The organism is Niastella sp. sgz303648 (assembly GCF_059587045.1).
The window spans coordinates 1-115,343 of record NZ_JCAPSW010000004.1; the positions used below are offsets into that span (position 1 = coordinate 1).

Consider the following 115,343-nt stretch of genomic DNA (forward strand, 5'->3'; position numbering starts at 1 on the left):
ATAACTATTTTACTATCCATTGTTAAACTTCCCGGAGGGATACTTATTACCAGACTAATCGCTATTTTTTAAGCCAGCCAGCCATAAGAGCTTACACTTACATTCCCGTAATGTATTTTTTGTTTTTTTATGGCTTCATTTTTGCGCATTATGATTATTCATAATTTATTGTACTGTTTAAATTCAGTATCCTATGTGGAAACCTCTTAGTTCAACCCAAAGGGTTAATTGTGGAGATAAAATAAGATATCTTCATCCTGATGCAAAAAAAACAGAAACTTTATTTGAAGTAGTAAAAACAGACGAGCATTATTTTGAAATTCTTCCAGTTGCAGAAGATGCAGATCCCCTTCAAAGCAATTCTACAAAAAAAATTGTCAGATACTTTGATATCGGTTATAACATTCAAATAGAAGTTTGGGAAGAGCATGTAACGAATCGCCCTGTTGATGTATAAATCAAAGGGTGGTGAATAAAAATCCCAACTATGTGTCCTGATTGTTATTTTTCAATTCTTCAATGCTTTGGAATTGCAAGTAATTGTTTGATGATTGTAGTTAGTCCCTCAATAGAATGTGGCTTTATAAGATATTTAAGAGCGCCACATTCATAAGCCTTTTTAATAGTAGCCGGAGAGCTGGCAGTAGAAAAGATAACCACGGGAGTTGACTTAAGATCTGAATCCTCTTTTATTTTTCGTAAGCAATCAAGCCCATTTTCTCCCGGCATATTCATATCAAGCAAAATAAGGTCAGGTAAGGAACCTTTATTCGAATATAAATTTGTCAAAAACGTTTTTCCGTTTTTAAACCATGTGATTTGAATCGACGCATTGACTTCTTTTAATGCAAGTGAAAACAAATAATAATCGTCCGGATCATCTTCAACCATACAGATATGACGTATACCCATTTGAATTAGTATTGGTTTTGGGCAATCAGGATGTACCACATAAGCACATTCGCACTAATTAAAGCTTTCTGAAACACCTTCAGGCAGGCAATGCAAATTATATTCCCTGACATGTATTTCAATGAATACAAAAGCAGAAAGGGGCGAAACGCCCCTTTCTGCAGTACAACATTTTTGGAATAGCTTGCGCATAAGGCAAGGAAACAATTACTGTGTAGTGGTTGGAGATGCATCAGAAATGGTGTCAGGTGGAATCTGCTGCCCGATTTCAGGGTGTAAAGATTCTTCCTGCCTTCTGCGGTTAATTTCTGTCACAAGTGCATCAATATTTGCTTTGTGAAATGCAGACTCCGTTAATGTGCCACTAATAAAAGCCTTAGTATATTTTTCAGTTTCCTCTGCCAGCAAATCAATTAATGATTGCCAATGTAATTGCTGGTAGTTTTGATCCATATAAAATCATTGCCTGCAACAAATGTTGAACCATCTTTGAATTAAAAGAAGTATTCATTTGTTTTTTTTATAAAATCACCTGAACACTAAATGCTTTCATTTATAGTATTTTTCGAATAAAATACTATTTATATAAATGAGGAATTGAATGTGTAGAAAATACTCTACGAATCGTGTAATTAAGACTCATAAGCAATAACCTTAGAATAAAAATTATTTCCGAAAAAAGCGTAAAGCCACAAACGCTTAATAAAACACTGCAAATCAATTACTTACAGGGTATAATTTATGCCCGGGACAAGATTATTTTCAATGATCTTATAACAGTGGTTTTACTCAAAGGCCTTCGCCCGCTGTCGCGTGCGTTTTTTTATTTGTCTGCTTTTCCGAACAGGTTCGGGACGCTGCCAAATAAAAAAGGCCCTCCCGATTGCATCAGGAGGGCCTTTGTGCCCAGGACAAGATTCGAACTTGCACGCCGTTTCCAGCACCACCACCTCAAAGTGGCTTGTCTACCAGTTTCAACACCTGGGCACTTTTAATTGGGACGCAAATGTAATTGATTTGTTGATATTTTAAGAATACACGCATAAAAATATTGCCCCAGATTCAGGTGACCCGCCTTCGGCGGGATGATTTTTGAAAACAACGTTTTGCCACGAATTACACCGATTTACACGGATTAGTTCAGTTTATCTGATATTGAAAAACATCTGTGTTCATCCGTGCCATCCGTGGCAAATTTGTCTTTTATAATCATGTCGCCGAAGGCAACATCCTCTGCATCCGTGGCAATCACGCCGCAGGCGAGATACCGGAATTTTCAACCCAAAAAATATTACAAACCGGCTACGTTAAAGTGCGTATAGGATGTAAAGCCGAGGAATGTTCTGTCATTAGGCACACCCAGCGGGTCCTGCAATTCTCTTAAACTTTTCAGATTGCTTGTTTTGTAATAATTGTAAGCAACCTCAGTACCGGGAAATACCGGACTGGAAGAAGAACACACATCACAGGCGGCATTATGATTATAGGCTTTTCGCATATAATCGTACCCCTTTCTTAGCAGGCTCGAATTATAGGTGAACAAAGAATTATCTCCCTGAATCCTGGCCAGTTCTGCTGCATAGGCAAAAGCAGTTAATGAATACTGGTAGTGTACACAATCATTCCGATCGCAATACTCAGGAATAGTGCCGTCTGATTTAATAATGATGGGCAAATGGCTTTGGATAATGTTATAACCATTTTGATAAACAGTTGCATTATCCATGAAAATACCAATCGCCATCCGGGCATATCCTGCCGATGCATTCCAGTTATTATTGTATTCAGGCGTGTTATTGATGTAGGTATTTTTTACGAGGTTCAGGTAGTTGATGAATTGGGTAATATCAGCGTCGGCCCAGCCCGAAGATTTTCCGAATGCTTTATAATAGCGCAGTATTTCGGCTGCGGCCACAAAGCTGGGCGTTGTCCATGATGCTTCGAGCGAAGGTTGCAACGCATTGGAGCCCGACAAAACCGCATAGTTTTTAAAAGTGTACGACCAACCATTTAATATGCTGATAGCCTGTTGGGCATAGGTCATAGTACCGGTTTTGGCCCAGCGCAATGCGAGGGCATAGGCTAAAATGGCATCTTTTCTGATCTGGCTTTTTGATTCGGTAGTAGCGCCGTTTGAACCTACGGTAACAGTTTCCCAAAATTTGGTTGGAAGGGCATTGCCGTTAACATAGTCCAATACCGTTTGGTACGATGCCAGTCGAACAGCATCTCCGCCGTTCACCTCTGCTCCTATTTTGTCGAGACTTTCTTTGGTGTTCAATATACCGGGATGAACGAATGTGGTAATGGCAGCTGCGGCCACAGCAGTTTCCTCCTTTGGCGTGAATGATTCGGCCTGACCGCTTTCGTCCTGCTTTTTACACCTGAACAATAAAGCTGACATTGCTAATAAAACGATACCAGTTGTCAGGGTTTTCCCATTTCTTTTCATAGTTGTAATGAAATTTTGTTACGGATTTTGTTTGTTGAAGAAGGTGGTCAATAAACGCAAAATCGTTGCCATATTTGTTTCGTGGTAACAGGCGCCCAACAGCCGTTTTTTTACACTATCCGGTACTGACCGGTAACAAACCGCATATAATCATTGATATCAGCGAAATACAAAGAAGTTAAAATAGCAATGCCTGCCTTACGCCGGCTGTGATTACGTTAATAAGTATACTACGTCTAATCTACGTCAATCGAAAAAGGCGGACCAAATGGCCATTCGTTCCAAAATAAAAGCAGGGAAAGGGAATAGGCGACCTGTTTTTAGATTTGAATAATTATAAATATCAGGTATCGGGCTGCAGAGGTTTGGGGCTTTATATTTAACTCATCAAGATAGCAGGCGCTATCAAAGACATTATTCTTACCTATTTAAATTTTATAAATTATTTCACCGGGTGTGCCTGATTTGCATTTTCGGGATCAATAACCGCCTGTTCGCGGCTCCAGGTAAATTTCTTGCCAAATCCCAGTGAATTATCGGTGAACTTTATATTGGTGAGTTGTACGGTGTATATTTCGCCGGGTATGGCTCTGGCCACCGGATGTTTTTTATAATAAAAAGCTGAAGCATGTTGCGTCAACGGATGATCGTGAGGCAAAATAGTTCCCTGGTATTGTATTCCCCGCGATTGCAGTTTATTTAATTTATCGGGCAATATTGTACCGGCCACCAGCGGATTGCCCGACATGTTCTGTGCATGTTTTGTTTGGGCCGAAGATTTAAAATACAACAAACCATCTTCACGGTTAAAAGCATAATAGCAACTAAAACACCACGGATGTCCGTCGTTACCCACACAACATAAGGCGGAACAGGTTTGCTGCTGTAAAAACTCAGCTATTCTTTCATTCATACTACTTTAATTATCCGCACCGGGCACAAGGCTGCAATCTCTTTTGTTCTTGCAGCCATGCTGCCGGTAACATTCAGTATAAAAATTTTTTTTCTTTCGATGCCTTTCAGCAAAGTTGCTTTCCCATCTTTTTTCGACATGCGCCATAGTTCGGGCTGCTGTTCATAGCATACACCGCATCCGATACATTTATTCCGGTATTGAACAACTTTACTCATGTAGCGCTTCGTGAACAATTTTATATAATTTATCGGTGGGCGTTACTTTACCGGTAACAGCAAAAGTTACGCTATCACCTTTTACAGCTTTGCTGCCTTCGGTACCATTTACCCGCAACGTTTCTACTTTCTGTTTCATCATACCGTAATGCCGTCCGGTGGCCATCAGCACATCACCGCATTGTAAACTGCCCGATTCAATAACAAACTCCCCTACCCCTATTTTCGGATAATGCCTGACCCCTTTACCTATGTATATTTTTTTCTCTGTGGCTGCCGAACCGGGATGCGGTGTAAATTCGCCCAGGCTTCTGCCGAGGTAATATCCTTCCCAAAAACCACGGTTATATACTTTTTCAAGCTCCTGTTTCCAGCCATTCACTTTCTCAATCGAAAAAGTTCCGTTATGTACAGCATCCATCGCTTCGCGGTAACAGGCAGTAACTACCTGAACATAATCGGCCCCTTTTGAGCGGCCTTCAATTTTCAGCACATCCACTCCACTGTTTATTACCTGGTCAAGTATATCTATCGTACACAAATCTTTTGGCGACATGATGTACTCGTTATCTATCACCAGCTCCTCACCCGATTCAACATCTTTCACGATATATGGCCTGCGGCAGGTTTGCACACAGGCGCCCCGGTTGGCCGAAGCATTTTGCGCATGCAGGCTTAAATAACATTTGCCCGAAACCGCCATACATAATGCCCCATGTACAAACACTTCAATTTTCACCAATTCGCCCGAAGGCCCTTTTATTTTCTGCCTGTTTATAATTTCAGTTATATGCTTAATCTGTTTTAAAGTAAGTTCTCTTGCGAGCACTACCACATCGGCATACTGCGAAAAAAATTTCACCGATTCAATATTACTTACGTTGGCCTGAGTTGAAATATGAACAGGTATCTGCATTTGCCGGCAATATTCCATCACAGCAAAATCAGCCGCAATTACCGCATCTGTTTTATGTTTCTTAACTTCTTTTAAAATAGTTTTCAACAGTTGCATATCATGTTCATACATAACGGTATTAAGCGTGATATACGACTTTATGCTGTTTGCCCTGCAAACAGCACTGATTTCTTTTATGTCGGCTACAGTAAACGAACCAGCCGAACGAGCGCGCATATTCAATTGCTCAACCCCAAAATAAACAGCATTGGCGCCGGAGTTAATAGCCGCCTGCAAACTATCGAATGCTCCTGCCGGAGCCAGCAATTCAACCTGTTTGAACATATTCTGTTGCCGTTAATTCACCTGAGCTGTAAAAGATGCGCAATATTAATGTAAGAGCAATCTCCGAAATATGATTTTGATCAGCTTTTCTCAAAATAGTAATTACTCTCATTACTTCTATTGAGCTGCATCATAGTTTATACAATCAATATTAAATAACTTCATTACAGCTATTCATAGGATGTTGGAATTAAAAACAAAGCCTCCCGATTTATCGAGAGGCTTTACTCATACACTACATGTCCATTTTTTCCCGTTTGATCATTACTAAAAACACAAATCTTACTTTTAATGTATAATTCAATTCATCATCTTTCTTAGCCTGGGTTCGTTAAGAATAATAATAATGCCATCATTAATATCGATCAGCTTTTCCTGCCTGAACTCGCCCAGCGTTCGTATCAGCGATTCGGTAGCAGTGCCTGCAATATTAGCAATGTTATCGCGGCTGATCTTTATGGTATTTTTATATTTTTTGCTTAAAAGCAATAACGCATCGGCCACCTTTTTTCGAAGCGAGTTGTAAGCCAGTCCTACCAGCATCTCTTCTTTATCGGTAATACTTACAGCCAGCAGGTTTATAAACTTTGTTGCCATTTGCCGGTTGGTTGCCATTACCAGCTCAAACTCGTCTTTGGGAATAAGGGCCAGCTCGGCATATTCAACCGCTACTGCAAAATCGCGGTACACGTTGTTCTGCAATAAAGCTACATATCCCAGGTAATCGCCTTCGCTATAAATACCCGTGATCAGTTCCTTCCCTTCGCCATTGCACTTATAGGTTTTTACAATGCCTTTCTTTATATAATACAGATATAAAGGATGATTGCCCTCGGCATAAATGATCTGTTTCTTTTTATACCTGTTTATATTTCTGTTTTCCAAAAAAGATGCTGCCATTGTTTCGTTTGTAACTTCAATACCTGTTCTTCGATTATTAACAGTTGATACATTACCGTTAGCCGGTTGCGGTATATCGCCCGCTATCCTGCGCATGTTGCTGCTATTTTCAATAACGAGAATTTGTTTCATTGTTAAGAAGGTTTTGGAATCAATAAAATAGATGTCCGATTCCGGAAACAATTCCTGAATGGAAACCAACGGCAACCCGATTATGTTTAATTTGTTTTCTTAGAATCGCTGGACCTTTGCACCGGGGAAACAGATATATGTAGAAAGAAGCTTTTCAGATCAATAATTGGTTTTCAGGAAATAAGGATTCACATAATGAAGAGTCAATCATAAGTTGTTGTTAACGTTAGTTCCCGAGGTCAAAACCAATAACACAACTAATATATTGATATTTTCTTAATATATCAAACTGTATGATACTTTCTGCCTGAAAATGAGTGATAAATTTACTTTTTATAAGTAGTACCATATATGTTTTGTTAGCCTGCAACACGGGCTGTTATTACCTGTAATGCTATGGCAGAAAGATGCCTGTTCAATCGCCAATGCTTATGCCGATACCATAATGTAAAGTTTCGGCAAGCATTTTAAAAGCCACTCTTTCTTCAACGCCTGCTTTTCCAAAGCCTGAGGGGCATAACGATATGCCTGATGATGGATCATATTTCAGCACCAGGATACCTGTGCCAAAACAAAATTGCCAGTAAATAATGGTATCTTCTTTCGTTTTATTACAAAAAGAAATGCCCATCTCATGGCGCAGCCAGTCGGCCGTTGTGTAAAAACAGGAACTTTCGCATGGGGGCGTAAGTACTACTTCGGGATATCCGTTTTTTGTTTGCAGAATCATACCAGCTTGTTTTACATCAATTATACAATGAGGAAGTTTCGCAGGATATCGCAGTTGTGCAGGAATTGATCTTGATTAGTAAGGTATATTTTTTACACATCAAAAACTATGACCACCGTCATAGTTTTGTAGTTGTATATGAAGACTTATCCATTAATTGACTAAAATCAAAAATTAAGCACCTGCCATGCAGGTTGATCTTTTGCAATTACATTCTGCGTATATTAGTGATGGTATGATGCCCGGGCATCGTTTTAGCCGGGTGTTGTTTGGTTTTAAAGTTAATGATCCGGCCTTCACAGGCCGGATCATTTGTTTCAATTAACAGTTCAGGCGGGCGCATAATGGCTACTTATCCTTTGACGCTTTATGCGCTTATAAATAAATCCGGCCGCAACTGGCCGGATTTATTATTTCATTTAGGGTTTGTATTTGTGAGCATTCTATTACACCCACTTATAACGCACTGCAACGCAATACAAATAAGCTCCTCTATACGGGGAGCTTTTTTGTAACTGTACCATTGATTAATTATTTATGATCTGCAATAACGTTTTGTTCAGTTCTTCAAAAGGAGCATCTTTTGAAATAAATCCATCTGCTCCTAATTGTTTTGCCTTGCATACAAATGCACTTGTATTATGCATCGAAAAAAACAGGATCTTAATTTGCGGCCAGTTTTTTTTCAGATGAACAGCTGTTTCAAAACCATCCATTACCGGCATATTAATATCAAGCATGCATATTTGCGGAGCATCTGAATCCGCTAATTTATCAAGAAACGCCTTCCCGTTCTCTGCTTCCATAATCACTTTATAACCCAGCAGGCTTAAACGTAAACTCATGGCCTGTCGTATCAGCGCATGATCATCTACTATGGCAATAGTAACGGCCAATGGTGCATTATTCATAACTATTCTATAAGAAATAATAAAAAAAAATCTCCCGTATCAAAGTGACCCTTTGATAAAAATCAAACTAATCAGAAATTATTTAAGGAAGGATTAAAATAAACCGGGTATAAAAGGGCTTATACATGCCATTAAATTTTTTCCGGCAAGCACTATGCGATCAATGGGGTATCTGAATTGCCGGCAAAAATAATAAACCAATGAGGACACTAACAAATAAGGATATATGAAATATGTAAATCAGGCGGGTATTTTTCAGATCAGTAAATATTTTTATTTACTGAAGCTTATTTTTCAATTGCGTTTGATCAAGTCATTTATAATAGCATGCTGTATTTATTAACGGTGACTGCCAAATTCCTGAACCCAATAAGTACCAGTATTGGCAGCGCCCATTTCGGTTTGCAAACTATCCATCATCGCTTTGCAATGACTTTCACTTTTTGTCCAGGCATCCATCACATCGGCCAGTGAAGTAAATCCTTTGGCTATGTTTTCAGATACATAGTTACCCAAATACCCCAGTAACAGAGCGCGTTGTATGGGCGAAGTGCCCGATGGAGAAATATGGCTGAAATATCCCTGTGCCACCATGTCATCGGCATGTTCTTTGGCGGCGAGGGTAAGGGTATCGTTCCAGGTGAGCGCAGCAACAGGCGGCATAAAATCAGTACCGCACATACAGCCTTTTGTACGCAGGTTGTTCACCGCCGTCAGCATGCCTCCTTTATCGTTCCAGTCTGTCGTTGTTTCTTTTTTGCAGGCCTGCAAAAACAAAACAATTATGACCAACAGGAAACGGATATTTTTTATTGTATACATTACTACCTGTGCTTTTAATTTATAAAAGGCATCCGATGGGCCCGTTGTAAGTACTTATCTTTTGCGGGTATTCCACCGGATGCTTTTAACGGGTGCATTTAATTAGTTAAAACTAACCGAATAGCTATTGGTAGTATAATTCATCCCCGAACCGTTGGTACCGTAGCACGAAGTAATTTCGTACCCAAACTGTACATCGCCCATTGTAATATCGCCAAACCATCCCAGGTTGCGGATGTAGTTAGCAATGGCCCTGATATCGATAGTGGTGTTATTGGTTTTTGTAGTACGTAAAAAAGAATATACATTATTACTGCCGTTATTACCTCTGAACACGTTCCAGGTAGCACCGCCTACCGAAACATTGGTATATACCGGCACCGGATTGCCTGCTGCGTTCCAGTTATACGAAATAGGCTTAATATTACCCGATCCGTCGCTGTTACTGGTGTAGTTCATCCACAGCATAATTTCATGTTGCTTGTTATTATCCCAAACATCATAAGCCGAGCTCCATGCGCCACCGGATGGCGTAGTAACACTGATGCTGCTTGTTAGTGACCCTAACGAACTAAGGGTTCTGCCTACATACCGGGTACTGTTAGGATACGATTTTATACCTCCCGTGTTGGGGTGATTGGCCCATATGCCCCAGTTACTATAACTGTTGGCCCACATGTTTTGCGATCCGGCGCCGCTGCCCCATATATTGTTGTATAAGGTATACCCTCCGTTGCTCCAGGAGCCATACTGGGCGCTGGTTGACCAAACGGCCTCTACTTCGGGCTTTTCAGAAGCGGCCTGCTTTTTACAGGCAGTAATGGAAATGGCAGAAAAGGAAATGGCAATGGCAATCATTAGTTTCTGATTCATGTGACAAGTTTTTTTGTTTTAAAATAAATAAATCGAATCGTTTAATGCCCCGCCCTTGCGGAACTGCCTCATGAAAGTACCACCCCACTCTCATACACAGGGTAGCTGAATGTTTATAATAAGGTGTCGATTTGATAACACCGCCTTTTATATACATTATATTTGAAGCTTATCATTACACCTGAAAAGAATGGGATTATTCGCCTCTTACTCAATAAGCAGCCTGGTATTGATAGCGTTGTCGGCCTTTATCATCGGCTTATCGAAAGCCGGTTTAAAAGGCATCGATATGTTGAACGTAACCATTATGACCATCGTATTCGGCGGTAAGGCTTCAACCGGCATTGTACTGCCCTTGTTATGCGCAGCTGATATAATGGCAGTAAAATATTATCACCGGCATGCTCAATGGCCGCACTTCTGGAAACTGATTCCCTGGATGGTGGCCGGTATACTGATAGGCGTATTTATTGGCAAAGACCTGAATGAAGCTATTTTTCGAAAAATAATGGCAACTATTATTGTACTTACAGTGGTCATTATGCTCATCATGGAATTCAGAAAAACGACCACCATACCCAACAATAAATTATTTACGGCGGGCATGGGGCTGGTATCGGGATTTACCACCATGCTCGGTAACCTCGCCGGTGCATTTTCAAATATTTATTTTCTGGCCATGCGCCTGCCAAAGAACGATTTCATTGGTACCGGCGCCTGGGTGTTTCTGGTGATGAATTTATTCAAACTGCCTTTTCAGATCATTTATTGGAAAAATATTACTACTCCTTCCCTGCTTACCGACCTTGCCCTGCTACCCTTTTTAGCTGCAGGTTTCTGGTGCGGCCTTAAACTGGTCGCCATTATAAAAGACGATTTGTACAGGCAGGTTGTGATTGCATTAACATTAATCGGCGCTGTTTTTATTTTTATGAAACATTGAGCCCGGCAGTGCTTTGAATTTCCTGTTTAATAGAATATTTTTGAGCGCAATTTTATACCCTTAACCCATGAAACATTTAACCCCGTTGTTTTTAGCAGTGCTTTGTTTTGCCTGTGGCTCAAAAGAAAAGAAGTTAAAGCAGAACCCAACTTCCAAAAAAGAAATACATGCCCGGAATGCCGCTCCTGAGTTTAATTATGGCAATGCTGCATTATTGGAATACGACAGGTATTTAAATCAGCTCGACACCGAAAGTGTTCAATCGGGTTACCAGGCAGCAGAAACCTTTCAAAAGCTTTTCAAAACCCAACCCGCCGCTGTATGCGATACGGCTTTTTATATCTTTAATCAGTTTCATGCCCTTTTGTGTTCGTATCTTAATGAACACATGTCTTCAGATTCCATTAACTATGAGCAAATGATCCTCGAAGAGGAAAACGGACATAAACCGGTGCTTTCGAAAAAACAAAAAGCAGTTGCCCGTGCACTGGAAAAAAACGGGTTTGGCCTTGATTCGGAAGAAGGCCAGGCATTCATTGTTCAGAACCAGAAATTCATACCTGAGGTATTCAATAACTATGTTTCTGCTCCTATGAAACAATATCTTGCCCAATTAAAAAAGGAACAGGCCGAAGGCTACGAGGAAGATGCAGGGCTCACCATTTCGCCCAACCAGCTGGCAGATCGCGTGGTGTGGTGGGAACAGTTTTCAAAAGCCAATCCAAAATTTATTTATGCTACCGCGTGTGGAATGAACTATAAATACTTAATGCATGTGTTGCTCGAAGGGATGGACAATACTTCAGTAAGGGAATATACTTCAGACAATAAAGATTCTTTAAGTGACTATTTTCATACCGCATATACTTACGTTCAAAGCAAATATGCACAATCGAACACCAATGCGGTGGTAACGCCTTATTTCAACGCCTGGTTAAAGAACGATACCGCTGAAGTAAGCCGCATATTGAACAAATTCAAAGAGGAAAACGGAATTATTTATTAAACAATAGGCAATGGGCAACAGGCAATAGACAAATAGAACCACCACTTGCCAATTGTCAATTGCGCATTGCCTATTGTATGCTGCCTTTCAGTAGTTTTCTTATAATATCAACGCACTGCTCCAGCTCGGCCGGTGTTGAAGATGCAAAACCCAGCCGGGTGGCATTCAATACCGGAGCAACATCATCATTTCTAAAACCTTCGGAAAAATACAATTCATGCTGCTCCATTGCTTTTTGCGAAAGTCTGGTAAGATTAACAGCTACATCAAAATGCGTCCACACAGCCATACCGCCAACCGGTACCTGAAACTGTACATATTCACCGAGCTGTGTTTTTAGCAAATCGCAAAACACTTCTCTTCTTTGTTTGTATTTGCGCAATGCTTTTCGCAGGTAACGTTGAATAATACCGTTTTGTAACAGTTCGGCAATGGCGTTTTCGAGCATGGTATCGCCCTGCCGGTCGATGATGCGGCGCAGTTGCGCCAGATGACGGATCACATTTTCCGAAGCCACGAGGTAACCCACCCGAAAAGCCGGTGAAATACTTTTTGTAAAAGAACCGCAATACAAAACCATCCCTGCCTTATCGGCGCTCGCCAGCGGCAGCAAGGGTTTGCTCAGGTAATGGAAATCGTAATCGTAATCATCTTCAAAAACTATAAACCCATATTTTTCTGCCAAATGAAGCAATTGAATGCGACGATCGGCCCGCAATGGAACTGTAGTAGGATAAAAATGGTGCGATGTTACAAACACCATGCGTACCGGTTTGGTGCGGCAGATCTGCTCCAGGGCATCTACCACAAGACCATGTTCATCGATTGGGATTCGTATAATATTGGCGCCCGCCTGTAAAAAATTCATATTGGCCCCGCTGTAGCTCAACTCGCCCACTACCACATTATCGCCGGGCTGTATAAACGCCGTGCTGGCGAGGTATACACCCATTATGGTTCCCCGAATGATGATTATGTTTTCAGAGGTGATTTTCAAACCCCGGGTATCATTTAAATAGGAAGCCAAAACCTGCCGCAGCCACAAGGAGCCCAGGGTATCGCCATAGCCAAACCGAACATAAGGATTACCCGTTAACAGCTGGCTTCTGTAAGCCCTTGCCAGTTCTTCAACCGGCGCCAGCCGCGAATCAGGAAAACCATCGTCTAAATGAAATTTGTATTTCGACTGAACAATCGCACGATTCAGATGCGGCAAAGGATTAAAGGCAAAACCCGCCACCTGTACCGGATTGGTAACCGGGGCGCTGCCATTGAGTTTTTGCGGTCGAAATTCCGGTAAATTTTTGGCTACAAAGGTGCCGCTGCCGGTACGGCTCTCGAGCCAGCCCTGCGCCAGCAATTCGTCATATGCCTGTATAATGGTTTTACGATGAACATTCAGCCAGTCGGCCATTTGCCGGGTACTTGGCAAACGGTGGCCTGCCTGCAGATTACCATCTTTAATGAATACCATTAACTGATTGGCAATTTGCAGATAAACCGGTTGCGGACTGGCTTTGTTTACTGAAAGTAATGTTGAAAGTGCCTGCATTGTATAATTGGACTACCTGATTTATAAAAACCGGATGATTATCCCCATCCAATAAAGATACAATTTTGTAAAAAACAAAACATCATGACGCAGCAATCACACCTTATTCCCAGCCGACTGGCAAAAAGGGCGCATTACGACCAGGAAACGATCTATGAAATTTTAGACGAAGCGTTGTACTGCACCATCAGTTATGTAAAAGATAACAAGCCGTTTTCAATTCCTACCGCTTTTGTGCGTTATGAAAATAAGATATATATACATGGCTCGGTGGGCAGTCATTTTATATGGGAACTCGAAAAAGGAATACCTGTTTGCATAACAGTAACACTGATCGATGCATTGGTTGTGGCCAAATCGGCCTTTCACCACTCGATGAATTACCGGTCGGTAGTGCTTTTTGGGCAGGCCGAAAAAATTGAAGATGCACACACAAAAACCGAAGCTTTTAAATGGCTTACGAACAAAATAGTGCCCAACAGCTGGGATTATCTGCGGCCGGTAAAACAAAATGAAGTACAAAAAACAACCGTACTTGCTTTTGACGTAACAGAAGCATCTGCCAAAATACGAACCGGTTTGCCCAATGATGATGAGGCCGATCAATCGCTGCCCATCTGGTCGGGACTCATTCCGCTTGAAACCACCAGAAGAGATCCGCTGGCCGATAGCTTCAGCACCGATATTCCGTTGCCGGTGCATTTGCACCCTGTGAAATGATGAGTTGCATTTGCTGAAAGCGAAAGTTCCTGCAAAGGCGCCAAGCAGTTTATTGTTTGAAGTTTGAAGTTTGTGGTTTATGGTTTGTGGTTCTTTTAGTGAATCTTACTGAGTAATTTTAATCCTGTTACACTTTTCAGGTGTTTGATTTCAGTAATGAAATCCCAAATCGCGGCAGCAACTACAAACCCCGTCCGACCGGGTCATCCGGGCGGGCATAAACCTCAAACCCCGTCCGGCCGGTCATCCGGGTGGGCACAAACAAATATATTTGCGGCTTTGGCCTTTGCGCGAAACATCAAGGCTTAGCCTTATGATGCCGGTACAAATTCAGTCCGTACGCAAAAAAGGTGATGCCTATAACGGCTATGAGAAAGCTCCATTTTTTATCGGTTATCAGCTTGCCGGCATCGTATGTAAGGCCCGTAGCAATAAAAGTTTTGATCGTATAGCCAAGCAAAAAAGCACCTGACGCCATTAACACAACCCCTGCCCCTTTGTTTTCGATGGGCGAATGCCTTTTAAACGGGATATCAGCTTTTCGTTTGATCTTCCATCGTTGCAATTGTTGATACAGCTCTGTATTATTGGATATTAACGGCTCGGGCAGTATAATATCTTTATTGATGGTTTTGATGATGATGTAATTTATATTTCTTTTTGCGCCTATCGAATAAAGCTGGATATCGGTTTTGTTAATTACCGCGGGTGAAAAGCGCCATATTTTTTTCACCTTTAAATGATCTTCGTAAATATCAACCACCTTCAACTCCTGTAAGGCAATTAAAAGAATGAACAGAAAAAATAACGATAAGCTGGTGGCTGCAATTAATATATCGAGCTGAACATGCCTGTTTACCCATGCATGAAGGAACAGATAATACGATACAACCGTCATCATGGCAAACAGTATTAATAACAATAAAGCCTGCCGGTTGTTGAATTTTCCTTTTGATACTGCCGTCATTGTAACAATAATAGGAAAAATTTACGATGCGACAGAAAAAAAGCTGTTTGATTGTTGGATGGCCTGATGGTTTGATTGTTGATAACCGAAATTCAAAAAGGCTGATTTTCCAAAACAAGTCTCAGCGGCGGGTTTTACAACCATCTAATCATCAAACCATCCAATCATAGAAACACATCAATTACTTCACAAACCGCTGTGTTACCTGCTTTCCATTTTTTGTATACACCAGCAAATACATACCGGGTCGAAGCCCTGATATATTAATACGGTTCGATACCGGTTGAACCGTTAACATCTGCCGGCCGGTAATATCGTAAATGCGCATTACCGTGCCTGATAAATCGTGCGGTGAAAATATTTTCAGCTCATTTTGCTGTGGCATATTCGACAATGAAAAATCATTTGTTACAGTACCGCGTATGAGCGGTACGCTACTGGCCGCAACCGCGGCACCACTGATTTTAATCGAAGACACTTTGTCGTTCCAGCCATCATCTACCAGGCAGGCATCGTTTGCTGTTTTGGTCAGCGTGGCGCCGAGATAATTATCATCCCAATACAAAACAACCGTATACCCGCTTTGCACCTGTAAAGAAGAAATATCATCATTAGCAATACCGAGTGCAATGAGTTGCGATAACGTATAATTGCCGGCCGGTAACCCAACTGCAGATCCACCGTAATTGCAATCTTTATAAAATGTTGCTGCCGTGGTGCCTGTTCCTGCAAATACATTATTAATGGCAGCCGCGTATTGTGCAGTGCCCGATGAATTATCAAAATCGTCGTACAGCCACATAAAGCCGCCTTTGATATTGCATTGATTTTTCCAGGTAGTTAACTGAGTGGTAACCTGGCTGGTTGTTTTTTCAGCATCCCATAATCCGGGATACACCGGCACACTGCCAAAATTCCAGGAGCAGGGATTATTACCGGCACCGCCCGAATAACATTGAAGGTCGACCCTGTCGATAGTACCCGGCCGCTGGTTATTGGTATTTGTTGCCACGGTGGTCCAGAAAGAAGAAGAGGTATAGGGAACAAGCGCCACTTTAAATCCCAGGTCGGCCAGCATAACTGCAAATGAAGTTGCAGAACCGGCATCATACGTGCTTTCGTCGTCGAACCCTATGGCATCTACAGCAGGAAATGCATTTTTTAAGGCCTGAAAATTTTTGTACAAAATACTGGTTGAGCCAGTGCCCTGCGATGCAATGAGGTTTTTTATATTGGTAAAGGTCGAAGATCCCCAGGCGCTTAAACAAAACTCAACCCGCGTAATAGAGGTGGGCGCCACTTTCAGCGAAGCAATATCCGAGGCAAAATTGGGGTAGGTTGCTGCTCCAATATAGGAACCATTTTGAACCAGCGGAAATTCAGCATTAAAATTCAGGGTACCGTTTGCATCGATGTGAATGGTCCATACAACCACGTAGGTAAAGCCTGAATTTTTCAACTCACTGATCGAATAACTCCTGTTCTTATAAATAGGTCCTCCGCCATAAATGCCCGAACCTGCAAACAAAGGAATATTTACCGCAATTACTGCTCCTGTTACAAGAAGCGTTTTGATAATAATTGATTGTAACTTTTTCATATAACAGCGTTTGATGGTTTTACCGCAACGGCGAAGAGGCGTCCTTCGGCTCGCTCAGGATCTTCTGATGAATTTATCATTGAATCCTGAGCGTATTCGAAAGATGCGCCTCCCCTGCCAGCGGTTATAATTAAAGAGAATTATTTTACGAACCGTTGCGTTAGCATTTTTCCATTTTTAATAAATAGTAATGTATACACGCCGGTGCTTAGTTTAGAAACATCGATGCTTCCGGTTGCGGGTTTTGTGTTGATCACCTCGCGACCCGAAATATCCAGTATTCTTACAACCGCACCTGTCATGGGCACTGTTGAATTGAATCGCAACTCATTGATAACCGGATTAGGATAAATAGTCAGCTTATTATCACCAACAACCAGTTCAGATTGTGCTACTCTTGCGGTACCGGTTGCCCTAACTTTCAAAGAAGAAATTTTGTCGTTCCAGCCTTCGTCTACCAAACAGTCATTATCGCCCGTGATGGTGATAGAAGAACCTGAGAAATTATCATCCCAGAAAGCCTGTACCTGGTAGCCGCTGCCAACTTTTAAAGATGAAATGTCGTCGTTGAGCACGCCCATGTTTTGCAGCTGCGTTAAAGTATAATCTCCAACACCTAACGCCGTTACATATCCACCATAATTACAGTCTTTATATACATAGCTAACACCGGTGCCATAGGCAAAAGGAAAATCAATACGAGCCTGGTTGAACTGAGTTTCGAAATCGGTGCTCCAGCCGAAGGCGGTGGTGGCAAGGGGTTTCAGACTAACACCTGCAGCGCCGCTCCAGAAGTGGATGAACTCGCCCCAGTTCATATCGCGTGCATAGCTGCCGCCGCTTTTGGGAAAATACTGGGCAAGCATTGTAAAAAAGCGGTTCAACACCTGTGTGCCACCGTAATTATGATATATGGGATAAAACCAGTCGCGGAACCAGTACGTGTCTGTATGAGGAAAAGTGGCTGTGCTGGTTTGCATCAGGTTGTACCAGCGGGTAGCGTCGGCGGTACGGCCTAAACCGAGGTACACATCGTAAATAAATATTTCGGCCCATTTGCTGTCGCCCCATATCGGAAAGGCGGGCGATCCTTTAATGCCTTTACTGGCCCCTTCAACAATATGGCACACTTCATGCGTATTAATATCAAGATCGTTACCGGTTCCGCTCGTCCAGGGGCCAGGACCAACGTCGGTTACATTATGATAATCGTGACTGGCATCGAAATACGTTGACGGATGACCGCCGCTGTATTTGTTAGTATGCAAAACGGAATACAAATGCGGATCGCTGCCAAAGCTGCCATACACACTTTTTGTGTAACGCCATACATCGCCCATATAAGCATAAGGCCAGGTAACCGAGCTGCTTACATCGGCATCATAATAAATAGCCACATCATTATCATAATACTTAAGGGTGAGCAACTGATTGTGCTCGAACCAATGCTCCTGCCAGGTGGCAGGCGGTGTTTGCGCCTTTACGCTTCGCACCAAACACAATAAAAGACAAGAGTAAAATAACTGTTTCATAGTTTGGAGTTTTTAAAAATTGTGATTAATTATTAAACAGATTTATATATCATGTATGCGCATACGTATCCCATGACCCAAAAGGGCAATGTTATTAAGTCAGGCAAAAATTTCCTGCAAAAGCACGCCAGGACTCAGTAGATGTTCGCTTACCCCCTTTAATATTCCGGATAAGCCGGCCATTTGTTTTATCCGAAACAAATCAGGAACGCGAATCCCGCCATGGCGGGAGATGCAGGGTCTTACGCAACACCTATAAATGAAGGGCAATAAAATACACTACCAATACCGGGCAAATACTGTATCGGGCAAAAATGGTCTGCTACTGCTTTTCAGCAGCAGTGTTCATAACAAAAACTTTACACTGATCATACAAAGTACGGAGGGAAGTACTGTATCAATTATCATTTGAAGAAGGTGCCTTTCTACTACACTATTTCGTTTTAGCATGACTAAGTTACCTTGTTTAGCAGGTAAAAAGAACAGGTAGCTCACGTTAATGGACAAATATTTATACACATAAAGGGGTTCTGTTATGTTTCATTGCTATTACCCGGCAGGGACGTATGCAGAGGCAGTATTATCAGATATTTAAGGGATTTAAATCCGCACCATCACCGTACCCTCACCGTACTAAATCCGTAAAATTAGCCTTGTTCGTATGTTTTTCATACATTTTTTGTATGCAGATAAAAGCCAATAATATCCCACTATTATGCTAACATAAACAAAACAGCCCGCCAGGTGGGCGGGCTGAATATGCATGCGTAACGAAAATGCTTAAAAAGATTTATCCTCTTTCAAATACTCCTTGCGAATACCATCGAGCAGATCTTTGTGGCAAATAGTACCATCGTTGCGGGTATAGGTTTGCAGGGCGGCATATTGAACGGCGTTTAAGATAGAAGCGCCGCTGAGTTCGTATTGTTTGGCCAGCTCTTCGAGCTTTATATCGGTATGCTGTTTTAAATTAGATGGCATGGAGCGTTGCCATAATAATAAACGCTCCGATGAATTGGGCATGGGAAAATGAATGAGCGAATGAAAGCGACGCAAAAATGCATCATCAAGGTTACTTTTGAAGTTGGTGGCCAATATCAGCAACCCGGGATAATCTTCAACCCGTTGTAACAGGTAACTCACTTCCTGATTGGCGTATTTGTCGTGCGCGCTTTGCATATTGGTGCGTTTGCCAAATAGGGCATCGGCTTCATCAAAGAATAATATCCAGTTTTTTGTTTCGGCCTTTTTGAACACACTTTCGAGGTTCTTTTCGGTTTCGCCAATGTATTTCGATACTACCTGCGACAGATCTACGCGGTACACCTCTTTATGAAACTGTTTACCCAGCACCGCTGCCGTAAGCGTTTTACCGGTACCCGAAGGACCATAAAACAATACGCGGTATCCCGGTTTTATCTTTCGTTTCAGGTTTTCATCTTCATTAAACAAATGATGCAACTGCAGCCAGTTGCTTATTTCATTTACATAAGCTCTTGTTTGAGAATTGAGCACTACATCGTCCCAGATCATACTGGTGGTAATTCGTTTGGCCGGGAAGTCGAGCCCGAAGCGGGGAACGGTTTCTTTATCGAGCAAAATTTTATCAACCCAGTCCTGCCCCATTACAATGCGGCCACTCATAACCGGTTCACCTTCTTTCACCGGCTCAAGCCATAAAATACCATTGCGATAAAAGAAATGATCTTCACCAAATAATAATTGTACCTGCAACCTTTTTTCAATATCAGCTCCGGCCAGCATGAACTGAATGGTTTCGCCGGTTGGCAAAATGCTGCGGTGGTTACTTCCTTTTACGCCGCCAAATTCAGAAAAGTCGCCTCCGTTGGGCAGATGTTCTGTAATGATCGATTCAAAAAAATTGGGCTGCACGTGAGGAACGATCGACAGCAGCAGGGTGATCCATTCATGTGCATTTATAGTGGCAGGAAGATGTTTTGCTATATCCTTTCTTATGAAGTCATCGCCGGTTTCATCAACCCATTTATCTAACGGAAACGGGTGATCTTTGAAATACGATTGTATGCGCTGCACGATCAGCTGCCGCAGATCGCTGAGCGCTGCTTCAATGGCCGTTGAAGGCTCGTTATGTTTGTGAAGGGGGTATAGCAATTTATTTTGTTTTAAGTGAGACAGATTATTTATTTCTTTTTAGCAGGATCACCTAATTGACCATTCTCACTAAACCATTTATACAATGGTGCGTTTAGTGATTTAAGTTTTTCGGGATTTGCTTTGTAAATGGCAAATGCTTCTGCAAATTGTTCAACACCTGAACTATCAGCATCATTAAGCGATTTCTTTCCTTTAATCAATTCCTCAAATTTTTTTAACGACCGCCCGTCAACTTTCTTTATTTTATCTGTTGCATCGCCTTTACCCTTATCACCTGCGCTCCCGGCTTCAAGATGCGCCTGTCGCAGTTCGGCGTTCTGCATAGCATGTCCTATTTCGTGTAACATCCTAAATTCGCCCGCATCTATACCATAGGCCTGATCATTTTTGGCTTCGGGGTCAGAAAAACAGCTATCGAACATAGTGATCTTACTGATGTTCTTTTCACCACCAAACTCATGAAAGCAATTTGCAGTAGATTTCATATCCCCCACAATCGTATCCTTACTGCCCAGGCGTTTACCGGCACTACTCCATCTGGTAAATTCATATCCCTTCAATACCGGTATTTCCTTTTCTGATAATCTGCCCAATACATTAATAACATGTTGCATTTCGGCATCGGTCCAGTCTTTATCGCCCTTTAAAAATTTTATTCCGTATTTCTTTTCAATGGCCGGCACATCAATCTTTCTAAAAACCTGCTCAGGGTTGTTTTGCATTACATGCGTTAATTCATGCGCCAGCAATTTTTTTCCTTCGCCGGATGAGGTGTCATATTGTCCTTCGTTGAACACAATATGGTTGCCGATGGTGTATGCTTTTGCATTTACACTTTTAGCCGAATCGGCGGCTTCTTTATCGGTATGAATTTTTACATTGCTGAAATCGTAGCCCATGCGCGAAGCAAAGAATTGGTTTTCGGCATGCGGCATGGCATTACCTTTTCCACCCAATGTATTTACATAGCTGTTTACTGATGCACCGGAACCAGAACCAGCCCCGGCTTCTTTTTTCTGAATCTTTTTATCGTCTTCCTTTTTTTCTTCTGCACGCATGAGCTTTTTATCATCTTCTTCCTTCTTATCCGCTGCACGCTGTAGTTTTTTATCGTCTTCCTCCTTTTTCTCCGGCGCCCGCATTAGCTTTTTATCATCTTCTTCTTTTTTATCGGCAGCGCGTTGCAATTTTTTATCGTCTTCTTCTTTTTTCTCCGGCGCACGCATTAGCTTCTTATCATCATCTTCTTTTTTATCGGCTGCACGTTGCAATTTTTTATCGTCTTCTTCTTTTTTTTCCGGCGCACGCATTAGCTTCTTATCATCGTCTTCTTTTTTATCGGCTGCACGTTGCAATTTTTTGTCTTCTTCCTTTTTATCTTCCATACGCTGTACCTGCTTTTCTTCCTTTTCACAGGATCCACATTTACGTTGTACTGCCTGCGAGGGTGCATTCGAAACGGCGGGCTGAAAAAATGCATCCTGGGCGGCATCGCCAAAAAAGCTTTGTTCAGAATGGGTTTCTTTTTTGAAGAAGGCCCCTTCGCTTTTGGCAGGCTTGCTTCTGCGGCGGTAACGGCGTGTGAATGATGGTTTCATAAATTGTATTTAAACATTACTAACATTTTTGAAAAATCTTGAAGGATGAGGATTTGGCCATACTTCATCTGCGACTACATTAACGCCTACCGGAGGATCTGTTTGCCAGTTTTTACCGCTATAATCGGGTGTAGCTTTATAAACGAAGACTGCACCTTTTTGTATTTCCCCGTTTACATCATCTTCTATCGATCGCATACCGGCATTTGTTTGGTTGGCATTAAAAGTCATAGCTACAATATTCCTTGAGTCACCCGGGCCTCCAAACATGTTAGCTACCAAATGCCCTCTTCTATTATAAATTCCTCCATAACCAGGCGGATCATGCGTTGGATCTCCTCCACGCGGGCTGGTCTTTTGAACATTGGTTGATGTTCGTGTGCCTGAGCCTGCCGCTCCGCTAAATCCGGCATAAAAAGGTGGCGCATTTGAGGGTGCTTTTCTCCAGGTATTACTATGATCTTCGTAATTTAAAAACTTTCTATCGGTTCTATCCAGTGATTCGGCCCATAATCCAAAATGCCCATTTTGTATTTCCCTAATCGAAATTACTTTATACCCCATATCAGGCCCCCTGACAAATATTATATCATTAACTGCGATATCCGTTGCACCGCCAAAAGCTATACTAAAAGTATCTAACATGAAATTACTCATATCTTCAACCATACCTTTTAATTCGTCGATGCCATTGTTTAAAATTTCATCTCTTCGTTGTGTGTTATTTCTTTCTCTATCGGCTGCAGTTAATAATTCTCTCTTCTTTGCAAAAATTGCTCGCAATTTTTCATCTAAGGTTCTTCGGGCTTCATCCTGGTTAGTCCTTGCCAAATGTCCGCCCTGCCCCTGTTCATTTGGTTCAACATATACCCTTCTGAGTTGTGTAAGCTGTGCATGCAATTCAACATATTCATTACTGGCCATTAAAATTTCCAAATTACCCTCTGTTCGCACTTTTATTGTATGCCCTTCTCTTCCGAAACTCAGGGGTCTTTCGAATGTACCGGCCCCTGCCTGTGGCGAAGGCTGTTCGCCGGGTTGGGCTCTTCCCATCACCCTATCCAGCAACGCAAATCCCGTATCCACCGCCCGGTTCACCAGCCATGTCAATGCTTCGTCTACCATTTGCTGTGCGCGGCCGATCATTTCACCTACGCGCCGGCCGATACCGCTTAAGCCTACCTGGTTGGCGAGAAAACCGATTATTATGGGTACTGCTCTTGCCAGTGTGCGCTCGAGGTAATTGGCCGCTGTAGTGATATTACCGCTGGCGATATCTACCACACCTTCTACAAAGCTGTTCACTATTTCAAGCATTTCGCGCAGGTACCTGATGAACGACTGTATGGCGCTGTACAAGGCAATGGCGCTGTTTACCACGGCCATAATACCTGTTGGGTCGAGCATACTGAGCAAGCGGGTAACCATCCGGTTTACGATCTGTTCCATGATCCAGTTCTTCACTGCATCCAAAATGGTATTCCACAAATTGCTGAGCTGTTCCTGTATCTTATCCCAAATGGCCGCCATACCACGCTCCTGCACATCACGTATAAAAGTCCAGATACCTTCGAGCGTGTTGATCATGCTTCGAATACGTGCCACCCGTTGCGGCCCGATGCGTGGATGCGCTGCCAGCTTTTCCCATATTTTTTCCATGCTGATGCCCAGCACCTGCAATACCCAACTGATGATACCACGTAGTGATGTATCGGTAAACTCAGGCACACCTGCATCGCGCAATTCGCTGGTGAGCCAGCCCACTAACCCGGTTAATAAGTGTTGCAGAATATTATCAAAGAACTGTATAAAACCCTGCTTGATGGCGCGCAGCAGGTTCTTTAAAAATCCAACGGGATCGCGTTTGATCATTTCAAAAGCCTGCATGGCTTTTGTGATGATGTTGTTGATGAGATCGAAGGGGAAGTTCATCACGATCAAAATCGCTTCGATCACGATCTTTACGATCTCGATCACAAATGCAATCAGCCGCCCTATCGGTTCGCCAAACCGTTCAATGATGCGCTGGAAGGCCGCGATCGGATTGGCGAGATCACTTAAACTGAACGAATTCCACAGATCGATAAACAACTGCACAATGTAAGCGGGCGTCATATTCAATCGCGCCACAGCTGCGTTCACTTTGGCAACCGTTCGATCAATAGCGCCGCTTTCTTTTAACTGGTTGAACTGTTCGCGGCCGCCTTCCATCAAACTCATGAACCCTTTAATAAGGTTCTCAACATTGCGTGGCACCACTTCATCGGTAAACGGATCTTTTCCTATTATTACCGTTACCAGTTCATACCCACGTTGTTCTTTGGCCCAGTTGCTGAGGCGCTGCATCAGCACTTCCTTAATGAACTTCAATATTTCGGCGCCTACTCTTATTACAAAATCCAGCACCCGGCCAATGGGTCCGGCAAACTGATTGTATATCTGGTTAAAGGTGCCAACCGGGTCCATCAAACTATCTATGGTTACTATGTTCCAGATGTTGTGGAACGCCTGGAGCATTTCATCATAGGTGCGGCTGAACAAACTGATGCCTTCATCAATAAAGTCAACCGCCTTTTGGAAGGTGCCCGTTTGCTGCATTTGCGTGCGCTGCTTTATACCTTCTTCTCCACCTAACTCAAGCAATGCATTTAAGATATTGGTGCCATTGGTGGGCACTTCTTCTTCGGTTACAGGGTCCTTGCCCAAAATAACCCGCAGCAACGGATAGGCCGTGGTGTGCTCTTTTATAAAGTCAACTATCTTACTGAGCAACCATTGCTTGATCATTTCAAGCAATTCTTTGGCCGCATCAATAGCAAAATCAATAACCCGGTCAATAAAGCCCAGTACAATATTGGCTGCATTGCGCAATACCTGCATGGGCGATCCGAGGTCGGTTACTCCAAGGTGATTCCAGAATGTTTCTATTTCACTGAACAGTCCGTTTACCAGACTTTCAATAGTAGCAATCTGTTCATCGATCCATGCGGCAGCGGCATCAAGCTGGTGTTGCTCATCGAGCTTCTGATGCAACAACCGTCCGCCGGGCATGATGTCGAACGCGGCTTCAATAAAGTTGCGTCCGTTGCGTTCAATGCCATCGCCGGTGATCGGGTCGCGACCAAGCACCACGCGCAATGCCCTGTAGCCGGGTATGTGCAATGCCACTTCCTGTGCTTTGCGAAGGGCACATGCTTTGGCAACATCGATATCAAGACTGATACAATCGGTCACGGAACCTATGTACGACAAGGCATCATCGATCACCGAACGTTGCACCTGCTCTTCACTTCGCGCAATTACCGGAGGCCCGCGGCTTTGCGCGGCCTGTATGGTTTCTGTTGCCGGGTTAATGGTTTCGCTCAAAGAACTTCCGGCATCATCGGTAATTGCAGGATCATCATATTTCGGTTGAATGTAACTTTCACTGGCATCGCCTGCTTCTTCTTTACAATAAATGCCTGTGTCGTGTTGTTTTTGTAAAACAGATGGCTGAACCGAAGTTTGCTGATCGTCTTCTTCCCCATGCTCTTCGTTTTTCGCCTGTACTGAATTATTATTTATGTTGTCTGAAGTTTGATGACCGGTCTGTATCTGACCCTGGCCATCTACACTCCATGCACTGAGTTCTGATTTGGGTTGAATGGATTCACCGCCATTATCCGGTACGTCTTCATGCTCACCGTCTTCTTTCCTGTTTACATTGAACAATTCCTTACGCAGTTCACTCAACGTTTTGGGCCGTTCATTAACAGGTCCTTCCCCACTGCCCAGTGTACCTTCCATGGTCGCCAGCGGATTAAAGAAGGCCGTCCAGTTGCTGATAGGATGTTCGCGACTCTGCACCTGTCCGCCGAGATTGTCTTCCCCGGATGTATTACCATTCACAGTGCGTACGGTATCGCCCGACACACTTTCAACAATGGCAAAATGCGAATAGGCGCTTCTCCACGCAATGTCGCCGGGTTTTGGAATATAACCCGGTGGGTTAAGTGCTTCCCGTTTTAATACGTTTTGTCCCAGTTTCCATTTGGGCATGGGCACGCCGCTCTTATTGAGTGCCCAGAATACGAAAATACCGCACCAGCTGGGCATGGCATCGCGGTTGCCCGTCATGGTGCGATCGGTATTGGCCGGATCAACTACTTCAGCGCCTGTGGCCGTGCGCTTTTTCTTAATATCCATTTCACTTACGGTGCCGGGCACAGCGGTACCGCCACTGCCGCTCACGATCTTATCTTCGCCAAAGGTGCTTTTAAATATTTCCAGTAATTGTTCCCATCCGGTTCTGTAACCATCGGGCCCTTCTTTACCGGCATTTATTTTTCCTTCCTGGCTTTTGGCATGTTGAATGGCATTGTCTAACTGAGCAACCGGTGCGCCAAAGCTGCGCTGAATAACCGGTTTGCGGGCAACGGAAGTATTTGCATTGGACGCAGCATTCGATTTGCTGGCGCCCTGCTGAATTGTATGCGTTAATTCATGGGCAAGCAACAAACCACCGCCGGAAGTATGCGGCGCATACTTGCCGTGGTTAAAATAAATATCATTGCCATGCGTGAAAGCCTGTGCATGAATTTGCGTGCTCAGACTTTGGGCATAACTGCCTGTATGTATACGTACGCCGCTGAAGTCGGCATTAAAGCGGCTCTCCATATATTGACGGGTGTTATCGGGCAATGCGCTGCCACCACCTTTCGATGAGGAAAGCGATTGCTCAAACTGCATGGAGCCGGCGGGCGGGCCCCGGCCGCTTCTTTGCAGAACGTCTGAAGGATATAATGAAAGATGTGTTGTGTTGCTATCGCTACCCGAATCGTAATCACCGAAACCGCTTCGATTAATTACAGCAAATGATTTTGCCTGCAGAGATTGCTGTTTACATTGCACCATGCGACTTACCACAGGTGCGTTGAAAGCTGGTCCTTCTTTTCGTTGAACCGAATCATCTGCATTGTTATCAGCCGGTGCACTTACCGGGTCGGGCATACGCATAACCTGATCGGCTACCGTATCCGCCTCTTTTTCCTGCGGGTCATCAGGACTGCTCACCGTTAATTTAAGCTGTACGGCTGCATTGAAAAATGAAGGTTGTTGTGTTGGACCAAAAAAAGAATCTTCTCCACCTGCCTTTCGGAAGAAGGTAGTACCGGCTGTTTGTTGTTGCCGGTTTACACGGGTAGTATTTGATTTTTCGGCGGTGGTGAACATACCCCTCACCCTCGGTCCCTCTCCTTTAGGGAGAGGGAGGTCAGGCTTTTATTTAATTATGATCTTTTGTACTAACTCATTTAGCAACAGAAGACTTTCTCAACAATAAATTACAATTTTTCTGCTGCTTCTATTATTTTTCTTATCACAAAATCAATGTTATTAATAATATCTTCGTTTCTGATCCGGATAACCGTAATCTCCAATTTATTTAATTCCATGGTTCTTGCGGTATCAGCGTCCTGCTGTTCTATACTATCATGAATACTTCCATCCAATTCAATTATAAGTTTCTTTTCATGACAATAAAAATCAGCTATATAATTATCAACAGGATGTTGCCTTCTAAATTTCATGCCCATTACCTGTCTTCCTCTTACCTTATGCCATAATACTTCTTCTGCCTCCGTACCCCTGGCCCTCAATCCTTTAGCAAACTCAAATAAATAAGGGTGCGCATTTTTATGAAGGTTGTCTCTGTAATTCATAGGCATCTAATTTCTTTATCACTCGCGCCAACCCCTCTCCTCAAGGAGAGGGGCAGGGGTGAGGTTACCACTCCGTCTTCAACATATGCTCCATCCACGGCAATTTCAGCATACTGATGTTCCAGGGCAAATGTTGTAACAGCACATCCCAGGCTTTGGGTTCTACCTGCAATAACCAGCTGTTGTTTACAAACTGTAATTTTCCCTGGCGTTGCAGGAACGATTGCCGAAGCCCTTCGGGTGATGTATCTTTTAAAATGTTCCAATATTCAATGGCCGATTCAAGCAGGTCGTTCAGCTCGTGCTTTTCTTCTTTTGTTAATCGGATACTGGTATCAACCGGCAGATCGGGCGCCATACCACAGAGAATTTTTGCAAGCCCTGTTTCAAATTCCGCTACCCCTTCCCTGCCCGAAGCAAGGTATTGAACCAAACAAACAGCCCGGTTAATATCGATAATGGTTGTATCATTACATATTTCCAGCTTTTTGAACAGCGATGGCAGAAAGGGCGCCACAATAACCAGTCCGGCATTCTCTATATACAGGCCATGCTGTAAATTCATTTCCTCGCCTTTATTATGTATGGGTATATTCTTATCAGGTTCCTTTGTTTTCGGTGCAATAGGTTCGATGCGGATCTTTTGCGTTTCCAATGCTTTTACAATACCCGCACTGAAATTACCGCTATTGGGATGAACATGGGTTAGATGACCCGTTGCCGATAACTGCTGTACAAAATGGGCATACACATGCCCGGCAAACTGGTACGACTCCACTTCATAAATAAAGGCCATAACGCTTTGCCTGAACAGGGTGAGCACCGCTTTTCTTTCTTCGGTGTTTTGTACCAGTTGTTTTATATCATTGATGAGATTAGTAATATCTTTTTCAATACCGGGGTTTATCTGCACCATGAGTTTAATAAATAACTCATCGGGCATCTGGTACAATAAGCGTTGCTGCACTTTCCGGTGTTTTAATATTTGGAGCAGGCGGCTTTTTGCATTGTCTGAAAAACCGGTGATCAGCAAACTCTCCAGCTCTTCCTGCCACACCTGATTGGTTGTAACCGGACTCCACCAGGGCAAATTACCATATTGCAAAAAATAAATAAATGCATCTACAAATAACTGCGGATAGGATTTCGGCTGTTGGGTAATATCCGAGGCCGTTCTGCTGATCTCCTCTTCAACCCGTTTTTGTAATTGCTGTACGATCAGTTCGGCAGCGGCCGACAGCCAGTTACCTCTTTCATCTATCTGTACTTCAATATGCAGCTTATCGATTTTGTACACCAGCGCACCGGTTTGCACTGTTTGCAGCTGTTCATCTATTCGCGGTATCAGTTCCCGGTTACACCATTCGGTAATACGTTGCTGCAGGTCAAAGCCATCTGTATCGCCATGGTACTCACAGTCGATTACCTGTTTAAGAATGATATGTTTGCCCGGGAAAGCCATTATAACATCGTATCGAGTATTTTAATAATTATTCTTATTGCATCGAGATAATTTGGCTTTGCAGCCGCTTCGCCATTATTGTTTATGCGTGTATCTTCTTTGCGCAAATCTTCATCTATTTGTTTAACCACTTCAAGCTCTTTGGCGGCAAATGGCTTTTGTTTATGTACAGCGGCCCACTGTGAAGTATTATCCTGTATCAGTTTAAATACTTCATCCATGCGCACTTTGGCCTTATCAAAATCTTCTTTTTGTATGCACATGATGTACATGGCCAGCTGCATCAGTATCCGGTACAGGCACAAAGCGAGCAAACGCATATTCTCATTGTTGGCTATTATGAGCTCATTCAGCTGCTTCAGCCATTGTATCAGCATCTGGTCAATGGTTTGCCCGCCTGTTGGTGTGGCAAAAAATTCTATTTGCTTTTCGACAGGCATGCCGGCCACATTATTGGCCACCAGTTGCCGGAAGTATGCTTCTACCTGTGGATAGAACTGGAACATACCTGTAAACAGCTGGAATCGATCGGGATCATTATCGCGCAGTTTTTCAAACAATGCAATGATATCGTTCAGTGGGGCGCATGATTTTTCGGGAGCAGGATTTACTGTTACACTTACGGCATCGCTGGCGCTATCGCCGCGGTCGTCGGTTACTTTTAATTCAAACTCATAAGTTCCCTGCACCAGTCCGCTTACCTGTGTTATTTTGGCAGATGGCGTTCCGATCACAGGCGTATTGGGTCCGCTTACAAAACTCCATGAAAATGCGGTGATCGTTCCATCGGGATCATTTGATGCACTTCCGTTTAACGTGGCCGTATTTACGGGAAGTGTTATTACCTGATCCAAACCGGCATTGGCAACAGGCGGCTGGTTATCGGGCAATACCACTGTTATTACAACACTGTCCGATGCACTGGAGCCTTCGTTATCGGTAACTGTTAATTTAAACTCATACACCCCTGCTATTAAATTGGTAACCGGTGTTTGTACCGAATTGGGCGCTACGATCGTTGACGTATTGGGACCACTTGAAACTGCCCATTTGTATTGTGCAATAGTACCATCAGGATCGGATGAAGCGCTGCCATCGAGTATCAATGGATTATTGGGCGAAAGCGTGATGGTTTTATCGGGCCCTGCATTGGCCACCGGTGGCTGATTTACATGCGGAGCGGGGTTTACAATAACGATCATGGAGTCTCTGGCCGTGCTGCCCTTGTTATCGGTTACGGTTAACTCAAATTCATAGGTTCCTTCAACAAGATTAGTCACACCGGTTTGCGCGCTGTTGGGTGTTGCGATCTGCGGATTGCCGGGTCCGCTTAAACGGGTCCATTGAAATTGTGTAATGGTACCATCGGGATCGGTTGAACCGCTTCCGTTTAAAGTTACATTGTTCACCGGCAGCGTTATTGTTTGATCGGCACCGGCGTTGGCAATGGGTCCCTGGTTGGGCGGCACCGTTGGTTCTTTTAATTCGGGCACCACATATTGTATGGGCGGACAATCGGAACAACATCTGTAGGGAAGATAAAAATCAGCGATCACCGTACCGGCAGCAATATCATCAATGGCATCTTCGGTATCATTGGTATTATTATCGCCCATCACAATCTGCACCGGTTGTTCTGAGGTTACTATTACTTCTTTATCATCAAAGCCATTAAAACGAACTACCAGCGTAGCCGGTAATTCTATTACCAGTATTTTAAAATTGCCCGATACATCTGTAGTGGCTGCACGGGTAGTACCTTTTACCTGTATACCGGCGCCGGGCAACGCAGCACCCGATTCATCGAGCACTTTTCCGGTAAGAATAAATTTTCCGGTTGCTGTACCGGTTGTGATCACATTGGGCTTACTGTGGTAAACGACAATAAACGTACCACCCATTGGTACACCCGCTTTGTGCTGTATGCCGGGATGTTGTTTGGTGAAATAACCGAACTGGCGCAACAGCGTAAGGTATACCACGCGTTTCAGATATTCGGCCTTTAAGGCTTTGAACGCACTGCATTTGCAGTTGTATATCAGTACATCGAGGTGGTCGAATAAATCTTCGAGCTGAAATATGGTCAGCAATACATTACCCGCAGCACTTTGCGCCAATGCGCTTCGCGATAAAACAAGACCGGTTGAATCATTGGTTGCTTTTCCGGTTGTGTCGCTGGTATCGTTATTAAATATGTTATACGCAAATTTGATGGTGGCGGCTTTTTCGGCCAGGTATTTTTGCAGACTGCAATATTCTTCCACATCAAAGCCGCTTAAATCAGATGTAAAGGAGTTGGCTAAGCGAATGATATAAATAGGGATCTCGAAATAAGATACGAGGTATCCGAGAAAAACAGCCATAGCTGGTGTAAGCTTATCGGGGATACCATCGCCATCGCTATCTGTTCCTACGAGGTTTTGCAGGTTTAATACTTCGGCAATTATCTGAATGGTCACATTGCCGTCGTCGCCCACTTTGCTGTACACTTTTTCAATATAATAACCAAAGGTGCCGGGCTTTACAATATAACCTGCACTGCACTGATTAAACAATCCCACCTGCGACACACTCTCCACCGGAGCAGGTGCACCGGGCGGTGGTGTAAACGATCCAAACTTCAGTTCATAATAATACTTCAGCTCTTTACACAGGTTACACAATATTTCATTCCTCATTGTATCGTAAATGGCCTCCAGATCCTGAAAATGGCATAGCATACCCATCAGGTCCAAATCGCCAATGGCGCCGGTAAGGTTAAATGAAGAAGCCTTCGACGTACTGATGCCCTGAAGCAAATTTGAGCTATCGGTGTTCAATGCAATTACATCTATGGGCAGGCGGCTCTGACTGATCTGGTATTTTATATTCTGCAACACTTTGGTATACGACTTGCCAATGAGGCCTTCGATACGTAAAAAGTTATATGGCTCCAGGTCGTAACGCAACGGGTTCAATACAAAATCATCTGAGGCATTGTATTGATTGGCGTTGTAACTCAAATTACGGTTCGATATTCCCTGTACCGTTTTTTGATAGTTCCAGCTTTTGTATAAGGGTGATGGTCCTGTTGCTACCTGATAATAATAAGGAATGGCTTTGTGCGACAAGGCCACATCGCCCAATGTACTGGGCGTAATGCGTATATAGGGATCCAGCTTCGATGCACCGGTACCACTGCTAACAGCAGGAATAATAAACTTGTCTTTCAGCAACACCAGTCTTTTAAAAAGCATTTTCAACTGTGCCAGCAGATCTTTTTTGTCGAATAAAGGCGAATAAATAAAATAGTGTCTGTAGGCAGAAGTTGTGCCGGCAGCCAACGGAATGGCTTCGCCCAATAATACATGCCGCGGAAACAAACTGCTATCCGGACAACAGGTGCTTAAAATATTTGTTCCGGCTTTGCGAAATTCATCATAGGCCAGCAGAAAGTCGGAGAAGTGATCGTATATGTATTGAATATGCTGCAACTGACTGGTGGTAATGGTTCCGTTGTTCACAAAAGCAAAACTGTTTGCCAGTCCTGCAAATGGGTTAGATGGGAACTCATCCTGCACAAATATGCCGATGCGCGTCCAGGCCTGTGCCAGCGCATTTTCGGTTGCCGTTAAAAAAGAAGCTGATAGAACGGCTTTATAGGCGTCGAATATATTCGCACTGCTAACCGGGTTGGTATTGGGCACGTCGAACCGGCGCATTTTTATTTCGGGCAAACCGGTAAACGTATCAACGATCAGCGAGCCTCCTGTAGCGCCAATAAGCGATACCGCATCGGCTTTTGTTACCAGCAGGGGCCTGAAGGTAACAGTGACGTGTATACCTTTATCATCGCAGGAGTTGGGATCGCAGTTCTTGTTTTTTTCTTCGAGCAATTCAACGAACAACAATACTACTTTGTCGGTTAAAAAACTTTCCGACAGGTTGGTTGCATCGGGATCAACAGCAGCCTGCTTCAGCTCCCACAGGTTGAACTTTTGCGTTTTGGTGGCAACATTTACAAACCGGTCGTAATACCATTCCTTTACAGCATCAAACGTGTTGAATTCGGTATAGGTTATAGCAGGCACTGTTATCAGGTACCCCTCAGATGTTACCGCCGTGCCTTTTGAAATGGTAATGGCGTTTTTGGCTGAATTGATACTTATTTCAAGACCGCAAACAATGCCGATACCTATTAGATTGGTGCGTGTTAGCCGGCCCTGTTCATCGAGGTAGCCAAATAATTCGTTCAGGTCAGATGAGGTGAGCAACTGGTCTGGTACAAACTCGGGGAAAACAGTATTGACCGGTAGCATATAAACGATTTTTATTTTTTTAAATGATGGTTTGGTTCAGGTATACCCTATTCTCATCGTCGCCATCTGCACAATCGTGCAAACTCGCAGCAGGATATACATTCTTTAATATTTTAAATATATCAAGCAGGTCTTTTAACAGTTTGCTCAGCTGCACCGTATCAGGTTCCTCTTTACTTAGTTCGCTTAACCAGGCGCAGTACTTTGTTTCAAACTCCAGTAATTGTTTGGTTGAAACCCAGCACACTTTTACCGCCAGATGCGCCGGTATTTCTTTACGAATGGTTTGTTCGGCAAAACGTCGAAAGGCAATACCGCTGTTGGCCAGTCCGGTTTCGCCATTCAATACAATGGTTAACCTGAATGAATAGGGATCTTCTTCACCGCACAGATCACAATCGAGCCCGATACAAATATTCAGCAGCGGATCACCATCAGGAATCAGCGTACCGGGTTTGTTGCGAGGCCGCAGTAACAGGTGTTCTACAATAAATATTTTTTCTGAATCGGGCATGCCCAGCAACCGGCGAATGCGCATGGCAATACCGGCTATATTGGTGCTATCGCATACATGAGCCGGATCTTTATAATTAAACGACCGCGCTTTGTTATAACTCATAAAGGGATAATCTTTCAAAAAAGCGATCTTGTCTTTTATGAGCTGATCATCAGCCACGGCTTTATTTTCCGTATACGAATACAGCATCAACGCATATTCGGTGAACTGTTCGGCAAAGCGGGCCAGCAAATGATCCAGAAAACGATTGCGGCGATCGAGAAAAACGGTTTCTGTTTCTTCGAGCTGCTGCAGGTCGTTTACAGTTAAACCGCTTACAATATCATTCAATCCGCTTATTTCGCTGTTGGTGAACAGGTGGGTAAAGTAAGTATGAGCTACGGTGTCATCTACCGCAAAAAGATCTTTTACATGCGCCAGTTGTTCGAGGTAGTTCACCAGCAGTTGTTCGTAAAATAACAGGTAGGCTTTCAATTGTTTCGCCTGCGCTTTTCTTTTTTCTGTAGCCGTGGTGGGCAAACCGTCAAACCCTACGCCATATGTAAGCGGCAGTGAATATTGCAGGGGATAATACTCTTTTAAATCGTACCAGGTTCCCTGCGGCACAGGCAGGTCTTTGTCGGTTGCGGAAAACTTTGGTTGCGCATTGTTACCGATAATCACCTGCATGGTATCTGCCAGCTCGAGCTTATCGGGTAAAAAAGGCAACCCGTTCTTAAACACTAAAAACTTTGAAGCTTCAACGTATAACCGTGGCTGGTGGTTGTAGGTTACATCCATGCTCCAGGGCTGGCTTTCGACCAGAAAACCTTCATCGTTATACCGGGTGAGCGCAAAATTCTTTACGGCTATTACACCGGGTATATCCATGAGCAGGTTGATGATATCCGACGTATATAACGTCTTTTTCAGATTGGTAGCTTCGAGCTGTTCATCTTCCACAAAACCGTTATCGAGCTGCGGGCCTTCAAATATTTCATCAACGGTTTTTCCTTTTGCCAGTAACTGGGTGAGTGAATAGAATTTTATATCGGGACTGAAATACTGATCAATCAGGTAAAAGGCTTCGGCCAGCACGGCTTCTATATCTACATCGGGCGCTACTTCCATATCGGCGCAAACACCAATATCTTCGGTTTCTATGGCTTTTACAGTGCAATAATCTTCGCTCAGGTTCCGGTGGCTGTGCAATACCTGTTTGGTAGTGGCAATGATGGCGTTGGCCCTTCTGATCTTTTCGATGTATTTACTAATTATGCCTCCGGCAGAAGCATCACTTAAAGCATTCTTCAAATCGGTAATGGCCATTGCCTTGCGATCGCTGTCGCTGTTGAACCAAACCGTAAGTGGTACATCGGTAAACTTTACTTCAGCCGGTAACAAAGGTGAAACCAGATCAGGGGCAGGAACATAATGTACGGTGAATGTAGCATACACCGGTTTGCGCAACCGCGATCCCAGTTCATTGGCGGGAATATCAACATTATCGTTTTTGGTACCCGATACAAAATGAACGTCAACACTGGTAACGGTACTGCCGGGATGCACCAGTTGTTGAAACTTTTGCCAGGTAACCATATCATTTTCAAAATGCCGGCTGATGATCTGTTCTGAATCGATCATTTGCCAGGAAGGCAACCGCATTTCAATGGCGGCGGTTGTTAAACTGCCTGATACGGTAAAGCTGAAATTGTATTTTATTTTGCCGCTGTTCAGGTTGCCAATGCCTTCTTCATCTTCAAATTCAAGCTGCACATCGTACAACCCTTTAATAGTTATTTTGTGTTCGGTAGGATCGTACTGTAAAGCACTTTTTTTACAATTGGCATACAGGTACAAATCGTCGCAGGCGCATTTTTTACAGGCCAGCCAGGCATTCTTTACGCCGTTTATATCAATGAGCAGTTTGCGAAAATCGTTAACGGTCCAAGGATTGGTTGTTAAAATTTCACGGGCGGTGTAAAAAGCCTGCCGTTTGGGATCGGGTGTTTCTGTTACCGGCACAGCCAGCAGATCTTTTATATCCAATGAAGTTCGATACCCCAGATCGGTAATGGCATAACATAATAATTCAAGCTGTGTAATACCGGGGTCGTGAATATTATAGTCTGTCCACCAGCGACTTCCCAGTTGCTGAATGGCGTTTAATCCTTCCTGTCGCAACAGTTCGTAACCGGAGCTGCCGGTTAAATCGGGATGTTTTTGTATGGTGATGCTTTGTTGCATGGTGAATGGTCAATGGTCAATGGTCAATGGTGAATAGCTGTTGTTTTTCCATCATGTTTATTATATTCTCAATCGCTTATAGTTTGGGCTTTTGCGCCACTGCATTCTGTTGTTTCTTCCAGATCGTTTATGGTTATTTCATTAATTACATGTTTCGAGGCCTGGGCCGATACGAGTATGCTGCGGGCGGTTGATGCGGTAATTTCATCCAGATCGCCGCTTTCGGGTGTTGTGTCATCGATGCGATGGAACATTTGCACATTGGTAATAAAATCCACATAAGGTCTTTCTTCAATAAAATCAATGAGCACCGACTTATATATTTTACCGCCAAACGAAATATCAGCATCTGAGGCAAAAGCCCAGGGTGTTAAAAACTGCGTGATCTCCTGTTGCAGCTTCTCCCTGTAAAATGTAAAGTCATCAAATCCCTGTAGTAACTTCAGATCAAACTGCAGGCGCACTTCTTCGAACTGCGGATTGCGTACGCCAAGGTTAACATGACACGAAATCTTCTTTTTTAAAAATGCTTCTATTTCCAGTAAAGTATTTTGATTGGTATAGGGTTTCAGCGGATTGGTATCATTGCGGTTTTGCAAATTGGGAATTGTAATTACCGTTACATAACCCGGCGCAACTTCATTGTAATCCATTTTATCTTTTTCTGCAGCAGGCACCAGTTTGGTATGGTTAAGACATTTTGCTTTATATATCTGCGGAAAATTCTCCAACACCAGATGCTCATAATCCCAAATGGTAATTGCGCGGTTCTTGTGCCGGAGCCTTTCGCTTACCCGTATATAGAATTTATCATCTTTTTCCTTAGGCCGGCCACCGAAGGATGCATAGGGCTGAACAACTTTTTTAACAGCCGCATCGGGCAATTTCAATTTTGAAATGGAAGATGCCGGTAAGTCCTTTTCAAGAAAATCATCGGCATTGTTATTGGGCCAAAAAGTTACGAGAGCAGCCTGCGCATCGACCGACAGCAATTTGCAAATGGCTTCGGCTTTTTCTGTTACAGCGGCCCGTAACCATAAATATCCTGCAGGTAATGTGGTGTTGCCGGTAGTGGCATCGGCAGGAATTATGAATGAAATAATGCCCGATTGCACCAGTTGCCGCGTAGCATCGCTGATGGTGTTTTTATCAAAGTCGGTCCATTTGTTGGCGGCGAGGTAACTCCACTGAATATGATTATCGGGTTTTATTACCAGCGGATCGGCGGTGCCTTCCATTACCTGGAACAAAATATTTACCGCCTGCTGGCCATGCAGGTTACTGATGCCGATATAAAATTCACCAATATGATCAACGGTATTCGTTCCATCGTAATGGTTGAATTGCGGTAGCAGGAACACATCGTTTTTGGTGATAAAAGTGTGTTGCTCGGCATCGCCAAAAGGATAAACGTGAAAGAATTGTATTTCCCGGTTGTTGAATTGATTTTCATTGGTGCTGTTCACTGCCTGAATGCCATTGGCGCTATAACTTATATACAGCGATTTCACCAAAGGCGTATAAGGCGCAGTGGGTTTGCTTCCACTTGCAGGTGTTTTTGACTGAGCGATCAGATAAGCGGTTAGCGCTTCCTGGTATTCTTTATGTCCGAAAGTTCCGTCCAGTACAAACCGCATAAAACCTGCGTTAGAAGATGCGTTGTACAAACCATAGGCATCAACATACTTTACGATGCTGTTGCCCAATACCGGTTGCGGTGGCGTAAAAACAACCGCCTCCGGGTTATTTGAATTGAAAATATTTGTTTGCGCCGGTATGCTGCTGTCGTCGGTATTTTTTTTCCATACGCCACCAGCCAGAAAGTTGAGTTTTGTATAAGGATAATAATCACCGGTAGTGTCGAAATCAATATCGCCGGGATTAAAATCCGAAATACCGGCCCACTCGAAGTTTAATTTTATAGATGCGTTCTTTTTACTGAATATCTCTTTATTTCCTATTACAAATGTGTTATCGCGCTTAGGGAGCGGACCAAATGGCTGAAAAGGTTTGGAGGCATCGAGCGGACCAAAATCGTTCGACAACATCAACTGTTTTATACCGGTCTGGCTCCAGGCATTCATATTGCCCACTTCAACTTTCACCTCAACTTTGCTGATCTTTATATCTTTTAGCTCGTTATACTTATATTCCTCATCATCGGTATTCTTTAAAATCATTTTCAGCATCGGAACAGTTACGCCAAATGTTCCGCCATGTACGGCAGCAGCATAATTGGTAATAGCCGGTGCATCACCGTGTAATGTAATGGTAAATTCAGCACAGGCAGTAGTATCGGTCATGGTGCCGGCTGCTATTGACGATACCGTTTCAGCAACCAGCCATTCTTTTTCGGTAGTTAGGTAATAATAAAATTTCTTATTGTAGAGCTTTGCATTATCGCTTCCGGCAGCGAGGCGAATAATTATTTTCCGTTCTCCTTCGGTGCAATACAGGTAATGCGATGCAATGGCAAAACCAATGTTCGCATTGGGCATAGCAATATCGGTGAGCTGCCCTTCGGCATATTGCTTATTTACAAAAGGATGCCATTCTTTATTGGGCGAAGTCAACGCAGCACCCAGTCCGTCGTCGCTGTTTGTTACGGGTGATGCAAATAAACGATTCACGTTATTTACAGTGCCATGATTATCTTTCCCGTCTTTATCGGCCTTGTATACCGATTTCAGCGAAGCCACTTTCGCTTTGTTAAAAGTGGTTTCTTTATCAAGCGCATACAGCACTTCTTTTCCTGCACTGTCTTTACCTGCTTTTAATAAAGCGCCTTGTTCCAGCGCATGATCATCCGTCATTTTTGCCAGCTCAACCAGCACATGCGCTTTGTTGGGCGCTGCTGCTTTGGGAAGCAATTGCAACACCTCTTTATAATAAAAGTCAAGGTGCCGTTGTGTGATGGTGTTGATATCGGCCTGCGCCAGTTTGAACAGTTTTAAAAAAGCAAGAAACAGCGCGTAATGCGGTGCATGGGAGTTCCAGTTACCGAGCGTAGTCAACAGACTGGCGGTAGATTCATTAATAATCCGGGTATAATTCTGTGTATACTGATCAAATATCGAAGAAAACAAATTGTGGTTGGCTGCATGATTAATGCGATGGTATTCATCCCACAGGTCGCTGCCGAATATACTGGCATCGGTTGCAATACCTGTAACATAGGCATTCCAGCTGGCAGCCCCGTTTCGCCACCAGCTGTCAGACAAGCCGCTGCCATTGATAATGGTTTCGGCTGGTTGTACAGGCATATTGAGCACCTTCCAGTTGGTGAAGTCGCCGGGTTGGAGCAATAATTTTACCGTAGCGGCTTTATGATAAGCGATCAGTCGTTGTAAGGCCGGCGCCAGTTTTGTTTCGATGCAATTTTTGATCGTGTTCTTTAGTGTAATGGTATTTTCCTGCTCAACATCCTTTTCGGGCAATTTGAGATAATAATTATCAAGCGCTTTTGATAAGCCCAACAGCACACTGAACAATTCGTGCAGTTTCTTTTTTACAGAATTTATATCCGCAGCATTGGCATCATCTTTTATAAAATCGAACCGTTCTTTGATCTGCCTGCGGTAACTATCGATGTCCTGGATGGCAATAGTACCCAGCAAAGCTGAGATGTCGCTGGTGAAAAAAGGTTCCCAGGTACCATCAGCCGAATTACCGGCATCGTAATGGGTAAGGTATGATGCAAAGGCGGCAGCAAACACAATCCAGTCGGCATATTCTTTTTCATTCACCTGCACATAGCCTGCCTGCAAACCGGGTAATAATCTTTCGGCCTGGCTTGTTCCGTTGTGCTGCAAAGGGTTTTTATTGTCGCTGCAGTTACTCATTGTTATAATGATACACTGTCGTTAGTAGTTAAAAAATTCAGTTCGGTAGCTTCGTTTTTATAATAAGGGAAAACAAAGTTGAACCGGTTGTTGGTGGCCCGTATGATGTATTCAACTTCTATCAGCACTTCACCTTCGAGCTCATTGGTGGTATTGAGCGCGATCTTTTTGGGTTCAATACGTGGTTCGAAGTACAGAATGGCCGTTTTGATTTTATCTATGAGAATTGTTTTGGTGGTGGTGTTGAGCGATTCAAACAACATCTCATCCATATTGCAACCGAATTTGGGCTGCATGATCCTTTCGCCGATGGCAGTGGTGAGCAGTATCTGCAAACTTTTTTCGATATCTTCCTGCTTCTCTGTCATTTCCACCTCTTTCAATTGCGTATTGAAGGTGGGCGGGAAGCTCCAGCCTCTGCCTAAAAACTCGTCGTTGATAAATTCTTTTGCCATGTGCCAATATTGAATAATGAATACTGAATATCGAATGTTGAATTTCGAATGTCGAAATATGAATTCCAAATGCTTTGTCCCTACCCACATTTTGTCCCTGACGGGACGGAATACACACTCCCGTTTTGATGCTACCTACATTTCGTGCCTGACAGGACGGAATACACATTCCCGATTCGATGCTACCTACATATTGTGCCCGCCGGCACGGAATACCGTTCACATTCCGATGCTACCGACCTATTGTCCCTAACGGGACGTATACACCCCTTCGTTCCTGTGCCTTGATCCTTGTACCTTGTGCCTTATTCCCTGTGTCTTAATTTATAATTACCGTTGGGCAACCGACTACTATGCTTCCCCCGTGTGCGGTGCTGTCGCCCATGCGGGCGGCGGGCATACCGCCGATGAATACGGTGGCCGAGCCTGCTATGATCACATCGGGCGGACCGGTACAGGTTAACATATCGCCCACACGCGCTGCCGGCATACCACCAATGAGCACCGTAGCACAACCCGGTGGTAAAACGGGGCCGCCTACGTGCGGAACAGTTCCGGTTACCAGCGGACAAACATGCATATCGCCTACTCGTGCTGCTGCGGGCATATTCCTAATCCCTAAAGGGAGTTTTAATTATTAATAATTGTTAATATCTCGCGCAAGAGCATAAATTTGTTTGTGGTTTATGGTTTATGGTTTGTAGTTGCTGCCGCGCTTTTGAATATCATTATTAAAAACCGGCACCTTACAATTGTAATAGGATCACAATCGCATGGTATGATTCACCGAAAGAACCACAAACTACAAACCTCAAACTATAAACTGCCTTAAACCATTGCCTACTGCCTAATTTATCATCACCGTTGCGCCTTTTAATGCCGTGCTGCCGCCTGATGAAAACTCGGCTCCGGCACTGCCTTCTACTTTGGCTTGAGCGCTTCCCTTGATGCTTACGTTCGACATGGCCTCCACCTCAAAATTGCGCTGCGCCTTCATCACAATATCTTTTATGCTTTCGATCTTAATTCCGTCCTGGTCCATCGTGAACTTGTTGCCGTTCTGATCTTCGATATGAATTTTCTTATCCTCTTCGGTTATGAGCATTTTATTACCGCCCGGCGTTTCTATCTGTATGCTTTTTTTATCGTCGTTGAAAATCATTTTCATTTCACTTCTGCTTACATATCCCTTTTCGTGATTATCATCCGATGCACGAAGCGGGGCCGGTTTGGCGCTGCTGTTGAGCATGCCGAGCACAATGGCATGGCGCGGGTCGTTATTGATAAAACCAACGATCACTTCATCGGCCAGCTCGGGCCTGAAATACATGCCCCTGTTATCGCCCGCATCCAAAGAACTTACTCTGCACCAGATGCCTTCCTCTTCATTCTGAATAACCGGTATACGTACTTTTATCCGGTCTTCCCCATCAGGATCGTCCTGCAGCTGCGTTACCACACCAATTTGTAATCCGCTGATGGCAGGCAGCATGGCCGCGGCCGGCGGTTGCTTTACTTTGTATGTTTCGGCAAACCACTCGGGGTTAATGCCAAACTGAATTACGGTTTGCCAGTCGCCCTTTTCCACTTCCTGCCGTACACCTGTTACAAATAATTTTCCCTGGAACCGCTCACCTACCCCATTCAGCTGAATAATTTGTCCCGGTTTTACGGCTGCAGTACCGTCGATGCGTACGCGACCTCTGATTTTTGCCAGGCGGTGTTTCATCATTTTGGCATCAACCAAAGCCTGTAATTCGGGCTCTTCTATTTTGCCGCTGTGGTATAATCTGAATTCATCTTCATTAATAACACCGGCCAGTGTATCTGCCGAAAGGTTACCGGCATCGGGTACGCCGGGATCGGCGGCATCCACATCGTTCAGCAATTCCTGACCCGAATAATCCCACATGGTTCCTTTTACCGATTTGAATTGCAACCGGGCGTCGATCTCTGCATCGAGGTCGTGCACCGTGGCGCCGTATTGAATCGTAAGACTGCTTTCGGCTGAAAAGTCGGGCTTAGCTATTTTTATTTTTCCGTCGTCGGGTATGCACAGCAATCCGTTTACATCGCAACGACATAATATATAATCCCAGTCGGTGGCATTGTATTGTACCAGTTGTTTGTGCGATACCGAGGTGGTTTCCACCTCTTTTTCAAGACCGTAACTGTCTATCAGTTCCTCCATCACCTCGCTGTCTTTGGTATCGGTAAAGTATTTGCTTTTGCAGGCTATCGTCATTTTCACCGCTTCATCTTTACATTCCACCATCAGTACGCTGTTCTTTTTGCGTACTTTAATACCGTGTTTAATAATGATGCCTTTAAAAATGGTTTCTTCGTCGTTGCGGTAACCGCATTTTATTTCGAGTTTCTTTCCCGGTTCAAATTCGGGTTTGCTGCTTACTTCAAATGATTGCTTCGAAGGTTCACCATCCAGTATAATGATGGTGGCAGATGCAACCCGGTTCACTTCTTTATTTACCACTATAGAAAGAACCTGGTATTGTTTGGTCACTTCATTGCCATCTGATAACAAAGTAGTAGTTACTACCGTTTTAGCCTGGTCAGATGGTATTGTTCTTTCGTTGGGCATTCTCCCCCTTTATAGTTTATTGTTTTTAGTTTATGGTTCCTGCTACCTGTTATTGGTTATTGGTTACCAGTTACCGGTTACAGGTTACAGGTTACAAGGCTCGCGGCCTTCTTACTCCTCACTTCTTCCACACTTCTTACTTCCTACTACGGCTTCATGTTTTTGCAATAGGCGGAAAAAAGATCTCCTGCCCTGGTTTTATAAGTCTGAAGTTGCTGAGCTTATTGGCTTTTGCAACCTGCCAGTAATATTTTGAATCGCCGTAAATGCGGTAACACAACAGCGGCAGCGTATCGCCTTTTTTCACCACGCGGTAATGCGTGAGGTCGGGCGATTGGTTATTTTCTTCAATCACCCGCAGCTCTTCGGGTTTCAGCTCGCGCAGGGTTACCTTACAAACGGCCCTGATGGGCTTGCCATCGGGATTGAACAGTTTATAGTTTATATTTAACGTGGTGCATATGCCCTTCATTAAAGAGGTGCCCCATACGAACTTGAAGAATTTAGGCTGATGAATATCGCCTTCGTACTTCATCAGAAAGTCTTTGAAGTTCTGCAGGTCGTCGGCAATATCATCTTTGGGATTGCCGTCGATGATACCGGTATTATCGAATAAAAACTCAAAGGCCAGCTCTTCGGGCGGTTTTAAGGTAAACCGTGGCTGATTACCGCTGGTGCCTGAACCCTGGTTATTGCTGAACTCGACTTTTGTTTCGAGCGTATAGCTTTCAGGATTGATCAGCGCTACAAACTCGTCGCCTTTGTGTTCGTCAGAAAAATCAGGATCGGTATATGAAATGATCCGCAGCTTTTCAAATTCTCCGGTAGGCATGGTTAACGCTCTTTTTTATTGTTGATGATTTCAAGCACTTCGTCAACGCATTGCGTAATGATGGCATCCTTATCGTCATCGGCCTGGCCACCTGAAGGAGCGGCAGCAGCCGGCTGTTGCCCCTGTGATGGCTGGTTAACGGTAACCTTTATGTGCAATTCTTTTATTTCAAGAGGCATATGCTTTTATTTTGGAAGCGTGAAGTAACTATAGCTCAGATCGAGCGTTTCTATCACCAGCGAATTTTCCTGTGCATTGAAATCACTTACACTCCATTTTTTTGGCCATGCGTTGTATACATGCCAGGTTTTTAAGGGCTGGTGCTGTTCGTTCAACAGTATGATATCGATCTCGGCCGGTTTGTTATTTTTAAAATCCCTGTTTTGCAAAATGCCCAGGAACCAGTCGATGAGCTTTGAATCGAGAAGCATGCCCCGTTTGAGCGACAAATCGGGATATTTTGTGCGCACCGGCAGCTTATGTTCAAACCGGTTTTCGCCGCCTTCTTTAAACGATTCGGTATCGTATTCAACGTTTAAACCCGATACCGACTGAAAGCGCACATCATTATCGTTTCCGATGTTCAGGAACTTAACGTTAAAATGAAATCCTACCGGAGGATAATATCCGCCTGCCATGGCTCATGTTTGTTGTTTGAGGTTTGTGGTTTGTAGTTGTTGCAGGTTTTCGGGTTGCAATAATTGCTTTACTTATTGCCTGTTGCCCATTGCCTATTGCCTGTTTTTAACTTACTACCGTCAATCCTTCGTGCGCCAGCTCCAGTGTTTCGATAGCCACTTCATTGCCGTCGGCCTTCAGGTCACTGGCCTGGTATTTTACAGGGAATGCATTTTTGGCCGACCAGCTCATAATGGGTGTATGCGATTCGTTGAGCAAACTAATGGTGATCTCCCGGCGCTGGGTGGTATGCGTATAGGGGTCGAGCGCTTTTATCCATTTATAAAATTCCGAGTCATTGGCCAGTGTACCACGCTTGAGGGTGATGTTGCTGAATTTGGTAAGACCCGGTTGTTTTGTTTTGGAAAACTCAGGGTTCGAACCCTCGCGGTATTCAATTACATCTATCTGAAAATCAAGTCCGGTTACTTCAGTAAAGCCTATGCGTTCAACGCCCCATTTAACCTGGAAATGAAATTTTGGAAGGGGATATGTTGCCATTGTCAATATTTTATTGGTTAATACTTTTTTTGATGATTGGCGCCTATCGTGAGTAGTGAGTGGTGAGTGGTGAGTGGTGAGTGGGCAGTGGTGAGTAGGGAATATCCGCTTACAATAACAATCCTACTTTCTGTCAACTACCCTGCCCTGCCTACTACATACTTACTACTTACAACTTATTACTTACTACTTGCCTGCATCAGCTTTCTGCCATTTTATGCGAGAAGCGTAAGATGATAAACTCAGCCGGGCGAACAACCGCCATGCCTATTTCAACGATCATGCGGCCTTCGAGAATATCGAGCGCCGTCATGGTTTTATTTAATCCTACGGCCACATAAAAAGCATGTTCGGGTTTGGCGCCCTGTAAAGCACCCTGGCGCCACAGCGTAGTCAAAAAGTTTTCGATCATGCCTTGCACGCGTACCCAGGTGTTGGCATCATTGGGTTCAAACACAAAAGGCTCGGTGGCCTTTTTGGTAGATTCTTCTACCATATTAAAGAAGCGCCGTACACTGATGTAACGCCATTCGTTATCATTACCGGCCAGAGTGCGCGCTCCAAAGACGAGCGTACCCTTTCCGGTGAATGCCCGTATGGCATTTATCGATTTACCTGATACTGCATCTACGTTCAATGCATCCAGTTCCGAAGCGGTGAAAGCAGTATCTGGCGAAACCACATTTGCAAGCGCAACGTTGGCAGGCGCCTTCCATACACCCCGGGTGCGATCGGTCATGGCATATACGCCTACTACTGCACCACCCGGTGGCATGCTGGTCATGCTGTTGGCCACGCCGGTAATAATTGCTTTGTATACAGGGAAAGAAAGAACCAGCGAATCTTCCAGCGTTTTGGCATAGGAAGCAGCAGCGCCCACGATCAGGTTTTGATAAGCTATATACAGCTGAACAAATAAAGGCCGCAACAAATTCACGGCAGCAATACGCCGGTTGTTATCGTTCGCTTCATTGATGTTATTCGAAGCAGCTGCAGCAATGGCGAGCGGCCAGCTGCCGGCTGTAACGAGGGTGGCAATATCAGTTGGGGTATATCCGGCTGTAATATCGGCGCCGGCTTCTTTATTCAGCGAAACGATCGATGCCATTACAGGATCAAAGTTCGAGGCCACAGCAGCAACAACATCGGCTTTGAGTGAAGCCAGTGTTATGGTATTGGGCGCAACGCCGTTTATGTATTCATCTATTTTATCGGCAACATCAAGCGACAGATCAAACAATGCTTTCATGTTCGCATTGTTATTGGTTGTATTAAAGGTTGCCTGCAGCGAGTCGAACTTGCCCAGCAAATCGGTATTGGGCGAAGCCATGGCCGCCGTTCTGGTATTGATATAGGCTTTGTCGGTATACGCCTGGTCAATCCGGCCGATCAATGCCTGAATATCAGCATCCGATGTTAATCCGGTCAATGAAGGAATAGCAATGCCCGACCTGAAAATAACTGATTTTACATCGGTGTATTTTACTGCTTTTGGCAAAGTTACTTTCAGCCAGGGCGTATAGGCCATGCCGTATTTAAGGTAATTGATACCAATATTATTACGGAAGGTTACTCCTTTGGGATCGTTTTGCTTAAGATCAAATACCGCTACACGGTCCTGCATGTTATTGCATTGCAGTAAGGCGGCCTGTTGCACCGATGCAATATCGGTATCATTCAACGCAACGCCATCGGGGAAAAGCAAAATGGTGGGCTCGTCTTCTTTTTCGAGCGTGGCAATGCCAGCTATCAGGTCGGCGGCAGCCACAGCTGTTGGATAAACTTCAACAGACACAATATAACAATCGCCGCCGCCATTGGCATAAAACATTCTTACGCTATCGTACAGAAAATAATTGTTGGTTACTTTGGCGCTCTGAAAATTATTATTGCTGTCGATATTCACCTCGGTAACAGCAGGAGACGGGCCGCCTCCGAAATACAATTCAAACTCAACCAACGACCCGATGCGTGTTGGTTTCTTTTTCAGGTCGCCGGGAGCCAGGCTTTTTGCGATTTCGGTATATCCTATAAATGCGGGGATAGCCGTTTCGACCTGAGCAACAGATGGCGGTAACTTGGGGATTTCTTCCAGAAACACACCGGGTGTTTTGTAGCTGGTTGCCATATTTGAATATTTAAATTGTTTTAATAATTAAGGTATATGGTGCAGTAATAATCTTTCTCGGGTTCTTTTCGGCTTAACATGCCTGTAACATTCGGGTCGGGATTAGGGGCTGCCGGCGGTTCATCACTAACCGGGTTATTTAATTCAAGATCATAAACCACCGGCGTTTGCCTGATGGGAATAGGAGCATCTGATTGAAAAAAATCAGGCTGTGCGGGCAAGGGTGGCGATTGCACAAACTGGTAAGTATTTGTTTTGTCTTTGATCGCCTTTACACCTTTACGGGGTGTAACATATTTCCAGAATGCCAGCCTGTTGGCAAACCGTATCTGGTAACGCAGCCATTGCAGATTGCCGGCTACCACTGTATCTTTTACTTTTCCGTTGTTATCGAGCAATGAAAAATCACTGGCAGCAGGCAGGTGATTGAATATTTCAATAACGCCAAACACACTTCGGTAAATGGCCGTATCATCAACAAACACGTCAAACTCATCGGTATTGATCTGTATTTTATATCGCCCGGGCAATAGTTCCGACAGGTCGGGCATTACAGCCGTAGTAGCCACATCGCTGTTTATTTTATTTTTTGAAATGACGATGGGCAACGTGTACGTATTGTTAGCGATATTTAAACCGAATACTTTTATGGTGAACTCAGTAGCTGCTGCTGTTGTTTGATACCGGTTGCCGGTTGTTACAAAATTCATCATATCGGCCGATGAAACATACTGTTCGGTGCCCCGCTGAAACCAGAAGTTATCGTTCGTAGTATTATTGCCGCCTGTTGTATGCTGAATATTTTCAAAAACAGTTCCGCTGCCGTTATCAGTCAGATCACCGGGGTTATAGGTAGCCGCATTATCGTAAGCGGCAATCTTTTTGCTCAGGAGCAATGAAACGCCTGCTTTATTCTGGTATAAATTGGTAAAATAATAGCGTTGATTCAACCGCAGCCTGTCGGTATCGAGATTGGTTACCGTAGTAAACAAAGGCTGATTCAAACTCAGGTAAAAAAGAAATTTCGTTTCAGCCCCGATAGAAACAAACGGTTTATCCTCATTGCCTGCAGTGGTTTGTACTTTAGCCAATACAACCAGTTTGTTGCCGATGGTTTTGCACAACAGCTGGTGGTTTTGCAGTACCAGCGAAGTGTGGGCCGAAGGTATCACTGTAAAATCCCTGCACTGCAGGTTGGCGTAATACTCATTCAGCAAATCGACCATGAATAATATTTTATATCTGGTTGTCATGATGTAACCGGCTGTATAACTTTTTCGGTAAGTTGAATTTCTTTTATAAATCCGCTTTCACTTTCGGTAATATCTTCATCGAGGGTTAACTGGCGCACTTTATATAAAACCGAGGGCAGGTATTTACCGCCGAGCGTGCTCCACAGATGATTGATCTGTTCAAAGTTCAGCGAGCACAGGTCAACGATCATCTTTTCTATTCTCGGGTCGAGCGTGGGATGCGTTATAGGTGTAAACACATTCTGAAACTGAAAGAACTGCATAATATAACTTAACCACAAAAGCGAATCGCCGTATGTTGTTCTGTTCAATGAAAAAAGTATGTACAGGTTTATATACAACTGCGGACTTTTATATCGTGTACCTACATCCGTTCTTACAAAATTTTCCTGTTGTTTTGCTACGCGATCTTCTTCAACATTTACCAGTGAAAGAATAGCTCTGTTGTTTAAATTATTGGCAGTTGTTTCACCATCAAAAACCCGCGACACATTGCCCAGCACCAGCCTCGGCGGATCGCTGGCAGGGCCCATTTTAAGCACAAGATATTTGTTCAGTTCATCAGCGATGAACTGTAACGATTCATTGATCATATCAATAAAGTTTGACTGATTTATTATGCCAATCTCTCTGGTTATTTGTAATTCAACACATCAGCGGGAATCGATAGCAGCGGGATTACGGATCGGGTGTGAAGGTACATTGTATTAAAATAAAACCAATACTACTATGTGGTAAAATTAAAAAGTTAATTAATATCAATCAGTTAGATGAAGAAGCAGCGTATAAGCAGCAGTATAAAGAGTAGTTTTTACATTATATGGCCTTCATAACGGTGTATGATACGTTATGACTACACATCGACATACTACTAAGTGGGTAAGCTGATTGGGTAGGTTTGGGAGAAGCAGGTGGTGTTGTAATAAATTACATATATTCACGCCACTTTTACCATTTTCATCATTCATATTTATATGGGACAGAGTGCCGCCTTATACTGCATTGACAAAAATGATTTCGCTAAAATTGAAACCAATCCCGAAGGTGTTGAATTTCATAAAATAGCAAAGTTGTATGAAACCTTTCAAAAATCTTTTGAAGGACTTCGCTTCCTTCTTTCCAAAGGTCGCAACAAAGAAATGGCAGAACTGGCAGGCCAGATATTTTATCCAATTACCAGCATTGGAGAAGAATTTGACTTTGAAAATTTCGACTTTGATAACTTCGACGAGGAACTTTTCTTTAGCAAACAACCAATACCTTATCATGATCCGGTAAAAGTTGCTGCTATTTCATCTTTTCTTGATACCATAAGCATCGACGAGTTCAAAAATTTATTTGATCCTGATGAACTCAACCGCGAAGACATTTATCCCGGTGGCTGGAGCAGAAACACTGAAGAAGATTATGCATTTAATGAACGGAACATGGTTATAGAATACAATAATCTTAAAGAAGTATTTAAAAAGGCCAGTGCAAATGGTTATTACATTTTTAGTTTTGTTGGGTAAAAGCATATAAGAAATCCTTCGACTGCGCTCAGGATTAAATAAATGTCCCTTCGACTACGCTCAGGGTCTTAGTGATCATTCAGCGGCATACCCCTTTTCTGAAATTCTATCCAGTTCACATAATCGGGACCTTTGCGTTGTTCAACCATGGTAATGCAATTATCGACCGGACAAATGAGCTTGCATAAATTGCAGCCTACGCATTCTTCTTCCTTAATAGTATAGGTATTATACGGTTTGCCATATTGCAGGTTGATTGCCTGGTGCGAACCATCTTCACAGGCAATATAACACAACCCGCAGTGAATGCATTTTGTTTGATCAATATCGGCAACGATGTGATAGTTGATGTCGAGCTCTTCCCACTGGGTAAGATGCGGCACCGATTTACCCACAAAATCATTGATGGTTTTGAATCCTTTTTCATCCATCCAGTTATTCAATCCTTCACACATATCTTCAACTATACGAAAACCATGTTTCATAACAGCCGTGCATACCTGAACCGTTGTGGCGCCCAGCAACATAAATTCCGCCGCATCCTTCCAGGTAGTTACGCCCCCGATACCCGATATAGGTACTTTTGAAGTTACAGGATCCTGGCTGATGGTAGCGAGCATTTTTAGCGCAATGGGTTTTACTGCCGGACCGCAATAACCACCGAATACCGATTTGCCGGCTACATATGGATTGGGAACAAAGGTATCGAGGTCGATACCGGTTACTGATTGTATGGTATTAATAAGCGATAATGCATGGGACCCGGCTTCTACAGCGGCTTTTCCGGTTGGCACCACCGAATGCACATTAGGTGTAAGCTTGGTAATTACGGGAATAGTTGCTTTTTCCATCACCCACTCTACCACCAGCCTTGCAATTTCAGGGTCCTGGCCAACAACAGCGCCCATGCCGCGCTCCGTCATCCCGTGCGGACAACCGAAGTTTAGTTCAAGACCGTGTGCGCCGGTGTCTTCTACCTGTGCAATCAGTTCATGCCATTTTTCCCGGGTATTGTCGGCCATCAGTGAAACGATCATGGCCCTATCGGGGAATAATTTAATGCATTCTTTTATTTCGCGCAGGTTCAGTTCCAGCGGTCTGTCGCTGATGAGTTCAATATTGTTAAGACCCATTACTTTGGAGCCATTATAATTTACGGCAGAATAGCGGCTCGATACATTTTTTACCTGGCTGCCCAGCGTTTTCCAAACCACACCCCCCCATCCTGCTTCAAAAGCACGCAGCACATTGATCTTTTTATCGGTAGGCGGTGCGCTCGCCAGCCAAAACGGGTTGGGCGATTTGATACCGAGAAAGTTTGCAGATATATCAGCCATAGCACTAATTTGAAAATTTGAAAATTAGCAAATTTGAAAATTGAAATACAAACCCGTTTCGGGTTTATTGTTTTTGGTTTCTGGTTCTTTAGGTTCAGGCATCAAAATAATATTTCACCAGGCCTATTTGATTCAATTTTTGGTGTCAAAATCACTGAGCCTAATCAAATCGCGAAGCAACTTCAAACTACAAACCATAAACTGTATCCCTATAATGTCGACAAAAATTCTATAATAGCCCTTGCCCCTATTTTCCCTGCCTGCACGGCGTCAACGACTTCTTTGCCGCCGTTTACACAATCGCCTCCGGCAAATATGCCATTGATATTAGTAGTACCATTGATACCGGTTGTAATTTTTCCTTTTGCATGTTGTAGTTGGTTATCGCTAACAAGTTCTTCAAAAGGAATTTGTCCGGCTGCTTTTATCACCATATCTACTTCAAGCGTAAAAGTTTCTGCAGTTTCAACCGGTGATCGTCTGCCGCTGGCATCAGGTTCGCCGAGTTGCATTACACGGCAGATCAGATGTGTGACCTTACCCGCCTTCGCAGAAGCTTCGGCGGGCAAGCCATCTCCAATTATTTCCTGCGGCGCAGCCAGCCATACGATGCGGCAGCCGTCTAACTTCGCAATATCCAGTTCGGCTTCGGTGCAGGGCATTTCAGACTGTGTTCTGCGGTATACAATGGTCACTTCTTTAGCGCCCAGCCGTTTTGCCTGTGTGGCGGCATCGATGGCCGTCATACCCATGCCGATCACTGCCACCTTATCACCCACAGGAACATGCGCATACCCACCCGAGCGGATGTTATAAATAAAGCTTATGGCATCTACCACGCCCTCCAGCTCTTCGCCGGGAATATCGAGTTGCCGGGCAAGCCCTACCCCAAAACCGAGGTATACGGCATCATATTTTTTTTGCAGATCGGCCAGCGAAATATTTTTTCCCAGCTCCTGGTTGTATTTTATTTCAATGCCTCCGAGCGAAGTGATATAGTTCACCTCATCTTCACAAAAACGGGGCGTAACCTTGTAGGCGGCAATGCCATAGGTCATTAAACCGCCACCCTTGCTTTCTTTTTCAAAAATAGTAACATCAATGCCTTCACGGCTCAGCACATGTGCACAGCTTAATCCGGCCGGGCCGGCCCCTACCACCGCTACTTTTTTTCCTGTTGATGGTTTTCGTTCAAACAGCTTCCAGTTTTTTTCCATGGCCTGTTCGGTGGCGTAGCGCTGCAGGCGGGCAATGGGAATGGGCGGTTCTTCCATTAAATTAAACACACAGGCGCCTTCGCATAATTTTTCAACGGGGCAAACCCTTGAACAACCCGCGCCCATAATGTTGGAGATAAAAATGGTATGGGCCGAACCTTTTACATTATCAGTGCTGATTTGTTTTATGAACTTGGGTATATTAATTTCGGTAGGACAACTTTTGGTACAGGGTGCATCATAACAAAACAAACAACGATTGGCCTCCACCAGCGCCGATTCCCTGCTGTCGAAAGGCGGGTGTATATCGCTGAAGTTTTGTTCGTATTGTTCAGCCGTTAACCGGTTGCTTTTTATAGACATCGAAACAATTTAAAAATTCATTAATGTGATAATTTGCTAATTAGCTAATGTGATAATTAAACACCTATGCATCCCGCAGCAACCTCATTAGCACATCAGCAAATTGGCACATTAGCATATTATAATTCTACCAGCTTGCCATACGTTTCAGGTCGTCTGTCTCTGTAAAACTGCCAAACGCTTCTTACTTCTTCAATCATATCCAGATCAAATTCGGCAACCAGCAATTCGTCTTTATCCTCCGAAGCAATGGCGAAGATTTGTCCGCGCGGATCAACAAAATACGAGGAACCATAAAACTTACCCAGGTTCCACGGCTTCTCCTGCCCTACCCGGTTGATGCAACCCATGAAATAACCATTGGCTGCTGCATGGGCGGGCTGCTCCAGCTTCCACAGGTATTGCGACAATCCTGCTACAGTTGCAGACGGATTGTATACTATTTCGGCGCCATTCAATCCCAGTACGCGTGCGCCATCAGGAAAATGGCGGTCATAACAGATATACACACCTACTTTTGCATACCTCGTTTGAAACACCGGATAGCCAAGATTTCCCGGTTTAAAGAAGAATTTTTCCCAGAAGCCCGATGTATGTGGAATATGATTTTTTCGATATTTTCCCAGATAAGTGCCGTCGGCATCAATTACCGCGGCGGTATTGTATAACACACCGGCCTGCTCTTTTTCGTATACCGGAACAATCATCACCATGTTGTATTTTTTTGCATACTCAGCCATTCGTTCCGTGGTAGGACCGGGCACAGTTTCAGCCGATTCGTACCAGGCTTTGTCTTGCCCCGGACAGAAATACGGTGTGTTGAAAATCTCCTGCAGACATAATATCTGCACGCCCTTTTTGCCGGCCTCCTCTATATAAGGAATGTGCTTTTGCACCATTGCTTCCTTGATCTCTTCAATTGAACCTTCACCTTCCGTCTTCGGCAAACTCATTTGTATTAATCCTGATTTGATGATTCTGGGCATATTAGTTTGTTGTTTGTGGTTTGTAGTTATGTTCGCGCAAAGGCGCTAAGGCGCAAAGTATTTTAGCCGTGCCATAGCCTCCCCCACTCAGTTCAATTTAATCATTTTTTAGCAACCCGATCAGCCCCTCTGAACCTTGTGCCTTGTAACTTATATTTTGCTTTCCACCTTATTCCGCTTTATAAACTGCCCATACCCCTTTGGTACCAGGCACTTTCCATTGTCGATGGCCACCTGTCCGCGCAGGATCACTGTTTTCACTTTGCCGGTTATTTCCCAGCCTTCGTAGGCCGAATAATCGACATTCATATGATGGGTATTTACCGAAAGCGTATGTGTTTCAGCGGGATCAAATATCACAATGTCGGCATCACTGCCCGGTGCAATGGTGCCTTTGCGGGGAAAAATGCCAAATATCTTCGCGGCATTGGTACTGGTCACTTCAACATATTTGTTTAAACTGATCTTACCTTTGTGCACGCCTTCGCTGTACAACAATTCCATACGATTTTCAATAGCAGGATGCCCGTTCGGTATTTTTGAAAAATCATCCTTGCCCATTAACTTCTGTTCCCATTTAAACGGACAATGATCGGTAGCTACCACCTGCACCAGTCCCTGGTTGATTCCGGCCCAAAGCGTAGCCTGGTCTTTGGGTTGCCGCAACGGCGGACTCATTACCCATTTGGCGCCCTCAAAATCTTTTTCGTATAATGAAGCATCGAGAATTAAATACTGAATACAGGTTTCAACAAAAACCTTCTGGTTGCGGCGCGTAGCATTGCGAACAGCATTCAGCGCACCTTCGCAGGTTAAATGAACAATGTACCCGGGACAGCCGGTGTAATAAGCCATATCGGCAAAGCGCTCCGACGCTTCGGCTTCGGTAATTTCGGGTTGCGACAGATAATGATATAAGGGAGATAATTTTTTTTCGGCGCGGTGTTTGGCAATCAGGTAATCGATCATATCGCCATTGGTAGCATGAACATTAATCAAACCGCCATACTTTTTCACTTCTTCCATGAGACCTATCATTTGCCGGTCGTCGATCATCAATGCCCCCTTATAGGCCATAAAAGTTTTGAAGGAAGTAATACCTTCCTGCTCGATCATCTTTTTTATTTCTGTACGGGTATTATCGTTAAAATCGGTTACAGCCATATGAAAGCTGTAATCGCCAACGCAGTTGTTATCGGAACGGCCGCGCCATTCATCGAGCGCCGACTGTAACGAATTGCCCTGTTTTTGCAGAATAAAATCAATCACCATTGTGGTGCCGCCATGCAGGGCGGCCCGGGTGCCCGTTTCATAATTATCGCTCGAAAAGGTACCCATGAACGGCATATCGAGGTGTACATGCGGATCGATACCACCGGGAAACACCAGCTTACCCGTAGCATCAATTTCCTGACCGGCTTTTACCGGCAGGTTCTTTCCGATGGTTTGCACCGTTTCATTGTCAATAAAAATATCGGCTGTGTAATCCGCATCAGCAGTAATGATGCGTCCGTTTTTAATCAATAGCGACATGGAATGTTTCTTCTTTAGCAGTGATTGAATCTGGTACCAGCGGCTTATAGTTCCGCATCATCAGCATATAAGTACATGCTGAAATAAAAAAGCCAACAAACCAGGCGTAGTTGTATAAATGAGCGATCCATGCCGGCACAGTATTGGCCGGAATTATTTTAATGGTGATCAAAAAGCCGGGTATGTTAGGCACTATACCGGCGAGTAAAGCAAGAATGGCTTTGTAATTATATCCTTTAAAAAAACTGTAAATGCCGTTGGGGCTGTATAAGTCGTTTACAGCTAACTGTTGCTTTCGAACAAAATAATAATCGGCTATCATAATGCCGCCTACCGGGCCCAGCAAACTTGAGTAAGCTATCAGCCAGGTAAATATATACCCCGTTGGGTCGGCAATCAGCTTCCAGGGCAATATCAGCACCCCCAATATACCGGTTATATATCCTCCGGTGCGAAAACTTATTTTTGATGGGGCGAGGTGCGCGAAATCATTGGCCGGACTAACAATATTCGCCGCAATATTGGTGGCCAGTGTAGATATGGCCACGGCAATCATGGCAACGCTTACCAGTATTTTGCTATCGAAACGGCCGGCGAGTACAACAGGGTCCCAGATGGTTTTGCCATAAATAATAGTAGTGGCCGAGGTAACTACCACACCTATAAATGCAAACATTGTCATAGAAGGCGGCAATCCTATTGCCTGTCCTTTTATTTGCGCCTGCTGACTTTTGGCATACCTTGTAAAATCAGGAATATTGAGCGATAAGGTTGCCCAGAACCCAACCATGCCCGTTAGTGCAGGGAAGAAAAAATCAAAGAACTGCGAGGTTGTGATAAATTTAGATGGCTGTTTCAATATCGGTCCCAGTCCATGCGAAGCACTGATGGCCCAGAACAACAACGCCAGTGCCGCCAGCGGCAGAAATACCGCTTTAAACACCAGCAGCTTTCGAATGCTTTCAACACCGAGGTAAACAATAAACATATTAAGCGCCCAGAACAACAGGAAGCAAATCATAGGAATAGCCTGCGGAATTAAGGACGATGTATCAATTTCGGGCAGCGAAGGATTCCACACCCTGATCATTTGATAAATGGCGGCGCCCCCTATCCAGGTTTGAATACCAAACCAGCCACAGGCAACAATGGCCCGAAGTATAGCAGGAATATTGGCGCCACGCACCCCAAAGCTGGCCCTTGCAAACACGGGGAAAGGAATGCCATACTTCGCTCCTGCATGACCGTTCAGCACCATAGGTATCAGCACAATGGTATTGCCGAGGAAGATGGTTAGTATCGCCTGCCACCAGTTCATACCTCCGCCAATGAGCGAACTGGCCAGCATATAAGTTGGAATGCACAGGCTCATGCTGATCCATAACGCCGCATAGTTCCAGGTGTTCCAGCTTCGTTTGGATGCCGGAACGGGAGCGAGATCCTTGCTGTATAATGATCCATTATCCATTTCAAAAGTCGTTTATTATTTTAATGGCTTGAATCAAACTACATAACCATCGGCAATCTTTATCGCCTCACTGATCATGGTCAGTCCTTCATCAACTTCTTCTTTGGTGATACACAAAGGCGGTGCAATGAAAATATAATTCCAGCGAACAAAGGTGTACATGCCCAGCTCTTTCAGTTTGGCGGCCACTTTATTCATGATGACCATTTCATCGGGCTTTGCATTAAATGGCGCCATCGGTTCTTTGGTAGTACGGTTTTTCACCAGCTCAATGCAACCCAGCAAACCGGTATTTCTGAAATCGCCAATGCTGGGATGTTTTTGTTTCAGCAATTCAACCTGTTCATCAATATAATGTCCCATGGCAGTGGCATTCTGCAACAAGTTTTCATCTTCATAAATTTTTAATGTTTCAAGCGCTGCCGCACAGCTTACCGGGTGAGCCGAATAGGTAAGCCCCAGCCACAACACCCGGTCGTTAAAGTGTTCGGCAATGGCATCGCTAACGATCAGGGCACCGAGAGGAAGATAACCTGCAGTAATTCCTTTGGCAGTGGCAATGATGTCGGGCACCACGCCATGATAATCTACACCAAACCATTTGCCGGTGCGGCCAAAGCCGCTCATAACTTCATCGGCAATGAGCAGAATGCCGTGTTTATCGCACAGGGCGCGTACCTTTTGTAAATAATCGGGCGGATATTTAATACAACCCGAAGAGCCGCTCTCTCCTTCCATTAAAATAGCGGCAATATTACCGGGCCCTTCAAATTCAATTACTCTTTCAATATGGCTTACGCATTCCCTGCTGCAGGAAGTAATTTCCTTGCCCCAGGGGCAACGGTAACAATAGGGATCCTCTACATGCACCATATTGGGCGCCTGCTGCGAATCGGCGGCCAGCTTACGCGGATCGCCACCGGCTGTCATGGCGCCGTAACTGGCGCCATGAAAAGCACGATACCGGGCAATGATCTTATGCCGGCCGGTGTATAACCGGGCGAGTTTTATGGCATTATCAATCGAAGAGGCCCCGCAAACGGTGAACAGGGTTTTGTTCAGACCTGGTGGTGTGACTGACGCCAGTTTTTTTCCCAGCTCGCCGCGAACCTTTGTAACGCAGCCGGGTGTTACATAACTAACCTGTTGCATTTGCTCCATAACGGCCTGTGTTATGCGTTGGTTACCATGACCAATATTCACATTCATGAGGCCCGAGGAGAAATCGAGATACCGTTTGCCGTCGTAATCGTATAAATAAACGCCCTTGCCATATTTCACGGCAATGGGAGCAATACCCTTTTGTTTGCTCCACGAAAAGAGCGTGAAATCCATATTGTCCTGAATAATTTCCTGCGTTTCAGAAATGGTTACTGTTTGTGACATAGTGGTTTTCGGTTTGTTGTTTGTAGTTTGTGGTTCTTTAGTTTCTGACATCTCTACTACTTTCGAACCACCAACAGATTTACAATTTCAACCGGCCAATTTTTTAAGCAATGAAGTGTGCCACACTTTGAAGCGTGGCACACATGGTAAGCAATCGGTATTGTTGAATATTGTTCTGAACGTTGAAGTGTGCGACGCAACAGGCGATGCCATGAAAATCCAATGCCGGGCTCACAAGCATTTAAATCTTCCGAAGCGCTAAGGCCAACAAATCATAATGCAATGTTTACACGGGCCTCATTTTCAAATTTGCACATTGGTTTTCAGCTCATCCAGTTCACACCCGCTTCGGGGTTCCATTTAACAGTAGATTTTTTCAGTTTGGTCCAGAATTCAATGGAGCTTTTTCCGGTAATGTCGCCCACACCGAATTTGCTTTCGTTCCATCCGCCAAAAGAAAACGGCTCGCGGGGTACGGGCACACCCACATTAACGCCTATCATTCCGGCGCTGGCACGGTCGATCACATAGCGCGCCAGTCCGCCATTTTGAGTAAATACCGCTGCTGCATTACCGTAAGGATTGGCATTTTCGATGGCCAGCGCTTCGTCGATCGTGTTGGTGCGCATGATACTGATCACCGGGCCGAAAATTTCTTCCTGCGCCACAGCCATATCGGGTTTCACATAATCAATAACGGTAGGTCCTACGTAAGTACCCTGTTCCTTGCCGGGTACAATGGCATGACGGCCGTCGACCAGCACTTTGGCGCCCTGCGCTTCGGCTTCAGTTATATATCGTTCAATTCTTTCTTTTGATGCTGCGCTGATCACGGCGCCCAGGTTTTTACCGGGAACGATCTTTTGCGCTTCTTCACAAACTTTTTGAATGATGTGATCAACATTACCAACCGCCACCATAGCCGATGCGGCCATACAACGCTGACCTGCGCAGCCACTCATAGATGCGGTAATGTTTTGCGCCGTCATATCGGGTTTGGCATCGGGCAACACTACCAGGTGATTTTTAGCGCCGCCGAGGGCCAGGCATCTTTTATAATGATGAGTAGCACGCTGATAAACGATCTTCGCCACTTTGGTGCTGCCAACAAACGACACAGCCTGAATGCCGGGATGATCGCAAATGGCATTCACAATAGCGCTGTCGCCATGTACCACATTAAATACACCATCGGGCAATCCGGATTCCCGCAACAACATAGCCAACCTGCCCACACTCAACGGCACTTTTTCAGAAGGTTTTATGATCATGCAATTGCCGAGGGCAATGGCATTGGGGATGGTCCAGTTAGGCACCATGCTGGGAAAATTGAAAGGCACAATAGAGGCCACCACGCCCAGCGGAATATGTTCGGTGCGACACTCAACCCCTTTGCTCACTTCGAGCACCTCGCCGGTAACCAGCTGAGGCAATGAGGTAGCAAACTCGGTAAGCTCAATACATTTTTCAATTTCGGCAATGGCTTCGCCCATGGTTTTACCATTCTCCTCACTAACCAGTGCGGCCAGCTCCTGCAAATGTTTTTCGAGTAAATATTTATAACGGAAGAAAACCTGTACACGTTCTTTAATAGGTGTATGACTCCAGGCAGGAAAGACAATTTTAGCTGATCGTACGGCGGCATCGAGGTCTTTGGGAGCCGACATAGGAACCGTTGACAGCAGGGTTCCATCGATGGGCGATATAACGGGCAGTGTTTGTTCGGTAGAAGCATTTACAAAATGTCCGTTTATATAGTTTTGAACAGGCGCGTACTTCATGATAAAAGATTTTTGTTTTGGTTCTTCTCAGCTTCTCATTATTTATTTCGTGCTTTATGCGCTACCGGTTCTTTGTCTTCTTTGGTTCTTTACTCCGTACTACAGTTTTTGCAGAAATAAGACCAGTAAATTAAAATTAATTTAGTATCCTACCAAAAAATAGCAATATTTTTATTTTTGTTGCATCTTTGCAGAAGCTATGGAGAAAAACGGTTTCCCCCTCGACGAACTGGATTTTGCTATTCTGTCGTGCCTTCAGCATGACGGGCGGATGTCTTTTACCGTTATTGCCGAAAAGCTGAATGTAAGTATCGGTACCGTTCGTACGCGGGTAAACAAGCTGATCGAAGATGGCACCATTAATATAATAGGCCGTGTAAATCCCGACAAAGTGGGCTTTCGCGCCTATGCGCATATAGCGGTATTTGTGCGCCCCGCCACCTTTAAGGAAAAAGTAGCACAGAAAATTTCAAAGCTGCCAGAAGTGAGTTTTCTGGCTATGACATCGGGCGACTACGACCTGGAGGTTGATGTGATGTGCCGCGACAACAACCACCTGGTTGAATTTGTGAACGAGATATCAAAGATCGAAGGCGTGTACCAGACAAAAACTACTTTGTATTTTAAGGTATATAAATATGCGCAGCCGGATTTGAATTTGTTGAAGTAGTTTTTTAAATCTGGCGTCATCCTTGTGCGATCCTTGCCCGATCCTTGTGTCAAAATACTACTTTTCCCAATGAAAGGTACATGTTTGACACAAGGTTGACACAAGGATCAGGCCATTCACCACAGGTTTTACCGAAGCCCACCACAAATTTTGGTAAAGCTCGTCCCAAATGTTGGCAACCAATTTACAGGCAGGCTACTTTTGTGTTGGTAACCGTTGAATGATGGCATAAGCCCTTTTAAGCCTGTTGCACGGATGAATAATGGCGTATATATTCGTGACAGATATTTATTATGAAAAGATATATCTCCATCCTTTTGCAGGCAGGCTTATTATTTTTATGTGCCTGTAAAAACACCAATCCGAAGTCAGCAACCTATCCTGAAAACAGAGAACTGGTGCCCAACCCTGAAGGGAATAAAAAAGATACGTTTGCAATGAAAGTTGACTCCCATGCAGAAGACAGATGGCATTTTAAGAAATATCTTGATGATCCTGCAACGCCAAAGTTAGCGAAGGATGTATTTCATAATAACTGGCAATTCAGTAGTTCAAACGATGAAGAATTGCTCTCCTTCCTTGATAAGTTAACAGACAAAAACAAACAGGCAAGGCCCTTTTATTTTAAAGTGGTTACCAATTCGGCAAAGAAAGCTGATGGGGCATTTAGCGAAGCACTTGGATTGGCCGGGTATGAATATGTTTTAAACCATCCGGAAGAATTTGCTGCTTATTTCACGGGGCCGGGCGCATTTTCCGACAAAGATCTGGCCACATGGGCCCACATTGTTATAGGTGAAATTGAGATCAATGAGGAAAATGACAATGGCGCCCCTCTTGTAAAAACATATGCAAACCAGGTTAACAGCCATTGTCAGGATTGCTCGCCCGAAGAAAAAAAAGTGTTGGAGCGCTTCTTTGTCTGCCTCGAAAAGGAATGGATTACTTTTTTGAAAAAGATAAAGGTTTATTAAAACGATGCCTGGAGCTGCTCAATATATCTATGTACACTAAAATCTACTGGCTGCATCAATATCAGAATAACGCCAAACTCGGCATCATGGCACGCCCCCGTGGAGGCGAATGGCTTGATGAAGCAATTGCCATGCTTAAAAAGCAACAGGTGAATACACTCGTTTCTTTACTTGAATCGCAGGAGATCGCTGAACTTGGTTTGAATAAAGAACCACAGCTTTGTGCAGCGCATGGAATTACATATATCAATTTTCCTATTGCAGACAGAAATGTTCCTGAAAAGAACAGCCGGCTGGAGCCATTCATCTCCATGCTCACTCAACAAATACAGGAAGCACATTCCGTTGTTATTCATTGCCGCATGGGCATTGGCCGCTCCTCGATAATAGCCGGATGTATACTTTTAGAAGCCGGACTAAAAACAGCAGATATTTTTCAGCATATAACCAAAGTAAGGGGATTAAAGGTACCCGATACTGATGAGCAGGTAAGGTGGTTAAAAGAAAGAGAGAAAAACAAACGCACTAATTAATTTATGAAAACCCTGAAGAAAATAATTAAAATAACAGCAATCACGCTTTTGATCATTGTAGTATTAGGTGCATCAGCATTTGGTATTTACCGGTATATAAGAAATCAGCGATCGAACGACCTTATTACCATAGAAGCCGTTTATATGCAATATGCCTGTGGCGATGACAACGACGATATGCAGGTTCAACGGGTAAGCTCAAAAAAATATAAATTTCTGATAGGCCGCGACATTGATCCTGATGAAGATGGCCGCAAATTTGATTTCAAAGATTACTTCTTTGCAAACCGAACAGATAATTATGGTATGCAGTACAGATTAAAGGGATATCTGAGTAAATACCCTGATTTTGGTTGCGACAGCGACGCGCCAAAATTCTGGGTAGAAGAAATTGAAAGAATCGATGGAAAAAACAGCATAAGGAATAAAGATTTTTAAAATAACAATTATCTTAACAGTCTTTCATTTTTGAACATCGTCATCTCTTTACAATTATTTTATGGGACTTGATTTGGAACTTTTAGCAATACCGCACCAGGCAATGTTTGTACTTGAAAAAGCTTATTCTAATCCTTTTTATGCGATAGACCTCGACAAAATTCAAAAGCCGGATTTATTGAAGTTACATTTGAAAATGGTGCAGGCGAACCCCGATGGAACACCTGAAACCGTGCTGGAAGAATTAATTAACAACTCAGAAAAGATAGTTTCTTTATATCCCGATAAAAATCCGGCACCGTACCGTTTTCACAGTGGTACCCGTGGGTATGTCACATTAAATTATCTGCTGATGCTTTATTTAAAAAATCATTCCGATTTACATTCCAGGTGCGCAACCGGAAATGATTTTCTTTACAAGGGTCGGGAAATTAATGAAAACATTAAAGAGCATAACCGATTTCAATACCTGAACCATGAAGAAACAGCGGAGTTTTTTGATATCATCCAACATATTTCATTTGAAATGCTTGCTGAATATTATGATTACGAACAAATGCAGGACAAAATCTATAAGTTAACACGCCCCCAAAATCTCAGCAGTTTGAAGGAAGAATATACAGAATTAAAAACGTTTTACAAACTGGCAAAAGATATTGAGGCCTTTGTAATAATAATCATAAAATAAAGCAGAAATTTGGTTAACCATCTGCCGGTTTCAAATAAATCAACACTGCCACTTCGTTCACATCACCGCACAGCTCCTTGCTTTTTGCCCTAATTATCTTAACTTTAAAATAAACCGGGATACGCTTTGATAAAATTCATTTTAAATAATAAAGATATTGCTACCAGTCTGCCGCCGGGTATGGTGTTGCTCGACTTTGTGCGTTATCACCAGCATTTAACCGGCACCAAAACCGGTTGTAATGAAGGCGATTGCGGCGCATGTACCATGCTGGTGGGTGAACTGAATAATGATAATGTACTACAATACCGCTCGCTTACCAGTTGTTTAACGCCATTGGGCAATGTGCACGGCAAACATGTGGTGACCATCGAAGGATTGAACATGGAAACATTAAATCCTGTTCAGCAGGCTATGTACGATGAATCGGCCACGCAATGCGGATTTTGCACGCCCGGTTTTGTTGTATCACTTGCCGGATTTTGCTTAAGCGGCAAACCGGCCACCACACAAAATGCCATTGCCCACATTGATGGAAACATCTGCCGGTGTACCGGTTATAAATCCATTGAACGGGCAGCAGCTAAAGTGGCGCAGCTGATGCAGCAACGGAACGATGAAGAATCCGCCACATTTGTGACCGATAAACAAATACTGCCCGCCTGGTTTGCAGAAATTAAACAACGGCTGTATTCATTAAAGACCGAACTCAACGGACGCCTTCATCCAGCAAACGCTTTGGAACTGGTTGGTGGCGGAACGGATGTATATGTGCAAAAGCACGATACCATGAAAGAGGCATCCATCAGATTTTTATTTGATGATACGCAACTGAAAGGGATTATCCAACAGGGTAACCGGTGCATCATCGGTGCTTCGGCAACGGTAACGGCAGTGAGCGAATCGCCCATCATGCAACAATATTTTCCCAATCTGCATGAGCACATTAAACTTGTTTCATCTACTCCTATCCGCAATATTGCCACTATCGGCGGTAACCTGATCAATGCCTCTCCTATCGGCGATTTTACGATCTTTCTGCTGGCGCTCGATGCTGTGGTTGTTTTCTCGAATGGCGAACAAACACGCGAGCTGCCGTTACGGCAATTGTACAAAGGCTATAAATCATTAGATAAACAACCCGGTGAGTACCTCGAAAGCATCTGGTTCGAACTGCCCGGCGCAAATACCACTTTCAATTTTGAAAAAGTAAGCAAACGCACCAACCTCGATATTGCCAGTGTAAATTCGGCCATGAGCATTACCATGCAGGGCGATATTATTTCAACTGCAAAAATTTCTGCCGGTGGTGTGGCGCCGGTTCCTAAACTACTCGAAAAAGCAAGCGCCTTTCTGAAAGGCAAAACGGTTAATGATTCGGTGATCAGTGAAGCAATTGCCATTGCCCAAACCGAAATTTCTCCGATCAGCGACGCCAGAGGAACTGCTGAGTACAAACGATTGTTGTTGAGCCAGTTGATAAAAGCGCATTTTATAACATTATTTCCGGAAGCGAAAACAGGTCAGTATTAATTAATGGGTTCAAATATCAGGAAGCTATTCACTATTGACCATTGACCATTCACGACATGAAGAATATCGATGCATATACACACTTGCGGGGCGAATCCATTTACCTGGATGATATTCCCATTTTACAGGGCACCTTATTTGGAGCCGCCTTGGGTTCGCCCATAGCGCATGGCGTTATTACAGCACTCGATATCAGCGAAGCTGCTGCCATGCCGGGTGTGGTGCGCATTTTCACGTATAAAGATATTCCCGGCGAAAATCAGATCGGCGGCATTGTGCCCGACGAACCGCTGATCGCCGGTCATGAAGTGCATTTTTGCGGTATGCCCGTTGCTTTTGTAGTGGCCGAATCGGTTGATGCGGCCCGTACTGCCGTTAAAAAAATTAAAGTATCGATCGATCAGTTGCCGGTTATTACCGATCCGCGCGAAGCGCAGGCAAAGGGCGAACTGATCGTTCCCCCACGCACTTTTAATTTAGGCGATACAAATGCCGGCTGGCAACAATGCACGCGTATTTTTGAGGGCAGCGCTTACACCAACGGACAGGAACACCTGTACATTGAAACACAGGGCGCCTATGCCTTACCACAGGAAAATAATTCCATTAAAGTATATTCCTCAACCCAGGGGCCTACGGCTGTGCAGCGGGCAGTGTCGAAAGTGTTGGGCATACCCATGCACCAGATTGAAATTGAAGTGAACCGCCTGGGCGGCGGTTTTGGTGGCAAAGAAGATCAGGCAAATACCTGGGCTGCCCTATGCGCACTGGCGGCGCATCTTTTAAAGCGCCCTGTTAAATACGCCCTGCACCGCATGGAAGATATGGCCATGACGGGTAAACGGCATCCATATTCGTCGGATTTTAAAATAGGATTGAATGATGAACTGAAGATCATTGCCTACGAAGCAACCTTTTACCAGAACGCCGGCGCATCGGCCGACTTATCACCGGCTGTATTGGAACGTACTTTGTTTCATTGCACCAATTCGTATTTCATTCCCAATGTAAAAGCAACCGCGTATAGTTGTCGCACCCATTTGCCGCCCAATACCGCATTCAGAGGCTTTGGCGGCCCGCAGGGCATGTTCGTAATAGAGGCGGCCATTGCAAAAGCAGCAGCAGCCATTGGTGTTGACGCATCGGTGATACAGCAAAAAAACCTGTTACAAACCGGTGACGAATTTCCATACGGACAATTAGCTCAAAGCGAAGCGCCTGAATGCTGGAACAAGGCAATGGCATTGTACGATCTTGCCGCTGTTAAAAAAGAAATAGCCGACTTCAATGCCAACAGTAAATGGTATAAAAAAGGAGTAGCCTGCATGCCCGTTTGTTTTGGCATTTCATTTACCAAAACATTGATGAACCAGGCACGCTCACTGGTACACGTGTATTCAGATGGCAGTGTAGGCATTACCACCGGCGCTGTTGAAATGGGCCAGGGTGTAAATACAAAAATATTACAGGTTGCAGCCCGGGTATTTTCTATCGATCCCGGCAAAATAAGAATACATACTACCAATACATTTAAAATAGCCAATACCTCTCCCTCTGCTGCCAGCGCTACCGCCGACCTGAATGGAAAGGCCACTATGATGGCCTGTAATGCTATTGTTGACAGACTGAAAAAAGTAGCCGCCGAAGAACTGAACGTAGATGCCAGCGCCGTTTCATTACGCGATGAGTATGTATACGTGTATGGAAAGAAAACAGACCTTGACTGGAAGAAACTGGTAATGGCAGGACACATAAAACGGATTGGACTATCGGAGCACGCTAATTATGCCACACCTGAAATTCACTTCGACCTCACCAAAGAAAAAGGGCACCCCTTCGCGTATCATGTTTATGGCACCGCCATTGTTACCGTAACGGTCGACTGCATGCGCGGAACCTATACCGTTGATACAGTAAAAGTAGTCCACGACTTTGGCACCAGCATGAATACGGCGGTAGACATAGGACAAATAGAAGGCGGTATCGTTCAGGGCATTGGCTGGATGACCATGGAAGAAGTTGTATACGATAATCTTGGCCGGCTTCGTTCCAATGCATTATCCACCTACAAAGTGCCCGATATTTATTCGGTGCCAAAAGAAATAGCCATCGATTTTCTGCAAACGCCCAACGATAATCTTGCTATCTTTCGATCAAAGGCTGTAGGCGAACCGCCGCTGATGTATGGCATTGGTGCTTATTTTGCTTTGCGCAATGCTATCAGTGAATTTAATAAGAGTGCCGCATTTCCATTCGATGCTCCCATGACGCCCGAAAAGGTTTTGATGGCTTTGTACGCAATACAAAAGGAAGGAATTATTCAACCACATGAAGAAGCAGTTAATCATCTGGCAGTTGATAAATAACAGTCTGCAGCAACAGGTACCCGTTATGTTGTTGTATGTGCTGCAAAGTGATGGAAGCAGTCCGGGCCGGCAGGGTTTTTTCATGGCAGTAAATGCAGCCGGTGAAACCGAAGGTTCTATTGGCGGTGGAATTATGGAGCATAAGTTTATTGAACTGGCAAAAGAAAAGCTGAGTTACAGGTTACAGGATGCAGGTAACAGGGCTTTAAACACTCCGCCGGCCAGTGAAGAAGGTGGCATACTAAAAAAACAATATCACAACAAATCGGCGCCGGCCAATCAAAGCGGCATGATCTGTTCGGGCGAACAAACGATTCTGGTATATCCACTGTCAGATAAAGACCATGAACCTGTACAGCATATTATTGCCAGCCTTGAACAAAACAGGAATGGTACTTTACAATTATCTCCTGCCGGTTTACAATTTTCTGCGGAGGTGCCCACTACTGATTTTTCTTTTACTATGATTTCAGATGATGACTGGATGTATCGCGAAAGAACGGGTTATAAAAATCATCTGCACATTATCGGCGCCGGCCATTGCGCCCTGGCGCTTTCGAAAATGATGCGGGAGATGGATTATTATATTCATTTGTACGACGACCGGTCTGCTTTAAAAACGTTCACTGAAAATGAATATGCACATGAGAAGAAAATTGTGAGTGATTATAAAGAAGTGCAGCATCTGATACCCGAAGGTGCGAATCATTACATAGTGGTGATGACGGTTGGTTACCGCACCGACGACATTGTTGTAAGAACGTTATGGAACAGGCCATTCAAATATTTCGGATTGCTGGGCAGCAAAAGCAAGATCGAAAAAATGTTCAGTGATTATCTGGCCGAAGGCGTACCGGCCGAATTATTATCTCAAATACATGCCCCGGTTGGCATTGCCATTCGCAGTCAAACCCCCGAAGAAATTGCAGTGAGTATTGCGGCGGAAATTATACAGGTGAAGAATGGGTGATAAAAAAGGAAGGTGTGGATGCCTGCTGCGATAGAAGAATTATACTTTAGGTAAACCTTTCATTCTTGCCAAATTTTCATTTGCTTGTTTTAGCTTACGGGCAACCAATCCCTTATCAGTCGGCGATGGTTTCAGGGTGTCATCAATCGTTATGGTTATTTCTATATTAAACAGCTTGCTACGGTGTTTTATTACCTTTTTCATTATTGGGACGGATTATAGTCGAGAGAAGGATTAAATTTTAGGCAATCCTTTCATCTTTTTTAAATGCTGATTTGCGAGCTCTAACTTGCGCGGAGCCAATACCTTACCTTGCAAATGACTTAATCTTTCATCAACTGTAATGGTAATTTCTGTGTTGAATAGCTTACTGCGGTTTTTAATTATCTTCTTCATTTAACAAATTTAATAAATTTTCTTTTAACTAAAAAGGCATTGATATTCAGCCCTTTCCGAAATGGAACAAACTCATCCTGTCCTTTTAATTCAGCGTATATTTCAAATATTGTCGACAATTCTTCCAGATGCAAACTTACCGCCATTCTATATAATCTTGTTCTGTGTTCTGTACTGCCGATAAAATAAATCCATCTATCCGGATATTTCATCGTATAAGTTGTAACGATTTTTAAAACAGTAGCTAAAATCTTATTTCTATCGCCGTTATCGCTAATCTTTAAATCATCTATCTTATCATCATCTGTAATATCTCCAAACGCCAAATTGTATACATTCGGCCACAGGGTAGGCTCAAATGCAACCCGTTTTGGTATATTGCCGTTACGGCCCAAACTTACAAATTCAAAAACACTAAAATCCTGAGTTACTAAAACTCCTTCATAAACCTCATACTTCATACTACCAAAATTATAGTATATACCTTACTGTTTTATATAACCGCAGACTATTTCAATATTTATTGATTTTAGACAAATTTTCAAAGACGCTTGTATGTCCCACAAAATGCATTCAATTTACCCCTGCTCATTGAATTTAAATTTATTCACCTCATATTATTTGCAGTATCATTTTTTTTCCTAACTTAAATTATTGCCTGCCATACCTGATTACATACTCTTACATACCTGAAATATTTAATTAGCACATGCACCTTACACCAAGAGAATCGGAAAAACTATTATTATTTCTGGCCGGGGAACTGGCCGAAAAACGAAAAGCGCGTGGATTAAAACTGAACTATCCCGAAGCGGTTGCCCTCATCAGCAGCCGGCTGCAGGAGGCGGCCCGTGATGGAAAATCGGTGGCCGAGCTAATGCAATACGGCGCCACCATTTTATCGCGCGAAGATGTAATGGAAGGTGTTGCAGATATGATACACGAAATACAAATCGAAGCCACTTTTCCCGACGGCACCAAACTGGTTACCGTGCATGATCCGATAAGATAGTTTCGGGTTTGAGGTTTGAGGTTGCTTCGATTTGATTAGTGTTCAGTGAATTTGAAACGTTTAGTGCCCAAACCTAAAGAACCAAAAACCATAAACAATAAACCAGAAACCTAAAAGGGAACCACAAACAACAAACCACAAACCATAAACAAAAGCTATGATTCCCGGAGAATACATACTGCAACCAAACGACATCATCGCCAACGCCGGACGAAAAACCACCGGCATAACAGTTGTAAACACCGGCGACCGGCCGGTTCAGATCGGCTCGCACTTTCATTTTTTTGAAGTGAACAAACAATTGCAGTTCGACCGGGAAAAAGCCTATGGCATGCGCCTGAATATTCCCGCTGGTACAGCCGTTCGTTTTGAACCGGGTGAAGAAAAAGAAGTGCAGCTCGTTGCTTTTGGTGGTTCCCAAAAAGTATTCGGATTTAATAATCTGGTGAACGGCGATATAAACGATAGCAATAAACAGGAATCGTTAGATAAAGCTCAAAATAACCAATTCAAAAATCAACCTTTATGAGCCTGAACATCAACCGTATTAAATATGCCAATATGTACGGGCCCACTACGGGCGATAAAGTGCGTTTAGGCGATACCGAACTAATCATTGAAATTGAAAAAGACTTTACCGTATATGGCGATGAAGCCAAATTCGGCGGTGGTAAAACTATTCGCGATGGCATGGCGCAATCAGCACGCGCCACGCGTAGTGAAGGCGTGCTTGATATGGTTATTACCAGTGTAATGATCATCGATCACTGGGGCATTGTAAAAGCCGATATCGGCATCAAAGACGGAAAGATCGTTGGCATTGGTAAAGCCGGCAATCCCGATACCATGGATGGCGTAGATGCCAACATGATCATCGGCGCTGCAACTGAAGTGCATGGCGGGGCTGGTTTAATTGCTACTGCCGGCGGTATCGATACTCATATTCATTTTATTTGTCCGCAACAGATCGACCATGCCCTGTTCAGTGGCATCACCACTATGATCGGCGGCGGTACTGGTCCGGCAGATGGTACCAATGCTACCACCGTTACACCCGGCGCCTGGAATATTCAAAAGATGCTCGAAGCGGCCGATGCCTTTCCGATGAACCTCGGCTTTTTGGGCAAGGGCAATTGCGCGGCATTACCACCGCTCGAAGAACAGATTGAAGCAGGTGCACTTGGGTTAAAGATTCATGAAGACTGGGGCAGTACGCCTGCAGTTATCGATGCATCGCTTAAAATTGCCGACCTGCATGACGTGCAGGTGGCTATTCATACCGATACGCTGAATGAAGCGGGTTTTCTGGAAGATACCATCAATGCCATCAATGGCCGCGTGATTCATACCTATCACACCGAAGGCGCCGGTGGTGGTCATGCACCGGATATCATAAAGGCGGCTATGTATCCGAACATATTGCCTTCATCTACCAATCCTACGCGTCCGTTTACCGTGAATACGATCGACGAACATCTTGATATGCTGATGGTTTGTCATCACCTCGATAAATCAGTCCCTGAAGATGTATCTTTTGCCGATTCCCGTATTCGTCCTGAAACCATTGCGGCCGAAGATATACTGCACGACATGGGCGTGTTTAGCATGATGAGCTCCGATTCGCAGGCCATGGGCCGGGTAAGCGAAGTGATCATCCGCACCTGGCAAACAGCCCATAAAATGAAAATACAACGTGGCGCACTACCCGAAGATGATGGAAAGGGCAACGATAATTTTCGCGCTAAAAGATATGTGAGCAAGTATACCATCAACCCGGCTATTACACACGGCATTTCGGAATATGTGGGTTCGTTGGAAGCCGGTAAACTGGCCGACCTGGTTTTATGGAAACCGGCTATGTTTGGCGCCAAGCCCGAAATGATCATTAAAGGAGGTATGATCATCGCCAGTAAAATGGGCGATCCCAATGCCTCCATCCCTACCCCGCAACCTGTTATTTACCGGCATATGTTTGGCGCATATGGAAAAGCATTACATAAAACCTGCGCCACCTTTGTTTCGAAGTTATCGCTTGAAAAAAATGTGTTGCAGCAATACGGTTTACAAAAAATGATACTGCCGGTTAAGAATTGCCGGAATATTTCTAAAAAAGATATGGTACACAACAATGCCACTCCGGTGATTGATGTAAACCCCGAAAATTATGAAGTGAAAGTTGATGGCCAACCCGTAACCTGCGAACCCATTGCTGTAGCGCCATTAGCTCAAAGATACTTTCTGTTCTAAGGGTTTGGCTATAAAATTGTTTGAGATTTCTGCATTTAGGACTAAAAGTTTATGGTTTGAGGTTTATGGTTTGTCGTTGCTGCCGCGATTTGAATAGTGTTCAGGGAATTTGAAACGTTTAGTGCCTGAAACCCAAAACCACAAACACCAATTTGAAATAATATTTCGGTGATCGAACCTAAAGAACCACAAACTACAAACCACAAACTTCAAACCCGTATGCTAATACAACAAAAAGCAGGAACCATTAAATCGATAAATATCGACAACCGCACTATCGATTGGTTGCCTATGGAATGGTTCGAAACCAGTAAGCGAATTCTGCGTAAGCGTACACAATCGGGCAGGGAAATAGCATTGAAGTTTTTGAACGAAAACCCGGCGCTTACACAGGACGATGTGTTGTACGAAGACGAATCTGTTATTATAGCGGTAGATATTATCCCCTGCGAAGTATTGGTAATACAACCTGCATCGCTGTTCGAAATGGCTTCGGTTTGTTATGAAATCGGCAACAAACACCTGCCGCTGTTTTTTGAAAACAATGAAGTATTGGTCCCTTTCGAAATGCCGTTGTTCCGTTTATTGCTGGCGCAGGGTTATACTATTACAAAGGATAAAAGAAAATTATTACATCCGCTAAAAACAACTGTTGCTCCGCATGCTCATAGCAGCAGCAGTTTATTTTCAAGAATAATGCAACTAACAAACACGGGCGAATGAATAATAATTTGTTTCGATTATTGCAGTTAGCTGATCCGGCTTTACCGGTTGGCGGATTTTCACATTCGGCCGGCCTGGAAACTTATGTACAACTGGGCATAGTACACAATGCTGCCACGGCAAAGGCATTTGTAACAGGTATGTTGTCGCAAAATATTCATTACACCGATGCAGCCCTGGTGTCGCTGGCGTATGATGCTTTGGAAAACAACAATCCCGATGAACTGAACAGGCTTGATGAACTTTGCACAGCCGTTAAACTGCCCCGTGAAATGCAACAGGCCAGTCAGAAATTAGGCGCCCGGCTGCTTAAAATATTTCAGCCTTTGTGTAACAATCATTGGCTGAACCGGTACGCAGCAGCTGTTCAATCAAAACAATTAAACGGACATTATTGCATTGCCTTTGGCATCATTGCATATGCTTTGTCAATTGATAAAGAAGAAGCGCTGACGGGGTTTTATTACAATGCAGCAGCAGGTTTTGTAACCAATAGTGTAAAGCTGATTCCTTTAAGCCAGCAAAGCGGTCAGGAACTGTTGTTCTCCTTACACCCTCTGATCACTGAACTGGTTCAAAAAAACAGGCAACCCGATATGGATATGATCGGTCTGTGCTGCACCGGCTTCGACATCCGTTGTATGCAGCATGAGCAATTGTATTCGAGATTGTATATGTCGTGAATGGTGAATAGTCAATGGTCAATGGTCAATGGTGAATAGAAAGCGCCATCTAAACTTTGCGGCTTTGCGCCTTGGCGCGAAAAATAATTTAATTATGGAAAGAAATTACATAAAAATCGGCATCGCCGGTCCGGTGGGCTCCGGTAAAACAGCCCTGATTGAACGGCTTACAAGGAAGTTGTATCCCGCCTATAGTATTGGCGTTATCACAAACGACATTTATACCAAAGAAGATGCAGAGTTCCTTACCAAAAACAGCCTGTTGCCGCCCGAAAGAATTATTGGTGTTGAAACCGGCGGCTGTCCGCACACTGCCATTCGTGAAGATGCCAGCATGAACCTCGAAGCAGTGGAGGAAATGGCAACGCGCTTTAATGACATACAGATCATCTTTATTGAAAGCGGCGGCGATAATTTATCGGCAACATTTAGTCCCGATCTGGCCGATTGTACCATTTTTGTTATTGATGTTGCCGAAGGCGATAAAATTCCGCGTAAAGGTGGTCCGGGTATTACCCGCAGCGATTTGCTGGTGATCAACAAAATTGATCTGGCTCCTTATGTGGGCGCCAGTTTGGAAGTAATGGAACGCGACGCCCGTAAAATGCGCAACGGCCGGCCTTTTGTATTTACCAACCTGATGAATGGCGAAGGATTGCAACAGGTGATCAGCTGGATTAAAAAATATGCTTTACTCGAAGAAACTGAAGAACCAACTTTGCACCGATGAAGGCACATGTACATATACACGCTGCTGAACGAAATGGTATAACCTGCCTGCATCAGAGTTATTGCACGCCGCCTTTTAAAGTGGCCAATATAACTGAAGATAAAAAGGCGGCGCCTCTGCATCTGATGCTGATGAGCTCATCGCCCGGCATTTTAGATGGCGACGATTATCAGATAAAAATAAATATTGATGAAGGTTGCCATTTGCAATTGCATTCCCAGTCGTACCAGCGTCTGTTCAAGATGAAAAAAGGTGCAACGCAATGTATGGAAGTTGATATACAAAAAGGAGCAACTTTTGTATATATCCCCCATCCGACCGTGCCGCATGAACAGGCTGTTTTTACTGCGCGTAATAAAATATTCCTGCAGCATAACAGCCGGTTAATATGGGGTGAAATACTTACCTGTGGCCGTAAACTGAACGGCGAACAGTTTTGCTTTGCAAAGTATCACAGCATAACTGATATATATCACAACAACCGGCTGGTGATGAAAGAAAACCTGCTGGTGCAACCGGCATTGGTGAATGTGCATGGCATCGGCCAGTGGGAAGGCCATTCGCACCAGGCCAGTCTGATCATATGGGACAGCGCCGAATCGATCAGCCCAGTCTATGACAAGCTGTACAACTTTTTACAACAACAAAGCGATATTACTTCAGGCATCAGTGCTGTTGCGCAGGGTGGCCTGGTAATACGTATTTTAGGATACAGGGCCGAGCAATTATTTAATTGTTTGCACGCGCTGGCAGCAATACTGCATGCAAATCGTAAAGTAAGCGTAGAGGCGGGCGCAACCTATGCTCTCTGAACTACAAATATTAATGATAACAGCTACGGGTATCGCCTGTTTACATACGGTAACCGGTCCAGATCATTATTTTCCTTTTATTGCATTATCAAAATCACGCGGATGGAGCTTTGGTAAAACATTATTATGGACAACCATTTGCGGCTGTGGTCATGTATGGAGCTCAGTATTACTGGGATTGGGCGGTACCGCATTAGGCTGGTCGTTATCAAAAATATCGTGGCTCGAACATATACGCGGCGGACTGGCAGGCTGGGTATTATTGCTATTCGGTTTTGTGTACGGTAGCTGGGGATTGATCAGGGCTTATCAGAACAAAAAGCACAAACACTTCGACACCTATGAAGACGGATCAATGTATGTATACGAACATAAACATGGCGAGGCGGTAATGCCCAAAGAAAGATACAAAGTAACGCCCTGGGTTATGTTCATAATTTTCTTATTGGGTCCCTGCGAACCCATGATACCGCTGTTGTATTTTCCGGCCGCCCAAAATAACTGGTGGGGCATGTGCCTGCTGATTATGGTTTATACCTTTATTACGCTTGCCACTATGTTGGTAATGGTGATACTGGGGTACTATGGCATATCGTTTATGAAAACAGAAAAATTAGAACGATATGTACATGCCCTCGGTGGGCTCACGTTGTTTATTTGCGGAGCTGGGATGATTTGGCTGGGATGGTAGGTTTCGTGAAGGCGCAAAGTACAGTTACAAGTTACAGGATACAAGGTATCCAACACATTCAGGCCTTGTAACATGAAACCTGCAACAACTAATTCGTGACGCCTTTTGCGCAAACTTTATTTACTCCCTCACCACCGTTCCCGTAATATATCCATACGGCTCATCGGTTGCTATAAATATTTCATTTTTGTTATCCATACCAAACTGCCCGAGGTTATAAAGAATATGATGTTTATTGGGCATTTTCAAACTGATCTCTTTTACAGCGCCATATTTTTTTAACACGGCTTCGCCCATGGCATATAAAGTGTGCTGCACCGAAAGACTCTGGTGGTCGGCAAATGTTTGCAACAAGGTAGTGCGTATGCCATTGTATAATTCGGTAAACAAAACATTCGGCGAATCGTAGGTCCAGCTTACTTCGCATTGGGTAGCAAATATGCGGTCGCTGGTTTCCTTAAGCGTGGTAAACTGATCTTTGATGTAATGCTCAAAAGCCGAATCGGTGGTTTTTAATATCAGCAGGTCTTCTATGCCGGCCTTCACCTCAATACCGCCTGAGGCATGTTGCACAATAACAGCGGTATGCTTTTCAGATCCGCCGCTTACATAAGCATGCGGATGTTCTGCGCCATTCAACAACATCCGGTGCCAGGTATGTTCTGTTAGCTCAATTCGCGATTTTGATATCTGCGGATTGTTGGTTATAAGATAATTGGCCAGGTACAAACCAAATGATTCGATGGATGAAACAAAATGCTCTTTGGCCAACGCATACACCGTATTTTTTTGAGTATCGGTAGGAAGTATTTTGGTATTATCGCCTATGGTATGCGCTGTTTCAAAATCACCTTCCAGTACAACGTTCACAGAAATTTGTCTGAACTCATGATAGCCGGGGTGGCGAATGATCTTTGATAAGTTAACAGCATTTTTACCGTAGGTATTCTTTCCGAGTTTAATACTCATAGTAACGTATTTTGATGAATGCATGCTCAATATAAACAATTAATTGTCTATTTTTATTAGAGAAGTCAGTAAAGACCGAAAGAAGCAACTGCTAATTGTATTTTCTTTCCGACTTTCGGTCTTGCGGTCTTGCGGACTTCCGGACTTTAATTAAAAACTATGTTCGACATTGCGATCAGCGGTAATAAAATTTGCACACCCGAAGGCATTAAAAAAGCAGTGGTGCTGATTAAAGACGGTATCATCGGCGATGTATTGCCCGATTTACCCGCTGATTATTATGGCGAAATCATACATATTCACGATAATGTGGTTATGCCGGGCATCATCGACCCGCATGTTCACATCAATGAACCGGGAAGAACCGAATGGGAAGGTTTTGCTACCGCTACCCGGGCGGCAGCGGCCGGCGGACTCACCACGTTAGTTGATATGCCACTGAACAGCTCACCGGTTACTACCACAGCTGAAGCGTTTGATCAAAAATTAGCTGCCGCCGTACAGTTGCAGGTGAACTGCGGTTTCTGGGGAGGCATTGTACCGGGCAACGAAACCGAAATAGAAAAACTGATCAACAAAGGCGTATTGGGATTCAAAGCCTTTCTTACACATTCAGGTATCGACGAATTTCCTAATGTTACCGAAGAGGATCTCAGAAAAGCAATGCCCTTAATTGCGAAGCATGATCTGCCGCTGCTGGTGCATTGCGAGATAACAACAGGCAGTGGGTCCCGCAAGGCGGGAGCAATTGGCAATAGTCAAACCGCCGGTGATGAACGTTCATATCAAAATTATCTTTCATCGCGGCCAAAACAATGGGAAGATGAGGCGATTGCCCTGATGATCCGGTTGTGCGAAGCATATAATTGCCGGGTGCATATTGTGCACCTGTCGTCGGCCAACTCTATTGAACAAATACAAAAGGCCAAACAAAAAGGCCTGCCCATAACCGTTGAAACGGCACAGCATTACCTGTATTTTAATGCAGAAGAAATACCCGACGCACAAACCGCTTATAAATGCGCACCACCCATTCGTGAAAAAGAAAACAATGAACAACTGTGGAATGCCTTGCGCGACGGCATTATTGATTTTGTAGCTACCGATCACTCCCCCGCCCCGCCCGGTATGAAAGAAACCGGAACAGGCAATTTAATGAAAGCCTGGGGCGGTATAGCTTCGCTGCAACTGGCGCTGCCTGTTTTATGGACCGGTGCACGAAAAAGAAATATACCATTAACAGCTATCGCAACATGGCTTTGTGAAAACCCGGCGAAGTTACCCGGCTTACAAAAAAGCAAGGGAAAGATCGCCAAAGGTTATGATGCCGATCTGGTTGTTTGGGACCCTGAAAAGCAATTCACTGTTACGGCCGGTCAGCTTTATCACAAACATAAACTTACACCCTACCTCAACGAAACGTTGTATGGAGTAGTAGAACAAACATGGCTGGGTGGTACACTTATTTACGATAAGGGAGTATTCGGCCGGTTAAACAAAGGAAAAATAATTATAGGTTGATAACAGATTATCATAAAAGGGCATCTGCCATTATGCAGCGCATCGATGAACTGGCTTCTATCAGCGAAGATCCGGAGGTAATAACGCGTACATACGGCACCGAAGCCTTTGTGAAAGGAAGAACCACCGTTGCCCGGTGGATGGAAGAGGCAGGTTTACAAACACGCATTGACAATATCGGCAACGCAAGAGGACGATTTTTGAGTAACAGAGCTAACGCCCAAACACTGGTGATCGCCTCGCACATTGATACGGTGATCAACGCCGGTAAATTTGATGGCCCGCTGGGGGTGATCATGGGACTTGATATTATTGAACACCTGATTCAGCAAAAAGCCTCTCTGCCCTTTCACATCGAACTCATTGCTTTCAGTGATGAAGAAGGTTGCCGGTTTCATACTACCTATCTCGGCAGCAAAGTGGTGGCAGGTACTTTTGATGTAAATCTTCTAACTAAAAAAGATAATACAGGAACAACTTTACACGATGTAATGCAGGCCATGGGCGGCAGAGCCAATGAACTGCAGCACGATGCATTGCCTGCCAATAACTGGCTTGGTTATTTTGAAATACATATTGAACAGGGACCCGTGCTGTATGAAAAAAATATTCCTGCAGCCGTTGTTACCGCCATTGCCGGGCAAAGAAGAATTACTGTTACGTTTAAAGGCGTAGCAGGCCATGCCGGTACGGTGCCAATGCACATGCGCAACGATGCGTTATGCGGCGCTTCGGAATTTATTCTGGCCGTGGAGCAATTTGCCAAAAACAGTCCGCACAATGTAGTGGCTACCGTTGGTAAGTTAGATATCACCCATGCCGCAAGCAATGTTATTCCGGGCGAAGTTACCTGTACACTCGATGTACGCAGTGCCGATGACGCCATTTTATCGTGTTACAAAAATTTGCAGCAACTGGCCGAAGCAATTTGCCGCCAGCGCAACATAACCATGCAATGGAACCTTGTACAGGAAACCAAACCCGTAATTTGTGATGTCGCCATGAACCGGTTGCTCGCAAAGGCAATTCAGCAGGCCGGGTTCGAAGTAATTGAACTGGTAAGCGGGGCCGGTCATGATGCAGTAGCGGTGTCGCCGGTATCGCCGGTAGCTATGTTATTCGTACGATGCTTTAAAGGCATCAGTCATAATCCGCTCGAAAATGTAGAACTAAAAGATATTGCGGCAACTGTTGAAGTATCTGCTAACTTTATTGATCAACTTATACAAAAATACAATCAGGGTTAATATGGAAATTTCGGCGCTTACAAGATCGGTCGTAAAAAACAATCACGCGGTAATTTGTCCCGATGGGTATGTAAACAGTACTGTTCCGGGCTGGACAAACTGCACGGTTAATGTGATCATCAACGAACAAATGGGGGCAGACCTATGCCAAACTTTAATAACGTTAAATAAAGACGCGCGGCTGCAGGGTGTTACCAGTGAATCACAAATATTCTTTTATGTTATTGAAGGAAAATGCAAAGCAACAGTGAGCGGCGAAACACAAACACTTTCATCGGGTCAGTTTGTGTATGTGCCCGTTCAGAAAGAATATATTTTTGAAGAAGCAACAGCAGGTACCCGCCTGCTTACTTTTCATAAAGTATATGAATACCTGAAAGGCCATCCTGTGCCACTCACTATTTTCGGAGATGCAGCTACTGTTCCGGGGCCCGAATACCTGAACGATCCCGCATTGCGGTTACAGGTTTTACTGCCTGATAATTTATCGTTCGATATGGCCGTGAATATTTTTACCTATGATTCCGGCGGCCATTTGCCTTTTGTAGAAACGCATATCATGGAACATGGTTTGCTGTACCTGCAGGGACAGGGCGTGTATATGCTCGATCATCAATGGTATCCTATAAAAAAAGGCGACTCCATTTGGATGGCCCCTTATTGCCAGCAGTGGTTCACCGCCATGGGTAAAGAACCCGCCGTGTATATTTATTATAAAAATGTGAACCGGTTCCCTACAGTAGTTTAAAAGCAAGTGGCGAGTGCTGAGTAGGAAGTCGGAAGCAGGAAGTAAGAATTAATGGGTACAAGTTATCAGTTTCAGGTTACAGGTTACATGTTATAGGGAATAACTGCTTCTGAAGCCCTGAAACCTGCAACTTGAAACCTGTAACATAAGGTTGCCGTTTCACGATTCACGAAAAATCAACAGCTATGACCATTGCCGAATTTGATCAGCTTGATGTTGAAAAGAAAAGAGCATTGTTGCTGCAGTGCTGCGGAAGCACCAACTGGATAAACAAAATGATAGCCGCATTGCCGGCCGAAGACCTCGTTGATTTGCTTGAAATAGCTGAGGAACAATGGTACACCTGTTCAGAACAGGATTGGCGCGAGGCCTTTACACATCATCCTAAAATTGGTGATATTGATTCATTAAAAGAAAAGTACGCTTCAACAGCCCACTGGGCCGAAGGCGAACAATCGTCGGTAAAAGAAGCTGCCGAACAAACATTACGGCAACTGGCCGAAGGCAATAACGAGTATGAAACTAAATTCGGTTATATATTTATTGTATTTGCCACGGGCAAAACCGCCGATGAAATGCTGAGCCTGTTAAAACAACGGTCATACAACAGTGCCGAAGTGGAAATACAAATTGCGATGGAAGAACAACTAAAGATCACTAAATTAAGACTGGAAAAGTTATTCGGAATTTAAATTGCTTATGAGTCAGCTAACCACCCATATACTCGATACCACCCTGGGCAAGCCTGCTGCCGGCGTGCTGATCGTTTTATATCAGCAAACCGGTGATCACTGGAATGAGATCGTGCGCGGCATTACCAATAACGATGGCCGCATTACCGACTGGCTACCCAACGATACCGTGTTGCCTGCAGGCTTGTATAAACTGAAATTCGAAACCGGCGATTACTTCAAACAACAAATGATCGCAACTTTTTATCCGTTTGCAGAAGTGGTATTTACCATTAGCGATGCATCGCATTACCATGTTCCGTTGCTGTTAAATCCGTTTGGGTATTCGACCTACAGAGGATCATAAATACTTTTCGCATGTCCGGCAAAGTGAGCCACCTTCGAAAAGGTGACCTGCTTTGCCGCTTAATATAAAATTATACTTTACAAAAAAGCATTATTATGAAGTTTTCCATTCCGGAAAATGACAAAGCACAATTGCTCGGTCAGTTGCAGACAGCCAACCTGAAATTTCAACAAACCTATCCCGGCGACAAACCCGACCGGCAACCCGTGCATACCGTTTATGGAGGAGCCAATTTATTTAAAGCAGATACCTGTGTTAAGATGGGCAACATTGCTTTGAAAAACCTGCAAACCTATGCGCCCGATTTTGTAGTGCTTGCAAAAGTACTGCAGTTAAAAGGATATGAGCATTTACCGCATTTGCAAAGCGATATTGAGCAGCTTACCAAAAAGCTGGATGGTATGTCTGAGGCCGAACGAAAAAAAGAACCGGGCTGGCTGGCATATACGGTTTATAATAAGATCATGCGCAAACTGCAAACAGAAGCAGTGGAAGATTTTCGCATTGACTTTGAAGATGGGTTCGGCAACCGGCCCGATGATGAAGAAGATGCCACCGCCGTACAGGCTGCAAAGGAACTGGCTGCAGGCATGAAAAACAAAACCATTTCGCCGTTTATAGGCATCCGCATAAAACCGTTCACCGAAGACCTGAAACACCGGGGGGTGCGCACGCTCGATATATTTCTATCTACCCTGTTACAAAATACAAATGGCGTATTGCCTCCAAATTTCGTAGTGATGTTGCCGAAAGTTACCATTCCCGAACAGGTGGTTACCCTGGTGAGGCTTTTTGAAATACTCGAAAAGGCGCATCAGTTACCGGCCGGATCGCTGAAAATGGAAACGATGGTAGAAGCCACGCAAATAATAATGGATGATGAAGGCCGCAACCCTTTGCTGCGAATTATAAAAGCAAGTGAAGGAAGATGTATAGCCGCCCATTTTGGCACCTACGATTATACCGCCTCCTGCGGCATTACCGCCAAATACCAAACGATGGCGCATCCGGTTTGTGATTTTGCGCATCATATGACCAAAGTGGCATTGGCAGGCACCGGCATCTTTTTGTCGGATGGCGCTACCAATGTAATGCCTATTGGTCAGCACCGGGGCGAAAACCTGAGCTTTGAACAAATGGCCGAAAACCGTGAATCGGTACACCAGGCATGGCGTACGGGATTTCATCATACCATGCATTCGCTGATCAATGGTTTTTACCAGGGATGGGACCTAAACCCGGCCCAGCTGCCTATGCGCTATGCTGCTACCTATAATTTCTTTTTAAGCAGTTACGACGATGCGGTGTTCAGGTTAAAAACCTTTGTTGAAAGGGCCGCTATTTCAACCCTTACCAAAGATATTTTTGATGATGCCGCTACGGGCCAGGGGCTGCTGAACTTCTTCTTAAAAGCCATGAACTGCGGCGCCATTACCGAAGAAGAAGCCACCAGCACGGGACTCACCATTGAGGAAATTCGAAGCCGTTCGTTTTTCCGGATTCTGGAAGGAAGGAGAAAGTGAACAGTTTTGTTTGTTTGTGGTTTGAGGTTTATGGTTTGTAGTTGCTGCCGCGCTTTGGAGTTTCATTATTAAGATCAAACACCTTAATTGTTTAACAGGATCAAGATTGCACGGCAAGATTCACCCAAACAACCACAAACCACAAACTTCAAACTATAAACTGCTTCGCGGCTTAGCGTATTAATAGATCGGTACCATTTCTTCATGAAACCGGAACCTGTTTTTAATCAAATGAACACCCCGGTTTTTCTGATTTCGGACTGTATGCACCGAAACCCGCATCTGGCGGGCAATTTCATGGCAGTCTAACCCCTTTAAATAGCTTAAAAGCATTACCTCCCGGCATTTGGCAGGCAAATCATGTACAATCGAGTACACCTGTTGCAATACTTCGGCATGAATGGTTTCGTTCATGCCTTCGTGTTCGGCATCGTCGTTACACAGGTGCCTGATCGTTTCCCGTATGCGTGCCTGGTATTGCGCCTGCTGGTTGTGGTTGATGCAGGCATTGCGCGTACTGATGTATAAAAACGCCTTAATCGAATAAAGGGTTTCAAAATCAGAACGCTTTTGCCACAGTTTTACAAATACTTCCGTTACTATGTCCTGGGCAATGGCATTGTCATTGACCCATCGTCGCGCAAAAAAGCAAAGTGCAGGATTGAAAAGCTGAAAGATTTCTTCAAATTCAGGGATTTTTTGTTGTTTAAGACGTTTGTTTTTCTCAGTCGCAGGGTTTTCTGTAATCCTCATAATCATGTGGTTTTTGAAATGGGCGTTACTATGGTTACTTGTACTTTCTATTCATGGCATCAGTGATACAGAACGGATATATAGTTGATTGTTACTGTTCTTAAAAAGCCGGCTGCGGCCCAATGGCTAAACAGCCGGTGCGTTCTTCCATGTGGTAAATCGATGGTTTTTCTATGGCAATACGATACACTTACTCAGGCTTGTATTATTCAATTGTATGTTGATTTAACACAAAGTCGGTTCTAAACAGGTTCGCGGCCGCGACCGTGCTTATCACATGTACTATTAATAAAAACACCGGGAGTGCTAAATATTACTAAAGAGGGGAAAAAAATTTTTATTTATAATAGTTGCAATGTTAACTATTTATGTATGTAATATTTATTGAAAACGGTTACATCGGAGCGTTAACCAGTATTATTCAACTATTCTGTGCACATAATTTGATGCACCGGGTAAAATAAACACAAACCCTACATGGTTTTACCTAAGTATAAAACTTAGTATATACCGGACTGTGACAATTCAAGGGAATAAACATTAAAACTTTTTAGGAGCCATAGTTTTCATAAGTTCAATAACCCATTGATAATGAAATATTTTATAACGAATACATTTTTTTACTCCTAACTTTATAGTCATTCACCCCTCTACATCTCCGTTACCGGAAAACTTTGCTGAAACGATTACTATTACCTCAACCCATTTAGTGTAAATACCGTAATGGGTTATAAATACATATGCCTTTAACCGGATAAATCATCATTCTATACACTTAATGTTTTTGCTGTTTTTTGAATAATAAAAGCAGCATTAATTATGAAACACTCAAAGTGGACCTACTTCCTGCTGGCATTGGTAATGCTGATCGCCCCTTCTGCTGTAAAAACCAATGAAAAAACAAAACCTGCTACCGATTACACCTGGTATTACTGGTTCGATGCGTATAACAATTATTTGTACCGGCAAAACCTGATAGTAGATGAAATTTTGTTTACAGGCCTGAATGAAAGCGAGTTAAATCCTAAAACCCTTCAGGAAAAAGGCTGGAAGCCGGCCGCTGTTACGCTCAACGAATGGGGTGAACCAACACCTATCACCTCGGTGCCGGATAAAAAACTTTATTCGCACCCCTGACCCATAATATAATAACCAGAACCAGGCGTACCGCGCTGCCGGTTATAACCGTGTTCGCGGTACGCCTTCTTTTTATCTTTATTTATTCATACCCGGGATTTTGCTTCAGATAAGGGTCGGTCTCTATTTCAGTTAATGGTATAGGATATAAATGATCGGTGCTTTGCCAGTTGCTTCCTTTGGCAATACTTAACACAGCATCAGCTCGTTTTGTACGCTTCAGATCGAACCACCGGTGCCCCCATTCGGTAAATAGTTCGGTTCTTCGTTCCTGTTCAATGGCAGCCACGCACTGATCATAATTTATTAAGGTAGAAATCAGCGATATCCCCGCCCGCTGCCTGATCATATTAATATCCGCTACAGCATCGGCAATTTTGTTTTGTTCCATCCGGGCCTCTGCCCGAACCAGATAAAGCTCGGCAAGCCTGAGCACAATGTTGTATTCGGTGGCAACCGTCGACAACCGCACTTTATATTTATAAGGATAATAACAGGTTTGGGTACCCACTTTCACTCCTTTTAACCAGGCGTCTTTACGAAGATCACCCGTTTCAAAAGCGGCCAGTAATGCTGCTGTAATGATGTATACAGGTGTTGCTGTTTGGGTTGCAGGTATAAAACTGTTGCCCTCAGCCGAATTGAAATTTTGTACTACCGGCGCCCATTGAAAAATAACTTCTGAACTGGTAAGTTTAAACACGCTGTTCAAATCATTGGGCAACTGATATTTTCCCGCATTTATTACGGCGGCCGCCGCCGCTTCGGCCCCACCCCAATCGCCTGTATGCAGGTATACCCTGGCCAGCAAAGCCAAAGCCGCAAAATGCGATGGCAACGTATTAACCACATCATCCGTTAACAACAAAGCGGCTGATTGCAGGTCGGCCACCATTTGTTCATATACTTTGGTTACCGCACTACGGGGCAATATGGCATTGGCATCGGCATTGGTGGTTAACACCAGCGGTACATCGCCATATAAATTCACCAGGTAGTAATAACATAATGCCCGCACAAACTGAACCTGTCCGGTTAACTGCTTTTTCGACCCCGCGCTAACGGCATCAGACTTCTGCAGCCTTTCAATACAAATATTACACTGGTATATACAGGCATAGGCAGCCTTCCATAAATTATTATTGTTTACCAGGTTATTCGATAAAAGCATATTGTAACCGAACTGATCTTCATTGGGTATTGAAACCGTGCTCGTTATTTCATCGGCCGATAACCCGGCATATATACTTATACCACCATTCAGCAAATACTTTGTGCTGCTCATTACTTTTATATAAATACCCGTTACGGCAGCCTGGGCCAATGAATCGTTCGAAAAAGCATGTGTGGCATCCAGCAAATCGTCTGGCGAATCAACCTGTACCAGTTTTTTACAACCTGTGCAGGTTGTTACCAGCACCAACAATGCAGGTAACAACCACTTAAATATATTTGAACCACGCAATGGCATAGTCATTGTTTTAAAAACTCAGTTCAACACCTGCCGAAATAACTCTCAGTGGTGGTAGCCTGTAAATATTTTGTGTTTCAGGATCAGTGCCTTTATACCGGGTAATGGTAAACAGGTTTTGCGCCTGAACATATACGCGACTGTTCTTTATAAACAAATTTTTTACCCACCGTGGCGGAAAACGCCACGACAGTTCAATGTTCCGCAACCGCCAGAACGAAGCATCTTTAATAACACCATCGGATTGCACAAAATGGCCCATAGCAATAACGGCTGCAGCATTTTCGCCTGTAGTATACTGCTGTAACTGCGCTGCATCACCCGGTTTATCCCAGTGGCTAAATAACGGCACGGGCTGATTTACAAGGGCTGTACCCGGAAAATTATTATTGTAAATCGTATACAGATCGCTGTACGCTTTTTGCCGGCGTACCTCTAATAAAAAATCGAGCTGCCAGCCTTTGTACTGCAGGTTACTTTGAAAAGCGCCGTAATAAACAGGATCAAAATTCCCGATCACGCGGTAATCGTTCGGATAGCTTACACTACCATCACCATCCCGGTCTTCGAACGTAAACAGCCCTGTGCCCCGGTCAACACCAGTATACACAAAACCTCTTTGTACAGATAATGATTGTCCTGGCACCAGCGAGCCGGCATAAGAAGATGTTTCGAGGTGGGGGAATGAAATTAATTTATTATGGGGTATAGTCAACGTTACACTTCCGTTCCATTGCCAATGTTGATTGAATTTGTTCTTTGACTGAACCATAATTTCCCAGCCGGTATTCTGCACCAATGCAGGAGAATTTTTTGCAGCATAGCTGGTAAAACCGGTTATGCCGGGCAAAGTGTATGCAATTAACTGATTGCCGCTGCGGTTTCTGTACCAGGTAACCGAAACCAGTAACCTGTCTTTAAACAACCCCAGATCAATCGCTGTTTCAAATTTTCTATTCACTTCCCAGCTGTAATTGCTGTCGGCCAGTTGAACGGGTACAATGCCGGTATTGCCCTGATAGGTAAGCGATAATTTTTGCCATTTGTCGAGATATTTATAATCTCCTATCTGATCGTTTCCTGTAATGCCATAACTCGCGCGCAGTTTGCCAAAGCTGATGAAAGGAAGTTTGTTTTTCACCAGCGGTTCATTGCTGAATATCCAGCCCATTCCGGCCGCCCAGAAAGTTCCCACCTGGCGGCCCGGTCCAAACCGGCTGCTGGCATCGCGCCGACCCGTTAAATTTAGTATATACGTGTCGTTCAGGTTACCATTTAACCGGGCAAAAACACCGGCATATTTGTATTCGGTATTTAACTTTTCGGTAGTTTGTTTACCGGCCATATCAAGATTCTTTAAAAATTCATCGCCTGGAAAATCAGAAGCCACGGTACCTGAAATGGTATTGTTTTGTATTTGCACTGTAGCGCCGGTAAGCGCCGAAATCTTTGCCTTTCCCAGGTAACGGTTATACTCAATCTGAGGTTCGGCAATCCAGCTGTTAAAGATCATTTTTCCAAAATACGAACTTCCCTGTGGAGGAGGTGTGGCATGAGGGTTTTGACTACCGGCCGGTATTAAACTTATTTCATTCGATCGAAGCCAGTTATAACCGAGGCTTGTTTTTAAAACGAGGTTCTTTGAAATGTTATAAGCAACATTCAGATTAGCAAGCAGGTTACTGGTTTTTGCTTCATAGGTTTGCAGTAACAAAGCCATTGGGTTGATAAATGCCAGATCGCCCTGCTGCCAGTTTAACTTACCTGCGGCATCGTATAATACAGGTGTATGGGGTGCCAGGTCAACGAATTCGGTAAGGTCGTTTAATATAGATTTGTTTTCATCATCAGAATAAATCAATGATAAGGCAGCATTGAAGTTGGTATCCTTACTTTGATAATGCAGGTTCAAATGGCCCGAAGCACGATTGTTAGAAAGATTGCCGGGGAATACCGTTGTTTCGTGATAATAACCGGTACCGATATAGTACTGCAAACGATTCGACCCACCCGATAAAGAACCCATCACTTTATTGGTAACAGCACGGCCGCCAATGAGCAGATCTTTAAAATCGGTATACCGGATGGTATCCCACAAAAACAGGTCGGGGGCATTGGCAGCATCGGGCACAAGCCCGTCGTTCAGCAACGCTTCGCGGCGCATATGCAGGTATTGCCCTGTATTCATCATTTTACTGTACCGCGTTATGGCACCAAAGCCGGTATTGATATTGAAATTAAATTCGGGCGTTCCCTGTTTCCCTTTTTTGGTAGAGATGAGCACCACGCCATTGGCGCCACGACTGCCATAGATGGCGCTGGCATCGGCATCTTTTAAAACTTCAATATGGTCAATGTCACCAGGATTAAGTAATGCAAACGGGCTTCGCCCCGATTCGCCCAGGGCCGTGCCTGAGGGAACAGCCTGTAGTGAATTATTATTGGGAGCAAACGGAACGCCGTCGATGATGAATAAAGGATCATTGGCAGGCAATTGGCCGGGCACTATGCCAATAGAACTTTGTCCGCGCAATTGTACTTTATAGCTTCCGCCCGGCAAACCGCTGGTTTGGGTAACCAGTAAACCAGGCACCCGGCCCTGTAAAACAGCCAGCGGGTTCGAAACGGGCTGCCGGGCAATATCGGCCTGATTCAGTTTATAAATTGATCCGGTATTAAATCGTTTTGATGTCTTACCATAACCGGTGATCACCATTTCATCGAGGTCTTTTACCACTGCTTTTAATCTGATGGTAATAAACGACTGGTCTTTTATAACCACATGCACCAGTTCGTAACCCACACAGCTAAATGTAAGCATTGCATTGTCGCGTATATTGGCAATGGTGAAATGGCCGTCGGTTTTGGTAACGGTACCGGTCATAGCACTGCTTTCAATCACCGACACATTTTCTACTGCCTGTTCTGCTTCATTGGTGACACGTCCTTCAATAACGTATAAAGCCGGGTTGTGCGCCGTAGCGGTTGTATCGGGCCTTACGGTGATCATATTGCCAACGATCAGGTAATTGAGTCCAAGGCCTTGCAATGCCTGCTCCATTACCTGTTTAATGGTACCATTGGTTACATGTACCGATACATGTTCGGCATGCTGCAAAAACTCGGTTCGGTAAGCAAAAACATAATTACTTTTTCGCTCTATCAGTTTAAATACTTTTTTCAGGTGCACATCATCCACCGAAATAGTAATGTTTTGAGATTGTGCATACACGGGAAATCCCACTACCAAACAGACCAACAACAATACTTTAGTCATGTACCAGCTTTCTTTGTGATTGGCATTACACTAATAAAAAAATGATAACCGTTCTGCCGGTTTAAGGTATGCGCCACTGAATTTTCGCAATATCACGATGGTTTCCCCTGTTATAATTCACATTAAGGAGATACGATGATTTTTTTACCTTCTATTTCGAAATGAATACCCCCTGCCAGTTCAAGATATTCCAGTATATCGTTAATACTTTTTTGTCTTGATGCCGTGAATGTATAATGGCCGCCGACAGGCCCGTCGTACACTATTTCATAATCGTACATCCGCCCTATCTCCTGCATGATCTTTTTTACATCGGTATCATTGAAAACAAACTTACCCTTATGCCATGCCATTACCTCCTGAACGTCGGCGTATTTTACTACTTCAACCCGCCCATCGCTGTTCACCTGGGCCTGCTGGCCGGGCGTTAACACAGCTATCTGACTATTATCATGCTGACTTCCATTTTCCAACTTCCGGTTTCCGATTTCCGACTTCAGACTTCCGACATCAGATTTCAGACTTCCGATTTTCACCTTTCCTTCGAGCAAAGTAGTTTTTATGGCCTGCTCCTCAGCATAGGCATTCACGTTAAAGTGGGTGCCTGTTACTTCAATTCTGGCGCCGTTGCCGTTACCTGATGGAGAGCTGACGACTACAACAAATGGTTTCTTTTTTCCGCCGTTCTGCAGTGAAACGGCATCAGGACTTACTTCGAAATATACTTCACCGGTAATTTGCACTGCCCGTTCTGCACCAGTAAATGCTGTGGGATAGGTTATTGAAGAAGTGGCATTCAGCCAGGCCTTGCTGCCATCGGGCAATTCAACGGCAAATGTTCTTGTACGCGGAGTCAAAACAGTATTGTATTCTATTTCGCGGTGACCGTTGCCGGTCGACCAGTCGTACCTGACCATATCGCCACGTTTGTATATAACCGAATTGTATTGCAGGGCAATATGGCCGTTTACACTGCTGTCGAGATATACCAGTTGCCCATCGGCCAGTTTGAGCTTAACCCGGTATATATCGGGCAATTTGCCATTTAATTCGTGCTGATCTGTTCTTTTATCGGCTGTTTTAATTCCGTTGTCTGATTTTAATATGGAGAAAGCGGCTATACCGCCGGCAAGCAGCGCTGTAATAACGGCCGCATACTTTAATACTGTAATCGTTCGTTTTTTTTGTTTATCGGGGAACATTTGTTTAATGATGCCCCATTCTTCGTCAGGGTCTACGCTATGCAATTCGCCCAGCTTTTGCGATACATGGTCGCTATCGTTTAACCGGTTAAACAATAACTGGTTATCGTTACTTAGGTTACGCCAGGCCTCAAGCTCTTCTTTTTCCTGCTCGTTCAGGGCATTATTCCGATGCCGGGCAATGAGGTTAGCAATATGTTTGTAGTTGGCCAAAGTAAACAGGGTTTTATTTACAAATAAGGTTTGGCGGTATCAGGGAAAAATTGCCATACTACTATTCAAATATTTTCTTAAACAGGGCCTTTCTTAAATTAAGTATAGCCAGTGATTTCTGGTTCCGAACTGTTTGCTCGCTCAGGTCTAACTTATTAGCGATTTCTTTATATGAAAATCCTTCATACCAGTGCAATACTACTTTTTTGCGTTCTTTCGGCAGCTTGTCGATCTCTTTTTCAATGGTTAAAATAACTTCTGCCTGTATCAATGCATTTTCTGCCGTATGATCATCAACGGCAGGCCAGTCGGATAAACGTGCATCATTTTTATTTTTATCGCGCAGCTGTTGCCGGTATTGCATACAGGCATCACGGGTAGCCACACGTAAAAAATCTTCTACGCTTTCGGTAGTGTTCAGTTCGTGCAAACGGGCCGACAGGGCGATAAAGATTTCCTGCATCACATCTTTAGCCTGTTGTGAATCACGAATAAATTCCATAGCCATTAAAAAAAACTGGTGGTAATAACGATGAAAAAGATACTCGAGCAGGCGGTCGCGATTTTGTCGTACCTCACGCAGCAATCGGTCAATCTGAAATTTATTATCACTCATTTTAGGCTACCTGTTAGAGAGTATCGCAACATTACAGTAATAACTTCGAAGCTTAAACCGGTGATATTGTTCCGGAAGGGCATCACGGTTTACATATTGTACAGGATCGCAATTACTTGTACATTCTGGTTTTCAGCACAAGGCACACATTGTTTCCAGTCTGATGGGAAAGGGAAACACACATAATCTCTGATTGAGTTACTATCGGTTGGGCCCTGCACGGGGAGCCATAGTGCAGGCTATACGAAAATAATAAAAAGATTTTTGAATTGTGAAAAAAATCGAAGTCGGATGTCGGATGTCGGAAGCCGGAAGTAAGAAGTATGAAGTATGAACGAAGAAATAAGAGTTTACCTGTATGGCAATATGTTCACATACGGGTAATTACCGATATCCTGTTCACTATTGACAACTCAATGTCGTTTAGTTAAGCAGTTGATGACCTGGTAGTGCCCGCAGGCACAAAATATAGGTAGAAAAAATCATAAAGCGTATTATCGTCCCGTTTGGGGCGAACCAGGAGAGCTAAGTTTTACAAATGTAATTCATTGATTAAAATGTAAGATCTTCATTATCGAACCTCGAATGTCCTGTCCTTACAGGACGTTCTTCCTGATTTATAATCCTTCTTCTACCGGTATTATGTCCCTGACGGGAACAAATTGACGATTGACCATTGGGCCTGAGCGAAGCCGAAGGGTTGCCCTGCCTGCTGCCTGTTTTCACCAGCCCCCAATGCTTTTCCTTAAATTGCGCAAAATACGGTTCATGGCAACAGATATCAAGTGCCCCAGTTGTGGTCATAAGTTTGCAATAGAAGATGCTGTATCTGAAGAATATAAGAAAGAATTGCGCGAACAGATGCTGAGCTTTAAAAAGCAGAAAGAAGAGGAATTTGCCCGGCGAGAAAAAGAACTGGTGCAATTGGCTCAAAATAAAGAAGCTGAGTTTGCCAAACAATTTCAGGAAGAATCTGTCAGGTTACAAAAGTCGATGGAAGAAAACCTTCGCAAAACCATCAGCGAAGACTTTGAGAACAAACTGCGCATACTGGAGCAAACAAATAAAGATCACGAAGAAAAACTGGTCCTGTCGCGAAAAAAAGAGCTTGAGTTTTTGAAAAAAGAACAGGAGCTGAAAAATAAAGAAGCCGAGCTGGAAATATCGGTTCAGCGAAAATTACAGGAAGAAAGATCAAAACTATCTGAAGAGCTGCGAAAGCTCGAAGAACAAAAAACCGCCGCCAAAGAAACAGAGTACCAGTTAAGGGTGCGCGAGCTGGAAAAACAGCTCGAAGACCAGAAGAAACTGGCCGAAGAAATGAAACGCAAGGCCGAACAAGGTTCCATGCAATTACAAGGCGAGGTGCAGGAACTGATTCTTGAGGAAATGCTTAAATCAGCATTCCCTTTCGACCTGGTTTGCGAGGTGGGCAAGGGTGTGCGCGGGGCCGACTGTATTTTAACCATTCGCAATAGTGTAGGCCAGGAATGCGGTAAAATTATTTTTGAAAGCAAACGCACCAAACATTTTGATAAGCACTGGATCGAAAAGCTAAAGGCCGATATGCGCAGCACCTCGGCCGATGTAGGTGTTATTGTTACACAGGCATTGCCCGAACAACTCGAAAGATTTGGCCAGATAGATGGCATTTATATCTGTTCTTTCAGCGAAGTAGCCTCCCTGGTGCATGTGCTGCGCGAAGGAATTGTAAAAGTATATATGGCTGCCAAAACGCAGGAAAACAGAGGCGATAAAATGCACATGTTGTATGCCTATTTAACCAGCAATGAATTTGCCGAACAGTGGAAAGCGATCCGCGAAGGTTTTCAGGCCATGAAACAGTCGATACAAAAAGAACGCGATGCCATGGAAAAGCTGTGGAAGGCACGCGAAAAGCAACTCGAAAAAGTATTACTGAATGCGGCGCATATCAAAGGATCCATTGAAGGTATTGCCGGAAGCGATAGTATTCAGCTGAACCTCGCAGATGAGGGAGATACCGTGTTGCTTGATGAATAACGAAGATCGGAAGTCAGCAATAAATAATAAGGGTAGGTTTGTAACGACCTACCCTTATTACTTAATACTTATAATAACTTACAACTTTCTTAGCTTTTATATGGGAACTTTTTCGAAGCATTGCGCATCAGAGCATTAATCAGATTTTCGGTAGAGCTGCCTACACTGCCGGAAGCATCGTAATCATATTTCCATAACAGGTTGCCCGTTTTACCATCGTGAATATTGATCGTTGTTGATACTTTATTGGTTGAGCCCCATGCCCCTACCAGTAAGCCAACTGCCACAGCAGCGCCTTCCGACATGGGTTTTTCCATTTTCGAACTATTTTGCAAAACTGCATCCACACCTAACAGTTTGGCCAGTTCGGCCCGGTCTTTCGTAGCCAGGTCGCTGATGCTGATGTTGGCGCTTTTGAGCAGTGCATTTGTTTTGGTTACATCCTGAAACGTTACCGTATAATGCATTTTATCGGACCTTCTTAAAAACCAGCTGTACATTTTATCCTGAATTTCAAGGGAGGTTTTATTTACCATATCGGCAAATTGTTCGGGCGTAACTTTTTTGGCTTCATTTGGCCTGAGCTGCATTGATACAGACGCCGGTAAAATAGCTACCGTTTTGTGTTTGGCAAGGGCGCTGTCAAATTCGGCCGACTTATAAATTTTAGGGGCACAGGAAAACAAAAGAAGGGCTAAGGACGCCAGTGTAAGGGTCTTTTTCATTTCGATTAAAGATTTTGCCCCAAAATAATATAACAAACCGACAATTCAAATAGAATGGCAGAAGCTTAATCCCGTATATTATTCCCTGTTATTACCCACGCAAGTGCCAGCTGATCAAAGATCCTGGCCTCTACGGTTAATTGTATGGGTTGTTTCTTTTGAAATATGAAGGGAAGTACGATCGTTTCGTCGGACCTGAAGGTAATAGCGCCTGCTAACTGCATATGCTGCCTGAAATCGAGCTCGCCATGTCCGTACCATTTATAAACGGCTTCTTTGGCGCTCCACATAACTGTATTCAGTTCAAGGTGCATTTTGGGCAGGTGCGTCCACTCATTCAGAAAAGCCTTTTCATCGGGGTGTAGAAATTTATGCGAAATGGCAATAATGCGAGGCGAAACCAGCTCAATATCTACCCCTACCCTGTAGCGGCTGCTCACAATAGCGGCGGCAAAATTTCCGCCGTGCGAAATGGAAAAGTGATATTGTTCTCTTTCGAGAAAGGGCTTGCGGGTATCGGCTACCAGTATTTCTTCGAGCGGAAAATCGGCATACAGCGTTGGCAGCAAATAGCGCCCCGCCAGGTGCTGCAGCCTTTTATAAGGATGCGAAACACCCTTCTTTAAAGGCACTTTTTCGAGATAAAATGCCTCCGGTTCTTCAATACGCCAGATGCCCAACTTTGTACTTTCGTTAATATTATGTTGATAAAACAATGCCACAGTAGCGTTTTAGATTTTACATTGCACCCAAATATAAATCAATCACATCACATGATTTTGTCGGATACACGCATACTGGCAGAAATAGAGAAAGGAACCATCCGCATTGAGCCGTACAGGAGGGAATGTTTGGGCAGTAATTCGTACGATGTACACCTTGGTAAATACCTGGCCACCTACCGTGAGCACATACTGGATGCAAAAAAACACAATGAAATCGAACATTTCGAAATACCCGACGACGGGTTTGTGCTATATCCCCATATTTTTTACCTCGGGGTTACCGAAGAATATACCGAAACGCATGCCCATGTACCCTTCCTCGAAGGAAAATCATCTACCGGCCGGCTCGGCATCGATATTCATGCCACAGCCGGTAAAGGCGATGTTGGGTTTTGCGGTAACTGGACGCTCGAAATATCGGTTAAACAGCCTGTAAAAGTGTATAAAGGCATGCCTATCGGCCAGCTGATCTACTTCCCGGTAGAGGGTGAAATTGCCATTAAATACAACCAGAAAAAAGACGCGAAATACAGCGGTCAGCCCAATAAACCGGTGGAGAGTATGATGTGGAAGAATAAATTCTAATGCGATAATGTGATAATTTGCTAATTAGCTAATTCGTTGATGTTTCATCGCCCAACCATTATCACATTAGCAAATCATCACATTAGCAAATTAAATAGCGTCTTTCCCAAATTTCTTATAATACGCCACCAGCCAGGCAACCACCTCGTTATAGGTTAACTTGCCCGAGGGCTGGTTATTGGCTTTGAGGTATTGCCCGTACAGTTTATCGATAATTACTTCTACCGGGTTCCGATACTTTATTACAAAGTTTCTTAATTCGCGATAATCGTCTTTTATACCCACATGCAACTGACTATCCAGCTGGCGGGCAGTAACCGAATCCTGCGCATATAAATAATATCTCGAATAGGCATACAGATCGAAGTATACCGAGTAACGAAAGATTGGATCATTAGAAGATTTGGCAGATAAATAACCTGAAAAATTGGCCTCATTTTCCTTTGCATACCCTAACTGATGACCAATTTCATGACAGGTGGTAAAAGGTTGCACAAACAGGGGCACAGTGGTATTCACCTGCGCTTCGCCGCTAAACGGATTGTAATATCCCGTATAACCAAGATAATTGCCCAAATAACTATACAGCGACGGCTTTACCGATCGAAATGAATATTTGAAATCGCCTTCGGTACGCGCCAGCTGATCGTAGGCCGATGCAGCGCCTTTGAACAATATTTTTTTCCGCTTTATCGATAGCCGGTTGGTGCGCGATTGCTCCTCGAGAGCGTTTAACCGTTCAACCAATTGTTGCATTAATTGAACCAGGTCGTTTTTCGAATAACGTTCAACCTTTAAACCCAGCTGGTAAGCCACCCCGCGGCGATTATAATTTAATCCCCACAACACGTTAAACAGCACATACACCATCAATACTATAAAACCGGTTTGCAGTAATGCGTTGAACCAGTATTCCCGGGTGGTTGTTCGCTTAACAATGCGCCTCGTAGTATAATACACCTTATATATCAGCCATATGATCACCGCCCCGTATAGCAGATCACCTACGCTAAAGGGCAGCCATCCAAATATAATGCGCTGAATTTGAGACACAACAGGATAAAAACCCGATGCATAGTATTTTTCAACCGCATCGGGAAATAAAGAAAAGATTTTTATAAAAATGGCCAGACCTATTAATACTAACCAGGCAGTTTTTTTCCTCCACATAGCATCTTAAAAGTAAGGAAAATGCAAACTTGAAGAGTTACCAAAACAGCAATTTGAAAATATAACAATTTGAAAATTTGAAAATGAGGCTGTTAAACTACAATTAGCTAACACAAAAATGTACTAATTTGCTAATAAGGTACCCGAATCTGCCAAAGTGATCAGGAAACTCAGGTTCCCCATTTTCAAATTTTCAAATTATCAAATTATCACATTTGCATGTTGTTATGAAAATTTATCTGATTGCTGCTTTTATATTATTATCCGGCACTGTAACCGCACAAAACTATCCTTTTGCAAAAAACTTTGTACCCGGTACAATTTTTTTGAAAGATGGTACGCCCAAAAAAGGATTCATAAAATGGTTCCCCTCTCCCACCGAAAAGCTTCGCTTTAAAACCACAGAACAGGACGTTGCAGTTAAATACGGTTTCACCGATTTAACCGGCTTTCAAACCGACAGTCTTCAGTTTAAAACACTTTCCGATTTAACCGTATATGGCGAATCGTATACATTACTGAATAAGATGTCGGATATTAAACAAACGTTCGGACAGGTAGTTTACACCGGTAAGATCAATATTTATTATGTGCTGTATTACGGTTATGATGCAGTGCAGGGCGGTATTGTAACTTATCCCAATATAATCTTTGAAAAAACAAAGGAAGATAAACAGGAGTATGCCGCTTTTCCGGTGTTGACGCGCATGCGCGAAAAAAAATATGAGCAGGCCAAACAGAACCTGCTGCCTTTCTTCTCAGAATATCCGGCTATACTTGAAAAATTAAAATTGTATACAAAGGATAGCAATATTTTCTCTTTTGTTGAATTCATAAAACAAATACCGGAAATAAAAAATGGACAATAAACTTTTTGAATCTGTTGATCATTATATCAGTAACCTGCTGGCCGATGAAGATGAAGCGCTGATTGCAGCCACCCGCTCATTAGATGAGGCCGGTATGCCGGCCATCAGCGTATCGCCCAACCAGGGTAAGTTTCTGCAGATACTGGCGCTGCTTTGTAATGCCAAAAATATATTGGAACTGGGCACCCTGGCCGGTTACAGCACCATCTGGATGGCAAGGGCATTGCCCAAAGAAGGCATACTTATTTCGCTGGAAGCAGACCCGAAGCATGCTGAAGTAGCACAAAAAAATATTGAACGCGCCGGTTTGGCATCACAGGTAGATATAAGAGTAGGAAAAGCGCTTGATATGTTACCGCAGTTGTTCAACGAAAAAGCCGGACCTTTTGATATGATCTTTATCGATGCCGATAAACCGCCTTATGCAGAATATTTTCAATGGGCGCTTCGGTTGTCGCGCCCCGGTACTTTGATCGTGGCTGATAATGTAATTCGCGAAGGACAGGTGCTCGACGACAATCCGGGTGATGAAAGAGTGATCGGCGCCCAACGCTTCAACAATATGCTGGGAGCCAGTACGGCTGTTACCGCTACCATTGTGCAAATGGTGGGAGTAAAGGAATATGACGGTATGGCGATTGCCGTAGTTAAGTAAATGTGCTAATTCGATAATGTGCTGATGTGATAAATTTTGGGTTTTGGATATAAGGGCCTGGGGCATTGACGAACAATTTCGATAATCAGAAACTAATTAGCACATTTGCTAATTAGCAAATTAGCACATTGAATTTATGAATCTTGAATTTAACCGGAACGAGGACGTAATGAAACGGGCCCTCAGCGAAGTGTGGCAACGTTTGGCTCAGGTGTCGCTCGGAGGAGGCAAAAAAGCGATTGCCAAACAAAAGGAAAGAAACAAACTGACCGCCCGTGAGCGGATTGAGTATCTCGCAGATGCCGATACACCCTTTATCGAAATCGGCGCTTTTGCCGGTTTGGATATGTATGAAGAACAGGGTGGTTGCCCGGCCGGCGGTACCGTGGCAGGTGTAGGATATGTAAGTGGTCGTCAATGCGTTATCGTAGCCAACGATCAAACCGTAAAGGCCGGCGCCTGGTTTCCAATCACCGCAAAAAAGAACCTCCGCCTGCAGGAAATTGCCATGGAAAACCACCTGCCGGTGATTTATCTGGTCGACAGTGCCGGTGTATTTCTTCCCATGCAGGATGAGATCTTTCCCGATAAAGAACATTTCGGCCGCATTTTTCGCAACAACGCACGCATGAGCGCAATGGGTATTACTCAAATTGCAGCCGTTATGGGTGCCTGTGTGGCCGGAGGGGCCTATCTGCCTATCATGAGCGATGAAACGCTGATGGTTGAAGGCAATGGTTCTATATTCCTGGCTGGTCCTTATCTTGTAAAAGCAGCCATTGGCGAAAATATTGATGCAGAAACTTTAGGCGGCGCCAACACCCACAATGCGATCAGCGGTATTGCCGATTATAAATTCAACACCGAACAAGAATGCCTTGACCAGGTAAAAAAGATCATGTCGAAGCTGGGACATCATACCAAAGCCGGTTTCGACCGCAGTACCGCCAAACTGCCTAAGAAAAAAGAAGAAGAAATTTATGGCATTATGCCGGCAGATGCTACCCGCCCCTACGATATGCTGGAGATCATTGAACGCATTGTTGATGATTCGGCCTTTGAACAGTTTAAACAGGATTATGGCAAAACCATTTTATGCGGCTATGCCCGCATCGATGGCTGGGCGGTAGGTATTGTGGCCAATCAACGCACTGTGATAAAAAACGCCAAAGGCGAAATGCAAATGGGCGGTGTTATTTATAACGACAGCGCCGATAAGGCTGCCCGCTTTATCATGAACTGCAATCAAAAAAAGATACCGCTGGTATTTTTGCAGGATGTTACCGGTTTTATGGTGGGGTCGCGCAGCGAGCATTCGGGCATTATAAAAGATGGGGCCAAAATGGTAAATGCGGTAGCTAATTCAGTAGTACCTAAAATAACCATCGTTATAGGTAATTCATATGGCGCCGGCAATTATGCCATGTGCGGCAAAGCATACGATCCGCGCTTTATTTATGCATGGCCCAGCGCCAAAATAGCCGTTATGGGTGGCGATCAGGCAGCAAAAACCCTGTTGCAGATACAGGTACAGGCCATGAAAGCAAAAGGCAGCGAAGTAAGCCCCGAAGACGAACAAAAATTGCTTTCTGAAATAAAAGGTCGTTACGATAAACAAACAACACCTTACTATGCAGCCGCCCGTTTATGGGTAGATGCGATTATTGATCCCGGACAAACCCGCCGGATCATATCTGAAAGTATTGCTGCAGCCGATCATAATCCTGATATACCTCCATTCAATACAGGGGTAATACAGGTTTAAAAGTGAAAGGGTTCTCTTTTTTTCTCATTTTTACTTTTTAAAGGGCACCGGCGCCCATCTTGTGCAGTGGCCAAGAGAATAAAAGAGAAAACGAGAAAAAAGAGACGTTGATTTTATTTTAAATTACGGACCGCCTGCATACACAATTGCTTTTTGAGAAATAGAAATCTCTCTTTTTTCTTTTTTTACTCTTATATCCTCTTAGCTTAAAAAATGTCCCGCGAAGCGGGACTAAAAGAATAAAGAGATTTAAGTAGTTTCGCAACTACCATATGTCAACTTCCAATAAAGAATTAGTTATTTATACAGATGGCGCCTCACGTGGTAACCCCGGACCGGGTGGTTATGGTGCTATTTTGCAATGGGGTAATAGCCGTAAAGAATTATCAGGCGGTTACCGCCGTACCACCAACAATCGCATGGAACTGATGGCAGTTATCGCCGCCCTTGAAGCATTAAACCGCGAAGGTTTAAAAATTACTATTTATTCCGATAGTCAGTATGTGGTGAAAGCCGTTATGGAAGGCTGGTTGAAAAACTGGATCGCCACTAATTTCAAAGGCGGAAAAAAGAACAGGGACCTGTGGACGCATTATCATGAGCTGTCAAAAAAACATCAGATCCGTTTTGTTTGGGTAAAAGGGCATGCCGAAAACCCGTTCAATAATCGCTGCGATGAACTGGCAACAGCCGCAGCCGATGGAAACAGATTACAGGTTGACGAAGGATTTGAAATGGAGTCTTAAGTTCTGAGTTGGCAAAACAGTGCAGCAATGTTCTGAACGCTGAAGAGTGCGACGCAAGAGAAGCCTGATAGTTATTCATCAGCCGGGTACATAAAAAAAGCCATCGCAATTAAGCAATGGCTTCAAAATATTTTTAGCAGATAATTACGCAATAGCAACCGGCTTGTGCGAGCGGCGGCTGATGAAATACCAGCTTCCAAACAGTATAGCACTGAATACAACAGTACCGATCACACTATATTTATAAAAAGGAATGGCGGCAGTATAACAGTTCATTAAACCGGGCCATGTTTTCGGATACATATCATATCCGTTTAAACCGGTCCAGGTTAAAAAGTTGCTCACCATAAAAAAATAAGTGGGTGCTGCCAGCGATACCAGCAATACATTTACAACAGCTATTCTTTTAATTAAAAATCCAAAAACAGTTACTGATGCAAATGCCAGGTAATCGACCCATTGGCCGGGATAAAATCCCCATAGGGGCGAAAGACCGGCAGCAAACAATCCCTGATATATTAAGTCGGAAATAAACATCGACAAAAGCGGTAAAGCAAATGCCCATCTTTTATCTTTTATAATAGCACCGCTGAACAGGGCCAACGCAATTTGCGGAGCAAAACCATATGGACGGCCGGGGATTACCCGGTACAACGCTGCCACAACAATCATTAACACCAGCGACCAGATGATTGATTTATTGATTTTCATATAAAACATATAATGTTCTACAAAAATAACTCAAAAGATTGATACGGGCCGGCCATTGCTTATGCAGGCACCGTAGCCCTGAACACAACGCCATCGCCCTGTAAATTGAAAGCAGCGCCGGCAACTGCCAGCATCGCTTCTCCTTTTTGAAGGGAAATAGTATTGTTCCCATCGATTGCCTGTGCATTTCCTTCAAACACAAAAAATATCTCTGAAGTAGCCGCAGGCACAACAACAGGGTTACCGGCTTTTAAAACCAGCCTGCGCAGTTCAAAATCCGCAGCCGGTGTTGGAAATACTGTTTCACCGGCAATTGCTCCGGCAGTTCCTTTTAAAACGTTAGGGATTACCGGTTCAAACTTTGTATGATGCATTAACTCAGGCACATCGATGTATTTATTGGTTAAACCGCCGCGCAGTACATTATCAGAGTTAGCCATGATTTCCATGTTCTGTCCTTCGAGATAAGCATGCGGAATACCTGCATCCTGAAAAATGGCTTCACCCTGTTTCAGGTTTACCAGGTTAAAAAAGTAAACAGAAAATATACCGCGGTCGATTCTATTGGGCTCACAAAAAGTTTTAGCAGCACGGGCAGCCCAGAAATCTTCCTGGCTTCTGTTTAAAAATCCTTTTTCGTATAAAGGAACGATGCGATCGAGCAGGGGTTGCAGGTGCTCGTTCACTTCCTGCTGGTCCATCGTCATTACCAGTTCGTACAAAGCATGGTAATTTTTATTATCAAACACCGGTACCAGAAACTGCAGTTCGGGTGTTTCGAGTAAGATGGTCACCAGAGCCTGTGGCGATTTAAAACCATGTAAAAGCCAGAAATCGCTCAATGCCAGCATCAGCTCGGGCTTATGGTTATCATCTTTATAATTCCGGTTCGGGGCATTCAGCGCTGTGCCCTTCATATTTTCAGCTGCAAAAGCCGATTCAGCGGCTTTTTTGGTAGGGTGTACCTGAATGCTCAACATATCTTTTACATCCAGTACCTTAAACAGGTAAGGCAGGCGCCCGAAACGGCTGTTCACCGATTCGCCCAATACACCGGCCGCATTGCTTTTAACAAACGCATTCAGCGGTTGTTGGCTACCGTTTGGTAAAATTACTTCAGAAGGTACATTATCATGGGCGCCCATCCAGTATTCGGCAAAAGGCTTTTTTTCGGCATTGGGAACATGCAGCAGAGAGGGAATAAAGTCAGAACCGCCCCAGGCATAATGCTGAACTTTTCCCTGTAGTTTAAATATTTTAGTGTTGTGCATAATCTGTTTTTTGTATATTCATACCACAATCATATCGTATAAGCCTCTGATCAGATAAAGCATCCGCGCCTTTCTTTTCAACAATTTGCAATGTTACAAAGATATGGGCTACCACCATCACGACACCGGTAAAAAGGGCGAAGATATGGCCGTGGATTATTTGCAGAAACAAAACTTTACCATTCTGCATCGCAACTGGCGCTATTCAAGGTATGAAATTGATGTTATAGCTACCCGCGATAATGTGCTTCATTTTATTGAAGTAAAAACACGGCGATCACTAAATTTTGGCTATCCCGAAGAAAGCGTTTCGCGAAAGAAATTACAACACATACTGAATGGTGCCCGGGCATTTCAGTACCAGTACCCGAACTGGCAGCAGGTGCAGTACAATATATTATCGATTACATTGCTCAATAATCAATCGCCTGAATTCTTTTTTATTGAAGATGTGTTCCTGTAGTTGAAAAGTTGATCAGTTGATTAGTTAACAAGTTAACCTGTCAACTTGTTAACTTGTCAACCTTTTAGCCTTTTAACTCTACTTTCTCCATCATCCGTTCTATCAGCCTGAACGTAGCCGGGCAATACTCAACATTCTGTTTAAAAACGTGTATATAATCGGTCATGTGGCGGCGGGTATGGTGCGGAAAACCGGAGCAATCTATTGGCCGCACTTCATAAATCGAGCATTTATTATCCTTCAGGTTTAAAAACTGGCAGGGCTGTTTAACATTCACCCAGTCGCCCGAACGGTCTTTTTTCAGCCATTTTTTTCGGAAAGCTTCTTCTGTCATGTTCAAATGCGCTGAAATGCGTTTAACATCTTTATCGGTAAAAGTAGGCGTCATGGTTTTGCAGCAGTTGGCGCAGGCGAGGCAATCCGTTTCGGCCCAAACCAGCTTATCAGTTTCTACGGCAAGACTGTCTAATCTGCGTGGTGGATTTTTTTCAAGTTTTGTTAAAAACCGTCTGAATGCAGAGCGGTTGAGGAGCATTTTGTTTTTCATTTTGCGCAAACTGAGCAGCATTTTCTGTAGTTGATTTTAAGATGACGCAATGGGTTAATTAAACAACGAATATAACAGATACCGGCTTGTATTTCAAATTTTCGAATAAGTCAATTACTATGCAATCGTAGGACACAGCTTCATTTGCCTCCTCTCCCATCTCCGCGTTAAGGTTTGGTACAACGCTGTAATTACGCTACCCTATCTTCTTATTATAAACGTATTAAAAGCATAAAAAATCCGTATTAAGTCCATATAATTAACGGAGATAGTACGGCCCTGGTACGGAGATGGTACGGACTTAAGATAACTAAATATTAGCCTAAACCCGGCCGGTATTCAAAAGAAACTTAAGCGGAAGGATATAGTAGCGCTAAGGCCATTTGCATACACAAAAGCAAGCCCCCCCCACAAGCCAGCAAATTATTTTGTTTATTTGTGTATACTATGTGGGAACCTTATAAAAAAGGATTTAAGGCATTTTTGCAACTCGAAAGATCGCTCTCTGATAATTCGGTAGAGGCTTATTTGCGCGACATAGAAAAGCTTACCCAATTTTTTCAGGAAAAAAATAATGCCCTCGCACCGGGCACTGTAACACTACCCGATCTGCAGCAATTTATCAGGTGGGTAAGTGAACTGGGCATGACGCCCACCTCGCAGGCGCGTATCATTTCAGGCATACGTTCTTTTTACAAATACTGCCTCATTGAAAATATTGTTACCAAAGACCCCACTACCCTACTCGAAGCCCCCAAATTGAAACGGGCATTGCCCGATGTGCTCACTTTTGAAGAAATCGAAAACATCATTGGGCAAATTGATTTAAGCAAAGCCGAAGGCGGCCGCAATAAAGCTATTCTTGAAACCATGTACAGCTGCGGCTTACGGGTAAGCGAAGTGGTTAACCTGAAATTATCGGCCCTTTATCTTGATGTAGGTTTTATACGGGTAACCGGTAAAGGCGATAAAGAACGGCTGGTGCCTATCGGACAATCGGCTATCAAATACATCACTATTTATAAAAGGGACATCAGGGTGCATGTGCCGGTAAAAAAAGGCCATGAAGACATTTTGTTTTTGAACCGCCGGGGGGCAAAGCTTACAAGAGTGATGATATTTTTAATGCTGAAAGAGCTGGTTAAAAAAGCAGGTATTACGAAGAATATATCTCCGCATACATTCAGGCATTCCTTTGCCACTCACCTGGTCGAGGGGGGCGCCGACCTGCGTGCCGTACAGGAAATGCTGGGGCACGAAAGCATTACCACTACCGAAATTTACACGCACCTCGATCGTGAGTTTTTGCGCGATACGTTGCTCCAGTTTCATCCGGCGTTTAAACAATAGGCAGTAGGCAATGGGCAATGGCAATAAAAATACCGGCCTTTCGACCGGTATGGAACCATGAAATCTAAATAATCACCACCTCGTATTAAATGAAAACCGACTGATGACCTCAGTTGATGAAAACGTAGCCGAAACCGTTATTGTAAAAGTACCTTAGCCTGATAAATATTTTTTGTGTGCGGCGCCAAAATCCTATAAAGACTCAGGCATACATGCTATTTACTATTAGATGCAGCGATGTGTAAAATTGCATAACCGGAGCATAGCTTTATCGGCAGCATGGTTATAATGTTACTGCAGCAACACTTTGCCCTGATATAATTTTTTTGTGCCGGGAGCCGTAATGCGAATGAAATAAATGCCACCGCTCCACGAAGTTTGTGTTGGAATGGCAACCACCTGCCCGGTGGAATGCACTATTAAGTTTTGAACCTGCATCACTTCTCCGGCAGCGCTTAATAACTCCATTTTATATTCGCCGGTTTGTTTTAATGCTACCCGTGCCTGAATGGGATTCCCACGTAAAACCGGATTGGGATATATTTTCAATTCCTTTTTAAAAGGTTCGCTGATGCGGCATATGATAGAATCAATTTTTTGCACCACGGAATTTTTAACAGATACCGTATCTATCGCAACTTTTCGAACACTTCCGGTGGTACGTATTTGTAACTTGCCAACGACGCCATACGAAATTACCTCAACGGGCGACAGTTCGTCGGCTTTGGGTTTCAGCATAACTTTCAAATTATGCCAATTGGTATTTTTATCAACCGGTATTATTTGCGTTTCATATCCAACAGCGCTGATCTCCAGTTCAAACGGTTCCTTCTTTTCAACCATTAATTTGAAATTGCCCAATGAATCGGCCGATGTGCCTTTGTTGCTTTTTTTAATATTTATACTGGCGCCATCAATGGGTTCGTTGGTGGTAAAATCATACACATGCCCATTTAGCTGTATGGGTATTATTTCGGTGTTCAGTTCATCGCCAACATAGGCCACTATGCCCATTGTAGGTCTAAGGCGTGCATCGGTTATAACAGGTTTCTTAGGCTTTACCCGCTTAACCTGCGCATTGGTTTCTGTAAATAATAAAGTAGCCAGTAGAAGGTTCCAGCAATAAGCAAATGAAAAACGTTTTTTATTCTTCGTTGCCTGAATGTCTTTATTTAACTGATCATTCGCAAAACGGCCACAAACGTTGTGACTGGCGGTTGAAAAATAATCCAGCAGCTCTTTATCTGTCATCATACTAAAATCCACCACCGTTTTGCTGCAGGATAAGCAAAAACGTCCCTGTTCATTGGGAGTCATTTTGTTCCAGTTTTCATGGCAGGGTTCGGGTACCTGCAGGTGTAAAGATTTTCGCATACATCTTACATTTGTTATACTGGATGCTGCCGCCGGAAAGATTACATAAACCAGTATCAAAAAAAGTTACAAGGGAACAAGGCACAAAAGGAAGTGACAAAAGGTTACAGGTTACACGTTGCAGGATACAGGCCGGCAAATAGAAACAAGTCCTGAAGTGCAGATTCCATGAAACCTGAAACCTGCAACCTGTAACTTGTATCCTGTGGTTTATTGCATATCTTTATCTATCGACAAAATCAGCAAACAGGTTGCGGTGCAAAACACGGGGCTGGTAATGCAATGGTGACCATTCCAGCTGCCATCGTTATTTTGTATCTGTACCAAACGGCCACTCATTTTTTCATACCATGTTTTCCATTCATTGCCGCCGCCGATGATCAGCGATTCACCGGTCATTAAATAGCTTAAAAATTCTTCGCCGCCATTGCTGCCAAAGCCATTCATTACATTGGTTTCCTGCGCCCTGTTAACGGCAGCGCCCTGAATTTCATAGGCAGTGGCATACTTTTGCGCTTCGGCTTTTGTATAACCGGCTTTTACCAGGTTATCTTCGGTTACTTTGTCGTCGTCTTTTAATTTTCCCTGCTTTTTGGCCAGTTCAATTTTTTCTTTAGCCTGTTTGGCTTCTTTGGCGCTGGCACGTGCCGAGCTGCTTACCGAATACAATAAAACGCCTGCAGCTTTACCCGTAACTACCGAATTGGTTTTGGCATCATAATTATTTTTCTGATAATTTCTCGAACGTTCCATAACAATACTGTCAACTTTATAGCCCTGTTCTTTTACGCTTTCAAGGGCGTTGTTGGCCAGGGCTGATTGCAATACCGGGGCCCAGCCGCCATCTTTCCAGCCGCCATCGGTATCCTGTCCTTTTTGAATTTTTGCAATACATTTTTGCAACGCATCCTGCATATCTTTTTTTAATTCAGCATTTATATCCTTATACTTCAGGGCATTGCTCAGGAACTGGGCGGTTAATATCACATCGATATTCCGGCCCAGTTTAATTTGAGGTTGTGTGTTGGTTAAACTGGTAATAGTGGTTGATTGCGGCGAAGCGTTATTGACTTCTTTCAACAAAAAATTCACTGCATTTTTTAACTGTATGGCATACTTCCCTTCAAAAGGTTTGTCGGCAGTACGTAACAGCGCCATGCCCACGAGAGCAGTTGCGGCAGGGTCGGCAGGAACAGCGTGAGGATCGTTTACATTTTGGTTATAATGGCTGCCGGCGCCCCATCCGCCATTATTTTGCTGGGCCTCAACAATCCAGTTTAATCCGTTTCGAATGGCTGCTTCTGTTAACCGGGGATCATATTTTACGGCAGCCGTATCAAAAGATTCTGCCCCTATGAGCGTTCTGAAAATGCAGGCTTTTTGAGGCGGCATGCTGCAACTAATAGGCCGGTTAACCGTCTTAGTATTATTATCGTGAGTAAAAGCTGCCAGCGCAATAAAAGCAATGGCTATACTCATAAACAGCAGCACCAATGGCTTGTTCTTAAAATTCATAGCTATAATTGTTTTTGGGATGAAGAAATAAATACGCAATTCATAAGGATGCCGTATTACAATTAATTACATATACTACTTTTTATATCTTTTGTTAATTTTAACCCGTCGGTGGCATTTTTAAAGAACATACCAAACAATGAGTTGCCAGATAAGGAACTGGTCAACCTCTTTCGCACTTCCGGTAATATGGAGGTGCTGGCTGTTCTGTTTCAACGTTATATGGAGTTGTTGTACGGTGTTTGCCTTAAATACCTGAAGCAGCCCGAGGCCTCCAAAGACGCTGTAATGCAGATATTTGAAGAGCTGGTGCAAAAATTGCCCCGGCACGAAGTAGATAATTTTAAAAGCTGGCTGTATACCCTGGCTAAAAATTACTGCCTGATGCAGCTGCGCACCCCTAAAAACCTGAAAACAACGGAATTTAAGCCAGAGAGTATGCAATTAGAAGAAGATGTGCATCTGAATGGCGTACTGTTGAAGGAAGAAAACCTGCAAAAACTGGAGCATTGTTTGCAAACTTTATCGAATGAACAAAAGGTAGCGGTGGAGTTGTTTTATTTACAGAACAAATGTTATAAAGAAATTTCAGAAGCTACCGGAATTGAATGGAATAAAGTGCGGAGCTTTATACAAAATGGCAGGCGAAATTTAAAAATATGTATGGAGAAAACTGAAGTCGGAGGTCAGAAGCCGGAAGTCAGAAATCTGAATTGATAGTAATCCGTAAGAAGTTGAAAACATAATTTTATATAGAAGTTTTAAAAAATAAATTGACAAGGTTGAACGGGTATCATGAATGCCAACCATGACCATATAACTCATTATTCAGCGGCAGATATTCAGCGATATGTGCAGGGCAAGCTATCGGCCAAAGAAATGCATGCTATGGAAAAAGCAGCCTTGGACGATCCTTTTCTGGCCGATGCTATTGAGGGTATGCAGCAGGCAATGCAAGATCATGATGAAAGCGTTGTTACCGGTCAGTTACAGGAATTGCAACAGCAGTTTCAAACCCGAACAACTGTAACCGGTAAAAAGGCCCGGGTTATAGCTTTCCATTGGTGGCAGGCAGCTGCAGCAGCTGTAGTATTAATTATTACAGGTGTTTGGATATATAGTAATATTTCCAATACCCCTGAAAGTAATGTTAGCATAGCCAAAACTGAAACGTCTGAACAAAAAACAACTACAGCCCAACAAAATGTTCCGGCGGCGCCATTACATGATAATAAACAGTTATCAGTGCCCACTGATTCCGCAGTAATGGAACAGTCGAACGCAGTTGCAGCCACACAGGATGCCGGTAGACGGTATAAAAATGGTAAAGCAAAAGCCAAATTATTTACGGGCCGGGCAGCCCCTCCTAACGCATCCTATTATTCCTACACAACGAAAGATTCGGTAAATGCAGATTTGGCCAAACGCTCGCTTAAAAATGACGCGGCAATAGAATCTTTAGAAAATAAGGAAGTAGCCGCAGCAAAACCTGTTGCGCCTCAAACGCAAGCCGCAGCCAGGGCTAAAAAAGCCGAAGTTGATTTTGAAGACAGAGAAACAGAATTGATTACCATTGGTAAGCACGATACCGTTGCCAGGTTTGCGTCAGCATTGGATAAAAATTTATCAGGATTTGTAAAAGGCCGCGTCACCGATCATCGTAACAACCCTATCGCTTATGCCTATTTGCAAATACCCAATAACAACAACAATTTCATGACCGATAAATCGGGCTTTTTTAAAATTCCGGTAAAAGATTCGGTAGTGGATGTAGCTGTGAATGTTGCAGGATATGCAAAACAAAACTTCAGGCTGCAAAATAATGCGGCTATGAACCAGCTTCAATTGCAGCCTGCCACCCTTGCCCTTAATGAAGTTGAAGTAACACCCATATCACCCAAAAAAGCGGCGGCATTAGGAGCAGCAGTTGCAGCCCGCAATAAATTGCCCAATGCAATGGATCAGGATGCACAACCAACTTTTGGATGGGTAGCTTACGAACAATATCTTCAAAAAAATAAAAAAGCGCCCGCAGGTTATGAAACCTTAACCGGAAACGTTGTGGTATCGTTTGAAGTAAGCAAAAAAGGAGCATTATCTGATTTTAAAGTTGAAGAATCCTTCTCACAACCTTTCAACAGCGAAGCTATTCGCTTAATAAAAGAAGGTCCTACCTGGATGTTATTAAAAGGCCGTAAAGCGCGCGTTACAGTTATTGTGCGGTTTTAATGCAAGTCCGACTTTCTTACTACATTCGCGAAAATTTGTTCGTCATGAGAAAAACATTATTGTTTTCAGTATGCCTTTTAGTACTGGCATGTACAGCCGGCGCTCAGGGTTTAAAAACACCGGCGCCTTCGCCTACACAAACCATTAAACAGGATTTTGGATTAGCCTCTATTGAATTATCGTATTCGCGTCCGGGTATGAAGGGGCGCAAAGTATTCGGCGACCTGGTGCCATTTGGAAAAGTTTGGCGCACCGGCGCCAATTCGGCCACTACCATTACATTCGGCGATGAAGTAATTATCGGTGGTCAAAAAATTGCCGCCGGAAAATATGGGTTACTCACCATTCCCGATAAAAGCAGCTGGACGATCATTATAACCAAACAACTGGATGTTACTTCACCTGCTGCCTATAAACAGGATCAGGACGTAGTACGCATACAGGCAAAACCACAGGCTGTTAAAAGCATGGTTGAAAATTTTACGATGCAGTTTGAGAATGTAAAGTCAACCAGTTGCGAATTGCACATGACGTGGGAAAAAACAGAAGTAAGTCTGCCCGTGACCACCGAAATCGACAATAAGGTAATGACGCAGATCAGCGAATTGATGAAACAGGAAGATAAAAAGAATATCCCTTATTTTCCCGCCGCCCTGTATTATATGGAAAACGGCAAAGACCTGAACCAGGCACTTGACTGGTTTACCAAAGCAACGGAACAAAATCCCAAAGCGTTTTGGGCATATCACCAGCGCGCCAATTGCCTGGCCAAACTGGGCAAAAAACAGGAAGCCATTGAATCGGCTAAAAAATCGATCGAGTTAGCCAAAGAAGCAAAGAACGACGATTATGTAGCGTTGAATGAAAAGCTGCTGGCGAAGTTGAAATAAAATTCTGAGCGTAGCCTGCCCGACTGCCGGCGGGTCGAAGAATGATTGAAGCAGCCCGGGCATCCTGAGCGCAGTCGAAGGAACGAAGGGCAACAAAATGTGCCACATTTTTGAAAGTGTGGCACATTTTTTTTGGCCATCAGTAAATTGTGTACTAAATTACGTAATCAATTACATAATTTATATAAGCACTTACATAATGAACTTTTATAATACTGTAGGAAAAATGGCATTGGGCAGCCGCCTGCGCCGGTTAAGTGAGCAAATCACCGAAGATGCAGCTCAGGTATATTCTATTTATAATGTGCCCCTTCAGCCCAAATGGTGGCCGGTATTTTATGTATTATCGCAGGGTCAGGATAAAACTATAACTGCCATTGCCGAAGAGATCGGGCATTCACATCCATCGGTGAGCACTATCATTCGCGAAATGGTTAAACAGGGCATTGTAGTTGAGAAAAAAGATAAAAAAGATGGCCGCAGAAATATGGTAAGTCTTTCAAAAAAAGGCAAAGACATTGTAGCCAGCATTGCCCCGCAATACACCGATGTTACCAATGCCATTGAAGAAGCCCTATCGCAAACGCGAAACGATTTATGGAAGGCTATTGAAGAATGGGAGTTTTTATTAAACCAGAAATCGTTGCTGCGCAGGGTACAGGAACAAAAAAAGAAACGCGAAGGCAATGATGTGCAAATTGTTGATTACAAACCTGCATACCGTGAAGCTTTTAAGCAGCTGAACGAAGAATGGATTTCGAAGTACTTTAAAATGGAAGAAGCCGACCACAAGGCGTTGGACAATCCGCACAAAAATATTATTGCCAAAGACGGTTTCATTTTCGTTGCCCTGTATAACAATGAACCGGTAGGCGTTTGTGCGCTGATGAAAATGAACGACCCTGTATATGAATATGAATTAGCCAAAATGGCTGTATCGCCCAAAGCGCAGGGCAAAGGCATTGGCTGGTTACTGGGCAAAGCAGCCATTGAAAAAGCCAAATCGCTGGGCGTCAAAAAACTTTACCTCGAAAGCAATACCATTTTGCAGCCGGCCATCAACCTGTACCACAAATTAGGGTTTCAAAAAGTAGTAGGACATGCATCGCCGTATGAACGGAGCAATATTCAAATGGAGCTGGTTCTACACTAACTTTGCTTTCTCTTTTCTTTCAGGATTTTTGAAGAAAACTGCCTGCAGCAGAAAACTAAATAAGATCACACTGAAGGCCCCTATCACATTCAGCCATAAAAAAGAAATAAGATCGAGGAAGTACACGCCGATAACAACCAGTTCGGCTATTATAGCGGCAATAAAAACGGCATGGCTTCCTATTCTTTTCATATAAAAGGCCACCAGAAAAATACCCAATATAGTTCCGTAAAACCATGAACCCAATATGTTCACCGCTTCAATTAAACTATTGCCAAGGTTATAACTGAACTGGGCTACCACAATACAAAATATACCCCACAACAAGGTATAGATCTGCGACCAGCGATATTCTTTCAGCTGAGATGTTGGTCTTTTTGATAACCGTTTATGAAAATCAACCATGGTGCACGAAGCCAGCGCATTTAATGCGGCCGCAATACTGCTCCATGAAGCAAGAAATATAATAGCAATGATCAATCCTACCAGTCCGTTTGGCAAAAAGTCGCCTACAAAACGAAGAAAAATATAATTGGTATCGTTGCCATCGGTACCGGGGATCGTTTTCTTAACAATGTTCTTCACCGAATCGCGCACCTGCTGCTCCTGTTGCTGTTGCTGCAGCAACTGATCGCGCAAACGGTTAACGCTTTCTTCATCATGCTTATTCATTGCACTACCTAAACTGGTTACGGTCTTTCGTTTTTCGTCGTGTATTTGCTGGTATTTTTGTGTAGCAGCTGTATATTCGGCGGCATTGGCGCTTTGCTGTAGTGTTTTTTCCTGTGCAAGATTAAAATAGGCTGGTGCTTTGGTGAACTGATAAAAGGCAAACAGAAATACGCCAATCAACAGAATTAAAAACTGCAGAGGCACTTTTACCAGGCCGTTCATCAGTAAGCCGATCTTACTTTGCTGTTCGGTACGTGCTGTTAAATAACGTCCTACCTGGCTTTGATCGGTACCAAAATAGCTCAGCAACAGAAAAAAGCCGCCAATAACACCGCTCAATATGTTATACCTGTCTTTCCAGTCAAAACCTTTTTCTGTAAATCCGGTAGTGATTACATTCAACTTGCCCGATTTGCCGCTGATGTGCAACGCCTCGCTTATGCCAATGCCGGGTGGCAACATTTTAATAGCCCACCAGGCGGCAATAAACATGGCGGCATAAATAATAACAAATTGCAGCTGCTGCGTATAGGCTACCGCTTTAGCTCCCCCACTTACGGTGTAAATAATGAGTACGCCGCCCATGATCAGGTTAACAAAAGTTATATCCCAGCCAAGCATGCTGTGCAAAACTATAGAAGGGGCTATGATGCTGATGCCGGTCGACAGTCCCCGCGACAACAGAAAAAGAAATGAAGTAAGCAACCTCGTTTTTACATCGAAGCGGGTTTCAAGAAATTCGTAAGCAGTGAAAATTTTGAGGCGGTGAAAAATAGGAACAAACGTTATGCATACGATCACCATAACAAACGGCAATCCGAAGTAATATTGCACAAAACGCATTCCATCGCTATAAGCCTGCCCCGGCGCTGTTAAAAAGGTGATGGCGCTGGCCTGTGTACCCATAATGCTTAACAGCACCATCCACCATGGCATTTGCCGGTCGCTCAGAAAAAAACCTTCCAGGTTTTTGGATGTACGGCTACGGTACACCCCATACACAATTATGAGTAACAGGGTAGCAACAAGTACCATCCAGTCTAACCGGGAAAAGTTCATGAAAAATATTTAGTGAACAGATAAAATAATACCCCTAACAATACCTGAAAGCCCATCACCAGCCAGTACCAATGACTCCACTTTTTAAATACAGGTATTTTTTCGTTGTCGGGCTTTGCCATATGTAATGAGCCTGCGGTTTATTTCTTTTTGTTTGAAAATATCATAATTACCATAAATGTCAGTAATATTCCCAACGCCAGTCCTATGGTTACCTTTTTTATCAGTTTACCTATAATAAGACCAAGAACAATAGCTATAATAAAAAACCATTCACGCTTTGACAAAGGGGTCATCTAAAATCCTTTCTTTTTATTTAATGCAATAATATTTGCCAGTAAACGATAGGCTCCCGGCACACCGGCAGGCAACTCACGGAAAAACACCAAACCGGTGTAAACAAATTTACCTTTACCATAATTGCCAATGATCAGGCTGCCTTTTTGTTCCGGCTCATTAGGATCGGCCATAGATAAGGGCGTTTCATACGCTGCATCTAACTGGTCGGCAAAATAAATTCCTCTTTCCTGTACCCAGTTATCAAAATCTTTTTCAGTGATCTTATTAGGATAGTTTAATACGGGATGATTCGGCAGCAGAAAATTCACTTTGGCGGTTTCATCTGTTACCCGGTTACGTGATACGGCAAACGGATAAGGACCCATTTTTGAAGTTACCGAACTTATGAAATTACTGGTATTGTATTGAACAATCAGGTTGCCCCCATTCTTCACATAATCCATCAGCACTTCATGCTTTGCTTCGAGGTAGTCGTGCACATTGTAAGCCCGTACACCAGTAATTACAGCATCAAACTGTTGTAATATTGTTGGTGTAATATCTTTTTCTTTTAATACAGTTACCTCATAGCCCATCTGCTGCAGGGCAATGGTAACTTTATCGCCGGCCCCTTCAATATACCCGATCTTCTTCCCTACTGTTTTAATATCTATATTCAGTACTTTAACAGCATCCTGATAAAAATAATGGATATGCGGAATATGATCGTACCGGATGTTATTTAAATTCAGATAAGCGGGTTGTTCTTCTTTTCCGTTTCTCAATTCAACAAAGGCCTGTACAAAATCCTGCTCCTTTTCTTTAAGCATGCCGTTGTTTATGCTAAAAATATATTGCCGTGTGGCACCCGGCTGCAGCGAAAAGTTGCTATCGGTTTTTGTGCTATTATCATAGGTAAGCCGCTTCGACACTTTTGCTTTATAACCGGTAAACTCTTTGTTTGCCGTTACCGTAATCGCCAGCTCAGCACTTTGCTTTTCGTATTTACGGAAAATTATTATGCTGGGGTCGGTTGTAACGGTAGCCGAAGGCACTACAACCAGCGGCTGGTATAATTCGCCTTTCACCGGATCGGTATGTTTGTACTGAACAGGTTTATTAAATGTGAAAGATTGTCCTTCAATGATCAGTTCAAAG

The 115,343-nt window shown here is 43.7% G+C and carries 100 protein-coding genes and 1 tRNA gene (1 of these 101 running past the window's edge); 40 read left to right on the forward strand and 61 right to left on the reverse strand.

From position 1 onward, the window contains the following. Positions 1-193: 193 nt before the first annotated feature. The gene (locus AC59IL_RS12695) at positions 194-457 is read left to right on the forward strand and encodes a hypothetical protein (protein WP_496552511.1); all 264 of its coding nucleotides are present in this window, start codon (positions 194-196) and stop codon (positions 455-457) included. A gap of 59 nt (positions 458-516) precedes the next feature. On the opposite strand, the gene AC59IL_RS12700 is transcribed toward AC59IL_RS12695, so the two are convergent. From AC59IL_RS12700 to AC59IL_RS12755, 12 genes are all read right to left on the reverse strand, one after another. Then, positions 517-912 (reverse strand): response regulator, encoded by a 396-nt coding sequence (locus AC59IL_RS12700; protein WP_496552512.1) that lies wholly within the window; start codon positions 910-912, stop codon positions 517-519. A gap of 207 nt (positions 913-1,119) precedes the next feature. Continuing rightward, the gene (locus AC59IL_RS12705; protein WP_496552513.1) at positions 1,120-1,365 is read right to left on the reverse strand and encodes a hypothetical protein; all 246 of its coding nucleotides are present in this window, start codon (positions 1,363-1,365) and stop codon (positions 1,120-1,122) included. Positions 1,366-1,815: 450 nt separating this feature from the next. Next, a tRNA-Leu gene (locus AC59IL_RS12710) sits at positions 1,816-1,899 on the reverse strand. A gap of 304 nt (positions 1,900-2,203) precedes the next feature. Further along, on the reverse strand, positions 2,204-3,364 hold the full coding sequence (locus AC59IL_RS12715) for an alginate lyase family protein (protein WP_496552514.1): 1,161 nt from the start codon (positions 3,362-3,364) through the stop codon (positions 2,204-2,206). Between the two features lie 442 nt (positions 3,365-3,806). Then, entirely contained in the window at positions 3,807-4,277 is a 471-nt protein-coding gene (locus tag AC59IL_RS12720) for a pyridoxamine 5'-phosphate oxidase family protein (protein ID WP_496552515.1), read from the reverse strand. Then, positions 4,274-4,495: a ferredoxin gene (locus AC59IL_RS12725; protein ID WP_496552516.1), complete on the reverse strand. Its 222-nt coding sequence runs from the start codon at positions 4,493-4,495 to the stop codon at positions 4,274-4,276. Before AC59IL_RS12725 ends, AC59IL_RS12720 begins: the two co-directional genes overlap by 4 nt. Then, complete coding sequence (locus AC59IL_RS12730) at positions 4,488-5,735, reverse strand: U32 family peptidase (RefSeq protein ID WP_496552517.1); 1,248 nt, start codon at positions 5,733-5,735, stop codon at positions 4,488-4,490. Before AC59IL_RS12730 ends, AC59IL_RS12725 begins: the two co-directional genes overlap by 8 nt. Before the next feature lie 300 nt (positions 5,736-6,035). After that, entirely contained in the window at positions 6,036-6,767 is a 732-nt protein-coding gene (locus AC59IL_RS12735; protein ID WP_496552518.1) for a Crp/Fnr family transcriptional regulator, read from the reverse strand. 415 nt (positions 6,768-7,182) lie between these two features. Next, positions 7,183-7,497 carry a hypothetical protein gene (locus AC59IL_RS12740; RefSeq protein WP_496552519.1) on the reverse strand — a complete coding sequence of 105 codons (315 nt, stop codon included), beginning with the start codon at positions 7,495-7,497 and terminating at the stop codon, positions 7,183-7,185. 527 nt (positions 7,498-8,024) lie between these two features. Continuing rightward, entirely contained in the window at positions 8,025-8,408 is a 384-nt protein-coding gene (locus AC59IL_RS12745) for a response regulator (protein ID WP_496552520.1), read from the reverse strand. A gap of 339 nt (positions 8,409-8,747) precedes the next feature. Then, positions 8,748-9,230, reverse strand: coding sequence for a CAP domain-containing protein (locus AC59IL_RS12750; protein WP_496552521.1), 483 nt, complete (start codon positions 9,228-9,230; stop codon positions 8,748-8,750). 102 nt (positions 9,231-9,332) lie between these two features. Then, positions 9,333-10,103: a GH12 family glycosyl hydrolase domain-containing protein gene (locus AC59IL_RS12755; RefSeq protein ID WP_496552522.1), complete on the reverse strand. Its 771-nt coding sequence runs from the start codon at positions 10,101-10,103 to the stop codon at positions 9,333-9,335. 190 nt (positions 10,104-10,293) lie between these two features. Here AC59IL_RS12755 and AC59IL_RS12760 point away from each other — a divergent pair, with 190 nt between their 5' ends. Both AC59IL_RS12760 and AC59IL_RS12765 read left to right on the forward strand, forming a co-directional pair. Next, on the forward strand, positions 10,294-11,046 hold the full coding sequence (locus tag AC59IL_RS12760) for a sulfite exporter TauE/SafE family protein (RefSeq protein ID WP_496552523.1): 753 nt from the start codon (positions 10,294-10,296) through the stop codon (positions 11,044-11,046). 67 nt (positions 11,047-11,113) lie between these two features. Beyond that, positions 11,114-12,052 carry a hypothetical protein gene (locus AC59IL_RS12765; protein ID WP_496552524.1) on the forward strand — a complete coding sequence of 313 codons (939 nt, stop codon included), beginning with the start codon at positions 11,114-11,116 and terminating at the stop codon, positions 12,050-12,052. Positions 12,053-12,122: 70 nt separating this feature from the next. On the opposite strand, the gene AC59IL_RS12770 is transcribed toward AC59IL_RS12765, so the two are convergent. Further along, positions 12,123-13,604 (reverse strand): aminotransferase-like domain-containing protein, encoded by a 1,482-nt coding sequence (locus AC59IL_RS12770; RefSeq protein WP_496552525.1) that lies wholly within the window; start codon positions 13,602-13,604, stop codon positions 12,123-12,125. 84 nt (positions 13,605-13,688) lie between these two features. On the opposite strand from AC59IL_RS12770, the gene AC59IL_RS12775 reads away from it, so the two are divergent. Beyond that, entirely contained in the window at positions 13,689-14,324 is a 636-nt protein-coding gene (locus AC59IL_RS12775) for a pyridoxamine 5'-phosphate oxidase family protein (protein WP_496552526.1), read from the forward strand. A gap of 298 nt (positions 14,325-14,622) precedes the next feature. Here AC59IL_RS12775 and AC59IL_RS12780 read toward each other — a convergent pair whose 3' ends face one another. The 21 genes from AC59IL_RS12780 to AC59IL_RS12880 all read right to left on the reverse strand — a co-directional run bounded on the left by AC59IL_RS12780 (position 14,623) and on the right by AC59IL_RS12880 (position 49,240). After that, a complete protein-coding gene (locus AC59IL_RS12780) occupies positions 14,623-15,291 on the reverse strand; it encodes a hypothetical protein (RefSeq protein ID WP_496552527.1) in 669 nt (222 codons plus the stop codon). 181 nt (positions 15,292-15,472) lie between these two features. Beyond that, the gene (locus AC59IL_RS12785) at positions 15,473-16,891 is read right to left on the reverse strand and encodes a T9SS type A sorting domain-containing protein (protein ID WP_496552528.1); all 1,419 of its coding nucleotides are present in this window, start codon (positions 16,889-16,891) and stop codon (positions 15,473-15,475) included. A 140-nt stretch (positions 16,892-17,031) separates the two neighbouring features. Further along, the gene (locus AC59IL_RS12790; RefSeq protein ID WP_496552529.1) at positions 17,032-18,423 is read right to left on the reverse strand and encodes a T9SS type A sorting domain-containing protein; all 1,392 of its coding nucleotides are present in this window, start codon (positions 18,421-18,423) and stop codon (positions 17,032-17,034) included. Positions 18,424-19,203: 780 nt separating this feature from the next. Beyond that, entirely contained in the window at positions 19,204-20,556 is a 1,353-nt protein-coding gene (locus tag AC59IL_RS12795; protein WP_496552530.1) for an ATP-binding protein, read from the reverse strand. A 29-nt stretch (positions 20,557-20,585) separates the two neighbouring features. Next, on the reverse strand, positions 20,586-22,157 hold the full coding sequence (locus AC59IL_RS12800; protein ID WP_496552531.1) for an eCIS core domain-containing protein: 1,572 nt from the start codon (positions 22,155-22,157) through the stop codon (positions 20,586-20,588). A gap of 9 nt (positions 22,158-22,166) precedes the next feature. After that, a complete protein-coding gene (locus AC59IL_RS12805) occupies positions 22,167-27,368 on the reverse strand; it encodes an eCIS core domain-containing protein (RefSeq protein ID WP_496552532.1) in 5,202 nt (1,733 codons plus the stop codon). 110 nt (positions 27,369-27,478) lie between these two features. Further along, a complete protein-coding gene (locus AC59IL_RS12810; protein WP_496552533.1) occupies positions 27,479-27,856 on the reverse strand; it encodes an endonuclease domain-containing protein in 378 nt (125 codons plus the stop codon). 64 nt (positions 27,857-27,920) lie between these two features. Further along, the gene (locus tag AC59IL_RS12815; protein WP_496552534.1) at positions 27,921-29,318 is read right to left on the reverse strand and encodes a contractile injection system tape measure protein; all 1,398 of its coding nucleotides are present in this window, start codon (positions 29,316-29,318) and stop codon (positions 27,921-27,923) included. Continuing rightward, positions 29,318-33,616 carry a PKD domain-containing protein gene (locus tag AC59IL_RS12820; RefSeq protein WP_496552535.1) on the reverse strand — a complete coding sequence of 1,433 codons (4,299 nt, stop codon included), beginning with the start codon at positions 33,614-33,616 and terminating at the stop codon, positions 29,318-29,320. The genes AC59IL_RS12815 and AC59IL_RS12820 overlap by 1 nt, the downstream gene beginning before the upstream one ends. A gap of 19 nt (positions 33,617-33,635) precedes the next feature. Continuing rightward, positions 33,636-36,359: a baseplate wedge protein gene (locus AC59IL_RS12825; protein ID WP_496552536.1), complete on the reverse strand. Its 2,724-nt coding sequence runs from the start codon at positions 36,357-36,359 to the stop codon at positions 33,636-33,638. 68 nt (positions 36,360-36,427) lie between these two features. Then, positions 36,428-40,201: a baseplate J/gp47 family protein gene (locus AC59IL_RS12830; RefSeq protein ID WP_496552537.1), complete on the reverse strand. Its 3,774-nt coding sequence runs from the start codon at positions 40,199-40,201 to the stop codon at positions 36,428-36,430. Between the two features lie 2 nt (positions 40,202-40,203). After that, the gene (locus AC59IL_RS12835) at positions 40,204-40,656 is read right to left on the reverse strand and encodes a GPW/gp25 family protein (RefSeq protein WP_496552538.1); all 453 of its coding nucleotides are present in this window, start codon (positions 40,654-40,656) and stop codon (positions 40,204-40,206) included. A 319-nt stretch (positions 40,657-40,975) separates the two neighbouring features. Next, positions 40,976-41,263 (reverse strand): PAAR domain-containing protein, encoded by a 288-nt coding sequence (locus tag AC59IL_RS12840; RefSeq protein ID WP_496552539.1) that lies wholly within the window; start codon positions 41,261-41,263, stop codon positions 40,976-40,978. Between the two features lie 240 nt (positions 41,264-41,503). Then, a complete protein-coding gene (gene vgrG / locus AC59IL_RS12845; RefSeq protein WP_496552540.1) occupies positions 41,504-43,255 on the reverse strand; it encodes a type VI secretion system tip protein VgrG in 1,752 nt (583 codons plus the stop codon). A gap of 154 nt (positions 43,256-43,409) precedes the next feature. After that, the gene (locus AC59IL_RS12850; protein WP_496552541.1) at positions 43,410-44,087 is read right to left on the reverse strand and encodes a CIS tube protein; all 678 of its coding nucleotides are present in this window, start codon (positions 44,085-44,087) and stop codon (positions 43,410-43,412) included. Positions 44,088-44,089: 2 nt separating this feature from the next. Further along, positions 44,090-44,266 (reverse strand): DUF5908 family protein, encoded by a 177-nt coding sequence (locus tag AC59IL_RS12855; protein ID WP_496552542.1) that lies wholly within the window; start codon positions 44,264-44,266, stop codon positions 44,090-44,092. A 6-nt stretch (positions 44,267-44,272) separates the two neighbouring features. Then, a complete protein-coding gene (locus AC59IL_RS12860; protein WP_496552543.1) occupies positions 44,273-44,725 on the reverse strand; it encodes a phage tail protein in 453 nt (150 codons plus the stop codon). 106 nt (positions 44,726-44,831) lie between these two features. Beyond that, the gene (locus tag AC59IL_RS12865) at positions 44,832-45,266 is read right to left on the reverse strand and encodes a phage tail protein (protein ID WP_496552544.1); all 435 of its coding nucleotides are present in this window, start codon (positions 45,264-45,266) and stop codon (positions 44,832-44,834) included. Between the two features lie 199 nt (positions 45,267-45,465). Further along, positions 45,466-47,394 carry a phage tail sheath family protein gene (locus tag AC59IL_RS12870; protein ID WP_496552545.1) on the reverse strand — a complete coding sequence of 643 codons (1,929 nt, stop codon included), beginning with the start codon at positions 47,392-47,394 and terminating at the stop codon, positions 45,466-45,468. Positions 47,395-47,414: 20 nt separating this feature from the next. Continuing rightward, a complete protein-coding gene (locus AC59IL_RS12875; RefSeq protein WP_496552546.1) occupies positions 47,415-48,620 on the reverse strand; it encodes a hypothetical protein in 1,206 nt (401 codons plus the stop codon). Between the two features lie 23 nt (positions 48,621-48,643). Beyond that, positions 48,644-49,240 carry a Pvc16 family protein gene (locus tag AC59IL_RS12880; RefSeq protein ID WP_496552547.1) on the reverse strand — a complete coding sequence of 199 codons (597 nt, stop codon included), beginning with the start codon at positions 49,238-49,240 and terminating at the stop codon, positions 48,644-48,646. Positions 49,241-49,621: 381 nt separating this feature from the next. Here AC59IL_RS12880 and AC59IL_RS12885 point away from each other — a divergent pair, with 381 nt between their 5' ends. Next, positions 49,622-50,158: a DUF1877 family protein gene (locus tag AC59IL_RS12885; RefSeq protein WP_496552548.1), complete on the forward strand. Its 537-nt coding sequence runs from the start codon at positions 49,622-49,624 to the stop codon at positions 50,156-50,158. A gap of 68 nt (positions 50,159-50,226) precedes the next feature. Here AC59IL_RS12885 and preA read toward each other — a convergent pair whose 3' ends face one another. From preA to AC59IL_RS12920, 7 genes are all read right to left on the reverse strand, one after another. Continuing rightward, positions 50,227-51,495 carry an NAD-dependent dihydropyrimidine dehydrogenase subunit PreA gene (preA, locus tag AC59IL_RS12890; RefSeq protein ID WP_496552549.1) on the reverse strand — a complete coding sequence of 423 codons (1,269 nt, stop codon included), beginning with the start codon at positions 51,493-51,495 and terminating at the stop codon, positions 50,227-50,229. A 209-nt stretch (positions 51,496-51,704) separates the two neighbouring features. Then, positions 51,705-53,075, reverse strand: coding sequence for an NAD(P)-dependent oxidoreductase (locus tag AC59IL_RS12895; RefSeq protein ID WP_496552550.1), 1,371 nt, complete (start codon positions 53,073-53,075; stop codon positions 51,705-51,707). A gap of 119 nt (positions 53,076-53,194) precedes the next feature. Then, positions 53,195-54,061 carry a nitrilase-related carbon-nitrogen hydrolase gene (locus AC59IL_RS12900; RefSeq protein WP_496552551.1) on the reverse strand — a complete coding sequence of 289 codons (867 nt, stop codon included), beginning with the start codon at positions 54,059-54,061 and terminating at the stop codon, positions 53,195-53,197. Between the two features lie 150 nt (positions 54,062-54,211). After that, on the reverse strand, positions 54,212-55,594 hold the full coding sequence (gene hydA, locus AC59IL_RS12905) for a dihydropyrimidinase (RefSeq protein ID WP_496552552.1): 1,383 nt from the start codon (positions 55,592-55,594) through the stop codon (positions 54,212-54,214). Further along, the gene (locus AC59IL_RS12910; RefSeq protein WP_496552553.1) at positions 55,578-57,062 is read right to left on the reverse strand and encodes an NCS1 family nucleobase:cation symporter-1; all 1,485 of its coding nucleotides are present in this window, start codon (positions 57,060-57,062) and stop codon (positions 55,578-55,580) included. Before AC59IL_RS12910 ends, hydA begins: the two co-directional genes overlap by 17 nt. Positions 57,063-57,095: 33 nt before the next feature. Continuing rightward, a complete protein-coding gene (locus tag AC59IL_RS12915) occupies positions 57,096-58,448 on the reverse strand; it encodes an aminotransferase class III-fold pyridoxal phosphate-dependent enzyme (protein WP_496552554.1) in 1,353 nt (450 codons plus the stop codon). 323 nt (positions 58,449-58,771) lie between these two features. After that, positions 58,772-60,229 carry a CoA-acylating methylmalonate-semialdehyde dehydrogenase gene (locus AC59IL_RS12920; RefSeq protein ID WP_496552555.1) on the reverse strand — a complete coding sequence of 486 codons (1,458 nt, stop codon included), beginning with the start codon at positions 60,227-60,229 and terminating at the stop codon, positions 58,772-58,774. 199 nt (positions 60,230-60,428) lie between these two features. Between AC59IL_RS12920 and AC59IL_RS12925 the strand changes: the two genes are divergently transcribed. The 8 genes from AC59IL_RS12925 (at position 60,429) to AC59IL_RS12960 (ending at position 68,401) form a co-directional block, all read left to right on the forward strand. Next, complete coding sequence (locus AC59IL_RS12925; protein WP_496552556.1) at positions 60,429-60,899, forward strand: Lrp/AsnC family transcriptional regulator; 471 nt, start codon at positions 60,429-60,431, stop codon at positions 60,897-60,899. A gap of 293 nt (positions 60,900-61,192) precedes the next feature. Continuing rightward, positions 61,193-61,873, forward strand: coding sequence for a hypothetical protein (locus tag AC59IL_RS12930; RefSeq protein WP_496552557.1), 681 nt, complete (start codon positions 61,193-61,195; stop codon positions 61,871-61,873). 29 nt (positions 61,874-61,902) lie between these two features. After that, a complete protein-coding gene (locus tag AC59IL_RS12935; protein ID WP_496552558.1) occupies positions 61,903-62,406 on the forward strand; it encodes a phosphatase domain-containing putative toxin in 504 nt (167 codons plus the stop codon). 3 nt (positions 62,407-62,409) lie between these two features. Then, a complete protein-coding gene (locus tag AC59IL_RS12940) occupies positions 62,410-62,844 on the forward strand; it encodes a hypothetical protein (RefSeq protein WP_496552559.1) in 435 nt (144 codons plus the stop codon). A 61-nt stretch (positions 62,845-62,905) separates the two neighbouring features. Further along, on the forward strand, positions 62,906-63,532 hold the full coding sequence (locus tag AC59IL_RS12945) for a DUF1877 family protein (RefSeq protein WP_496552560.1): 627 nt from the start codon (positions 62,906-62,908) through the stop codon (positions 63,530-63,532). A gap of 126 nt (positions 63,533-63,658) precedes the next feature. Beyond that, entirely contained in the window at positions 63,659-65,065 is a 1,407-nt protein-coding gene (locus AC59IL_RS12950; protein WP_496552561.1) for an FAD binding domain-containing protein, read from the forward strand. A 56-nt stretch (positions 65,066-65,121) separates the two neighbouring features. After that, complete coding sequence (locus AC59IL_RS12955) at positions 65,122-67,431, forward strand: xanthine dehydrogenase molybdopterin binding subunit (RefSeq protein WP_496552562.1); 2,310 nt, start codon at positions 65,122-65,124, stop codon at positions 67,429-67,431. Continuing rightward, positions 67,394-68,401: an XdhC family protein gene (locus AC59IL_RS12960; protein WP_496552563.1), complete on the forward strand. Its 1,008-nt coding sequence runs from the start codon at positions 67,394-67,396 to the stop codon at positions 68,399-68,401. The genes AC59IL_RS12955 and AC59IL_RS12960 overlap by 38 nt, the downstream gene beginning before the upstream one ends. A 39-nt stretch (positions 68,402-68,440) precedes the next feature. Here AC59IL_RS12960 and AC59IL_RS12965 read toward each other — a convergent pair whose 3' ends face one another. The 3 genes from AC59IL_RS12965 to AC59IL_RS12975 are packed head-to-tail and all read right to left on the reverse strand — an operon-like array spanning position 68,441 to position 69,258. Then, a complete protein-coding gene (locus AC59IL_RS12965; protein ID WP_496552564.1) occupies positions 68,441-68,605 on the reverse strand; it encodes a hypothetical protein in 165 nt (54 codons plus the stop codon). 30 nt (positions 68,606-68,635) lie between these two features. Further along, entirely contained in the window at positions 68,636-68,797 is a 162-nt protein-coding gene (locus AC59IL_RS12970) for a hypothetical protein (protein ID WP_496552565.1), read from the reverse strand. Next, complete coding sequence (locus tag AC59IL_RS12975; protein ID WP_496552566.1) at positions 68,794-69,258, reverse strand: DUF6934 family protein; 465 nt, start codon at positions 69,256-69,258, stop codon at positions 68,794-68,796. The genes AC59IL_RS12970 and AC59IL_RS12975 overlap by 4 nt, the downstream gene beginning before the upstream one ends. Positions 69,259-69,506: 248 nt before the next feature. On the opposite strand from AC59IL_RS12975, the gene ureA reads away from it, so the two are divergent. The 8 genes from ureA (at position 69,507) to AC59IL_RS13015 (ending at position 75,695) form a co-directional block, all read left to right on the forward strand. Then, entirely contained in the window at positions 69,507-69,809 is a 303-nt protein-coding gene (gene ureA / locus AC59IL_RS12980; RefSeq protein ID WP_496552567.1) for an urease subunit gamma, read from the forward strand. Positions 69,810-69,966: 157 nt separating this feature from the next. Beyond that, on the forward strand, positions 69,967-70,338 hold the full coding sequence (gene ureB, locus AC59IL_RS12985; RefSeq protein WP_496552568.1) for an urease subunit beta: 372 nt from the start codon (positions 69,967-69,969) through the stop codon (positions 70,336-70,338). Continuing rightward, complete coding sequence (ureC, locus tag AC59IL_RS12990; RefSeq protein ID WP_496552569.1) at positions 70,335-72,056, forward strand: urease subunit alpha; 1,722 nt, start codon at positions 70,335-70,337, stop codon at positions 72,054-72,056. Before ureB ends, ureC begins: the two co-directional genes overlap by 4 nt. A gap of 219 nt (positions 72,057-72,275) precedes the next feature. Then, positions 72,276-72,779, forward strand: coding sequence for an urease accessory protein UreE (gene ureE / locus AC59IL_RS12995; protein WP_496552570.1), 504 nt, complete (start codon positions 72,276-72,278; stop codon positions 72,777-72,779). Continuing rightward, positions 72,776-73,462, forward strand: a complete 687-nt coding sequence (locus AC59IL_RS13000; RefSeq protein WP_496552571.1) for an urease accessory protein UreF — start codon at positions 72,776-72,778, stop codon at positions 73,460-73,462. The genes ureE and AC59IL_RS13000 overlap by 4 nt, the downstream gene beginning before the upstream one ends. A gap of 94 nt (positions 73,463-73,556) precedes the next feature. Beyond that, complete coding sequence (gene ureG, locus AC59IL_RS13005; RefSeq protein ID WP_496552572.1) at positions 73,557-74,192, forward strand: urease accessory protein UreG; 636 nt, start codon at positions 73,557-73,559, stop codon at positions 74,190-74,192. After that, positions 74,189-75,004, forward strand: coding sequence for an urease accessory protein UreD (locus AC59IL_RS13010; protein WP_496552573.1), 816 nt, complete (start codon positions 74,189-74,191; stop codon positions 75,002-75,004). The genes ureG and AC59IL_RS13010 overlap by 4 nt, the downstream gene beginning before the upstream one ends. Then, positions 74,994-75,695, forward strand: coding sequence for a hypothetical protein (locus tag AC59IL_RS13015; protein ID WP_496552574.1), 702 nt, complete (start codon positions 74,994-74,996; stop codon positions 75,693-75,695). The genes AC59IL_RS13010 and AC59IL_RS13015 overlap by 11 nt, the downstream gene beginning before the upstream one ends. A 120-nt stretch (positions 75,696-75,815) precedes the next feature. Here AC59IL_RS13015 and pucL read toward each other — a convergent pair whose 3' ends face one another. Next, a complete protein-coding gene (gene pucL / locus AC59IL_RS13020; protein WP_496552575.1) occupies positions 75,816-76,664 on the reverse strand; it encodes a factor-independent urate hydroxylase in 849 nt (282 codons plus the stop codon). Positions 76,665-76,823: 159 nt separating this feature from the next. Here pucL and allB point away from each other — a divergent pair, with 159 nt between their 5' ends. The 6 genes from allB (at position 76,824) to AC59IL_RS13050 (ending at position 82,741) form a co-directional block, all read left to right on the forward strand. Then, positions 76,824-78,185 carry an allantoinase AllB gene (gene allB / locus AC59IL_RS13025; protein ID WP_496552576.1) on the forward strand — a complete coding sequence of 454 codons (1,362 nt, stop codon included), beginning with the start codon at positions 76,824-76,826 and terminating at the stop codon, positions 78,183-78,185. Then, positions 78,182-79,432, forward strand: a complete 1,251-nt coding sequence (locus AC59IL_RS13030; RefSeq protein ID WP_496552577.1) for an allantoate amidohydrolase — start codon at positions 78,182-78,184, stop codon at positions 79,430-79,432. Before allB ends, AC59IL_RS13030 begins: the two co-directional genes overlap by 4 nt. A gap of 1 nt (position 79,433) precedes the next feature. Beyond that, complete coding sequence (allE, locus tag AC59IL_RS13035; RefSeq protein WP_496552578.1) at positions 79,434-80,180, forward strand: (S)-ureidoglycine aminohydrolase; 747 nt, start codon at positions 79,434-79,436, stop codon at positions 80,178-80,180. A 185-nt stretch (positions 80,181-80,365) separates the two neighbouring features. Beyond that, the gene (gene uraD / locus AC59IL_RS13040) at positions 80,366-80,872 is read left to right on the forward strand and encodes a 2-oxo-4-hydroxy-4-carboxy-5-ureidoimidazoline decarboxylase (RefSeq protein WP_496552579.1); all 507 of its coding nucleotides are present in this window, start codon (positions 80,366-80,368) and stop codon (positions 80,870-80,872) included. Positions 80,873-80,879: 7 nt separating this feature from the next. Further along, positions 80,880-81,218: a hydroxyisourate hydrolase gene (gene uraH, locus AC59IL_RS13045; RefSeq protein WP_496552580.1), complete on the forward strand. Its 339-nt coding sequence runs from the start codon at positions 80,880-80,882 to the stop codon at positions 81,216-81,218. Positions 81,219-81,313: 95 nt separating this feature from the next. Then, a complete protein-coding gene (locus AC59IL_RS13050; RefSeq protein ID WP_496552581.1) occupies positions 81,314-82,741 on the forward strand; it encodes a DUF6986 family protein in 1,428 nt (475 codons plus the stop codon). Between the two features lie 180 nt (positions 82,742-82,921). Here AC59IL_RS13050 and AC59IL_RS13055 read toward each other — a convergent pair whose 3' ends face one another. Further along, positions 82,922-83,494, reverse strand: coding sequence for an RNA polymerase sigma factor (locus AC59IL_RS13055; RefSeq protein ID WP_496552582.1), 573 nt, complete (start codon positions 83,492-83,494; stop codon positions 82,922-82,924). An 819-nt stretch (positions 83,495-84,313) separates the two neighbouring features. Here AC59IL_RS13055 and AC59IL_RS13060 point away from each other — a divergent pair. After that, complete coding sequence (locus tag AC59IL_RS13060) at positions 84,314-84,631, forward strand: hypothetical protein (RefSeq protein ID WP_496552583.1); 318 nt, start codon at positions 84,314-84,316, stop codon at positions 84,629-84,631. 82 nt (positions 84,632-84,713) lie between these two features. On the opposite strand, the gene AC59IL_RS13065 is transcribed toward AC59IL_RS13060, so the two are convergent. The 4 genes from AC59IL_RS13065 to AC59IL_RS13080 form a co-directional block, all read right to left on the reverse strand. Then, positions 84,714-86,108, reverse strand: a complete 1,395-nt coding sequence (locus tag AC59IL_RS13065; RefSeq protein ID WP_496552584.1) for a RagB/SusD family nutrient uptake outer membrane protein — start codon at positions 86,106-86,108, stop codon at positions 84,714-84,716. Between the two features lie 4 nt (positions 86,109-86,112). After that, on the reverse strand, positions 86,113-89,379 hold the full coding sequence (locus AC59IL_RS13070) for a SusC/RagA family TonB-linked outer membrane protein (protein WP_496552585.1): 3,267 nt from the start codon (positions 89,377-89,379) through the stop codon (positions 86,113-86,115). 122 nt (positions 89,380-89,501) lie between these two features. Next, positions 89,502-90,794: a FecR family protein gene (locus AC59IL_RS13075; RefSeq protein ID WP_496552586.1), complete on the reverse strand. Its 1,293-nt coding sequence runs from the start codon at positions 90,792-90,794 to the stop codon at positions 89,502-89,504. A gap of 61 nt (positions 90,795-90,855) precedes the next feature. Further along, positions 90,856-91,410 (reverse strand): RNA polymerase sigma factor, encoded by a 555-nt coding sequence (locus tag AC59IL_RS13080; protein WP_496552587.1) that lies wholly within the window; start codon positions 91,408-91,410, stop codon positions 90,856-90,858. A 768-nt stretch (positions 91,411-92,178) separates the two neighbouring features. Here AC59IL_RS13080 and AC59IL_RS13085 point away from each other — a divergent pair. Continuing rightward, the gene (locus AC59IL_RS13085) at positions 92,179-93,432 is read left to right on the forward strand and encodes a DUF2130 domain-containing protein (RefSeq protein WP_496552588.1); all 1,254 of its coding nucleotides are present in this window, start codon (positions 92,179-92,181) and stop codon (positions 93,430-93,432) included. A gap of 89 nt (positions 93,433-93,521) precedes the next feature. On the opposite strand, the gene AC59IL_RS13090 is transcribed toward AC59IL_RS13085, so the two are convergent. Both AC59IL_RS13090 and AC59IL_RS13095 read right to left on the reverse strand, forming a co-directional pair. After that, complete coding sequence (locus AC59IL_RS13090) at positions 93,522-94,157, reverse strand: hypothetical protein (protein ID WP_496552589.1); 636 nt, start codon at positions 94,155-94,157, stop codon at positions 93,522-93,524. Between the two features lie 65 nt (positions 94,158-94,222). Beyond that, a complete protein-coding gene (locus tag AC59IL_RS13095) occupies positions 94,223-94,879 on the reverse strand; it encodes a 4'-phosphopantetheinyl transferase family protein (protein ID WP_496552590.1) in 657 nt (218 codons plus the stop codon). Between the two features lie 51 nt (positions 94,880-94,930). Between AC59IL_RS13095 and dcd the strand changes: the two genes are divergently transcribed. Next, entirely contained in the window at positions 94,931-95,467 is a 537-nt protein-coding gene (gene dcd / locus AC59IL_RS13100; RefSeq protein WP_496552591.1) for a dCTP deaminase, read from the forward strand. Between the two features lie 90 nt (positions 95,468-95,557). Here the strand turns inward: dcd and AC59IL_RS13105 are convergent, their stop codons facing one another. Beyond that, entirely contained in the window at positions 95,558-96,637 is a 1,080-nt protein-coding gene (locus tag AC59IL_RS13105) for a DUF3810 domain-containing protein (protein WP_496552592.1), read from the reverse strand. Positions 96,638-96,864: 227 nt separating this feature from the next. Between AC59IL_RS13105 and AC59IL_RS13110 the strand changes: the two genes are divergently transcribed. The 4 genes from AC59IL_RS13110 to rnhA all read left to right on the forward strand — a co-directional run bounded on the left by AC59IL_RS13110 (position 96,865) and on the right by rnhA (position 100,672). Beyond that, positions 96,865-97,506: a hypothetical protein gene (locus AC59IL_RS13110; RefSeq protein WP_496552593.1), complete on the forward strand. Its 642-nt coding sequence runs from the start codon at positions 96,865-96,867 to the stop codon at positions 97,504-97,506. Then, a complete protein-coding gene (locus tag AC59IL_RS13115) occupies positions 97,496-98,161 on the forward strand; it encodes a catechol O-methyltransferase (protein ID WP_496552594.1) in 666 nt (221 codons plus the stop codon). Before AC59IL_RS13110 ends, AC59IL_RS13115 begins: the two co-directional genes overlap by 11 nt. Positions 98,162-98,297: 136 nt before the next feature. Continuing rightward, on the forward strand, positions 98,298-99,926 hold the full coding sequence (locus tag AC59IL_RS13120; protein WP_496552595.1) for an acyl-CoA carboxylase subunit beta: 1,629 nt from the start codon (positions 98,298-98,300) through the stop codon (positions 99,924-99,926). Positions 99,927-100,198: 272 nt separating this feature from the next. Continuing rightward, positions 100,199-100,672 (forward strand): ribonuclease HI, encoded by a 474-nt coding sequence (gene rnhA, locus AC59IL_RS13125; RefSeq protein WP_496552596.1) that lies wholly within the window; start codon positions 100,199-100,201, stop codon positions 100,670-100,672. A 144-nt stretch (positions 100,673-100,816) separates the two neighbouring features. Here the strand turns inward: rnhA and AC59IL_RS13130 are convergent, their stop codons facing one another. Both AC59IL_RS13130 and manA read right to left on the reverse strand, forming a co-directional pair. Beyond that, positions 100,817-101,383 (reverse strand): DUF6580 family putative transport protein, encoded by a 567-nt coding sequence (locus tag AC59IL_RS13130; RefSeq protein WP_496552597.1) that lies wholly within the window; start codon positions 101,381-101,383, stop codon positions 100,817-100,819. 59 nt (positions 101,384-101,442) lie between these two features. Next, complete coding sequence (manA, locus tag AC59IL_RS13135; protein ID WP_496552598.1) at positions 101,443-102,654, reverse strand: mannose-6-phosphate isomerase, class I; 1,212 nt, start codon at positions 102,652-102,654, stop codon at positions 101,443-101,445. Between the two features lie 103 nt (positions 102,655-102,757). Here manA and AC59IL_RS13140 point away from each other — a divergent pair, with 103 nt between their 5' ends. Next, entirely contained in the window at positions 102,758-103,117 is a 360-nt protein-coding gene (locus AC59IL_RS13140; RefSeq protein WP_496552599.1) for a YraN family protein, read from the forward strand. 64 nt (positions 103,118-103,181) lie between these two features. Here AC59IL_RS13140 and AC59IL_RS13145 read toward each other — a convergent pair whose 3' ends face one another. After that, a complete protein-coding gene (locus AC59IL_RS13145) occupies positions 103,182-103,652 on the reverse strand; it encodes a YkgJ family cysteine cluster protein (protein ID WP_496552600.1) in 471 nt (156 codons plus the stop codon). A 459-nt stretch (positions 103,653-104,111) separates the two neighbouring features. Here AC59IL_RS13145 and xerD point away from each other — a divergent pair, with 459 nt between their 5' ends. Next, entirely contained in the window at positions 104,112-105,014 is a 903-nt protein-coding gene (gene xerD, locus AC59IL_RS13150) for a site-specific tyrosine recombinase XerD (RefSeq protein ID WP_496552601.1), read from the forward strand. 291 nt (positions 105,015-105,305) lie between these two features. Here the strand turns inward: xerD and AC59IL_RS13155 are convergent, their stop codons facing one another. Then, positions 105,306-106,388, reverse strand: a complete 1,083-nt coding sequence (locus AC59IL_RS13155; RefSeq protein WP_496552602.1) for a carboxypeptidase-like regulatory domain-containing protein — start codon at positions 106,386-106,388, stop codon at positions 105,306-105,308. A 210-nt stretch (positions 106,389-106,598) separates the two neighbouring features. Beyond that, positions 106,599-107,903: a prenyltransferase/squalene oxidase repeat-containing protein gene (locus AC59IL_RS13160; RefSeq protein ID WP_496552603.1), complete on the reverse strand. Its 1,305-nt coding sequence runs from the start codon at positions 107,901-107,903 to the stop codon at positions 106,599-106,601. 144 nt (positions 107,904-108,047) lie between these two features. Between AC59IL_RS13160 and AC59IL_RS13165 the strand changes: the two genes are divergently transcribed. The 4 genes from AC59IL_RS13165 (at position 108,048) to AC59IL_RS13180 (ending at position 112,175) form a co-directional block, all read left to right on the forward strand. Further along, complete coding sequence (locus AC59IL_RS13165) at positions 108,048-108,620, forward strand: RNA polymerase sigma factor (RefSeq protein WP_496552604.1); 573 nt, start codon at positions 108,048-108,050, stop codon at positions 108,618-108,620. A gap of 78 nt (positions 108,621-108,698) precedes the next feature. Further along, a complete protein-coding gene (locus tag AC59IL_RS13170) occupies positions 108,699-110,132 on the forward strand; it encodes a carboxypeptidase-like regulatory domain-containing protein (RefSeq protein ID WP_496552605.1) in 1,434 nt (477 codons plus the stop codon). A 44-nt stretch (positions 110,133-110,176) separates the two neighbouring features. Beyond that, positions 110,177-111,022 (forward strand): DUF2911 domain-containing protein, encoded by an 846-nt coding sequence (locus AC59IL_RS13175; RefSeq protein ID WP_496552606.1) that lies wholly within the window; start codon positions 110,177-110,179, stop codon positions 111,020-111,022. 199 nt (positions 111,023-111,221) lie between these two features. Further along, positions 111,222-112,175, forward strand: coding sequence for a bifunctional helix-turn-helix transcriptional regulator/GNAT family N-acetyltransferase (locus AC59IL_RS13180; protein WP_496552607.1), 954 nt, complete (start codon positions 111,222-111,224; stop codon positions 112,173-112,175). Here AC59IL_RS13180 and AC59IL_RS13185 read toward each other — a convergent pair. The 3 genes from AC59IL_RS13185 to AC59IL_RS13195 all read right to left on the reverse strand — a co-directional run. Further along, positions 112,167-113,906, reverse strand: coding sequence for a sodium:solute symporter family protein (locus tag AC59IL_RS13185; protein WP_496552608.1), 1,740 nt, complete (start codon positions 113,904-113,906; stop codon positions 112,167-112,169). The two genes, AC59IL_RS13180 and AC59IL_RS13185, sit on opposite strands and share 9 nt — an antisense overlap. Then, positions 113,903-114,028, reverse strand: coding sequence for a hypothetical protein (locus AC59IL_RS13190; protein ID WP_496552609.1), 126 nt, complete (start codon positions 114,026-114,028; stop codon positions 113,903-113,905). The genes AC59IL_RS13185 and AC59IL_RS13190 overlap by 4 nt, the downstream gene beginning before the upstream one ends. 174 nt (positions 114,029-114,202) lie before the next feature. Next, on the reverse strand, positions 114,203-115,343 hold the final stretch of the coding sequence (locus AC59IL_RS13195; protein WP_496552610.1) for a PIG-L family deacetylase. It continues 1,376 nt past the right edge of the window; only the last 1,141 of its 2,517 coding nucleotides appear in the window; the start codon falls outside the window, past its right edge — the gene reads right to left on this strand; the stop codon is at positions 114,203-114,205.

Excerpts from the sequence above, each read along its gene's own strand:
- AC59IL_RS12765 (WP_496552524.1), top strand. The coding sequence starts at position 11,114 with ATGAAACATTTAACCCCGTTGTTTTTAGCAGTGCTTTGTTTTGCCTGT.
- AC59IL_RS12825 (WP_496552536.1), bottom strand. The coding sequence starts at position 36,359 with ATGCAACAAAGCATCACCATACAAAAACATCCCGATTTAACCGGCAGC.
- AC59IL_RS12970 (WP_496552565.1), bottom strand. The coding sequence starts at position 68,797 with ATGAAGAAGATAATTAAAAACCGCAGTAAGCTATTCAACACAGAAATT.
- AC59IL_RS13110 (WP_496552593.1), top strand. The coding sequence starts at position 96,865 with ATGAAAATTTATCTGATTGCTGCTTTTATATTATTATCCGGCACTGTA.
- AC59IL_RS12835 (WP_496552538.1), bottom strand. The coding sequence starts at position 40,656 with ATGGCAAAAGAATTTATCAACGACGAGTTTTTAGGCAGAGGCTGGAGC.
- AC59IL_RS12790 (WP_496552529.1), bottom strand. The coding sequence starts at position 18,423 with ATGAAACAGTTATTTTACTCTTGTCTTTTATTGTGTTTGGTGCGAAGC.
- AC59IL_RS13145 (WP_496552600.1), bottom strand. The coding sequence starts at position 103,652 with ATGCTCCTCAACCGCTCTGCATTCAGACGGTTTTTAACAAAACTTGAA.
- AC59IL_RS13120 (WP_496552595.1), top strand. The coding sequence starts at position 98,298 with ATGAATCTTGAATTTAACCGGAACGAGGACGTAATGAAACGGGCCCTC.
- AC59IL_RS13115 (WP_496552594.1), top strand. The coding sequence starts at position 97,496 with ATGGACAATAAACTTTTTGAATCTGTTGATCATTATATCAGTAACCTG.
- AC59IL_RS13085 (WP_496552588.1), top strand. The coding sequence starts at position 92,179 with ATGGCAACAGATATCAAGTGCCCCAGTTGTGGTCATAAGTTTGCAATA.
- AC59IL_RS13010 (WP_496552573.1), top strand. The coding sequence starts at position 74,189 with ATGAAGGCACATGTACATATACACGCTGCTGAACGAAATGGTATAACC.
- AC59IL_RS12910 (WP_496552553.1), bottom strand. The coding sequence starts at position 57,062 with ATGGATAATGGATCATTATACAGCAAGGATCTCGCTCCCGTTCCGGCA.
- AC59IL_RS12745 (WP_496552520.1), bottom strand. The coding sequence starts at position 8,408 with ATGAATAATGCACCATTGGCCGTTACTATTGCCATAGTAGATGATCAT.
- AC59IL_RS12770 (WP_496552525.1), bottom strand. The coding sequence starts at position 13,604 with ATGCAGGCACTTTCAACATTACTTTCAGTAAACAAAGCCAGTCCGCAA.
- AC59IL_RS13080 (WP_496552587.1), bottom strand. The coding sequence starts at position 91,410 with ATGAGTGATAATAAATTTCAGATTGACCGATTGCTGCGTGAGGTACGA.
- AC59IL_RS12840 (WP_496552539.1), bottom strand. The coding sequence starts at position 41,263 with ATGCCCGCAGCAGCACGAGTAGGCGATATGCATGTTTGTCCGCTGGTA.
- manA (WP_496552598.1), bottom strand. The coding sequence starts at position 102,654 with ATGCACAACACTAAAATATTTAAACTACAGGGAAAAGTTCAGCATTAT.
- AC59IL_RS12880 (WP_496552547.1), bottom strand. The coding sequence starts at position 49,240 with ATGATCAATGAATCGTTACAGTTCATCGCTGATGAACTGAACAAATAT.
- AC59IL_RS12870 (WP_496552545.1), bottom strand. The coding sequence starts at position 47,394 with ATGGCAACCAGCTACAAAACACCCGGTGTGTTTCTGGAAGAAATCCCC.
- AC59IL_RS12855 (WP_496552542.1), bottom strand. The coding sequence starts at position 44,266 with ATGCCTCTTGAAATAAAAGAATTGCACATAAAGGTTACCGTTAACCAG.
- pucL (WP_496552575.1), bottom strand. The coding sequence starts at position 76,664 with ATGAGTATTAAACTCGGAAAGAATACCTACGGTAAAAATGCTGTTAAC.
- dcd (WP_496552591.1), top strand. The coding sequence starts at position 94,931 with ATGATTTTGTCGGATACACGCATACTGGCAGAAATAGAGAAAGGAACC.
- AC59IL_RS12900 (WP_496552551.1), bottom strand. The coding sequence starts at position 54,061 with ATGCCCAGAATCATCAAATCAGGATTAATACAAATGAGTTTGCCGAAG.
- AC59IL_RS12815 (WP_496552534.1), bottom strand. The coding sequence starts at position 29,318 with ATGGCTTTCCCGGGCAAACATATCATTCTTAAACAGGTAATCGACTGT.
- vgrG (WP_496552540.1), bottom strand. The coding sequence starts at position 43,255 with ATGCCCAACGAAAGAACAATACCATCTGACCAGGCTAAAACGGTAGTA.
- AC59IL_RS13090 (WP_496552589.1), bottom strand. The coding sequence starts at position 94,157 with ATGAAAAAGACCCTTACACTGGCGTCCTTAGCCCTTCTTTTGTTTTCC.
- ureB (WP_496552568.1), top strand. The coding sequence starts at position 69,967 with ATGATTCCCGGAGAATACATACTGCAACCAAACGACATCATCGCCAAC.
- uraD (WP_496552579.1), top strand. The coding sequence starts at position 80,366 with ATGACCATTGCCGAATTTGATCAGCTTGATGTTGAAAAGAAAAGAGCA.
- AC59IL_RS13055 (WP_496552582.1), bottom strand. The coding sequence starts at position 83,494 with ATGAGGATTACAGAAAACCCTGCGACTGAGAAAAACAAACGTCTTAAA.
- xerD (WP_496552601.1), top strand. The coding sequence starts at position 104,112 with ATGTGGGAACCTTATAAAAAAGGATTTAAGGCATTTTTGCAACTCGAA.
- ureG (WP_496552572.1), top strand. The coding sequence starts at position 73,557 with ATGGAAAGAAATTACATAAAAATCGGCATCGCCGGTCCGGTGGGCTCC.
- AC59IL_RS12940 (WP_496552559.1), top strand. The coding sequence starts at position 62,410 with ATGAAAACCCTGAAGAAAATAATTAAAATAACAGCAATCACGCTTTTG.
- AC59IL_RS13065 (WP_496552584.1), bottom strand. The coding sequence starts at position 86,108 with ATGACTATGCCATTGCGTGGTTCAAATATATTTAAGTGGTTGTTACCT.
- AC59IL_RS12740 (WP_496552519.1), bottom strand. The coding sequence starts at position 7,497 with ATGATTCTGCAAACAAAAAACGGATATCCCGAAGTAGTACTTACGCCC.
- AC59IL_RS13155 (WP_496552602.1), bottom strand. The coding sequence starts at position 106,388 with ATGCGAAAATCTTTACACCTGCAGGTACCCGAACCCTGCCATGAAAAC.
- AC59IL_RS12735 (WP_496552518.1), bottom strand. The coding sequence starts at position 6,767 with ATGAAACAAATTCTCGTTATTGAAAATAGCAGCAACATGCGCAGGATA.
- AC59IL_RS13140 (WP_496552599.1), top strand. The coding sequence starts at position 102,758 with ATGGGCTACCACCATCACGACACCGGTAAAAAGGGCGAAGATATGGCC.
- ureC (WP_496552569.1), top strand. The coding sequence starts at position 70,335 with ATGAGCCTGAACATCAACCGTATTAAATATGCCAATATGTACGGGCCC.
- AC59IL_RS12800 (WP_496552531.1), bottom strand. The coding sequence starts at position 22,157 with ATGAAACCATCATTCACACGCCGTTACCGCCGCAGAAGCAAGCCTGCC.
- AC59IL_RS12720 (WP_496552515.1), bottom strand. The coding sequence starts at position 4,277 with ATGAATGAAAGAATAGCTGAGTTTTTACAGCAGCAAACCTGTTCCGCC.
- AC59IL_RS12725 (WP_496552516.1), bottom strand. The coding sequence starts at position 4,495 with ATGAGTAAAGTTGTTCAATACCGGAATAAATGTATCGGATGCGGTGTA.
- AC59IL_RS12850 (WP_496552541.1), bottom strand. The coding sequence starts at position 44,087 with ATGCCTACCGGAGAATTTGAAAAGCTGCGGATCATTTCATATACCGAT.
- AC59IL_RS12810 (WP_496552533.1), bottom strand. The coding sequence starts at position 27,856 with ATGAATTACAGAGACAACCTTCATAAAAATGCGCACCCTTATTTATTT.
- uraH (WP_496552580.1), top strand. The coding sequence starts at position 80,880 with ATGAGTCAGCTAACCACCCATATACTCGATACCACCCTGGGCAAGCCT.
- AC59IL_RS13015 (WP_496552574.1), top strand. The coding sequence starts at position 74,994 with ATGCTCTCTGAACTACAAATATTAATGATAACAGCTACGGGTATCGCC.
- AC59IL_RS13060 (WP_496552583.1), top strand. The coding sequence starts at position 84,314 with ATGAAACACTCAAAGTGGACCTACTTCCTGCTGGCATTGGTAATGCTG.
- AC59IL_RS12775 (WP_496552526.1), top strand. The coding sequence starts at position 13,689 with ATGACGCAGCAATCACACCTTATTCCCAGCCGACTGGCAAAAAGGGCG.
- preA (WP_496552549.1), bottom strand. The coding sequence starts at position 51,495 with ATGGCTGATATATCTGCAAACTTTCTCGGTATCAAATCGCCCAACCCG.
- AC59IL_RS13130 (WP_496552597.1), bottom strand. The coding sequence starts at position 101,383 with ATGAAAATCAATAAATCAATCATCTGGTCGCTGGTGTTAATGATTGTT.
- AC59IL_RS12865 (WP_496552544.1), bottom strand. The coding sequence starts at position 45,266 with ATGGCAACATATCCCCTTCCAAAATTTCATTTCCAGGTTAAATGGGGC.
- AC59IL_RS12715 (WP_496552514.1), bottom strand. The coding sequence starts at position 3,364 with ATGAAAAGAAATGGGAAAACCCTGACAACTGGTATCGTTTTATTAGCA.
- AC59IL_RS13000 (WP_496552571.1), top strand. The coding sequence starts at position 72,776 with ATGAATAATAATTTGTTTCGATTATTGCAGTTAGCTGATCCGGCTTTA.
- AC59IL_RS13185 (WP_496552608.1), bottom strand. The coding sequence starts at position 113,906 with ATGAACTTTTCCCGGTTAGACTGGATGGTACTTGTTGCTACCCTGTTA.
- AC59IL_RS12695 (WP_496552511.1), top strand. The coding sequence starts at position 194 with ATGTGGAAACCTCTTAGTTCAACCCAAAGGGTTAATTGTGGAGATAAA.
- hydA (WP_496552552.1), bottom strand. The coding sequence starts at position 55,594 with ATGTCGCTATTGATTAAAAACGGACGCATCATTACTGCTGATGCGGAT.
- AC59IL_RS13190 (WP_496552609.1), bottom strand. The coding sequence starts at position 114,028 with ATGGCAAAGCCCGACAACGAAAAAATACCTGTATTTAAAAAGTGGAGT.
- AC59IL_RS12750 (WP_496552521.1), bottom strand. The coding sequence starts at position 9,230 with ATGTATACAATAAAAAATATCCGTTTCCTGTTGGTCATAATTGTTTTG.
- AC59IL_RS12700 (WP_496552512.1), bottom strand. The coding sequence starts at position 912 with ATGGGTATACGTCATATCTGTATGGTTGAAGATGATCCGGACGATTAT.
- allB (WP_496552576.1), top strand. The coding sequence starts at position 76,824 with ATGTTCGACATTGCGATCAGCGGTAATAAAATTTGCACACCCGAAGGC.
- ureA (WP_496552567.1), top strand. The coding sequence starts at position 69,507 with ATGCACCTTACACCAAGAGAATCGGAAAAACTATTATTATTTCTGGCC.
- AC59IL_RS12785 (WP_496552528.1), bottom strand. The coding sequence starts at position 16,891 with ATGAAAAAGTTACAATCAATTATTATCAAAACGCTTCTTGTAACAGGA.
- AC59IL_RS12915 (WP_496552554.1), bottom strand. The coding sequence starts at position 58,448 with ATGTCACAAACAGTAACCATTTCTGAAACGCAGGAAATTATTCAGGAC.
- AC59IL_RS12875 (WP_496552546.1), bottom strand. The coding sequence starts at position 48,620 with ATGGTCGATTTGCTGAATGAGTATTACGCCAACCTGCAGTGCAGGGAT.
- ureE (WP_496552570.1), top strand. The coding sequence starts at position 72,276 with ATGCTAATACAACAAAAAGCAGGAACCATTAAATCGATAAATATCGAC.
- AC59IL_RS12830 (WP_496552537.1), bottom strand. The coding sequence starts at position 40,201 with ATGAGTAACTGCAGCGACAATAAAAACCCTTTGCAGCACAACGGAACA.
- AC59IL_RS12930 (WP_496552557.1), top strand. The coding sequence starts at position 61,193 with ATGAAAAGATATATCTCCATCCTTTTGCAGGCAGGCTTATTATTTTTA.
- AC59IL_RS13160 (WP_496552603.1), bottom strand. The coding sequence starts at position 107,903 with ATGAATTTTAAGAACAAGCCATTGGTGCTGCTGTTTATGAGTATAGCC.
- AC59IL_RS13050 (WP_496552581.1), top strand. The coding sequence starts at position 81,314 with ATGAAGTTTTCCATTCCGGAAAATGACAAAGCACAATTGCTCGGTCAG.
- AC59IL_RS12860 (WP_496552543.1), bottom strand. The coding sequence starts at position 44,725 with ATGGCAGGCGGATATTATCCTCCGGTAGGATTTCATTTTAACGTTAAG.
- AC59IL_RS12820 (WP_496552535.1), bottom strand. The coding sequence starts at position 33,616 with ATGCTACCGGTCAATACTGTTTTCCCCGAGTTTGTACCAGACCAGTTG.
- AC59IL_RS12955 (WP_496552562.1), top strand. The coding sequence starts at position 65,122 with ATGAAGAATATCGATGCATATACACACTTGCGGGGCGAATCCATTTAC.
- AC59IL_RS12760 (WP_496552523.1), top strand. The coding sequence starts at position 10,294 with ATGGGATTATTCGCCTCTTACTCAATAAGCAGCCTGGTATTGATAGCG.
- AC59IL_RS12805 (WP_496552532.1), bottom strand. The coding sequence starts at position 27,368 with ATGTTCACCACCGCCGAAAAATCAAATACTACCCGTGTAAACCGGCAA.
- AC59IL_RS13070 (WP_496552585.1), bottom strand. The coding sequence starts at position 89,379 with ATGACTAAAGTATTGTTGTTGGTCTGTTTGGTAGTGGGATTTCCCGTG.
- AC59IL_RS12960 (WP_496552563.1), top strand. The coding sequence starts at position 67,394 with ATGAAGAAGCAGTTAATCATCTGGCAGTTGATAAATAACAGTCTGCAG.
- AC59IL_RS12780 (WP_496552527.1), bottom strand. The coding sequence starts at position 15,291 with ATGACGGCAGTATCAAAAGGAAAATTCAACAACCGGCAGGCTTTATTG.
- AC59IL_RS12935 (WP_496552558.1), top strand. The coding sequence starts at position 61,903 with ATGTACACTAAAATCTACTGGCTGCATCAATATCAGAATAACGCCAAA.
- AC59IL_RS12885 (WP_496552548.1), top strand. The coding sequence starts at position 49,622 with ATGGGACAGAGTGCCGCCTTATACTGCATTGACAAAAATGATTTCGCT.
- AC59IL_RS12965 (WP_496552564.1), bottom strand. The coding sequence starts at position 68,605 with ATGAAAAAGGTAATAAAACACCGTAGCAAGCTGTTTAATATAGAAATA.
- AC59IL_RS12755 (WP_496552522.1), bottom strand. The coding sequence starts at position 10,103 with ATGAATCAGAAACTAATGATTGCCATTGCCATTTCCTTTTCTGCCATT.
- AC59IL_RS12895 (WP_496552550.1), bottom strand. The coding sequence starts at position 53,075 with ATGTCTATAAAAAGCAACCGGTTAACGGCTGAACAATACGAACAAAAC.
- AC59IL_RS12920 (WP_496552555.1), bottom strand. The coding sequence starts at position 60,229 with ATGAAGTACGCGCCTGTTCAAAACTATATAAACGGACATTTTGTAAAT.
- allE (WP_496552578.1), top strand. The coding sequence starts at position 79,434 with ATGGAAATTTCGGCGCTTACAAGATCGGTCGTAAAAAACAATCACGCG.
- AC59IL_RS12730 (WP_496552517.1), bottom strand. The coding sequence starts at position 5,735 with ATGTTCAAACAGGTTGAATTGCTGGCTCCGGCAGGAGCATTCGATAGT.
- AC59IL_RS13175 (WP_496552606.1), top strand. The coding sequence starts at position 110,177 with ATGAGAAAAACATTATTGTTTTCAGTATGCCTTTTAGTACTGGCATGT.
- AC59IL_RS12975 (WP_496552566.1), bottom strand. The coding sequence starts at position 69,258 with ATGAAGTATGAGGTTTATGAAGGAGTTTTAGTAACTCAGGATTTTAGT.
- AC59IL_RS13180 (WP_496552607.1), top strand. The coding sequence starts at position 111,222 with ATGAACTTTTATAATACTGTAGGAAAAATGGCATTGGGCAGCCGCCTG.
- AC59IL_RS12705 (WP_496552513.1), bottom strand. The coding sequence starts at position 1,365 with ATGGATCAAAACTACCAGCAATTACATTGGCAATCATTAATTGATTTG.
- rnhA (WP_496552596.1), top strand. The coding sequence starts at position 100,199 with ATGTCAACTTCCAATAAAGAATTAGTTATTTATACAGATGGCGCCTCA.
- AC59IL_RS12925 (WP_496552556.1), top strand. The coding sequence starts at position 60,429 with ATGGAGAAAAACGGTTTCCCCCTCGACGAACTGGATTTTGCTATTCTG.
- AC59IL_RS13105 (WP_496552592.1), bottom strand. The coding sequence starts at position 96,637 with ATGTGGAGGAAAAAAACTGCCTGGTTAGTATTAATAGGTCTGGCCATT.
- AC59IL_RS13170 (WP_496552605.1), top strand. The coding sequence starts at position 108,699 with ATGAATGCCAACCATGACCATATAACTCATTATTCAGCGGCAGATATT.
- AC59IL_RS12945 (WP_496552560.1), top strand. The coding sequence starts at position 62,906 with ATGGGACTTGATTTGGAACTTTTAGCAATACCGCACCAGGCAATGTTT.